A 114,998-nucleotide genomic window follows, 5' to 3' on the forward strand; every position below is an offset into this window, starting at 1 on the left:
GCCAGGCCGAGATGACCTTCGCCCAGTGCGGCGGCGGCATCGCGTGCTGCGGACTCGTCGAGATCGATAATCACCACGCGTGCGCCGTTGTTGGCGAAGGTGATCGCGGTTGCGCGACCGATACCGCGTTCCGACGCCGCGCCGGTGATCACTGCAATTTTGCCTTGAAGTAGCATGAGGGTTACCTCTGATTATTGTTATTGGGTTCGATTCGGGTGATCGATGACTTCAGAGTGTTCCCGGTGCCGATCCTGAGCAATGCCGCAAAAATCACTGGATGCTGAAAAAAATTCACCTCTCGTCAATTCGACAGGCGAGTGGTTGAATGAACGAAACTCGAATAATCGGACACGTCGGAGCATCCATGCGGCCTGATGACGATGCACCGCTGAGCCTGCCACCGCTGAAAGCGCTTCAGGCTTTCGAGCAGACGGCGCGCTTTGGCAACCTGGCAAGAGCCGCCGAAGTACTGGATCTGACGCCGTCGGCGGTCAGTCACCAACTGGCCCGGCTGGAGGCCTTGATTGGTCGCCAGCTGTTCGTTCGGGCCGCCCGTGGTGTGACCCTGACGCCGGTCGGTGAGCAGTATCTGAAAGATGTCTCCGGAGTGCTGCACAGTCTCGTCGTCGCCACCGAGCGTGCCGCCAGCGATGTCAGCCTCGATTGCCTGCGTCTGCATTCTGCGCCCAGTTTCGGGCTGCTGTGGCTGATGCCCAGGCTGGAAGCCTTTCGCGTAAGCCATCCGGACATTCAGATCAACCTGTCGTGTTCTTACGAGTCGCTGCATTTCAGCAGGGACAAGATCGACGTCGATATCCGGCATGGCAGGCCGAACTGGCCGAGTTATGAAGTGCGTACCTTGCGTGACGAGAAATTCGCTGTGCTGGCGTCTCCGCAGCTATTGGCGCGACGTCCGGTGGAGAGCGCCGCTGGCTTGCTCGACCGCGAACTGATTCTCTCCGAGGCCACACTGCTGAAATGGCCTGAATGGTTTGCCCGGCATGGTCTGGCTCGTCCGGAAAAGCCCTACGCGCTGAGTTTCGACCGCTCATACATGACGCTCGAAGCGGCCAGCCACGGTCTGGGGTTTGCATTGGAAAGTACGTTGCTGGCGCAAAAATACCTGGCCACGGGTGAGTTGATCGAAGTTGCCCCTCAAGCCCTGACTGCACCGGTCGCCGCGCACCATCTGGTATTCCCCAAGGCGCACTCCAGCTTCCCCAGAGTCAGGCGATTTCTGGAATGGATGGAAGGCGAACTGGGGCAGGGATTTGTGTTTTGAACCGTGCTGCCTGTGGTCTGGCAATGGGATGCTCAATGTCCCGGGTGGCGTGCCAACGTTGAACATCGGCACGCCAATCAAGCGCTTCTAAACGACCAGCCGATGCGGTTGCCAAGCGCTGCCCTGCTGGTCTTGCGCGTCAATCACCAGACTTTGCCTTGCCGGTGCGTCAAACATCGAGCGCAGGTTCTTTTCGATGGTGTTGCACAGGTCTTCCATGCGGATCCGGTGCTGGCTGGCGCCGAACGGGGCTTGCAGGTCAGTGCCGATGCGGTCCATTGCCAGCAGCATGCAGCCGACCACCGTGGATATCGCCGGGGTGAACCAGCCCAGAGTGGTCACCATGCTCAGCGGCATGATGATGCAGAACAGGGTACTGAACAGTCTGGGGAAATAGACATACGGGTAGGGCAGCGGCGTATTGGCGATGCGCTCCATTCCGCCCTGGCAGTTGGACAGCTCGACCATGGTCGACTCCAGTCGCGCCAGGCGGATGCTGTCGATTCGCCCTCCGGCAAACTCTTCGGAGATCATGGCCGCCGAGCCATTGAGGATGTCATTGGGAAAGTTGTTGCTCTCTTTTGCGCGCTGAATCTCGGAATCCGATAACAGCCCTTCAAGTTTCGCTTTGCTGACATCGCCTTTCAAATGAGCGCGCAGTGCCCGCAGGTAAGCCATGTGACGATTGAACAGCACTTCTTTCACCGGGTTGCCGCGCTCATCGGCGTTGCCTTCAATCAAGGTCAGTACCTGACGGCCATAGCTGCGCGAGCTGTTGACCATCGCGCCCCATAACGTGCGTGCCTCCCACCAGCGGTTGTAGGCGCTGGAATTGCGAAAGCTGATCAGCACGATAAGCGCCGAGCACAACAGCGTAAGCGGCATCAGCGGGAGATCTATCCCAGCACCCTGGACCAACATGAAGTCCATGGTCACGGCCACGTCCCAGAGCAGAAGCCAGAACAGTGACCAGCCAACGTAGGTGACCGTTCTGCTGATGCACCGCCATTTTTTTTCAAAAGGACCAGACATTGCGGCACTCCTTTGCTGGGTTGGAAGAGGTTTGGCGCGGTCAATCAACACGCCACGCTGCAAACTTACTGACCGAGGCTTAAAGCTCGCTTAATTCTCCATGGTGGCGAAACAGTCACGCCTGTCTTGACCATGGCGGCCCATGCCGACAGCTGGAACCCCCGGCACAGTTGCGACCACACAGCCTTGTCGGTCCTCTTCGCTGACGGGCACCCGGACGTTTGCAATTCCTATCACTCTCGGACCGACGCCCCATTGCCTTGCCTGTTCACAAGCAAGTCGTCCGGCCAGACCCGTCTCGTCGCGTTGCTACGCAACTTACGCAATAGAGAGGGAGTTTCCATGAACATCAACCGAACCGGCAGCCCGCACCCCAGCATCGAGCTGGAGCGGTTTTATTCCGCATCGGAATCGTCTGCCTCCAGTTCCGTACGCGAGCTCAGCAGTGCCGAGCAGACCAATCTGCAAGCTATTACCGATTACTTGAAAGATCATGTGTTCGCTGCGCACAAACTGCCGTTGAGTGAGTCGGCCGTCGATCAGGACGCTGTTCATGCGCATAACGAGCAGATCGACAACATCATCGATACTCGCGCCAGACGCTTGCTGGACGAGGGCGAAACGCCTGCCAGCATTGGCGAAACCTTCGCCAAGGCGTAGAAGTTCGACAGGATGGCAACCACCGCTTCGACCGCGCTACGTGCCACGCCGTTTGCCGCTGCGTCGGTGTTGCAGTACATGCAGCCTGCCATCAACAAGGGCGACTGGCTGCCGACGCCGCTCAAACCCCTGACGCCATTTGTATCCGGAGCGCTGTCCGGTGTCATGGATCAGGTGGGCACTACGGTCATGAATCGCGCCACGGGCGACCTGCACTACCTGAGCACCTCGCCTGAGAAACTGCATGATGCGATGGCTGCTTCCGTGAAGCGTCATTCGCCGGGTGTCATGCGTCAGGCGGTCGATCTGGGCATTGCCGTTCAGACTTACAGTGCGCGTAATGCGGTGCGTACCGTGCTGGCGCCAGCACTGGCATCCAGACCCGCCGTGCAGGGTGCGGTCGACATCAGCGTGTCGGCCGCAGGTGGCCTGGCGGCCAACGCGGGGTTCGGCAATCGGATGCTCAGTGTGCAGGCGCGTGATCACCTGCGCGGCGGTGCATTCGTGCTCGGCATCAAGGACAAGGAACCCAAGGCAGACTTGAGCGAAGAAACCGACTGGCTTGAGGCCTACAATGCGATCAAGTCAGCCAGCTACGCCGGCGCGGCGCTGAACGCCGGCAAGCGGATGGCGGGTCTGCCGCTTGACGTCGCCACCGACGGCCTGAAAGCGGTGAGAAGCCTGGTGTCGGCCACCGGTCTTGCGCAAAACGGGCTGGCCCTGGCGGGCGGCTTTGCCGGCGTGGGCAAATTGCAGGAGATGGCGACCAAAAATATCACTGACCCGGCCACCAAGGCGGCGGTCAGCCAACTGACCAATATGGCCGGCTCGGCAGGTGTGTTCGCAGCCTGGACCACGGCCGCAGTCGCAACCGATCCCACAGTGAAAAAGGCCGAGTCGTTCTTGCAGGATACGGTTAAATCGGCGGCGTCGAGTTCGACCAGCTATGTAGCCGATCAGACTGTCAAGCTGGCCAGGGCGGGCATCGACGCGAGTAGTGAGGCGATTGCTGCGACGGGGGCATCCCTGCGTGACACATTACGTCGTCGCAATGCTCGTGAGCCGGACATCGAAGAGGGTGGCATTGCAGCGGGTTCACCTAGCGCGGTGCCGTTCCAGCCAGGGCGCTCATAAGCGTCTCCAACCATAGCCGGTAAAGGAAAGGGGCGCCCTCTATGGAATGCGCCCCTTTGCTTGTTCCTCATGTATGCGTCGTATCAAAGCTCGGTGTGCTGGGTAGACGCCTTGGTCTTGTCATAGGCGTGCTTGACGTCGCTCATGGCGATGTCGCCAGTGGCCAGCTTCAGGTTATCGCTGTCGCTTTTGACGAGTGCGAACTTGCCATGGGTGGCGTCCACGCCATTGAGCTCGACACTCATGTCATCAAACTGTTTGCCGCCATTGGTGCGGACCAGCGTACCGAAATCGGTGGCTTTGAAACCGTCGACTTTCAGGTGAGTATCGGCGTTGAGTTGAATGACCTTGTCATCGGCACCGTTGGCGCTGCTGTTAGTGATGTTCAGGTTGGTCACTTTTGCGCCTCCTTCGCCCTTGACCGTGATCATGTCTTCACCGACGTTCTGGGCGTGCACGTTATCAATGGTGACTTGCTCCGAGTTTTTGGCATTCACGTGGATGCCGTCGGCTTCGTTCTCACCCAGGTTCACGTTTTTCAGCACAGCGCCTTCGGCCAGTTCGAACAGGGGCTTCTGATGTTCGTCCTGGTCGCCGGTGCCCATCGACTTGTCGGCGGTAAAGGTTGCACCGTGACCGTCAAACACCTGGCCAGCACCTACTTTGATGGTGTCTTTCACGACATTGACGTTGCCGGATTGCTCAAGGGATCCCGTTGTATCCGAAACCGTGCCGTTGCCCGAGCTGCGGCCGGGATTGGCCAGTTGCGGGGTGACTTGAGGCGTTACGCCATCACTGCCACCGCCACCGCCACCGCCACCGCCACCGCCACCGGTTCCGTCCTCGGTCGAAGGCGTGCCGCCGCCCTCGTCACCGCCTGAAGCTTCCTGCGTACCACCGTCACCGCCTTCGGTCGATGGCGTACCGAGTCCGCCATTGTTTTGAAACGGGTCTTGCCACTCGTTGGAGTCCTGACCCGTGTCCTGTTTTTTATTGAGGTTCATGAGCATTTGCAGCAGCGATGTGACGAGCGCGCTGAGCAGCTTGACGACGTTGGACTGCGGGTCAGTTGCAGCGCTGCTGTCGGTGGGGCTTTGAACCGTATTGTCGGGTTTTCCGAAACTGACGTCTTTCTGGCTGGCAGTGTCGAACAGCAGGGTACTCGGGTCGACGGCCTGTGCAGTGCTCTCCTCGCTGAACGTATTGGTCTGTGGGCTCTTGCCGCTCAGCGCCGAGAAGTCCAGCTGGGTTGAAGCGGGTTGGTAGGTGGTGGAGGAGTTGATACCGATGCTCATGGTGCTTTACCTCGATGGGATGGACATATGAACCAGCGTCGTCTTCCGGAGTTACCGGCGTTGATCGCCGCGTCCTTGTCGGGCTCTATAGGTCGATGAGGACTCTGCCTTGGCGTTGCCCGAAGTGAGTGGCAACACGGTGGGATGGGTTCCCGTTTGTGTGCGTTGACTGGCGATGATCCCGATGTACGTGTCTGGAGAGGCCGACTCGCCCCAAGGAACCAAAACACCTTGCCCTCCGACTCAGTGCGCGCACGCCAGCAAAAAAATGGTGTGGACCCACATCGCACTCAGAGGCCGTGAAATGAACAAAAATGATGAGTATCAAACGCTTATAAATGAGATTTGCGCGCTCAGCCTGATCTCCGAACCCGAACGTTTTTACGAGTCAGCCAATTTCAAAATCAGCGACGTCGACTTCACCCTTCACTATCAGGATCGCGACGAGGGGCGTGCGATTCTGATCTATGGGGATATGGGCGCGTTGCCCGCGCGCAATCGCGACAGCGCATTGCTGGCGTTGATGGACATCAACTTTCATATGTGTTCGGGTGCCCACAGCCCGGCTTTCTCCTGGAATGCCCAGACCGGCCGAGTGCTGCTGATGGGATCGATAGGCCTTGAACGAGCGACAGCCGAGGGCGTGCTGTTGTTGATGAAGTCCTTTGCCGACCTGGCCAGAGAGTGGCGCGAACACGGTTTCATGGGACCGGTGGGCACTGCGGGTGCCCCGCTCAATATGCCCGCTTCCAAGGCAACCATGCGTGATAATCCTGCGAGCGCCGGGAGGTTCCAATGATCGGCACACGAGTCGGCGGATCAGGCAGTACCGAGATCGTCCAGGCGAACCAGCCGCAGCCAGCTGCCGCTGTCGCCCAGGCTCATCCACACGCGGTAAGCCCGGGCAGCAACCCGCCGCTGACCGCCAGCCAGTCGGCGGCGCAGGCGCCGGAAAGCTCGGCGGCTGGCGCCGCTCGCCTGCCAGTCGCGCCGCGACATCTGCCGACATTGCAGAAGTTTCGTGCCGAACAGCCCACCGTACAAGGCACTTCCACACCGACTATCAGCTCTAACGCGGCCCTGCTGATCGGCAGTTTGTTGCAGTCTGAAAAGCTGCCCTTCGAAGTCATGGCCGCCCGGTTGGCGCCTGAGCGTTATGAGTTGAAACAGTTTCATGGCTCCGACTTGCAGCAAACGCTCGGACGATTCGCTGAGCCAGGGCATGTGCCAGGCAAGGCCGAGACCGAGCAACTGATCAAGGGCTTTGCCCAGTCGCTCGCAGACCAGCTGGAACACTTCCAGCTCATGCACGACGCGACGGCTGATGGATTCGGCCCCGGAGGGCTGCGCGACCGCAACACGCTGGGTCAGTCAGGCTGCGCTGGGCGAATACGCCGGTCGGGCGAGTAAGTCCATCGAAGCGGGGTTGAACCACAGTCTCGCGGTGCTGGACGAACGCATCGCCGCACTGGACAGTCAATTGGAGGGCGCCAATGAGGGCAGCAGACCGAGTCTGCTGATGGATAGACAGGCGCTGGAAACGGCCAGAGCGATGCTGAGCGACCTGCACGCCGACTTCTGCAAATCGCCTGAAGCCAAGCGGCTGAATGCCGTTGCCGCTCACACGCAAATGGATGCTCTGATCGACAAGCTGAACGTTGATCGCAACTCGGTCGGCGGCTGGAAGGGGGTCGGTCCGATCGTCGCGGCAGCGGTGCCGCAGTTTATGGTGTCCATGCTCCACCTGGGGTATATCCTTACGGCCACCGGTGACGCGATGAAAGATGCCGTTCCCGGAAAGAGCGCCGACGCCAGCATGAAGCGGGCCCTGGCCGTAGGACTGACTGCCGGGGTGGCTCATGAGGGCATTACCAACCTGTTGAAGCCGATCGTGCAGGCCGGGTTTCAGAAAACCGGCCTCAATGAGCGGCTGAATATGGTACCGCTCAAGGGGATTGATACCGACTCGGTGATTCCCGACCCTTTTGAGTTGAAGAACGACAACGGCGCACTGGTCAGAAAAACACCTGAAGAAGCCGCTGAGGACAAAGCCTTCGTCGAAAGCGAGCGAGCGGTTTTGAATCAGAAAAAGGTTCAGGTTTCGTCCACCCACCCACTGGGTGAGATGATCCCCTACGGTGCCTTTGGTGGCGGGCAGGCGGTACGCCAGATGCTGAATGATTTCAATCTGCTCAATGGCCAGACCCTGTCGGCCAGAGCGGTGACCTCCGGGATCGCCGGGGCCATATCAGCCACCACCCAGACCATTGCACAGCTGAACTCGACCTATGTCGATCCGCGCGGACGCAAGATCCCGGTCTTCACCCCGGACCGCGCCAATGCCGACCTGGGCAAGGACCTGGCCAAAGGCCTGGACCTTCGCGAGCCGGCGGTACGCACCGCGTTCTACAGCAAGGCTGTTTCAGGTGTGCAGAGCGCAGCGCTGAACGGCGCGCTACCACCGGTGGCAGTCCAGCCCGAAGGTACATCCGGCACGCTCAGCGCGGGTAATATCCTGCGCAACATGGCGCTGGCGGCAACCGGTTCGGTGTCTTACCTGTCGACCCTGTATGCCAACCAGTCGGTTACGGCCGAGGCCAAGGCCTTGAAAGAGGCGGGCATGGGCGGCGCCACGCCAATGGTAGCCCGCACTGAAACCGCCCTGAGCAACATCCGCCATCCGGACAGAGCTTCACTGCCGCATACGTTCCAGCCAGCTACCCTGGGTGGCGTCCCCAGAGCCGTGGAAAACGCCTATCACATGGCCAGGGGTGCGCTGCAATTACCGACCCAGGTGGTGGTCGATACGGTGCGTGTCGTGGAAGACGGCGTAGCAAGCGGCGTGTCCTCGTTGCGCGATGCACTCAAACCAGCGGAAACATAATCGCCAGCAGTTGATGACGCCGCTGCTGTCGAACTGACGGCGATGGAGGAGGGGCGCCGACGCTGACGAAAGCAACCAGGGCTGAGCCTTTCTTTTGGAACCGACAGCGCCAGGCAGCCACTCACTGCCTGGTCAGCTCAGGCTTTTCTTAAAGGACTATGACGATGAATACCTCGCAACATGAGTTTTCCCGTTTCATCACTGCGCTGGGTACCCAGCTTGGCACTTCGCTTACCTGGCAGAACGGGGTATGCGCGCTGTATGACGGCCAGGATAACGAAGCCGCCGTCATCGAGCTGCCCGAGCACAGTGAAATGGTCATCTTTCATTGCCGCGTCGGGCGCTGCCCTGAACGCACTGCCGATTTGCAGCATTTGTTGAGCCTGAACTTCGATGTCGCCCGTTTGCACGGTTGCTGGTTTGCCGTCGATCAGGGCGATGTACGTCTGTGTGCGCAACGTGAGCTGTTGTCGCTCGATGAGCCAGCCTTTTGCGACGTGACGCGTGGCTTTATTGCTCAGGCACGCGAAGCCCGCGCATTTCTGCACGCCTGAGCAGACGGGGGTGCACGCAAAAGCGCCGCTTCCATGCGGCGCTTTTGCGTTGTTTCAGCTATCAGCTTTTGACTTCGAAGCCCGACAGTTTCAACTCGCCTGCCGCCTCTTTCAGCGATGCCGAGGGCCGCGACAGCTCCCCGTCGAACGTGTAGCCGATGGGTTTGTCCTGGTCTTCGCCATAGATGAAATTGATTCGCCCGAGGGTCTTGTTCACCCTCAACGACGCACCGCTGTTGTAGCTGATCAGTGGCGTGGGTGACGTGAAGTTCTCGGTCTGCGGTGGCGCATGGAACACCACCAGCCTTTTGATCCTCATGTTGTTGCGATTTTCCAGAAGGCCGGAGAGTTCGGTCTGCGTCAGCGTACCCCTGCGGCTGCCTTCGTCGATCTCGTCGATCAGCGAGTCTTTTGGTTCAAGGCGTACCCGGGCGAGGGTGCCCTGGCTGTTTTCAAGCTGCTTGACCATGGCGCTGAGCGTCGGGTCCTGACGCATGTACTCGGCGACCCTGGAGGCGTTGCCGGGCGCACTGGCGTCACGTATCGAACTCATGATTTTGGTGAGGATGCTTTCCTTGCTCAGGCCGGACAGGTTGGTCTTGCTGGTTTCGAAGCGGGCATTGTCCAGTACGCTGTGATTGTTGATCGACGCTTCGTGTTGCACGACCGCCCGTTTCAGGTCTCGAAGCGCCTTGTATTGCGTGTCGTTCTGCGAAGGTCTGTCGGCAAACAGCGCTTTGAGCTCGTCAAGTCGTGCCTGAGTGGCCTGCTCAGGGTCCATGTCGGCGTAAAGCGCGTTCAGCGGATCCTGCAGCGCTGCAAGGCGGGCTGTCGTGGCTTTATCCTTGAAGGCTGCAGCGAGACTTTTCGACAGTTTGTCCAGGCTCTCGGTGCTCATCGGGGTCGCTACGTTAAAGCGGAACTTGACCCGTTTGACGGTTTTGTCATCGATGGTCACGTTCGCTGCGACCCCCAGGTTATTGGCCGCCGATTGAGTCGCTGGCGTCGGCCCGGCAGCGGAGGCCGGGGTCGCTGTGGCGTTGGTGTGCGTGCCACCGATCTGCCCGCGCGCCTGTCCGCCGAAGATCAGACTGTTGAAAAAGCGCGGCCGGTTCTTGCCGCCTTCGCGCAGCTCTGTCTTGTCGTTCTTCTGGGTCAGGGAGTAATCGGTGTAGCTCAGCAGGTTGACCGTGACATTCGCCGCCACGCCCAGACGCGCAACGGCGGAAAGCGGCGCGCTGTCGGCCTCCGACAGACCGAAGCCGACGCGCATATCAGCGCTGAAGCCTGTCGTGATATCGAAATTGAAGCGGCGCGCTTCATAGGTTTCGTGGTCCTTGACCTTGTTCAACAGCTGCAAGGGGTTGAGCTTGCCTTCGAACAGGTCGTCGACGAATCCGTCGATTTCGTCGTCCGCTACATTGAAGATCACCCCGGCACGCTGGCTGGCGGCAGCGGTTGCGGTCACGTCTCCGCCAAGACGGAAGTTCGGGGTCATCTTGCTGTTGTTACCGATATCGACGCTGCGGGCAGGGTGGTTTTCGTCGAAAAAGCCAGGCCAGTAGTCCTTGCCACCCCCCACGCCGCCGCTGATATTGCCGGCCGCTTCTCTCATCAGGTACAGGGTCACGCCACCTTCGCAACGTTCAGCACTGAAGAGGTAGTTGCGATTGCCGGTAGCCCCGGCGGTCGGCCACGGGCCTGTCGACTTGTCGGCAAGGACGGCGAACGGGCTGGTCAGGTTCAGCCCGTAACTGCGTTGCACGCCGATTTCATCGTCGCCATGCTCCAGGTTTTTGAGCATGGCCTTGAGCGTGTCGGCCAGCTCGGACTGATCCTGGCTGCCGGTTGCCGCGCGCATATTGACGCTGACAGCGTGGTCGGATTTCTTGAGTGCATTCGAGAACGCCTTGACCGCGTCATACGCGCCTTCCAGTGCTGCGTTATCGGTAAAGCCCATGTCGGTGACCTGCTTGACCGGGTTCTCGCCATAGGTCACATCGCGTAACGAGGTCAATTCCGCTTGCAGCCTGGGCAGGTCGCTGCTGCGTGCCAGCAGCTCAACCTTGCCAATCAGCGCGCCGAGGTCTTTCAGGGTGACCAGATCCAGCGCCAGGCGGGCCTTGCTCAGCCCGTGATCTTCATTGGCATCGCGGCGTTGACCCAGGCCGATATCGGTTTTGGTGTGAGAAAGCTTTACCCCGTTGTCTTTCAGCCGCTTGAGCGTTGCGGCCGTTGGGTTTTCTGCGGACGGGGCGACCCGGGTCAGTGCGTTATCCAGCTCATTGACGAAATCATGGCCGGAGCTTTTGAAGTTGAGCATCGACCCCAGTTCAGCCAGCTTCTTGCCTAGCTGAGTGCGTTTCGACGACTTTGCCAATTCGCTGTGCTGGTTGAGCACGCCGTCGTTCTGCCTCAGGTTTTTGAGCTTGCCGTAATCCTTGCCGATGTTCTCCAACGCGGTCCTGGCGTGCTTCTCCAGTTCGTCGCGGAATACTTCCAGTTCTTTTGCCAGCTCAGCGCCTTCAGGGCCAAGCTGCAGGCGCGCAATCCGCGCCTTGAGATCGTTGCCCGGGGTCGGCAGTGCGCCGCCGGCTTCATGAATCAGTTCAAGTTGTTTGAACGCGATCAGCTCTTTCTTGTAGAGCTCCTTCAGGCCCTCGCGACCATGGTAGCGATGCTGGATGTTGTTGCCGACGTTCTTCATCCAGCGAGGCGGTTCCAGCGTGTGCTTGTAGACATTGGCCCGAATAGCCTCGCTGGCGGCGGGACGATTGCTTTTCTCCATGCCGCTGCGCCCGAATGCATTGATGTCCAGCTTGGCCGTCAACCCGGTGCCTGGAATCCGCCAGGTCTTGTGCGCTCGCGTGATGCGATTGTAGACGTCGTTCAAGCCGTTTTTTTCCACGGGACGCTGTTCGAACGCTTGCCACTGCCCCTCTTTCAGTTGCATCAGGCCTTGACCGGCGGCGTCCTCGACCTGGACGCTCAAGCGATTGTCATCATTGCTATACAGCGCTTTGACCGGTTGCCCGTCAGGTGCTGCGAGCGGCGTCCATTTGGCGGCCAACTGGCCTCCGAATCGGGTTGCCTGCCATGCCTCTCTGGGCATGCAGTAAAGCTTGCCGGTGCTGCTCAGTGCGTAAAGGTTGTGTTTTTCGTCCAGGGCCAGTTCCTTGATGTCTCCCTCGATTGCGGACGTATCCAGATCAATGGGTTTGTGGTCCTTGCTATGGGCCGTCAGCCTGTTCTGATCATCGAGCACAACAAAGCGCTTGTCGCTGACCATGGCAAAGGCGGTCACGACCCGATTCTCCAGCCCTGCGATTTCCTTGCCCATCGCCACCTTGGTCGAGCGTGCTATCTGGGCCAGCGCCGTATTGTGGTCGAAGGCGACATTGGGGTGTTTAGGGGCCACATCCAGCCTGAGCAGCTTGCCACCTTTCAATACGTAGGCGTTGCTGTCGGCTCCGCGTTGCAAGCGATCCACCTCCTTGATGCCAGCATCTTTCCAGCACTGTGGCGTCGCATCCCAACGCTGGATACGACCGGCGCTCAGGCCGACCAGCCCGGCACGGTCGAGGTGCAGGCGGTCAGCCCCGGCGGGCGCTGGCATAACCGTCAGGCCGCGTGTGTTGTCCAGTACCAACGCATTGGTCAGGTTCCAGCCGCTTTCCAGTTTCGTACCCTGCTCATCGAGCGCATGGGAGTGCACCTCGCCCTGACGATTCCTGATCAGCGCGTGCACGCGACCGTCATCGCCACTGATGAATCCGCTGACGCTGTTGTGGCCGCCCATGGGTTGATCGTCCAGCCTGTAGCCGGCCCGCTCCGGCATCAGGCGCAACATCGGGTCGTTGCTTTCGAAGGCGCTGCGATCAGTGCTGTAAAGCCTGCCCTGCGTGTCTGCAATAAATAGCCTGTCGTTGCTCAGGGCAACTTCGGCGGCCTGTGCCTGACCACCGTCGAGTTCAAGGGTTTTGGTTTTTTTCGGGGTCAGTCCACCAATCACCGGACTCATGTCGGTCAGCAGGACGGTCTGCACGTCCGAGCCGCTGAGCAGTGCCGCGGTATCGTCAGGCGCAACCGAAAATGACTTCAGGTCGTTGAACTCGGCGTGCGGCATGAACGGGCTGGAGAGATCGACGACGACATCGTCACTTTTGGCGTAGACCGAGCCGTTGCCTCCGGTTATCAGGCGGTTGAAAGCGATGTCCTCGATATCATTCACTGGTTTCCAGCGAGCGGCGAGCGGTTCGAACTGGTACAGCCGGTCTTCGTGCACGCGCATGCGGTCGCCGCTGGTGGTCTGATGGACCTCGGTGAGGTGGGCGATATGGGCCTTGCCTGGCAACTCCTGGCTGCGCCGCCCGTCAAGGGTGTCGAGATGAATGTGGTTTTCTTCACGCTGCATGTTCACCGGCGGAGGTTTCCCGCCTGCTACCGGCAGTGTGGGCTCGCTGCTGCGGATGACGGCCAGCGAGCTGTCGTCCTGCGCCAGATGCAGCAGATGCCCGTTGGCTTGCAGAAGTTGGTGGCTTTGCGCGCCTTGCTCACTCTGCTGCGCCAGATAGGTTTGTCCGGGCTTGGCGAGTATGTCGTCCAGCAGCGCGGCCATGCCGGGCGTCTTGAACGAAGAGAAATCCGGCTTGCCGTCGGCACTCAGCCTGACAGTGGCCTGTGGTTGCGCATTGCGTAGCCGTTGCTCGCTCCTGAGCGCGGAGCGCCCGCTGGTGCCAGGTTCCAGACCGGGGTTGCGCGGCGCAAGCGGCTCTTCAGGATCGTCGGCTTTGGTGCCGGAACTGCTTGCCGTGTTCGTTTCGACAGGTTGCATTGACTGGCGTGTACCATCGGAGCCTTGCAGGCGGCTGCCAGGGTTACGGCGTTCGCGCATAGCGCTGGCGACCGCCTCTTCGTCAGTCATGGGCTCTGCGGAGAGCTGCTGCGAAGCGCTGTGTGTGAGCTGATCCTGCGGAAGATTGAATGTGACACGGCGATTGTTACGGGGGGCAGTGCCTGTCCGCGTCGATCCTTCTTCTATTTCATGCGTCGTCGTCCCTGACGCGTTTGCCCTGTTCGCACTGGTGCGCAGAATGGACTTGGGAGGCTGGTCGCTGCGCGGCGCCGGGTTATCCGGCAAATGATTGCCACGACCGGTATTTCTGCCGGCCTCGCGACTGGAGCGCGGCGCCGAGCTTGAGGGTGTTTGTGTACTGGGCGATCTGGCGGCCGACTGCCGGGGTGCCCTGGATTTCTGGAAAACCTTACCGACGCTTTTCAGCAGCCGTTTTCCCATGCTCCCCAGGGAATGTGAGGAGCGCTGGGTCGGCTGTTCAGTTTGCTGCCGCAGATTTGAAGGGTTGTCGGCTCTTGCTGTTGCTTCTGGCGAAATGACGTTACCGGTATTGCGGTTGACCGTTGGTGCCTGCACGGTGCATCTCCCTTTCCATTTGCCGCCCGACGACGGCGATTTTGTAACCCTTTGAAAAGTCCTTCAGCTTCTGTGTAGCATGGGAAAGGCACCGGTTCCACAGAAAAACAGCTGGCTGAAACGTTTCAGGCTTGTGCGTACGCAAGCGAAATACGCGTTGCAGGGAACTGGAAAGGCGGGCGTGCCACGTAGGGGGACACGTTCAGGACATTCCGCACATGGCCGCCGTTGCCCTCCACGTTTCGTCTCCTCGTTTGCTGGCTCGTTCGATACAGATCGCCGTCCTGGCCTTGGGGTCGCTGTGTGTGGGCTGTCAGTCAGTCGATGACTCACAGCCGCGCCTGGACCGCTTACCGCGACTGGTCGCCGGGCTGGGGCATCGCTCTGACGACGCGCAGGCAAACCCTCTGGCTGCAACGACTGTTTCCGATTTGCCCGTCTACAACGGCGAGGACATTTGGCAACGGGTAGCGCAGCGATGCCGGCTGGTGGACGGGCAGGGCGTCAATGAACGTATTGCTCGTCAGCGTGACTGGCTGCTGAACAATAGGGGCTTCCTGACCGGGGCCAGCAAGCGCGCCACGCCTTATCTGCATTTCATTGTCGAGCGCCTGGATGAGCGCAACATGCCATTGGAACTGGCACTCTTGCCCATGATCGAGAGCTCCTACAATCCCTTGGCCAACTCCCCGGCGGCGGCAGCGGGCCTCTGGCAGTTCATCCCGTCCACCGGTCGCCAGTTCAACTTGAACCAGAGCGCTACCTACGACGCCCGCCGCGATGTCGTAGCGTCAAGCAAGGCGGCGATGGATTATCTGACTCGCCTGCATGATCAGTTCAATAACGACTGGCTGTTGGCACTGGCGGCCTATAACGCAGGCGAGGGTACGGTTGCACGAGCGATCGACGCCAACCGTCGGCGTGGCTTGCCTGTCGACTACTGGCATTTGAATTTACCCCGCGAAACCCAGGACTACGTTCCGCGCCTGCTGGCACTCTCGCTGGTGGTGCGTAATCCAGGCGCCTATGGCGTGCAACTGACGCCGGTCGCCAACATGCCGTATTTTGATGTGGTTGAGCTCAACCACACGGTAGACCTGACTCAGCTCGCCGCCACCACCGGGGTAGATGAGGCGCAGTTGTTGCGCCTCAACCCGGCATTCCTGCGAAAAAAGACCCCGGATGGGCCGGGACGCTTGCTGATTCCCAAGACCCACACGCAGGTTTTGACTGCTGGTATCGAGCGGATCACCGGAGAGTCGCCGACAACCGCTGTCATCCCGCCCAGCCCTGGAAAGCGCGTGCTCGAGCGTCAGCCATCGTCGCAGGTGGCCGAGCGCGCTCCGACGCCTGGACCGTTGCAAGCAGCAGCGCGCGAGCAGACCGTAGGCCTGATGCAGGTTCTTGGGCGGGAGCCGGCACCGGAATCGGTGCAACCGGTCAGACGTGAACCTCAACCGAAAGTGGTGCAGGTTGCCAGGCAGGAACCCTTGCCCGGCGCCGCGCAACCCGTTAACGCTGCCGAGCGGGTGCCTGTATCCGACCCCATCCAGCCTGAGCGTCTGGCGTCGTCGCAGGCGACACAGCTTGAATCGCAAAACAAGCGTTCGTTACTGGACCGCCGGATACAAAAGAGGCTGTACATCGATGACCGTTCGTCGCCACGCAAGCGCGACGAGATCGCGTACCGCGATGAGCCGCGTGAGCTGCCGAACGGTCCTCGTGTCGTGGTGTACGCGAGCGATCCACGCCAATAACCTCTCGATTTTTTTCTCCTGAGCCCTTAAAGCACCTGAAAATTGACCTTTTTTAGTGCTTTTTCGCGTTTTCAGTGTGTATCCGAAATCCTCGGAGGCAGAATTTTGCTCCTTTTTTTACCGTTATAGGGGCGTAAAAAGGGCGGCTGACCGACCTGCACCAGATATGTTTCTCAATGGATCATGCAAACTTTGTAAAGAATTGTAAGTAAATACTTACACATATTTTGAAACAATCTCAGTGATGATGAGGTATCAGCGCTGCTATGGAAGGAAAAGTTCACAGCGCCATAATCCTTGATTGCCAGATTGTCCTACAGTGAATCCTTTCAGCCGATTAGCCATTTTCAGAACCTGACAATCTAAATTCTGAAAAGGCGACGCGTTCGGATTACCGAATGCAGGTGTGGCAAAAAGCTATCGCGAGATGGGCCCAAGAAATGGGGGGATTCTGGATCCAACCAAATCAGCGATGTGGCACTGTTCGGAAATCCGACTGATAACTTGGTTGTATCCGCCCAGTTATCGGGCACTGTTTTGCAGTCCGGCACTTTATATTCGAACGTGTGGAGCAGGTTGGACATTGACAGGTTTATGCCTGAGTTTGTTAGTTGTAATGTTATTGAAAGTTAATCTATTAAGTGCATGTGCTTTATTCTTTTGGTTTGATCGATTTTTACTGTTGCAAAGAACTCACGCGTTGCGGCACACCGTGCAGGGGCATCGAAGTTCATGGGGTAGCTAACTGTTTTTTCTACGATTGGCAAGTTACAAATTTTTCGATTTCATTATGGCTCCTGATCGGGCATGCGCCCGGATCCCCAGCAGCTGTGGGGCCTGCGGCGATGCTTGGCCAGCGTAAGTCTATGATAATTTTGGAATAAGTATATATTAATAAGGTCATGTAAAATCGCGTTCGCTATACCGAGTGAATCTTAAGGTGCTGGCGCTACTTGATAGTGATTCTCGAGTTTGTGAAATTTTTTACCGCCGTTGGGGAACTAAATTACTATAGGTGTGCCTTGTAAGACGTGGTATTAATATCCCGCCTTCCTCCCGCTATGAGAGTGATCGATGAACACAGACATTGATAACGACGTTCGAACGCGTTGGAACGTAACTGCATTATCGGCTGGTCATCAAATTGCAATGCACAGTGCGCTACTGGATATGGACTTGCTTCTTTGCGGGGAAACCGGCACCGGCAAAGACACCCTGGCCAGCCGGATTCACGAGCTGTCGAGCAGGACAGGGCCCTTTGTCGGCATGAACTGTGCGGCCATCCCCGAGTCGTTGGCAGAGAGTCAGCTATTCGGCGTGGTCAATGGTGCGTTCACCGGCGTGTGCCGCGCTCGCGAGGGCTACATCGAAGCCTCCAACGGCGGCACCCTCTATCTGGACGAAATCGACAGCATGCCGTTGAGCCTTCAGGCCAAGCTCCTGCGCGTGCTGGAAAGCAGGGGGGTCGAGCGGCTGGGCTCGACCGACTTCATACCCCTGGATCTGCGAGTGATCGCCTCGGCCCAGCGCCCGCTGGATGAACTGGTGGAACAAGGACTTTTTCGTCGTGACCTGTTTTTCAGGCTCAATGTGCTGACACTGCAGTTGCCAGCCTTGCGCAAGCGTCGCGAGCAGATTTTGCCATTGTTCGACCAGTTCACCCAGGACATCGCCGCAGAGTGCGGCCGCTCCGCTCCAACGCTCGACAATGGGCGTGTACAGATCCTGTTGAGTCATGACTGGCCCGGCAACGTGCGCGAACTGAAGTCCGCTGCCAAGCGATTTGTCCTCGGATTGCCGTTGCTGGGCGCCGATCCGGTCGAAGCGCGTGACCCGGTAACAGGACTGCGCATGCAGATGCGCGTCATCGAGAAAATGCTCATCCAGGATGCCTTGAAGCGGCATCGCCACAATTTCGACGCTGTGCTCGAGGAACTCGAACTGCCCCGGCGGACCCTCTACCACCGCATGAAAGAGCTGGGGGTTGCTTCGCATATCGACCTGGCAGCCGAGTCCTGAATCGCCGCTGCGCTCGCGCAACGCCGATGCCATTGGAGTCATGAAATGAATCTCGATGATGAGTTTGACGATGACCTGGATGCGGAGCGCGTACCCAATCTGGGGATCGTTGCCGAAAGTATTTCGCAGCTCGGCATCGATGTCTTGCTGTCGGGCGAAACCGGCACCGGTAAAGACACCACTGCCCGGCGCATTCACAACATGTCCGGGCGCCAGGGGCGCTTCGTCCCGATGAACTGCGCGGCCATTCCGGAATCGCTCGCCGAGAGCGAGCTGTTCGGGGTGGTGAGTGGAGCCTACACCGGCGCGGACCGTTCTCGAATGGGCTACATCGAAGCGGCGCAGGGTGGAACCTTGTATCTGGATGAGATCGATAGCATGCCGCTCGCCCTCCAGGCCAAGCTGCTGAGGGTGCTTGAAACCCGAGCACTGGAGCGTCTGGGCTCGACCTCCACGATCCACCTGGATATCTGTGTGATTGCGTCGGCTCAGGCCTCTCTGGACGATGCCGTCGAAGAGGGGAAGTTTCGGCGCGACCTGTACTTTCGCCTGAACGTGCTGACCCTCAAACTGCCGCCGCTGCGCGATCAGCCCGAGCGTATCCTGCCGCTGTTCACTCGGTTTGTGGCGGCGTCTGCCAAAGAACTGAACGTCGCGATTCCCGATGTATGCCCGTTGCTGCAGCAGGTACTGACGGGGCATCGCTGGCCCGGCAATATCCGCGAGCTCAAGGCCGCTGCAAAGCGTCATGTGTTGGGCTTCCCCTTGCTGGGGGCTGACTCGCAGACCGAAGAGCACATGGCGTGCGGGCTCAAGTTCCAATTGCGGGCGATCGAAAAGGCCTTGATTCAGCAAGCGCTCAAGCGCCACCGCAATTGCATCGACGCGGCCAGCCTGGAGCTCGATATTCCACGTCGTACGCTCTACCGTCGCATCAAGGAATTGGGCATCTGATTTTTTGCAGAAGATCTGGAACCGATTCGCGGACACATGCCACCTAGCTGTACCAAGCAATTACGCTGGTACAGACGAAGGGGTATGACGTTATGACTATCATGAGTTCTCTGGCGGGTGCGGGTCGCGGTGTAGTCAACACGATCGGTGGTGCCGCTCAGGGCATCAACAGCGTAAAGAGCAGCGCCGACCGTAACGCTGCACTGGTGAGCAACACCGGCAGCACTGACAGCATCGACGCTACTCGCTCCAGCATCAGCAAAGGCGATGCAAAAAGTGCCGAGCTTGACGGCACCGCGAACGAAGAGAACGGCCTGCTCCGCGAGTCGAGCATGCTGGCGGGCTTTGAGGACAAGAAAGAGGCGCTTTCCAACCAGATCGTCGCAAGCAAGATCCGGAACTCGGTCGTCCAGTTCTGATTTCTTGACGCCCCTTCGTACCTGAGGGGGCTGCTACTTTTAGGAGGTTGTGATGCAGAGTCTCAGTCTTAACAGCAGCTCGCTGCAAACCCCGGCAATGGCTCTTGTCCTGGTACGTCCTGAAGCCGAGACGACTGGCAGTACGTCGAGCAAGGCGCTTCAGGAAGTTGTCGTGAAGCTGGCCGAGGAACTGATGCGCAATGGTCAACTCGACGACAGCTCGCCATTGGGCAAACTGCTGGCCAAGTCGATGGCCGCGGATGGCAAGGCGGGCGGCGGTATTGAGGATGTCATCGCTGCGCTGGACAAGCTGATCCATGAAAAGCTCGGTGACAACTTCGGCGCGTCTGCGGACAGCGCCTCGGGTACCGGACAGCAGGACCTGATGACTCAGGTGCTCAATGGCCTGGCCAAGTCGATGCTCGATGATCTTCTGACCAAGCAGGATGGCGGGACAAGCTTCTCCGAAGACGATATGCCGATGCTGAACAAGATCGCGCAGTTCATGGATGACAATCCCGCACAGTTTCCCAAGCCGGACTCGGGCTCCTGGGTGAACGAACTCAAGGAAGACAACTTCCTTGATGGCGACGAAACGGCTGCGTTCCGTTCGGCACTCGACATCATTGGCCAGCAACTGGGTAATCAGCAGAGTGACACTGGCAGTCTGGCAGGGACGGGTGGAGGTCTGGGCACTCCGAGCAGTTTTTCCAACAACTCGTCCGTGACGGGTGATCCGCTGATCGACGCCAATACCGGTCCCGGTGACAGCGGCAATACCCGTGGTGAAGCGGGGCAACTGATCGGCGAGCTTATCGACCGTGGCCTGCAATCGGTATTGGCCGGTGGTGGACTGGGCACACCCGTAAACACCCCGCAGACCGGTACGTCGGCGAATGGCGGACAGTCCGCTCAGGATCTTGATCAGTTGCTGGGCGGCTTGCTGCTCAAGGGCCTGGAGGCAACGCTCAAGGATGCCGGGCAAACAGGCACCGACGTGCAGTCGAGCGCTGCGCAAATCGCCACCTTGCTGGTCAGTACGCTGCTGCAAGGCACCCGCAATCAGGCTGCGGCCTGACCGACAACCGCCTGACGGAGAACTCACGTGACCATTTCCCACCTTGGTAATGTTAAAAGCATCTCGCCGGAACTCGGGCAGGATGTGCCACAGGGGCTCGTTTCAGAACCGGCCCAGGCGGATGTCGACATCTTCACCGCTGCCACGCAGCCGGACGGCGTTTCAAGTGGAGCGCCGCTTTCCGAGCATATCGCCAGCGCAATTTCCGGCGGTCTGGGCGAAACCGAAAAAATGTCTCAGCAAGCGATGCGGTCGATGAAGAAAGCCTCCGGGACTGGAGACGCGCTGGATATCGCGGCGATGACCAGAACCTTGTCGCAATGCTCGTTGCAGACTGCGCTCACCACCAAGGTGGTGAGCAAGACTGCGCAGGCGCTCGACAAGCTGACTAACTTGCAGTAGAGGTTTCCGTGAAATTTCTGAGCGCAGGGCTGTTGCTGATTTGCATGGTGTTGCTCGGCGGCTGCAGTGATGAAACCGATCTGTTCACCGGCCTGTCCGAGCAGGACTCCAACGAGGTCGTTGCGCGCCTTGCCGATCAGCATATCGACGCGCGCAAACGTCTGGAAAAAACCGGCGTTGTCGTCACCGTCGCCACAAGCGACATGAACCGCGCCGTCAGGGTGCTCAACGCTGCCGGCCTGCCACGTCAGTCCCGCGCCAGTCTGGGGGATATCTTCAAGAAAGAAGGGGTCATTTCGACCCCGCTCGAAGAGCGCGCCCGCTACATCTATGCCCTGTCTCAGGAACTCGAAGCGACACTTTCGCAGATAGACGGCGTCATCGTGGCCAGGGTGCACGTGGTACTTCCGGAACGCATCGCACCGGGCGAACCGGTGCAACCTGCTTCTGCTGCGGTGTTCATCAAACACTCCGCAGCGCTTGACCCGGACAGCGTGCGCGGACGCATTCAGCAGATGGTCGCCAGCAGTATCCCCGGTATGTCGACGCAAGCGGCAGAATCGAAAAAGTTTTCCATTGTGTTCGTACCGGCTACCGAGTTTCAGGAAACCACACAGTGGGTCAGTTTCGGACCGTTCAAGCTGGACAGCGCCAATCTGCCGTTCTGGAACCTGATGCTCTGGCTGGTGCCGGCTGGCTTGGCGGTATTGCTGCTGATCACCGCGCTGCTGTTGCGCAGTGACTGGCGCGCCTCAGTGCTGAGGCGGATCGGCTTTGCCGGCCGGAGTCGCTCGACCGTACCGGCGCGCGCGTGATGGACCTGACCGCCGAGGACTATTGGACTCAGTGGTGGTGCAATCCCTGGCCATGGGCGCATCCGGGCTGGCAAAGCCGGTTCGCCGAGCGCTGCGGACTGCCCGTCAGCGACTGTGAAGCCCTTATGGTCAGCCGTCACAGTGTGTTCCTGCAGAGTATCGGCATCACGCCAAGTCAACCGCCAATGCCTGCGGAGCCTGTTTTGAACTGGCTGGCACTGACGCCCGTGCAGCGTGATCAGGCGCTGGATCTGGCGCAGCGCATCTGTTTTTCTCGTAACGAAAGCGACGGCCATGACGGGCAGTGGTGCTGGGCGCTGACCAAAGCGTTGCGCCCCGGTGTCTGGCTGGAGCTGGAGCGTGAAGATGCGCGCTTGCTGTTGGGTGCCTGGCTCGGGCCTGAGTATTGGTCGCGATTGCGTCTGGCCTGGGCGCCCGATGAGGTCGCCGACAGACCTTGCGCGGCCCCCGAAAATAAACTTCAGACGTTGTGGCAGGCTGTTCTATGGCGTGTCACCGCGACCTGAGTATCCGCTCCTCTCTGCACCAGGAACTCTCCCATGCTTGCCAAACGCAGTATTACTTTGACTGCCGACGCAGTGCTGCCCGAGCCGGTATTGCGCCGTGAAGACATCGCCAACAGTTTGCTGGCTCGCGACATTCTGACTGACGCGCGCCGTCAGGCTGAGCAACTGCTGGTGCTTGAGCAGGCTAAAGCCGATCATCGGCATCAGGAGGCGCTTGCGCAGTTCTGGGAGCGTGCCAATGCCTTTCTGGACGAGCTGCACGTTCAGCGCGAAGCCTTGCAGCAGCAGGCCATGACTGCTGCAGAGGAACTGCTGACTGAGGCATTGTGCCAGTTGCTCGACGAAACAACCCTTGCCGAGCGCGCTCGGGCACTGGTCAGGAACCTGGCAGCCAGTCAGCTCAACGAAGCAGTGGCCACACTCAGCGTTCATCCGGAGATGGCCGAGCCGGTCGCCGAATGGTTGGCAGAGAGCCGTTTTGCCGAGCACTGGGAGCTCAAGCGCGATGCGACGCTGACCACCGAAAGCCTGCGCCTGAGCGACGCCAACGGCGCTTTCGAAATCGATTGGGCAACCCTGCGCAATGGGCTGGCAGGCGCGGAGCCAGCTGCCTGAAACAGACTCTTGCGGCGAAAATGGAACCGCTCCACCTGTTTGCTCCACTCAAGGTTTGAACCTTTCTGCTGGAGTATCAGGACATGATAAATTTCAAATCCCTGCAAAATAACCTCGATTCCACGCTCACTCGCGCGTTGTCCGACGTGGATGACGTGCTGGACGGGGGCAATGGGCATTTCACCGCCGACGACATCGATGCCTTCAGTGAGGCGAGCCAGCAGGCTGCGGTCAGCTCCAACATCGCTGATCAATGCCAGCAGGCTGGTTATAAAATGACCAAAAATGTCATCGATGGATTTCAGTGAGTTCGAGGAGGTCGTCGGCCTGTGGCGTGATCAGCGTCCGGCGAGCCCGCTCGACTGCTGGGTCGACGACGCCAACGCACGGCTGGAAATGGTGGGTGGCGGAGTCCGTTGCAGCATCGAATTACTCGACCCCTATGACGCCAACGACCCTCAGCGTATCGAAGCATTGCTCAGTCACGGCGGTGCCAGCCTGGCGTGTGCCTGTGACGGCGCGTTCGCCATCGATCCGCAAACGCGCTGCATGGTGCTGGTCAGCTGGATGCCTGGCCCCTGCGGCCTTGCCGATCTGCTGAACCGTCTGGAAAGCCTGGCCAATCAGCGCGCGGCCTTGCTCAGCCTGATGCACACCACTCTGGTCAATTCCGTGCCCGCCTTAGCCGGGCGCACGACCCTCAATCACCGGCAACCGGGAGTTTGAAATGCGCAAGGCCTTGATGTGGTTGCCTTTATTGTTGATCGGGCTGTCCCCCGCCACGTGGGCGGTGACCCCCGAAGCCTGGAAACATACGGCTTACGCCTACGATGCCCGGCAGACCGAGCTGGCGACAGCGCTGGCCGACTTCGCCAAGGAATTCGGCATGGCGCTGGACATGCCGCCCATCCCGGGAGTCCTCGATGACCGGATACGCGCCCAGAGCCCGGAAGAGTTTCTCGACCGTCTGGGCCAGGAATATCACTTCCAGTGGTTTGTGTATAACGACACGTTGTACGTCAGCCCCTCCAGCGAGCACACCTCGGCACGCATCGAAGTGTCCTCCGACGCGGTGGATGACCTGCAGACTGCCTTGACCGATGTGGGGCTGCTGGACAAGCGCTTCGGTTGGGGGGTATTGCCGAACGAAGGCGTGGTTCTGGTTCGCGGCCCGGCAAAATATGTGGAACTGGTGCGCGATTACAGCAAGAAAGTCGAAGCGCCGGAAAAGGGCGACAAGCAGGACGTCATCGTATTTCCGCTCAAGTACGCCAGTGCTGCGGACCGCACCATTCGCTATCGCGATCAACAACTGGTGGTCGCCGGTGTCGCCAGCATTCTCCAGGATTTGCTGGATACCCGTTCTCATGGCGGGTCCATCAATGGTATGGATCTGCTGGGGCGAGGCGGTCGCGGTAACGGTCTGGCGGGCGGTGGCAGCCCGGACGCTCCGAGTCTGCCAATGAGCTCCAGCGGCCTCGATACCAATGCGTTGGAGCAGGGCCTCGACCAGGTGCTGCACTATGGTGGCGGCGGCAGCAAAAGCAGTGGAAAAAGTCGCTCTGGCGGGCGGGCCAACATCCGTGTAACCGCCGATGTCCGTAACAATGCCGTGCTGATCTACGACTTGCCCTCGCGCAAGGCCATGTACGAAAAGCTCATCAAAGAGCTGGATGTTTCGCGCAACCTGATCGAAATCGACGCCGTGATTCTCGACATCGATCGCAACGAGCTGGCAGAACTGTCCAGCCGCTGGAACTTCAATGCCGGGAGTGTCAACGGGGGCGCCAACATGTTCGACGCTGGCACCAGCTCCACCCTGTTCATTCAGAACGCCGGCAAGTTCGCTGCCGAACTGCATGCGCTGGAAGGTAACGGCTCGGCGTCGGTGATCGGCAACCCGTCCATTCTTACCCTTGAAAACCAGCCGGCCGTGATCGACTTCAGTCGCACCGAATACCTCACCGCGACCTCGGAACGCGTGGCCAATATCGAGCCCATCACCGCAGGCACCAGTCTGCAGGTGACTCCGCGCTCGCTGGATCACGATGGCAAGCCTCAGGTGCAACTGATCGTCGATATCGAGGATGGTCAGATCGACATCTCCGACATCAATGACACGCAGCCAAGTGTGCGCAAAGGCAATGTCAGTACCCAGGCCGTCATAGCCGAGCACGGTTCGCTGGTCATCGGTGGTTTCCATGGTCTTGAAGCCAACGACAAGGTCCACAAGGTTCCGTTGCTGGGCGACATTCCCTACATCGGCAAGCTGCTGTTCCAGTCACGCAGCCGTGAACTGAGCCAGCGCGAGCGCCTGTTCATCCTGACGCCAAGACTGATTGGCGATCAGGTCAACCCGGCTCGCTATGTGCAGAACGGCAACCCTCACGACGTCGATGATCAGATGAAAAGGATCAAGGAACGGCGTGACGGCGGTGAGCTGCCTACCCGTGGCGACATTCAGAAAGTCTTCACGCAGATGGTTGATGGCGCTGCGCCAGAGGGCATGCATGATGGCGAAACACTGCCCTTTGAAACCGACAGCCTGTGTGACCCGGGCCAGGGCCTGAGCCTCGATGGCCAGCGCTCGCAATGGTATGCCCGCAAGGACTGGGGTGTGGCTGTCGTGGTCGCGCGCAACAATACCGACAAACCGGTGCGGATCGACGAGAGTCGCTGCGGTGGTCGCTGGGTCATCGGCGTCGCCGCCTGGCCCCATGCATGGCTGCAACCGGGCGAGGAAAGCGAAGTGTATATCGCGGTACGTCAGCCACAGATATCGAAAATGGCCAAAGAGAGCCGGCCATCACTGCTCCGGGGGGCAAAGCCATGAAGATCAGCAGCGTTGCAGTCGTGTTGGTGGTGTTCGCTACCCTGACCGGTTGCGCCACCCACGGTTGTTCGGGAACTGCCTGCAAACGCCCGGACTCCACCAGCCGCGAACTGGTCATCTGGTGGCCTCCGGACATGCGTGACGGTCTTGACGACCAGGACCACGAGCGTGATTACACCGTCGTGAAGTTAAGGGACTAGACATGATCGAGGTCGAGGAGAAAACAGCGTTCTACTACAACGTTGCGGCGCAGAGTCCTGCGGTCTGGCCGGTGGCAAACGGAGTGTCTTTCGTCAGCCGGCGCGAGCATCATGACTGGGGCATTGCGCTGCACATCGAGGGTCGAGCGCTGCGTCCCGAACAACTCAGAGAGGCGCTGCAACTGAGGTTTTCACAAGCCGAACGATTCAATGACTACTTTCTGTTCCTGGATATGCGGCGTGATTTCGTGGTGTGGCACGCGGTGAGCGACGCCCCGTATGCCGTCACCAACCTGGATGATATCCGGCGAAACGAGCTGATACTGGCAGGCCTGGATCATCTGGCTTAGGAGATAACACCCGAGTGAAAAGAAGACCGCCCCATCTGGGGCGGTCTTTTTTTGCGCAGATGCAATCCAAAAGCATCAGGCAGTTACTGGTCATGCGGAGCTCGGTCGGTTTTCGACACTGCACAGCTGTCACCCCGGCAGCGAGCACTGCCATCAGGATGGGACGACCAGGCCAACTGCGGACGCCAGCGATAAAAAAGACCATAGCCGAGATCAAGCAGCGGACTGGTCAAGCGCCATGGCAACGGCGCAGCCCCGACATCCAGGCCGACAATGGGCAATGCAGCCTGGTATGACCCGGTATGACTCTGTCTGTGATTCATGCAGGCTTCGACGACCACGAGATAACGTCGGTTGAGGTCACTTGGCTGGAAGGGTACGCGTATGGCTAAACAGCCATCACAGCTCGACTTCGACCTGAATCACTTCATCGGTGACTTCGTCCAGTTGCCGAACCACTTTGTAGATGTGGCCGACAGCCTGCAGGGTGGGGCGGGGGATGTATTTGCCGACCTTGGAGCGGTACAGCGTGCGGGTCAGCCAGATGCTTTGCACTACCGGGATGCCGGCTTTTTTGGCCCGGGCAATCAATGCCAGGGCTTCCTCGTCTTCCCCTTTGCAATGAATCAGAGGCAGAGGCGTTTCGCCTGGTCGGTAATACAGGGCCACCGCATAGTGGGTCGGGTTGACCAGCAGCATGTCGGCGTCTTCCACCGGCTTGGGCGCAGCGCTGGGCTCCTGATTGAGGATCTCCTGGGCAAGTTGCCGACGATGGCCTTTGACGTGGGGGTCGCCTTCCGATTGCTTGTACTCTTTCTTGATGTCTTCGTGGCTCATGCGCAGTTTTTTCGCATGGAAGTATTTCTGCATGGCGAAGTCGATCATGGCGATCGCCAGCAGCAGTCCCAATATCACTCGCAAAATATGCCTGAACAGCTCGACCAGCGCGTGCCAGTAGGTCGTCAGATCGCTGTTGGCCAGCACTGCAAGGGTACCCAGCACAGGTTTGACTTGCACATACAGCGTCGCGCCGATGGCAATGGCCTTGAGCACACTGAGCAGCAGGTTGAGCAGGTTTTGCCCGGAAAACATCTGTTTGGCGTGGGAAAACGGGTTGATCTTGTTGGGATCGATTTTCAGCGCCTTGGGCGCGAACAGAAAGCCGATCTGCATCCAGCTGCTGATCAAACGCATCAGCATCGCTATACCGACGCTGCACAAGGTAAAGCTGAGCAGTACGGAGAATCCTTCGCTGGCAATCAACTCGACCGACGCGGCAAAGCTGCGGTCGATACCTTGAAAGGACAGCGACAACAGCGCCTCCAGGCGGTTGACGCTTTCATCAGCCAGGGCCAGGGTGATTTCACTGACAGCCATCAGCACCAGCAGTTTGCCGAGGTCCTGACTCTGCCCGACCTGACCCTTTTCCCGCGCGTCACGCAGTTGCTTGGGCGTGGCCTTTTCGGTTTTTTCGCTCACGGCACTTGCACCAGAAGCGTCAGTAGCGACTTCAGATCAACCAGCTTCAATAGTTGACCTGTGCCCAGTTCCAGCAGCGTCGGCAGATAGATCAGCAGAAACGCGAGGCCGGCCATACTCTTGGCCGGCATGGCGAGAATCGAAACGTTCAGCTGTTGCGCATACAGGCCGATGATCGCGAACGCTGCTTCGATCAACAACAGCAGCGCAATGAAAGGCGCGGCGTACAGCAGCATGTGCTGCATCGTCTGGTTCAACTGCTCCAGAAATACATCCAGGCCGCCAGCGTTCATGCCCGGCAGCCAGGCCGTAGGAGGCCAGACGCTGTAGCTGTCCCAGATGATCTGAGTCATCAGCGATAGCCCCCCGGTGAGGATGACCAGCATGATCAGGGTTTCTTGAAACAATTCGCCCAGTGGCGTGGCGTCAGGGCCCAGCGCCGGGTTCAACTGGCCGCCGCTGAGCGCACCGCGCTGGCTGTCGAGCAGTGCGCCGACCGAGGCGAACATCCAGAACGGCGCATACAGCAAAAGCCCCAGTAGGGTGCCGAGTACCGCTTCCTTGATCAGCAGGCCGCCGATTGCGAACCAGTTGTCGTCGAGGGACTCCAGAGCCCGGGTGATGGCCGGTGCCGGGATCATCGCCATCACCGCCACGACGGCATAACGCAACGGGCCTTTGAGGTATTTGAAGCAGAAGGCTGGCACCAGCAGCATGCAGGGCATCAGCCGCGCCATTGCCAGTCCCATGCCCAGCATGAATTGAAAGGCGCTGTGCGCGTCGAAGGGCATTTAGTGACTGACCCCGGAGCGGGCAATCAGGTCGAAGGCCATATTGATGAACTGGATCAGCTCGACGCCGATCCAGCGGCCGGTCATGGCCAGGGTCAGTCCGACGGCCCCCAGTTTGATGCCGAAGGGCAATGTCTGATCCTGAATCTGCATAAGTGCCTGCAGCAGCGAGGTGACCACACCCACCAGCACCGCAACGGCCAGCGGCGGGGCGGTCAGGATGACGACCAGAAACATGCCTTGCTTGAACAACGCCAACGCTTCCATGACCGCCTCACATATAGGAATAGAACAGGCTGTCGAGCAGACGCGACCAGCCCGATACAAGCACGAACAGCAGCAGTTTGAGCGGCAGCGACAGTGTCATCGGCGAGACCATCTGCATGCCCAGTGCCAGCAACAGGTTGGAGACAATCAGGTCAATGACGATGAAGGGGATATAGATCAGAAAACCGATCTCGAAACCGGCCTGCAGTTCCGACAGCACAAAGGCCGGGATCGCCAGCAGAAGATCGTTTTTGTTGGCCTGATCGGCCATTTCCTTGGGCCACATACGCTGGGTGTTTTCCAGTAGGTGGGCGACGACGTCCGGGTCGGTGTTGCGTGTCATGAAGCGTTGCAGCGGCTCGATGACCACTTTGAGGCTGCTCTGCAGTTTGTCGGCGTTGCTCAGTTCCAGCGGATGTTCATGGACCCGCTGTTGTATGTCGTGCGCCACCGGGGCCATGACGAACATCGTCGCGGCCAGGGCGATGCCATACAACGCCATGTTCGGCGGTACTTGCTGAACGCCGATCGCGTTGCGGGTGATCAGCAGCGTCATGGCGATCTTCAGAAAGGCGGTGCAGACGATCAACAGGAACGGGATCAGCGACAGCGAGCCGAGAAACAGCGCCAGCATGATCGGGTTGACGCCCTCCATGATCATGAGCGCGCCACCAGCCGGGTAATCTGCAAACCGAGGCGGCCCTCGACGTCGACCAGTTCGCCTTCGGCAACCACCTGCTCACCGTGGCATAGCGTGGCGTGGCCTGGCGCGATGCCGCTGACTTCAAGAATGCTTCCGGCGTCCAGTCGACGCAGTTCGGCAAGGGTCAATCTGAGCTCGCCGCAGCGCAAGGTCAGGTCCAGCTCCAGTGAATCGAGCATCGGCGATTCATTATGGTCTCCCGACTGCTCTTCATGCTCCGCGTCGCTGTCCGCGTAGCCGAATGCGTGCTCGGCGTATTCGTCGTCACGCTGTTGCTGATCAGCCTGTTCAGGCACCGGTTCTTCATAGTCGTCGAGCATCTCGACGTCGTCCTGATACAGATCTTCAGTACTCATGGTGACTGTGCTCCTCATGACTGAGCTGCAGAAAAAGATGCTGTTCCTGTTGGTCGGTGCGGGCCGCCCATTGACGGCCAGCGAGTGTCACGGACCCTTGTCCGGCGCTGTCGAAGCGGCAGCGGGCGGGCAGCACCACGTCACCGGGGCGTAGCGAGGCGATTTGTTCCCGGGTCAGTGACAGTTCGCCGACGATCAGCGGTGTCGACACCGACCAGGATTCGTCCAGGTTACGATTCAAGACCTGCCAGTCAGCCGAACCCAGAAGCCTGAGCAGGGTGGCGGGTGCGGCGTGCAGGCGGGTATCCAGTCGCTCGCTGCCCAGCCTCACGTGAACGCGGCAGCCGATGGCCAGCTCGGTCGGGGTGTCGGAAAACGGCGCAACAGGCGCCAGCAGGTCGGCGACCACCGGGCTCAGGCGCTGGTTGAACAACTGCCAGTACCAGCCCTGGTGCTCGCCGCCAAGCGTGAAGGGCACTTCGCCCAGCAGGCTGAGCAACGCTTCGGCATCGCTCAGCAACAAGGGGCCGACCGCCGTATTCAACCAGACACCGTCTGCCGGTATCCGCGCGTCTTCCAGCAGCGGTAGCAGGCTCAGTTCGGTGTGCTGACCGCGGCTGCTGAAGCCCAGGCGCCGTCCGGCACCGAGTGCGCGTGTGGCTTGGGCCAGCAGAGCGTCGACCTTGCGCAGACGCAGGGCGCTCATGCTGTGAAGTCTTCATGCATGTCCAGTTCGACGTCCTGACCGAGCGCCTGTGCCAGCGATTCCCGGCATGCGCCGGCCTGGCCCTGCAAGCGCTTGAGAACGTCACGCCGAACAAACCCCAGTTGAATATTCCAGCGGTTTTCGGATTTGCTGGCGTTGACCCGCACGCTCCCCAGATTGGGCATGAGCAGGCTGAATGCCAGCGGACCGTCCGGCTGGTCGGGCAAGCGCTGAGCCAGCTCGTCGATCAACTGCGTCGGTACGTTTTCGGACTGTGCGGAGAAGGCCACACCGCTGCCTCCGAAGCCCTGCTGATCCGGCTCTTCGCCTACCTGCGGTATCAGCAGTTGCGAGAAGAACATGCCGTCGGCGCTCATCGGGCTGTCGGTCACTGAACGGTTCAGCGCGAAACGAACCTTCTGCACATCGCTCCGAGGCGTACCGGTAAAGGCTGGCGGCTGGTCATCGAACCTCGCGGGCTGACGCCGCGAAGGCAGGGGGCGCGAGGCGGCTGGCGGCGCACTCGGCGCGGGTGGCGCTTTGGCGGGGGTTTTGATCGGTGCGGTCATCGTCACTTAACCTTCTTCGTTGAGCGTCTCCTCCATGCAGGCGAGTTTCTCGACCGCGCGCTGAGACGCCTTGGCTTGCAGCCGTTTCTGTTCAAGCAACGCCTGTTGTTCAGCTACTCGCATTTGCTGTTGCTGCACGTCCTGGCGGATGTAAGCCAGGCGGTCGAGCATGGTTCTTTCCTTTTCGTGCCAGCCGTCCACATCAGTCAGGCTGAGAGTTCTTTGCAAATGCGTATGGGACAGACTCTCTCGGCGGCGCTTGTGGTTTTCGCGTTCCTGATTCAGCGACGCCCTGGTCTCTGCTAAGTGGTCGAGCATCGATTTCAGTTCCAACTGCGCCTGGCGATGAGCCCGCTCGGCACTGGCCTGACGGTGTTGACGCAGTGGCGTGAGCAGACCGATCACCTGCTGCAGAGCAGCCTGTTGCGGGTCGTCTTCCAGTGGTTCGTCCATGGCTACTCCGGCAGTTGAGAGGTGAGTTGCAGCAGCCTGTCCAGGGTTTCCTGCAACGGCACGGGCTCACGCAGGTCCTGGCGCAGGAACGCGTTTATGGCTTCGTTCAGTTGCACGGCACAGTCGGTGACCGGGTCGGCCCCGGCCTGGTATTCACCCAGACGCAGGAGCATTTCTACTTGTTTGTAGGCGGCCAGTAACTGGCGCAGGCGATTGTTCGCCCGTTGATGTTCACGACCGGTGACGTTGCTCAGAATCCGGCTGATGCTGGCCGACACATCGATAGCCGGGTAGTGCCCGCGCTCGGCCAGCTTGCGCGACAGTACGATGTGTCCGTCGAGCAATGAGCGCACTTCGTCGGCGACCGGATCGTTCATCGAGTCCTGTTCGATCAGCACCGTATAAAGCGCGGTGATCGAACCGTTCTCGCTCATCCCGGCGCGCTCCACCAGCCGTGGCAGCAGGGTGTACACCGAGGGCGGAAGACCGCCGCGCCCCAGTGGTTCGCCCGAGGCAATACCGATTTCCCGTTGCGCGCGGGCGAAGCGGGTCAGGGAGTCGAGCAGCAACAGCACTTTCTGGCCACGGGCGCGAAAGGCTTCGGCGATGGCGGTGGCGGTGAACGCAGCGCGGGCGCGCTCCATACTGGAACGATCGGAAGTTGCACAGACCAGCACCGAGCGGCGGCGCAGGGTTTCGTCCAGTTCGTGATCGAGAAACTCGCGCAACTCGCGACCCCGTTCGCCGATCAGGCCAAAAACGATGACGTCACAATCCATGTTGCGCGCCAGTTCGGCCATCAGTGTGGTCTTGCCGCAGCCCGCACCGGCGAATAGCCCGACACGCTGGCCCTCACCGAGCAGAATCGCACTGTCGATGGCGCGTATCCCGGTGGGCAAAGCCCGGGTGATGCGCGGTCGCTGGGTCGGCGGCAGGGCGTCGGCGATCACCGGCAGAGTCGTGCGGCGGTCTTCGGGGCCGGCGAACGCGCCGAGGCAATCGCCCATCAGCGGCCGCCCGAAACCGTCCAGTACACAGCCGAGCAGGCTGTCATCGACGCCGATCCGGTGTGCCACGCCCAGCGGTCGGATCGGCGCGCCCACCTGAATACCGTCGGGTGGGCCCAAGGCACTGAGCAGCGTGCATTCCTGGGTGAAACCGACGATTTCGGCCAGCAGCAACGAGCCATCGGCTTTGCTCACTTCACAGAGATCGCCGACCTTGGCCGATGGAATCCTGCACTCCAGCAGAATCCCGCGCACGGCGCTGACCCGGCCAATGACGCGCACCGCGCAATACTGGCTCAAACGCTTGGCATGCGCGTCTTTCCACAGGTTCAGTGCTGCATTCACCAGTTCACCTCGATATGGCGATTACCGTCGAATTGCAGACGCTGATTATCGATTCGGGTGAGGCGCAGGCCATCCACTTCGTCACCTACGTAAACACGTCGACCGTCGGCAGTCACCAGATGCGCATGCGGCCCGGTCATGATCTGAACCACCACAAAGGGCAGGGTGTTGCGATTGCTGCCCACGTTGTCCAGGACGGTTACCGGCGAGTCATACAGCGCCTTGAAGCGCTGAAGCATGCGCTGGTAGACCAGCAGCGATTCTTCTTTCAGATCGCCGTTGAGGATCAGACCGTCGGGCGTCTCTTCCACGCTGATGTCAGTCAGCAGGCGGTCGCTGAGCATGGTGCTCAACTGATGGCGGACGGCATCCGCGTTGCTCAGGCGTATGCGTTTGTCGGTCACAGGGTTTGCAGCCCTGGCTGGTGCCTTGGGCGTATCGGGCAAGGCCTCTGTCGTGGCGGCAGCCAGGTGTGCCGGGCTCTGATCCATCGCAATAGCAGGCGGGCGGGTCAGGCTCCAGGCGCTGCCGATGACGCCCACCAGCAGCCCGGCGATGATGCCCGTGGTGCGGTTGAGAAATTGTGAGCGGGACTTGACCTTCTCCAGCGGCACATCGTTGTGTGCCGGCCCGGATTCGGCCTCGGGCTGTTTGGGAAGCACGGCGGGCACCGAGGGCCACTCATCGCCCGCAGGCGAAACGCACAGCCACACCGAACCCAGCATGAAAGCGTTATTGAGCGTCAGGTCGATGCTCGGCCGGGCGTTGCCCTGTTCGTCGCAGACCGCGCCTTGTTCAGCGTTCAGTGTCCAGTTGTCGTCGACACGTTGCAGGCGGCAATGCAGGCTTTCCACGCCCGCATCGTCCAGCGCCAGATCGTGTTGCCCGGCAGAGCCAATCGACCATTGCTCACCGATCAGCGGTAATGCCGCGCCTTGGTGCTGGCCATTCAGTACGCGTAATTCAAACATCTGAAAGTCTCCGTGCATTCAGGCCTTGCAGGCTCAGGCAGCGTGCTCGTTGTCCAGCGGCTCGAGATCGTCTTCAAGGTCGAATCGACCCATGACCTTGACCTTGGCCGCGTTGCTGATTTCCGCAAAAGATAGTACGGGTACATGGTAGAACTCCTCCCTCAACAAGGTACGCAGAGGGCTGCGCAGATCCTGTGCCACCAGCAGAACCGCCTGTTCGGGAGCTCGTACCGGGAAAGCAATGTGCAGCTGTTGCACGAGCATCTGGCTGGTCTCGTTGCTCAGCGCGAAGAATGTTTCGGTTTGCGTCTGGCGCAGGCCATCGCGCAACAACCCCTCGCTTTCCGGCGTGAGCAGCCACACTTGCAGGCCTTCGGCACCGCAGTACTGGTGGTAGATCTGCGACTTGAGCGCTATGCGCACATAGTCGGTCAGCACATTGGTATCGCGTTCATGCTGGCAGTGCTCGATCAGGGTTTCGGCAATGACCCGGATCGCCCTCAGCGGCACACACTCCGAGGCCAGGCGTTGCAGGACGGCCGAGAAGCGCGTCAGGGTGAGGACCCGCTGCATTTCCTGAGCGAGTTCCGGTTGCTCGGACTCCAGCCAGCTGAGGATCGATTTGGTTTCCTGCAAGCCGATGAACTGCGGCGCGCAGGACTGCAATGCACGCTCCATGCGTTCGATGATCAGCGTCGTGGAACTGACCGGGTTCAATTCGCCAGACTGCTCGGCAGGCAGCCAGACCCATTGATCTTCCTGGCGGTCGGTATTGCCCGGGATGGCCGCTGGAAGGTTTTCGCCTTCCAACTGGCGCGCTTCCACGGCGACATGGCTCTGCGTGAAGGTGGCCTTGAGCATCGGTACGTCATAGACGGTGAAGCGAAACTCGTCCGGGGCAATGTCATCGACATGCTCGATGATGAACGAAGGCAGGGTCAGGCCGTACTGCACCACCAGACGGTTGCGGCGCTTGCGTATTTCGCTGACCAGCGCTTCGATCTGTGCGCTGTCCTGACCGGGGTGGAATTGCAGCACAAACTGGCGGCTGGGCGAAAAGGTACGCAGGTCTTCCTTGCCGTTCATTTCTGGCGCCACAGCGGCTGTACGTTGCTCATCGGCCTTGGGTTTTGCCCGTTGCAACTGCAGCAGTCCACCGGCACCGCAGATGATCGCGATGGTAATGAAAACACCGGTCGGCATTCCCGGCAGGGCCGCGAAGCCGAGCATGGCCACCGAGGCGATGATCCAGGCCTTGGGCTGGCTGGTGATCTGCTCGGCGATCTCGCGGCCAATGTTGGCTTCCACACCCGCCTCGGTATTGGGCACGCGGGTGATGATCATGCCGCTGGTCACGGAAATCAGCAGCGCAGGAATCTGCGCGATCAGACCGTCACCGATGGTCAGCACGGTATACAGCTGCAAGGCGTCGCCCGCCGCCATGTTGTGTTGCAGCACGCCGATGGAAATGCCGCCGATCATGTTGATGGCAACGATGATCAGGCTGGCGATCGCATCGCCGTTGACGAACTTCATGGCGCCATCCATCGCACCGAACAACTGGCTTTCCTTGTTCAGTTCAGCGCGTCGTTTGCGGGCCTCGTGGACGGTGATCAGGTTGGCACGCAGGTCACTGTCGATGGACATCTGCTTGCCGGGCATCGCGTCCAGGGTAAAACGCGCACCGACTTCGGCGACCCGTTCCGAGCCTTTGGTAATCACTAGAAAGTTGACCACCGTCAGGATCAGGAAGATCACCAGACCCACCGCCAGATTGCCGCCCACCACAAACTGCCCGAACGCCTCGACGATGTGTCCGGCGTCCTGGTTGAGCAGAATCAACCGCGTGGTGGAAACCGACAGGGCCAGGCGAAACATCGTGGTCAGCAGCAGCACGGCAGGGAAGGTCGAGAACGCCAGTGGCCTGGGCAGGTGCATCGCCAGCATGATCAGCAGGCAGGAAATACAGATGTTCACGGCGATCAGCACGTCGATCAAGCCGGTGGGCAGCGGCGTGATCATCATGAACACGATGGCGATCACAAAAAACGCACCGACCAGTTCCGAGCGGCGCATGGCCGACAGCGCGACCATGTTCAGAAAGTTGATGACCCGGTTCATCAGGCAAGCCCCTCGTATAGTTGCTTCTGTTCCTTATGCGTAAGCTCGGCCATCAGCGTGAGTAGATTATTCAGCGCGGCCTGGCGGCTTTTCAGGTCCCGCCAGAGCAGGATCGGCAGTTGCATCAGCATCGGCCGCAGGCCATTGAGAAACGCCAACTGGTGTTCGAGTTTGTTGCCCCCGATGTGCTGGGTCAGCTGCAAGGTCTGATTCACGTTCATGCCATTGGCCGTCAGGGTCAGCATGTGTTTGAGGAAGGCCGGAGGGTCCACGGTCAGTTTGGGATTCTTTTTGCGCATGCGTCCCAGCAGGTGTTCGCACCCGCGCAGCAACGTAGTGACATGGCGCGCGGTGGTCAGGCCATGCATCAGCGTGCGCAGCTGTTCATGGGAAGCCGACGGGGTAATCGCCGAAAGATCGTCGGCGATGGCTCTACGCATGTCGCGCAGATTCAGGTCGAACTCGCCGGGTTCCTGTTGCTCGCCAATCAGGGCTTCGATCAAACCCGTGACGTTGGGTTGTCCCGACACCGCTACGCCATACAGATTGCGCAAGGCAGTGCGGCGCTTGTTATCGATGTTCTGGCGCCCGAAGGCTCTTGCGGTATTGATACCGGCGCGCGCGCGCGGACCGAATCGGCGGCGCAGATGTTTAAGCGTCTGGGTCAGCGCTGCATATTCTTCTTCAGCCCCATCGTCTTCTGCCTGTTTGCGCGCTGCCTGCAACACAACGTGAGCCTTGGCAGCGTCGCCGTCAGCGAATTCCAGAACCTGTTCCAGATCTGCGTCGTTGTCCTGCAGCAGTTTTTTGCGCAGCAGTCTGGCGGCGTTATCCAGCCCGGTGTCGCTGGTGCTCATCAGCAACTGATAAAGCTCGCCCAGTTTGACGGCCCGCGACTGCAACGCGTTCCTGCTCGCGATCAGCTCTCGCTCACGCAGTATCCGGCTGTGCTGCACCAGCGCTGCGGCGAAGCGCGAGACCTGCAGTGACGAGGTGCCTTTTTCATCAGGCAACCCGCTGCCGGGAATCGCTCGCGCAGCCGGTGTGATGGCGCGGATTGGCGCTACCGGACGAATGGGTAATGTAGGCGGGGCGACGATTTTCATAGGACGATTCTGGGCCTGGTCATGACCGCTGAGTGGGTCATTGACGCGGTTCGGTTCCCTGGTGCCGAAGGCTTGTGCGTTTGTGCCAAAAGCTGCAGAGCCAAAAACCGTGTTGCGCAAAAAAATGTATTTCAAAGAATTTCAAATTTTGAAATAGTCTTATAAAACAGATAGTTATAAATATTTTTTGGCTGGCATGGTTATCGCTATAGGGCTTGCACTCCATCAAATGAGGCAAGCCCATGCTCCCGAATCTTGTGATCCTTGATGTAACCGAACCACGCAAACCATCCTCGTCCGCTGGTATTCGTCAATTGACGGCCGATCAGATCCAGATGCTCAGGGCGTTCATTCAGAAGCGGGTAAAGAACGCCGATGATGTGGATGACATCCTGCAGTGTGTGTTTCTCGAAGCGTTACGCAATGAGCACAAGTTTCAGCACGCCAGCAAACCGCAAACCTGGTTGTGTGGCATTGCACTGAATCTGATCCGCAACCACTTCCGCAAAATGTATCGCCAGCCTTATCAGGAAAGCTGGGAAGACGACGTCCATACCGATCTGGAATGGCACGGCGATATTACTCATCAGGTAGACGGGCACCGGCAGTTGGCACGTGTCATAGAGGCCATCGATTGCTTGCCGACGAACATGCAGAAGGTCCTGGAAGTTTCGCTGGAAATGGACGGCAATTATCAGGAAACCGCCAACACGCTGGGTGTCCCGATCGGCACCGTCCGCTCACGGTTGTCCCGGGCACGGGTGCAGCTCAAGCAACAGATAGACCCGTTTGCCTGAGTGGTTATCTGTCTGGAACCAACTCGCACGCAAAACCACACAGTTGCCATCCCTCACCACTTGGATGGCAACCATGCGTATATCCAGTTCTCCCAGTCCTGCCCTCGGCAGCATCGTGAATCAACCCACCTCTGGCGAACTGGCTGCTGAGACGCCATTGGCCAAAGCCTCGCTCACGCAGAGCGGCGCAGGTGGTGGTCAGGCTTTTGTACAGTTCGGCCAGGCCAACGACAGCCCATCGTCCTTTTCGGGAACCGAGCAAAGCGGCTCATCGCTGATGAGTCTGCTGACTCGCAGCAGCAGTAGCGAAAGTACCTCAAGCGTCGATCAGGACAGTGATCAGGTGTCCCCGATGACGTCGGTCTCGTCAACCGCGAGCGCGTCACCCACGGCGGCCTCCAACCCGGCGAATGCACCGAGCGCGACCGATGCAGCGTTTCTCGATAACTCCGAATACTCTTCGCCCGAGGCGCTCAAGCGCTGGGAACCGATGGTTGCCAACCTGCCGCCCGAAGAGCGCGAGCAGGCCGCCAAAGAACTCAACCGGCCCATCGCCGCAGCCTGGATGGCCAGAGAGAATGGCCCCAACGCCGAAAAGGCGATGGCGTTCATCAATGCCAATCCTGCGTTGAAGACGGCGGTCGACGTCGGCAAGGACGGTGGTAATGCAGATGGCAAAATCACCAACAAAGACCTCAAGGCGTTCGCCAAAAACATGGAGAAGGCGGCCGACAATGCCGACAAGGACGTGGCCAAGTACATGGAAGACAACCCCGGCGCCGATCCTCAATCCCTTGAAATGGTGCGCAGCGCAGCGGTGATGCGCGCCAATATGCCGTTGGCCACGGCTGCCGACCCTCATCATGCAGTCGGGGCGGCGGACAAGACCGATGTCGATGGCAATGTCAGCGCCGAGGGTCTGAAAGCGCTGATTAAAAGTAACCCCGGGTTGTCAGGTACGCTCAAACAGTCGTCCAACATGTGGTCGCAGGCGGGCTTCCTCAGCCAGGTGGATGAAGCCGGTCTGACCGGGCGCAAGAAGGCTGCACATAGCCCCGACCAGGTGTTCGATGCGTCCAATATGAGCGAGTGGATCAGGAAGAGCGCCCCCAAAAATGGTGGCCAGTTCGCCAGCATGCTCAGCGACGCCGCGACGTTGAATTCGGTAGCCGGTATCGATATCAGCAAACTCAACGCCCAGGTTTTCGAGAAGCCCAAGGCTTACACCGGCGCGCAGAAGGCCGCTGTGATGATCAAGTTGCAGCAGACTCAGCAGAGCGTGATAGCCGGGCGGGATTTGCGCAATACCGAGAAGACCGAGGCGGGCCTTAACGAGCGAATCGCTCAGTTGCAAGCCGATCCCGATGTTCAGGAGTACCTCAACAAAAGCATTCCCGAACAGGAGCGCAGCCTGGTCAGCAGCGATTCGGCGCTGCAAAAGGCCGTGACTGAGCAGGTTCAAAACGTCAACAGCGGAAAGGCCTTGCAAACCGACCTGACAACCGCAGACAAGGCCGTCGACAAACACAACCCCGACCCCGATTACAGCGGCGCCATCACCGGCCTGTCGGCTCAACTGCAGCTGCAAAAAGACCTGTTTCCCGATGCCCAGGTGCCCACTGCCCAGCAAGTATTCAACAACCAGCCTGATGAAGTGCAAACGAAGATTGCCGATTCCTACGTTCGCAACTTCAGCGAGGGGGGCGCTCTGAAACAACTGCTTGGCCAGAAAAAGTCTGACGCCGGTGAGTCTCTGCAAACCGCAGATAACCAGAAAGCGGCGTATGAAAGCGTGCTGCCCGCTGATTTCGTTAATGGTGAGCGTGAGAGCTACACGGCCAGCACCTTGTCCGAACTGCAGAACTCCAAAAAAGGCCGCAAGTTGCTGGAGGGCAAGACCGATGAAGAGGGTGGCCCTTCGCTGGCCGAGCAGCTCGCCGAGCAAGGTATCGGAGGCAAGGCATTCAATTCGGTCATGGGCTTCGCGTCAGTGTCTGACAGGCTCGCCAGCGGCGACAAGCTTGGCGCGGCTCAGAGCATCATCGACAGCTCCAGGTTGGGTGCGGAGGCAATCAAGGGCGGCATAGACACCGGCGCGAAAATGATGGGCCGCGAGGCGTCCGCCGGCCTTGGTCGTCTGGGCGGGCAGATGATCGGCCGCGCTGTCGGCCTGGTTGCCGGTGAAGCCACAGGGCTTGCCGCAGGCGCAGCGCTGGGCGCTGCAATCCCGGTGATCGGCTGGGCCATCGACGGCGCCATGGCTCTGGGTTTTGGTATTTCGGTGATTATCGACGCAGTCAAAAAGCACAAGGCGCAGAAGGCGTTTGATCATAACGTTGACCCGGTGCTGGATCAGTTCGGGATTGACAGGGCGCATTGATTGACCGCTTGGATTTTGAATTCTTCGGGATAACGTGGGTTGCTCATGGCACCTCCTGATTGGCCTCAGTTTAAGGCATGGAGGTGTCTACGAAACCCGGGGCGATTCACATTGGTCGGACTGGACATAAAAGTAGCGGTGTTCGACCCCGTGCGCTTCGTCTTCCTCACCCACGCGCCTGCTCGAAGGTTATCGCGGCTACTTGATGATGAGTGATTACGCTGGCTTCAACGCATCGGGCGCATAGCCGGGTGTCGAGCGTTTAGGCCGCTGGGCGCATGCGCGTCGCAAGATTGTTGAGGCGCAGAAAGTGCAACCAAGCGCAAAACCGGTCGGGCTGATACTGCTCTGAATTTGATCGACAAGCTCTACAGTATCGAGCGTGATTTGAAAGAAGGCAGCGATGAGCAGCGTTATGAAATTCGTCAGCAAAACGGCTTGCCGGTGCTAGCCCAACGGCATGCCTGGATGGAGAAAACACGCCCTCAAGTCACTGCGCAAAATGCGCGCTGCAGGACGCGACAGCATTTGTCACGACATCATGATTTTGATTGGCTGACCCGGCGACAGTCTGAGCTTCGGACGGACGATGATAATGTATCGATTCGCATGTTAAGCAATAAAAAATTCATCGCTCTGGGTATGACTAATTTTCAAGAACGCAGGTCATAGAGCCAGGTATTGTAAAGCTGCACTGCGCAAGCGTTCGGGATTGGACGGGCTCGGAGCGTCTGGTAAACGAAGTAGAGCCAGACGGTCTGACCGACGAACCACGGTATTCAATCACCCTCGTACTTTTCCTCGACCTTTAGGAATAAACATTGATGCGTGCGTATAAAACTCTGACTGCAAAGATCGGCGGCCTTCTTCTGGCGTTGACCATCGTGGGTACTTCGTTACCTACGTATGCTGTAAACGATTGTGACATGGACAACGACAACAGTACTGATGCTACGTGTGGTGGTAACGACAAGGACCTGGATAACGACAACGTCACTGACGCTGCATTTGGTGGCAATGACAAGGATATGGACAACGACAACCATACCGATGCGGCATTTGGTGGTACTGACAAGGATCTCGATAATGATAACCACACGGATGCATCATTTGGCGGTAATGACAAGGATATGGACAATGACCACCACACGGATGCGGCGTTTGGCGGAAATGACCGCGATCTTGATAACGACAACAACACCGACAAATACAACGGCGGCGCGCCCTCTGCCGCTAAAAAGTAGTAGCCCAATCTATCATGTTATTTTGTGGAGGCGAGCGTCTTGCGTTTGCTGATACGGGCAGGTCTTGTGCACGTGAGTACGCTTGCCTCTTGTTGAGGCAGGCGTTTTCGTATCAGAGGGCAGAGCGGCGTCCGTGGCACGAGGTCACTATTATTCAGCTTGCAGACGACTGAAATTTTTTCGCCACCAGCGTCACGCCTTCGGTGAAACTGTAGCCATAGCCGAAGACATAGGACTGGTCTCCTGGGCTTAGTTCAGTTCTATTGTGACGTATTTCGTATCGGTATTTGAGCGCATAATCATAAGCCCCGGACAATATAGGTAATACCGTTTGAATCTCATAACCGTCAGCGTTGAGTTGCGCCACTGCGTCTTCGACGTCTTTCGATAGTCGTTCACCGTCTATCTGACAATCAGACCACCCGGTTTGCTGCCATCGGGTCTCTTTTCTCATGACTTCTTTCTCGCCGAAAAAGCCTTGTTTGATTTCGCCGGTAGGCACTTTAACTGTGACCTCTTCTCCAACGGGTTTGAAGTAAGCTTTTACGTAGACGATCTTGTTCATGGCGTTATCCTTGGTTGTGTGACTCCGTTCCCACATTCTGCGCCAGAAAGGGTGGGGGCTGGGTGTTCTGCGGCCGATTCCGGGCAGGTGGGGAGATCACGGATTCAGTCAGCCCACTTTCCACCAGACGAAAAAAAAGACCTTGAATTTCAAGGTCTTTTTTAAAGGTGGTGCCCCGAGGGAGAATCGAACTCCCACTTCTTTCGAAAACGGATTTTGAATCCGCCGCGTCTACCAATTCCGCCATCAGGGCTCAATGGCGGCGAAGTATAAGGATGAGTTTTCTGTTGGTCAACAGGGATTTACGCAGGTTTTTTACTAATGCCGTCAAACCGGATAAACTTCCCGGCCCTGCTAAACGAACCCGATCATGCGCGTCGCCGACTTTACCTTCGAACTCCCCGATTCCCTGATTGCTCGCCACCCGCTGGCCGAGCGTCGCAGCAGTCGTCTGTTGACCCTCGATGGGCCGACGGGCGCGCTGGCACATCGTCAATTCACCGATTTGCTCGAGCATTTGCGCCCGGGCGATTTGATGGTGTTCAACAATACCCGGGTCATTCCCGCACGTCTGTTCGGGCAAAAGGCGTCCGGCGGCAAGCTGGAGATTCTGGTCGAGCGCGTGCTGGACAGCCATCGTGTGCTGGCGCATGTGCGTTCGAGCAAGTCGCCCAAGCCTGGCTCGTCGATTCTGATCGACGGCGGTGGCGAGGCCGAGATGGTGGCGCGGCACGATGCGCTGTTCGAGCTGCGCTTCGCCGAAGAAGTGCTGCCGTTGCTGGAGCGTGTCGGCCATATGCCGTTGCCTCCTTATATAGACCGTCCGGATGAAGGCGCGGATCGCGAGCGTTATCAGACCGTATACGCGCAGCGTGCGGGTGCTGTGGCTGCACCGACTGCCGGCCTGCATTTCGATCAGCCGCTGCTGGAGGCGATCGCCGCCAAGGGCGTCGAGACTGCGTTCGTCACGCTGCACGTTGGCGCGGGTACATTCCAGCCGGTGCGCGTCGAGCAGATCGAAGATCACCACATGCACAGCGAATGGCTGGAAGTTGGCCAGGACGTGGTCGACGCTGTGGCCGCGTGCCGTGCACGGGGCGGGCGAGTGGTTGCCGTCGGGACCACCAGTGTGCGCTCGCTGGAGAGTGCCGCGCGTGACGGCGAACTGAAGCCGTTCAGCGGCGATACCGACATCTTCATCTATCCAGGCCGGCCGTTTCACGTGGTCGATGCCCTGGTGACCAATTTCCATTTGCCTGAATCCACGCTGTTGATGCTGGTTTCGGCGTTCGCCGGTTATCCCGAGACGATGGCGGCTTATGCTGCGGCCATCGAGCACGGCTACCGCTTCTTCAGTTACGGTGATGCGATGTTCATCACCCGCAATCCCGCGCCGACGGCCCCACAGGAATCGGCACCAGAGGATCACGCATGAGTCGCACCTGTCGTATGTCTTTCGAGTTGTTGGCCACCGATGGCAAAGCCCGTCGCGGTCGCCTGACTTTCCCGCGCGGTGTGGTGGAAACCCCGGCGTTCATGCCGGTGGGCACCTATGGCACGGTCAAGGGCATGCTGCCCCGTGATATCGAGGCGACCGGCGCGCAGATGATTCTGGGCAACACGTTTCACCTGTGGCTGCGTCCGGGTACCGAAGTCATCAAGGGCCACGGCGACCTGCACGATTTCATGCAGTGGAAGGGGCCGATTCTGACCGACTCCGGCGGCTTTCAGGTGTTCAGCCTGGGCGCCATGCGCAAGATTAAGGAAGAGGGCGTGACCTTCGCCTCGCCGGTCGATGGTGCCAAGGTGTTCATGGGGCCTGAAGAGTCGATGCAGGTTCAGCGTGATCTGGGCTCGGACGTCGTGATGATCTTCGACGAATGCACGCCGTACCCGGCCGACGAAGATGTAGCGCGGGTCTCCATGGAGCTGTCGCTGCGCTGGGCCAAGCGTTCCAAGATCGCCCACGGCGAAAACACTGCCGCGTTGTTCGGCATCGTTCAGGGCGGCATGCACGAGAACCTGCGCAAGCGCTCGCTGGAAGGCCTGGACGAGATCGGCTTTGACGGTCTGGCGATCGGCGGTCTGTCGGTGGGAGAACCCAAGCACGAGATGATCAAGGTGCTGGACTACCTGCCAGGCCTCATGCCGGCAGACAAACCTCGTTACCTGATGGGTGTAGGCAAGCCGGAAGATCTGGTCGAAGGTGTGCGCCGTGGCGTCGACATGTTCGACTGCGTGATGCCCACCCGCAACGCCCGCAACGGCCATCTATTCACCGATACCGGTGTATTGAAAATCCGTAACGCGTTCCATCGCCACGACAATTCGCCGCTGGATCCGACCTGCGATTGCTACACCTGCAAGAACTTCTCGCGCGCTTATCTGCATCACCTGGACAAGTGCGGGGAAATGCTGGGGAGCATGCTCAATACAATCCATAATTTGCGGCACTACCAGCTGCTTATGGCTGGTTTGCGCGAGGCTATTCAACAGGGTACATTGGCCGCCTTCGTCGATGCCTTCTATGCCAAACGCGGTCTTCCAACGCCGCCTCTGGGTTGAAACAGAACGAGTTTTTCCTGCTTTTTATACTAATTATGTAACTGGAGCGACAAATGAGCTTTTTCATCTCTCCCGCTTTTGCGGATGCTGCTGCACCGGCTGCCGGTCCTGCGGGCAGTGGTTTCGAGTGGATCTTCCTGGTCGGCTTCCTGGTCATCTTCTATCTGATGATCTGGCGTCCACAGGCCAAGCGCGCCAAAGAGCAGAAAAACCTGCTGGGCAACCTGCAGAAAGGCGACGAAGTTGTCACCAGTGGCGGTATCGCGGGCAAGATCAACAAAGTGACCGATGACTTCGTGGTCATCGAAGTGTCTGACACCGTTGAGCTGAAAATCCAGAAGGGCGCCATCGCGGCCACTCTGCCTAAAGGCACCCTGAAAGCGATCTGAGCAACAACTTTTTACCCATCGACGGGGCGCGCAAGGCGCCCCGCGTTTTAAGCGGGCGGCGTGATGCTGAACAAATACCCTCTGTGGAAATACGTACTGATCCTGGCGGTGCTGGTGGTCGGTTTTATTTATTCCGCACCCAATCTCTACCCTGATGATTCTGCCATCCAGATCAGCGGCGCAAGCACTGCGCTGCAAGTCAATCAGGCGGACGTGGATCGTGCAGCCAAGGCGCTTGCCGATGCCGGCATCTCGGTCAAGGCTTCTTCTCTGGCCGAGAATGGCAAGGGCGGTTTGTTGCGTCTGAACAAGCAGGAAGATCAGTTGCCAGCCAAGGATGTCGTGCGCAAGGCGTTGGGTGACGACTATGTCGTTGCACTGAACCTGGCGCGTACCACACCGACCTGGTTGCGTCACCTGGGTGCAAGCCCGATGAAGCTTGGTCTCGACCTGTCCGGCGGTGTGCACTTCCTGCTGGAAGTCGACATGGACAAGGCGATCGATGCACGTCTGAAAGTCTACGAAGGCGAAGTCAAATCCCTGTTGCGCAAGGAAAAGGTGCGTTATCGCAGCCTGCCGCAACTGGGCAATGTGATTCAGCTGGGCTTCACCGACGACGCAGAGCGTGAGCAGGCGCGTGCACTGGTACGCAAGACCTTTACCGATTTCGAAATCACGCCTGCCGAGCTGAACGGTATCCCGGTACTGCGCATGGCGTTGACGCCTGCCAAGCTGGCCGAGATTCGCGAATACTCGATCAAGCAGAACCTGACCACCGTGCGTAACCGGGTCAACGAGCTGGGTGTTGCCGAGCCGCTGGTTCAGCGCCAGGGTGCCAACCGCATCGTGGTCGAGCTGCCGGGTGTGCAGGACACGGCCGAGGCCAAGCGTATTCTGGGCAAGACCGCCAACCTCGAATTCCGTCTGGGTGCAGGCCCGGATGATTCGAAAGGCACCACCGAGATGTTCGAATTCCGCGAAGGCGGTCGTCCGGCAGCGGCGGTGGAGCGTGGTCTGATCATTACCGGTGATCAGGTGACTGACGCCAAGGCCAGCTTCGACGAGCATGGTCGTCCACAGGTGAATATCAACCTCGATGGTCACGGCGGCGAACTGATGAGCCGTGCAACCCGCAGCAATGTGGGGCGCAGCATGGCGGTGATCTTCATCGAGCAGCGTCCGACCACCACCTACACCAAACAGATGGTCGATGGCGTCGAGAAAGACGTGCCGGTGCAGACTTTCAAGGAAGACAAGAAAATCATCAGTCTGGCGACCATTCAGTCGCCACTGGGCAGCCAGTTCCGGATTACCGGTCTGAATGGTCAGGGTGAGTCTTCCGAGCTGGCGCTGCTGTTGCGTGCCGGTGGTCTGGCTGCGCCGATGTACTTCGCTGAAGAGCGCACCATCGGTCCTAGCCTGGGTGCCGACAACATCACCAAGGGTATCGACGCTTCCCTGTGGGGCATGCTGTTCGTCTCGCTGTTCATCATGGCGATCTACCGCTTCTTCGGTCTGATCGCGACCGTGGCACTGGCCCTCAACATGGTCATGCTGCTGGCATTGATGTCCTTGCTGGGTGCCACACTGACACTGCCGGGTATCGCCGGTATCGTGTTGACCATGGGTATGGCGGTGGACGCCAACGTGCTGATCTTCTCGCGGATTCGTGAAGAGATCGCCAACGGCATGACGGTTCAGCGTGCTATCAACGAAGGTTTCGATCGTGCCTACACGGCGATCCTCGACGCCAACCTGACGACGCTGCTGGTCGGCGGCATTCTCTTTGCGATGGGCACCGGCCCGGTCAAGGGGTTTGCGGTGACCATGTCGCTCGGGATCTTTACCTCGATGTTCACGGCCATCATGGTGACCCGCGCTATGGTCAACCTGATCTACGGCGGTCGTGACTTCAAGAAGTTGTGGATTTAAGGGGCTGCCATGTTACGTACCATCAACTTCATGGGCGTTCGCAATGTTGCGTTCGCCATCACAATGCTCCTTACCGTACTGGCGTTGTTCAGCTGGTTCCATAAAGGGCTCAACTTTGGTCTGGACTTCACCGGCGGTACGCTCATCGAGCTGACCTACGAACGTCCCGCCGATCTGGGCAAGGTTCGTCAGGAGCTGGTTTCGGCGGGCTATCACGAAGCCGTTGTACAGAGCTTCGGCGCCACCACCGACTTGCTGGTGCGCATGCCGGGTGAAGACCCGCAACTGGGCACCCAGGTTGCCGAGGCGCTGCGCAAGGCCGGTGCCGATAACCCGGCAGTGGTCAAGCGTGTCGAGTTCGTCGGCCCGCAGGTCGGTGAAGAGCTGCGCGATCAGGGCGGCCTCGGCATGCTGATGGCGCTTGGCGGTGTCCTGATCTACCTGGCATTCCGCTTCCAGTGGAAATTCGCAGTCGGGGCGATCGTCTCGCTGATTCACGACGTGGTGGTGACGATGGGGATCCTGTCGTTCTTCCAGATCACCTTCGACCTGACGGTGCTGGCGGCGGTGCTGGCGATCATCGGCTACTCGCTGAACGACACCATTGTGGTCTTCGACCGGGTACGCGAAAACTTCCGCCTGCTGCGCAAGGCTTCGTTGATCGAGAACATCAACATCTCCACCACGCAGACACTGCTGCGCACCATTGCCACCTCGGTTTCGACCCTGTTGGCGATCGTGGCGTTGTGGGTGTTTGGCGGTGACAGCCTGGAAGGCTTCTCCATCGCGTTGTTCATCGGCGTACTGGCGGGTACCTACTCGTCCATCTACATCGCCAACGTGGTGCTGATCTGGCTGAACCTGACCACCGAGGATCTCATTCCTCCAGTGGTCGTCGAGAAGGCTGACGACCTCCCGTAGGTCCGGCCATCATAAAAAAGGCGCGAGTGCTGAACTCGCGCCTTTTTTTATGCTCCAAGGCTAGGCATTGCGCAGCCATGCTGCGTTTCGATTGGTCAGGAGGTTCAAGTGAACAAGTCTATGCTTGTTGGTGCTGTGTTAGGTGCTGCTGTCGTGACTGCTGGCGGCGCCGTTGCCACCTATAGCTTGGTCAAGGGTGGTCCTGAGTATGCGGATGTATTGGCGGTAGAGCCGATCAATCAGCAGATCAAAACCCCCCGTGAAGTTTGCAAGGACGTAACCGTTACCCGTCAGGCGCCGGTCAAGGACCAGCATCAGATCGTCGGTAGCGTTATTGGCGCGGTTGCCGGTGGCTTGCTGGGTAACCAGATCGGTGGCGGTAACGGCAAGAAGATCGCTACAGTTGCGGGCGCGGTAGGTGGTGGTTATGCGGGTAACAAGGTTCAGGAAGGCATGCAGGAGCGTGATACCTACACCACTACGCAGAACCGCTGCACGACGGTCAATGATGTGAGCGACAAGGTTGTGGGCTACAACGTCAAGTACAAGCTGAACGAGAAGGTGGGTCAGGTTCGTATGGAGCGTGATCCGGGTAGCCAGATTCCGGTCGACAAGAACGGTCAGCTGATATTGGGTCAGGCGCAGTAACGCCAGCCGCTGAGCTTCACAAGACATAAAAAAACCGGCTTGCGCCGGTTTTTTTATGCCTGCCGCTTAACGCTTGAGCGAAGCTGGCAGGTGCGGTGCGATCGCGGTCAGTACCGCCTTGAAGCACTTGGTGTTGCCGGCAACGATGTGGCCTTTCTCGAGGAAGTCGTGACCACCGGTGAAATCGCTGACCAGACCGCCTGCTTCCTGAATCAGCAGGGCGCCTGCAGCCATGTCCCACTCGGACAGGCCTGACTCCCAGAACGCATCGAAGCGACCGGCAGCGACATAAGCCAGGTCGAGGCTGGCAGCACCTGCGCGGCGGATGCCGGCGGTCTGGCCTACCAGGCTGCGGAACATGCCCAGGTAGTTCTCGATGTTGTCCATCTGGTTGTCACGAAACGGGAAGCCGGTGCCGAGCAGGGCGCCTTCCAGGCTCTTGCGCTGGCTGACGCGCAGACGGCGACCGTTCAGGGCTGCGCCACGACCACGGCTTGCGGTGAATTCTTCCTGGCGGACCGGGTCGAGAACCACGGCGTGCTCGAGGCGGCCGCGGTATTTGCAGGCTATGCTGACGGCAAAGTGCGGGATGCCGCGAACGAAGTTGGTGGTGCCGTCCAGTGGGTCGATGATCCACAGGTAGTCGGTGCCTTCGCCGCTGCCTTCGTGCAGGCCGCTTTCTTCGCCGAGGATGCCGTGAGTCGGGTAGGCCTTGCGCAGAGCGGTGATGATGCTTTGCTCGGCAGCGCGGTCGATCTCTGTGACGTAGTCTTTGGCTTCTTTTTCGTCAACCTTGATGGTATCCAGGCGCTCGATGGAGCGGAAAATCAATTCGCTGGCGCTGCGGGCGGCGCGCAGCGCGATATTCAGCATGGGCTGCATGGATAATTCACCTAAGGTTGTTAAAGATAGCCGGGCATTCTATGGGCTGATTCGAATTATTTCCAGCCTTGCGTTGTTACGGTTGTCGGGTTCGTGTGTGTTTTTTTGCGTCCGGCGCGGTCGCCCATGCTGTTGCAGCTCTCACAGCTTCATGGCGTTAGTCGAGCCGTTTCTGTAAGATTTGCCCCCCTAATTCGTATCAGTGAGCGTTCGCTTTGTTGCAGAACATTCGTGTTGTCCTGGTCGGCACTACCCATCCCGGAAATATCGGCGGGGCTGCTCGCGCCATGAAAAACATGGGGCTTTCGCGTCTGGTGCTGGTCGATCCGCGCATTTTTCCTTCGCTCGATGCCGATGCGCGTGCGTCCGGCGCTACCGACATTCTCGAGGGCGCGCAGGTGGTGGCTACCCTTGAAGAAGCGCTGGTCGGCTGCCGTCTGGTGCTGGGCACCAGCGCGCGGGATCGAAGCCTGCCTTGGCCTATGCTGGATCCGCGTGCCTCGGGTGAAAAAGTCATCGAACAGGCCGGCGACGGTGCCGAGGTGGCGCTGGTGTTCGGTCGCGAACATGCGGGTCTGACCAACGAAGAGCTGCAGCGTTGCCACTTCCATGTGCACATCCCGTCTGACCCCGCGTTCAGTTCTCTCAATCTGGCGGCTGCCGTACAGGTGCTCAGTTATGAGGTGCGCGTGGCCTGGCTGGCTGCCGCGGAGCAGGGCGAGGCTTCAAGGCCGGCGTCGGCGCACAGTGCCGAACTGGCGACCATGGATGAAATGGAAGGTTTCTACACCCACCTCGAGGCCACGCTGGTGGCCATCGGCTTTCTTGATCCGGAAAAGCCACGGCATCTGATGGCCCGGTTGCGCAGGCTGTACGGGCGTAGCGAAGTCGAGCGATCCGAGCTGAGTATCCTGCGCGGTGTGCTCACTGAAACCCAGAAAGCCGCGCGCGGTGAACCCTACAAGCGAAAGGATCAGTGATGTTCGAGCGTCTGCGAGAAGACATTCAAAGCGTGTTCCACCGCGATCCCGCAGCGCGCAACGCCTTTGAAGTCCTGACCTGCTATCCGGGGATGCATGCGATCTGGCTGCACCGCTTCGCCCATATTCTGTGGCGCAACGGCTGGAAATGGCCGGCACGGGTGGTCTCGAACTTTGGCCGCTGGATGACTGGAATCGAGATCCATCCGGGCGCGCGCATCGGCCGCCGTTTTTTCATCGATCACGGCATGGGCATCGTGATCGGCGAAACCGCCGAGATCGGCAATGACGTCACCCTCTACCAGGGCGTGACCCTGGGTGGCACCAGCTGGAATGCCGGCAAGCGCCATCCGACGCTGGAAGACGGTGTAGTGGTCGGGGCGGGTGCCAAGGTGCTCGGGCCGTTCACGGTGGGCGCCGGCGCAAAGATCGGCTCCAACGCAGTGGTCACCAAGGCTGTGCCTGCGGGCGCGACTGCCGTGGGTATTCCGGGGCGCATCATCGTCAAGTCGGACGACGAGGTTGAGGCCAGGCGCAAGGCCATGGCCGAGAAGCTCGGCTTTGATGCCTACGGTGTCAGTGCAGATATGCCCGATCCGGTCGCGCGCGCCATTGGCCAGTTGCTTGACCATTTGCAGGCTGTCGATGGGCGCCTGGAAGGCATGTGCGATGCACTCGGCAGGCTTGGCAGCGATTACCGCGCCAAGGAGCTGCCCGAGCTGCGTGACGAGGTTTTCGACTGCGTCAAGGACTGCCAGGAAGGCAAGGTCGGCTAGCGCTCACGGTGGGCAGGGTGCGTGCCATTACGCCGCACCTTTGCTATGATGCAGCCCGCGCTTTTCGCTAATCCCGACTGTTTTACTTGGTCTAATAGTTGACTCTTTTACTCGGGAATAGCATACTCGCTCTCATTCCGAACCTCTGCGGTATACGCCATGCGACTGACTACTAAAGGCCGATACGCTGTAACAGCCATGCTTGACCTGGCGTTGCACGCGCAGAACGGGCCAGTGTCTCTGGCCGACATCTCCGAGCGGCAGGGTATTTCCCTGTCCTACCTCGAGCAGCTGTTCGCCAAGCTGCGTCGCGGCAATCTGGTTTCCAGTGTTCGTGGTCCGGGTGGTGGTTACCAGCTGTCGCGCGACATGAAAGGCATCCAGGTTGCTCAGGTTGTCGATGCAGTCAATGAATCTGTCGATGCCACGCGGTGTCAGGGTCTGGGCGATTGCCATGCTGGCGATACCTGCCTGACCCACCACCTGTGGTGCGACCTGAGCCAGCAGATTCACGAATTTCTAAGCGGTATCAGCTTGGCGGATCTTGTCACTCGCCGTGAGGTACAAGAAGTCGCTCAGCGCCAGGATATGCGCCGTGGTCATAACAACATGTCGCAACTGGGTAAGATCGAAACGTCCGCCGTCGAATGAACGCAGATGAATGAGCGGTGCGCCTGCCTGATAGGAGAGCTTCAATGAAATTGCCAATTTACCTCGACTACTCCGCGACGACCCCGGTCGATCCGCGTGTCGCGCAGAAAATGATCGATTGCCTGACCGTCGAAGGAAACTTCGGCAACCCGGCCTCGCGCTCCCACGTCTTTGGCTGGAAAGCCGAAGAAGCGGTCGAGAACGCTCGTCGTCAGGTCGCTGATCTGGTCAACGCCGATCCGCGCGAAATCGTCTGGACCTCGGGTGCCACTGAATCCAACAACCTGGCTATTAAAGGTGTTGCGCATTTCTACGCCAGCAAAGGCAAGCACCTGATCACGTCGAAGGTTGAGCACAAGGCTGTCCTCGACACCACTCGCCAGCTGGAGCGCGAAGGTTTCGAAGTGACCTACATCGAGCCAGGCGAAGACGGTCTGATCACGCCTGCCATGATTGAAGCGGCACTGCGCGACGACACCATCCTGGTTTCGATCATGCATGTGAACAACGAGATCGGCACCATCAACGATATCGCCGCGATCGGTGAGCTGACCCGTTCACGTGGTGTGCTGTTCCACGTCGATGGCGCGCAGTCGACCGGCAAGGTTGAAATCGATCTGGCCAGCCTCAAGGTTGACCTGATGTCGTTCTCTGCACACAAAACCTACGGCCCCAAAGGCATCGGTGCACTCTACGTCAGCCGCAAGCCACGTGTTCGCCTTGAAGCGACCATGCACGGCGGCGGTCACGAGCGTGGCATGCGCTCCGGCACCCTGGCGACTCACCAGATCGTCGGCATGGGCGAAGCATTCCGTATCGCCAAGGAAGAAATGGCTGCTGAAAACGTGCGCATCAAGGCACTCAGCGATCGTTTCTTCAAGCAGGTCGAAAACCTGGAAGAGCTGTACGTCAACGGCAGTCTGACCGCACGCGTACCGCACAACCTGAACCTGAGCTTCAACTATGTCGAAGGCGAGTCGCTGATCATGGCGCTCAAGGACCTGGCGGTATCGTCCGGTTCGGCCTGTACCTCGGCCTCGCTTGAGCCTTCGTACGTGCTGCGTGCCCTGGGTCGCAACGACGAACTGGCGCACAGCTCGATTCGTTTCACCTTCGGCCGTTTCAGCACCGAAGAGGAAATCGATTACGCCGCGCAGAAAGTTTGCGAGGCTGTCACCCGGCTGCGCACGCTTTCGCCGCTGTGGGACATGTTCAAAGACGGCGTCGACATCTCCAAGATCGAGTGGGCGGCGCACTAATTTAAAGTCGCCTCCAAGACAGGTCATGGGCAATTGCGACGTGACCTGCAGAGCGGCTCCCTGATGTGAGAGGAATAGAATCATGGCTTACAGCGAAAAGGTCATCGACCACTACGAAAATCCACGTAACGTCGGCAAGATGAACGCGGAAGATCCTGATGTGGGCACCGGCATGGTCGGCGCTCCTGCGTGCGGCGACGTGATGCGCCTGCAGATCAAGGTCAACGAGCAGGGCGTTATCGAAGACGCCAAGTTCAAGACCTACGGCTGTGGTTCGGCCATTGCGTCCAGCTCCCTGGCGACCGAGTGGATGAAAGGCAAGACTCTGGATGAAGCAGAGACCATCAAGAACACTCAGTTGGCTGAAGAGCTGGCACTGCCGCCAGTGAAGATTCACTGCTCGGTACTCGCTGAAGACGCCATCAAGGCGGCCGTTCGCGATTACAAGCAAAAGAAAGGTCTGCTGTAAGCAGGCTTTTCAAGAGAAGCTTGCGACAGAGTCAACTGCAACAGGCTAATGCAACAGGCTAAGGAGTTCCGATGGCTATCAGCATGACAGAAGCTGCCGCTAACCACGTACGACGTTCCCTCGAGGGGCGCGGCAAGGGTGACGGCGTTCGTCTGGGTGTTCGCACCACAGGCTGTTCAGGTCTTGCCTATGTGCTCGAGTTCGTCGATGAGGCGGCCAGCGAAGACACCGTGTTTGAAATGCACGGCGTCAAGGTGATCATTGACCCGAAGAGTCTGGTCTATCTGGATGGCACCGAGCTCGATTTCGTGCGTGAAGGGTTGAACGAAGGCTTCAAGTTCAATAATCCCAATTCGCGCGGTGAGTGCGGCTGTGGCGAAAGCTTCAACGTCTGAGGCTTTTTATTGTGGGTACTCCCTGTCACTTCGCCCTGTTCGACCTCAAGCCCGAGTTTCAGCTTGATCTTGACCAGCTGGCCACGCGCTACCGTGAGCTTGCGCGTAACGTGCATCCGGATCGCTTTGCGGATGCCTCCGAGCGTGAGCAGCGTGTGGCGCTGGAGCGCTCGGCCAGTCTCAACGAGGCCTATCAGACCCTGAAAAGCCCGCCGAAAAGGGCGCGCTACCTGCTGGCAATGAACGGCAACGAAGTGCCGCTCGAAGTCACGGTGCATGATCCCGAGTTTCTTCTGCAGCAGATGCAATTGCGCGAAGACCTCGAGGACTTGCAGGAAGAGGCTGATCTCGCCGGCGTTGCGACCTTCAAGCGTCAGCTCAAGGTCGCTCAGGACGAACTGAACCAGAGCTTCGCGGCCTGTTGGAATGATGCTGCACAGCGCGAGCACGCTGAAAAGCTGATGCGGCGTATGCAGTTTCTCGACAAGCTCTCTCACGAAGTGCGCCAGTTAGAAGAGCGCCTCGACGATTAACCCCGCGCGGCTTCGGCCGCGCGCCAGTGATTATTCTGAACAGCATGGCTTTACTGCAGATCGCCGAACCCGGCCTGAGTCCTCAACCGCACCAGCGTCGTCTGGCTGTGGGTATCGACCTGGGCACCACCAATTCTCTGGTTGCTGCAGTACGCAGCGGCCTGTCCGAACCGCTGGCCGATGCAGAGGGGCAGGTCATTCTGCCGTCTGCCGTGCGCTATCACGCTGATCGTGTCGAAGTAGGGCAGTCAGCAAAGATCGCCGCCTCCCAGGACCCGTTCAATACCGTTCTGTCGGTCAAGCGTCTCATGGGGCGTGGTCTGACCGACGTCAAGCAACTGGGCGAGCAACTGCCGTACCGGTTTGTTGGCGGTGAGTCGCACATGCCGTTCATCGACACCGTGCAGGGGCCGAAAAGCCCGGTCGAAGTGTCTGCCGACATCCTCAAGGTCCTGCGCCAGCGCGCAGAAGCCTCGTTGGGTGGCGAGCTGGTAGGCGCGGTGATCACCGTTCCTGCCTACTTCGATGACGCTCAGCGTCAGGCGACCAAGGACGCTGCCAGACTGGCGGGCCTCAACGTACTGCGCCTGCTCAATGAGCCCACGGCGGCGGCTGTCGCCTATGGCCTGGATCAGAAAGCCGAAGGCGTGGTTGCCATCTATGACTTGGGTGGCGGGACCTTCGATATCTCGATCCTGCGCCTGACCGGCGGTGTGTTTGAAGTACTGGCCACTGGCGGCGATACCGCTCTGGGTGGCGATGACTTCGATCATGCGATAGCTAACTGGATTGTCACTGATGCCGGTCTGTCTGCCGATATCGACCCTTCCGCGCAACGCAGCCTGCTGCAGGCTGCGTGCTCGGCCAAGGAAGCGCTGACTGACGCCGAGTCTGTCGAGGTCGCCTACGGTGACTGGCGTGGCACGCTGACCCGCGAGGCGCTCAATGCGCTGATCGAGCCTATGGTCGCGCGCAGTCTCAAGGCCTGTCGTCGTGCGGTGCGTGACACCGGTATCGAGCTTGAAGAAGTCGAAGCGGTGGTCATGGTCGGCGGTTCAACCCGAGTTCCACGCGTACGCGAAGCGGTGGCCGAGCTTTTCGGTCGTCAGCCGTTGACCGAGATCGACCCGGATCAGGTGGTGGCCATCGGGGCTGCGATCCAGGCCGATACTCTGGCCGGCAACAAGCGTGACGGTGGCGAGCTGCTGCTCCTCGATGTGATTCCGCTCTCGCTGGGGCTGGAAACCATGGGCGGTCTGATGGAGAAGGTCATTCCGCGCAACACCACCATCCCTGTGGCGCGTGGTCAGGAATTCACCACGTACAAGGATGGCCAGACGGCCATGAAGATTCATGTACTGCAGGGTGAGCGTGAATTGATCAGCGACTGTCGTTCGCTGGCGCGCTTCGAGCTGCGTGGCATCCCGCCGATGGTCGCGGGTGCGGCAAAGATTCGTGTCACCTTCCAGGTCGATGCTGACGGTCTGCTCAGCGTTTCGGCGCGTGAAATGGGCTCGGGTATCGAGTCGAGCATTCAGGTCAAGCCTTCCTACGGGCTGACCGATGACGAAGTCACCCGCATGCTCAAGGACTCTTTCGAGTATGCCGGCGACGACAAGGTCGCTCGTGTGCTGCGTGAGCATCAGGTTGATGCCGAGCGTCTGCTCGAAGCTGTTCAGGGTGCCCTGGATGCCGATGGCGAGCGTCTTCTCGACGAGGAAGAGCGCCTGGTCATCAATCTGCAGATGGACGAACTCCGTGAACTGATGCAAGGCACCGATGGTTATGCCATCGAGCAGCAGACCAAGCGTCTGTCGCAGGTAACCGATGCATTTGCTGCCCGACGCCTCGATTCGACGGTAAAAGCCGCACTGGCCGGGCGCAACTTGAATGAGATTGAGGAATAACTGATGCCGCAGGTGATTTTTCTGCCCCACGCCGAGCATTGCCCGGACGGGCTGGTTGTAGAAGTGGAGCCCGGCACGTCTATTCTCGACATTGCCCACGAGCACCACATCGAGATTGAAAGCGCCTGTGGTGGCGTGTGTGCGTGCACCACATGCCATTGCATCATTCGCGAAGGTTTCGGTTCGCTGAATGAAGCCGATGAGCTGGAAGAAGACATGCTCGACAAGGCGTGGGGGCTGGAAGCGCAATCGCGTCTGTCCTGTCAGGCCATTGTCGGCAACGAAGACCTCACGGTCGAAATACCCAAGTATTCGCTCAACCACGCCGCTGAAGCGCCACACTGATTCAAGGATTGCTCATGAGTCTCAAATGGGTTGATGTGCAGGAAATCGCCATCCAGCTGGCTGAAAGCCACCCGGATGTCGATCCGTTGACTGTGAGTTTTCCCAGGCTGCGTAATCTGGTCATGGCCTTGCCTGAGTTCGATGACCACCCTGACCGTAGTGGGGAAAAGGTTCTCGAGGCGATCCAGGGGTTATGGATCGAAGAGGCCGATTGACGTTCAGTAACGTACGCAGTTAGGCAATACACCAGAACCCGCGTATAATTCGCGGGTTTAATTTTTCGCTTCAATCACTGCTTCTGGAGTTTCACCATGGCTGTTCAACGTACTTTCTCCATCATCAAGCCTGACGCCGTTGCCAAGAACGTAATCGGCGAGATCACCACTCGTTTCGAAAAAGCCGGTCTGCGCGTTGTCGCTTCCAAGCTGAAGCAACTGTCCAAGGCCGAAGCTGAAGGTTTCTACGCTGAGCACAGCGCTCGCGGTTTCTTCGGCGACCTGGTTGCTTTCATGATCTCCGGTCCGGTTGTCGTTCAGGTTCTGGAAGGCGAAAACGCTATCGCTCTGAACCGCGAGCTGATGGGCGCTACCAACCCTAAAGAAGCTGCTGCCGGCACCATCCGTGCTGATTTCGCTGATTCCATCGACGCCAACGCTGTTCACGGCTCCGATTCCGAAGCAGCCGCCGCTCGCGAAATCTCGTACTTCTTCGCAGCTACCGAAGTAACCGCTCGCTAAGTCATTTTTGACTGACGAGTGAAGGGTGAATTCATGATTGCATCGACTGGTAAAACCAACCTGCTGGGGCTGACTCAACAGGAAATGGAGAAATTCTTCGACTCTATCGGGGAGAAGCGCTTCCGTGCCGGTCAGGTCATGAAGTGGATTCACCACTTCGGCGTCGACGATTTCGACGCGATGACGAACGTCAGCAAGGCCCTGCGCGAAAAGCTCAAGGCCTGTGCCGAAGTTCGCGGTCCCGAAGTGGTCAGCGAGGACATCTCCAGCGACGGCACCCGTAAATGGGTGGTGCGCGTAGAGTCCGGCAGCTGTGTCGAGACCGTCTACATTCCGCAGGGCAAGCGTGGCACCTTGTGTGTTTCGTCCCAGGCGGGCTGTGCCCTGGATTGCAGCTTCTGTTCCACGGGCAAGCAAGGCTTCAACAGCAACCTCACCGCCGCCGAAGTCATCGGTCAGGTGTGGATTGCCAACAAATCCTTCGGCAGCGTCCCGGCGACCGTCGACCGTGCCATCACCAACGTGGTGATGATGGGCATGGGTGAGCCGCTGCTGAACTTCGACAATGTCATTGCCGCCATGCATCTGATGATGGATGACCTGGGGTATGGCATTTCCAAGCGCCGGGTGACCTTGTCCACCTCCGGTGTGGTGCCGATGATCGATGAGCTTTCCAAGCACATCGACGTGTCCCTGGCCTTGTCGCTGCACGCACCGAACGATGCGCTGCGCAACCAGTTGGTGCCGCTCAACAAGAAATACCCGTTGAAAATGCTTCTCGAGTCCTGCCGTCGCTATATGTCCAATCTGGGCGAAAAGCGTGTGCTCACCATCGAGTACACCATGCTCAAGGACATCAACGACAAGGTAGAGCACGCGGTCGAGATGATCGAACTGCTCAAGGACACACCTTGCAAGATCAACCTGATTCCGTTCAACCCGTTTCCGCACTCCGGTTACGAGCGTCCCAGCAACAACGCAATCCGTCGTTTTCAGGACCTGTTGCATCAGGCCGGTTATAACGTCACTGTGCGCACCACACGCGGTGAAGATATCGATGCTGCATGCGGCCAGTTGGTCGGGCAGGTGATGGACCGCACACGCCGTAGCGAACGCTACATTGCAGTGCGTGAGTTGAGCGCCGAGGCCGATGCGGCCCCTGTCGCGGTGACTCGAACCTGACTGCGAACCTGACCGAGAGAGACTCCATGCCTGTGCGTGCCTCGCTGCTGCTCTGTGTTGTCGTCCTGCTGACAGCGTGCGTGTCCACCGGTAACGTCAACCCGCTGACGACGGCCCAGGGGCGCGAGGAAGCGCGCAAGGCTTACGTGCAGCTTGGCCTGGGTTATTTCCAGCAGGGGCAGACCGAGCGCGCCAAGGTTCCGCTGAAAAAGGCGCTTGAACTCGACAGCTCGGATGCGCAGGCCAACGCCGCGCTGGCCCTGGTGTTCCAGACAGAGATGGAGCCGGAGCTGGCAGAGCAGTACTTTCGCAAGGCGTTGGCCGCCAGCAATAACGAAACACGTATCGTCAACAATTACGGCAGTTTTCTGTTCGAGCAAAAACGTTACAAGGAAGCCTACGAGCGTTTTGAACAGGCGGCTGCCGACAACCTGTATCCTGAGCGGTCACGGGTTTTTGAAAGCCTGGGCATGACCTCGCTGAAACTGGGCAACCGCGAGCAGGCTCGCGAGCATTTTACCAAGGCATTGCGCCTGGACCGTCAGTTGCCATTATCCTTGCTGGAAATGGCTCAGCTGTCCTACGAAGACAAGCAATATGTGCCGGCGCGTGACTATTACGACCGTTTTAGCCAACTCAGCGAGCAAAATGCACGTAGTCTATTGCTCGGTACACGGCTGGCGAAGATATATGATGATCGTAACAAGGCAGCCAGCTTTGGCCTGCTGTTGAAAAGACTCTATCCCGGTACGCCGGAATATCAGCAATACCTGTCGGAGCAATGATGAAAGCGGCGCATCCCGAAGTTGTAGCAACCAATCGCGTGAATCCTGGAGAAACCCTGCGCCAGGCCCGCGAGAGCAGGAGCTGGTCGCTGCCAGATGTGGCCTTGAGACTCAATCTCACCGTGACCTCCCTGACCAATCTGGAGAACGGCCAGTTTGAAAAGCTGCCTGGGCATACGTTTGCCCGGGGCTACGTGCGTGCCTACGCTAAACTGCTTGACCTTGATCAGGCGGCGCTGGTCGAACAGTTCGACCAGTTCACCGGCACTGACGGTAAAGGCAGTTCGGTCCACGCGCTGGGCCGTATCGAAGAGCCGGTCAGGCTGTCGCACAACATTCTGCGTATCGTCAGCCTGCTGTTGCTGGTGATCCTGGTCGGCGGTGGTTTCTTCTGGTGGCAGGATCAGGCGACCTTGCGCGGCAAGGATCAGTCCGGGCTGAACATGGAGCACGTCGAAGTCGAAAGTGCCGACGGCACCACGCAGATTCACCCGCTCGACGAGCCGGAAGAGCCTGCTGTGGCTGAAACGCCTGCCTCCGGACAAACTTCCTTGCCGTTGAATACCGGTGCGCCTGCCAGTGAGGCGCCAGCTGCTGCGCCAGCGGCCCCGGCTTCCAGCGTTACAGGTCATGCAACCGCACAACCACAAACACAGACGCCTGCTGCTGCCACGCCACCGGCGAGCACGCCGCAAGCCCCCGTTGCTGCGCCGACCGTGCCGTCGATGCCGACTGCACCTGCCGAGCAGCCAGCGCCTGTCGTGGCGGGTGCCGGTCAGGTGACCGTACAGTTCGTTGCCGATTGCTGGACCCAGGTCACTGACGGAAACGGCAAGGTGCTGGTCAGCGGCCTCAAGCGCAAGGGCGACAGTCTGGATGTCAGCGGCAAGCCGCCGTTGACCCTGCGTCTGGGCTACGCGCATGGTGCGCAGGTCAGCTACAACGGTCAGCCTGTGGATGTAGCACCTTTTACCAGCGGCGAAACTGCTCGCCTGAAGCTAGGGCAATAAGTCATGCACGGCGAATCTCCAATCAAGCGTCGCGAATCCCGGAAAATATGGGTCGGTTCCGTACCAGTCGGCGGTGATGCACCGATCGCGGTGCAAAGCATGACCAACAGTGATACCAACGCTGTGGCCGCTACCGTGGCACAGATCAATCGTCTGGAAGCGGCGGGTGTCGACATCGTGCGTGTTTCGGTGCCCGACATGGACGCTGCCGAAGCGTTCGGCCGCATCAAGCAACTGGTCAAGGTGCCGCTGGTCGCCGACATCCACTTCGATTACCGCATCGCCCTGCGTGTGGCGGAGCTGGGCGTCGACTGTCTGCGTATCAACCCGGGCAATATCGGTCGTGAGGACCGTGTGCGTGCCGTGGTCGATGCTGCGCGTGATCGAGGCATCCCGATCCGTATCGGCGTCAACGCCGGTTCGCTGGAAAAAGACCTGCAGAAGAAGTACGGCGAGCCTACGCCAGAGGCCTTGGTAGAATCTGCGCTGCGCCATGTCGAGCACCTGGAACGCCTGAACTTTCCGGACTTCAAGGTCAGCGTCAAGGCTTCCGATGTGTTTATGGCCGTCGCTGCCTATCGCCTGCTGGCCAAGGAGATTGTTCAGCCGCTGCACCTGGGCATCACCGAAGCCGGTGGCTTGCGTTCAGGTACGGTGAAATCGGCTGTCGGTCTCGGTATGCTGCTCGCCGAAGGAATTGGCGATACTATCCGCATCTCGCTGGCGGCTGACCCGGTCGAGGAAGTGAAGGTCGGGTACGACATTCTCAAATCGTTGCGCCTTCGTTCGCGTGGAATCAACTTCATCGCCTGCCCGAGCTGCTCACGGCAGAACTTCGATGTGGTCAAGACCATGAACGAGCTGGAAGTTCGCCTCGAGGATTTGCTGGTTCCGCTCGATGTTGCGGTCATCGGTTGTGTGGTCAATGGTCCGGGCGAAGCCAAAGAGGCGCATATCGGCCTGACCGGTGGTACGCCGAACCTGATCTACATCGACGGCAAACCCGCGCAGAAACTGACCAATGACAATCTCGTGAATGAGCTGGAACGCTTGATTCGCGAGAAAGCGGCTGAAAAAGCCGAAGCCGACGCCTCGGTCATCGTGCGCGGCTAACCCGGATTGCTAAGGATTTTCTGTGAGTAAGTCTCTACAAGCCATTCGTGGCATGAACGACATCCTGCCCGAGCAGACGCCGTTGTGGCGTCACTTCGAAGGCACTGTTGCCCGTCTGCTGGATAACTACGGTTACCGCCAGATTCGTATGCCTATCGTCGAATTCACCGAGCTGTTCAAGCGCTCCATCGGTGAAGTGACCGATATCGTCGAGAAAGAGATGTACACCTTCGCCGATCGTAACGGTGACTCTCTGACCCTGCGCCCTGAAGGCACTGCCGCATGCGTGCGTGCGGTCCTCGAACACGGCATCACTGGCGGCGGCCAGGTTCAAAAACTGTGGTACATCGGTCCGATGTTCCGTCACGAGCGTCCACAGAAAGGCCGTTATCGTCAGTTTCATCAGATCGGTGTCGAGGTTTTCAACCTGGACGGTCCGGATATCGATGCCGAACTGATTGTCATGACCTGGCGCCTGTGGGGCCTGCTGGGCATCCGCAACGCCGTGAAGCTCGAGCTGAACAGCCTGGGCACCAGCGAGGCGCGTGCGCGTTATCGCGACGCGCTGGTCGAATACCTCTCGGCCCGTCTCGACCAACTGGACGAAGACAGCCAGCGCCGCCTGAAAACCAACCCGCTGCGCGTGCTGGACACCAAGCACCCTGAAACCCAGGCTGTGCTGGTCGATGCGCCGAAACTGGCGGACTACCTGGATGACGAATCCCGCGTTCACTTCGAAGGCCTGAAGGCCCGTCTGGACGCCGCCGGTATTCCTTATGTGATCAATCCCAAGCTGGTGCGTGGCCTGGACTACTACAGCAAGACCGTTTTCGAGTGGGTCACCGATCAACTCGGTGCCCAGGGTACGGTCTGTGCGGGCGGTCGTTACGACGGTCTGGTCGAGCAGATGGGTGGCAAGCCTACTGCAGGCGTCGGTTTCGCGATGGGTATCGAGCGTCTGGTTCTGCTGCTCGAAACCCTTGAACAGGTGCCGGAAGAGATTGCCCGTCAGGTCGATGTCTACCTGTGCGCATTCGGCGAAGCGGCCGAGCTGGCGTCACTGGCATTGACCGAAAAGGTCCGTGATCAGCTGCCGACCCTGCGGTTGCAGGTCAACGCCGGTGCCGGCAGCTTCAAAAGCCAGTTCAAGAAGGCCGACAAGAGCGGTGCGCTGTTCGCACTGATCCTCGGCGAAGAAGAACTGGCGGCGAAGGTCATTGGCGTCAAGCCCCTGCGTGGCCAGGGTGAACAACAAAATATTGCCTGGGATGCTCTGTCAGAGCACCTGGCCTCCTGCGTCGTGCAGGGTTGAAGCTGATTTAACAGCCGTTTAGCGAATAGGAGTATTGGGGTGTCGGGTACCGAAGATGAAGAGCTGGCGGTAATGAAGGACTGGTGGCAGCGCAACGGCAAACCTCTGTTGACCGGCGGTCTGCTTGCGTTGGTCGTGGTTCTGGGTTGGCAGTTCTGGCACAGGTATCAGGCCAGCCAGTCGCAAGGCGCCTCGATGCTTTATCAGCAATTGCTGGAAACCGCACTGACGCCCAGTGGTCAGGCAGACACCGCACGTGTCGCTGAGATCTCCGGCAAACTGAAAAGCGAATTCGGTGGCACTACCTACGCACAGTTCGGTAGCCTGTTCGTCGCCAAGGTGGCGGTCGATGCTGGCAAGCTGGACGATGCTGCAGCCGATCTGAAAACCGTGGCCGACAAACCTGCCAATGACACGCTGGGCGAGATTGCCCGTCAGCGTCTGGCACGCGTGCTGGCTGCGCAGAACAAGACCGATGACGCGCTGAAGCTGCTCGACGGCGATGCCGACAAGGCTTTCCTCGCCAGTCGTGAAGAACTCAAGGGTGACCTGCTGGTACAGCTGGGTCGTACCGACGAGGCGTATGCTGCATACCAAAAGGCCAAATCTGCTCTGTCCGAAGACGCAGCAGTGGGTGGCCTGCAAATGAAGCTCGACGATCTGGCGAAAGGGGATGCGTGACGTGATTCGTTGGAAACATGCAGCATTGCTGGCTCTGGCCATTCTGGCCGCGGGTTGCAGCAGCAACAGCAAAAAGGAATTGCCTCCGGCCGAGCTGACCGACTTCAAAGAAGAAGTGGTTCTGCATAAGCAGTGGAGCCGTTCCATTGGCGACGGTCAGGGCAAGACTTACAACATGCTCGTGCCGGCCATTGATGGCGACCGCATCTATGCGGCTGACGTCACGGGCGAAGTCGTGTCGCTGGACCGTCTGACTGGCGACGTGATCTGGAAGAAGGATCTCGACCTGCCCGTTTCCGGTGCAGTCGGCGTGGGCTACGGACTGGTGATGATCGGCACCCTCAAGGGTGAAGTGATTGCCATGGACGCCACGTCCGGTGAAGAAAAGTGGCGCGCTCGCGTCACCAGCGAAGTGCTGGCTCCGCCTGCCACCAACGGTTCCGTGGTCGTTGTCCAGACTCAGGATGACCGCATCGTCGGTTTTGACGCCTCTACCGGTTCGCAGCTCTGGATCTACGAAAGTACCCCGGCGGTGCTGACCCTGCGCGGTACCGGTGCTCCGCTGGCGACCAACCGTCTTGCCGTGGCAGGTCTGTCGACCGGCAAGGTCGTCGCTCTGGATATCACTAACGGCGTGCCGATCTGGGAGCAGCGTGTTGCCATCCCGCAAGGTCGCTCGGAACTGGATCGTGTGGTCGATATCGACGGCGGCCTGTTGCTGTCCGGCGGTACGCTGTACGTTGCTACCTATCAGGGTCGCGTCGCCGGTCTCGATCTGGAAAGCGGTCGTGTGCTCTGGCAGCGTGATGCTTCGAGCTACTCGGGTGTCGCCCAGGGCTTTGGCAGCGTCTATGCCACTCTGGCCTCCGGTACTGTCGAAGGTATCGACGAGCGTTCGTCCTCTGCACTGTGGAGCAACGAATCACTGGCTCGCCGCCAGCTCGGCGCGCCGGAAGTGTATTCCAGCTACGTAGCGGTCGGTGACATGGAAGGCTACCTGCACCTGTTGAGCCAGGTGGACGGTCGTTTTGTCGGTCGCGAACGTATCGACAGCGACGGCCTGCGTGCGCGTCCGCTGGTGGTTGGGGACATGATTTACGTGTATGGCAACAGCGGCAAACTGGAAGCCCTGACCATCAAGCAATAAGTGTCCATGCCCGGGGCCAATGGCCCCGGGTGCCCTTGCTTCGGCAAGGCTGCGGTGCCTTTGTGGCATCGCCCCGAACTCCGGCCGCTGCCCTGCAGCGGCTTTTGTATTTTCTGAAATAACGAAGTGGAGAGCCGCATGGTTCCCGTAATCGCCCTGGTGGGTCGACCGAACGTCGGCAAGTCCACCATGTTCAACCGCCTGACCAGGACTCGCGACGCCATTGTCGGCGATCTGTCCGGTCTTACCCGTGATCGCCAATACGGAGAGGCGAAGTGGCAAGGGCGCTCCTATATTCTGATCGACACCGGCGGTATCTCCGGTGACGAGCATGGCATGGACGAAAAGATGGCCGAGCAGTCGCTGCTGGCCATTGAAGAAGCCGATGTGGTGCTGTTTCTGGTGGACGCCCGTGCGGGCTACACCGCTGCTGATCAGATGATTGGTGAGCACCTGCGCAAGCGCAACAAGCGTTCCTACGTGGTTGCCAACAAGATCGACAACATCGACGAGAACCTGGCACGCGCCGAGTTCAGCCCGATGGGCCTGGGCGATGCCATCCCGGTGGCCGGTGCCCACGGTCGTGGTATCTCGCAGATGCTCGAAATCGCTCTGCGCGAATTCCCCAGGGACGAAGACGAGCCTGAAGAGGGCGTTGAGGTCGAGGAAGTCGCCGAAGGTCAGGAAGCCAAGCGCATTCCCGGCCCTAGCGAGAAAGACGGCATCAAGATCGCCATCATCGGTCGTCCCAACGTCGGCAAGTCGACGCTGGTCAACCGTATGCTGGGTGAAGACCGGGTTATCGTCTATGACGAGCCAGGCACCACGCGCGACAGTATCTACATTCCCTTCGAGCGTAACGAAGAGAAGTACACGCTGATCGACACCGCGGGTGTGCGCAAGCGCGGCAAGATCCACGAGGAAGTTGAAAAGTTCTCGGTGGTCAAGACGCTGCAGGCCATCAAGGACGCCAACGTGGTGATCTTTGTGATGGACGCCCGCGAAGGTGTGGTCGACCACGACCTGAACCTGCTGGGCTTCGCCCTTGAAGCGGGTCGTGCGCTGGTCATCGCGCTGAACAAGTGGGACGGCATGACGCCGGGCGAACGCGATTTCGTGAAGATCGAGCTGGAGCGCCGGTTGTTCTTCGTCGACTTCGCCGACATCCACTTCATCTCCGCACTGCACGGCACGGGCGTGGGCAACCTGTATCAGTCGGTACAGAACTCGTTCAAGTCTGCGGTAACCCGCTGGCCAACCAGCCGCCTGACCCAGATTCTCGAAGATGCGGTCAGCGAGCATGCGCCACCGATGGTCGGCAGCCGCCGCATCAAGCTGCGCTACGCTCATTTGGGTGGTGCCAACCCGCCGCTGATCGTGATCCACGGTAACCAGGTCGAGAAAGTACCCAAGTCCTACGTCCGTTACCTGGAAAACACTTACCGGCGTGTGCTCAAACTGGTCGGTACGCCGATCCGTATCGAGTTCAAGGGCGGCGAGAACCCGTATGAAGGCAACAAGAACACGCTCACCGACCGTCAGGTCAACAAGAAGCGTCGGATGATGTCGCACCACAAGAAGGCCGACAAGAAGCGCCGCGACAAGCGCTGAGTCAGCATCGGGAAAAAGGCGCTTCGGCGCCTTTTTTTGTGTCCGTTTAATGGGCTATCCTGCCTGACCCCGTGCCGCCCGGTGCCGGGAGATTGCAGGGAAAGGGTTCCATGATCGACAGCAAGTTGCCCAACGTGGGCACCACTATCTTCACCGTCATGTCACAGCTGGCCGCCGAAACCGGAGCTATCAACCTGTCCCAGGGGTTTCCTGATTTTGACGGGCCGCAGGCGCTGCGTGATGCGGTCTGCCGACACGTCACTCAAGGCCATAACCAATACTCACCGATGACCGGGCTGCCTGCGCTTCGTCAGCAAGTTGCGGCAAAGATCGCCCGCAGCTATGGGCGTACGGTCAACGCGGACACTGAAATCACTATCACACCGGGTGCCACCCAAGCGATTTTCTGCGCGATCCATAGCGTTATTCGTGCTGGCGATGAAGTGATCATTTTCGACCCTTGTTATGACAGCTACGAGCCTGCCGTCGAATTGGCCGGTGGGCGCTGCGTTCATGTGCAACTAGGGCTGGATGACTTCTCCATCGACTGGCAAAAGCTCAGCGATGCGCTGAGCCCGCGTACCCGCATGATTGTCATCAACAGCCCGCACAACCCCAGCGGCGCTCTGATCAGTCGTGCAGAGCTTGATCGACTGGCCGCGCTGATCGCCGATCGCGACATTTACCTGCTCAGTGATGAAGTCTATGAACACCTGGTGTTTGACGGCGCACGCCACGTCAGTGTGCTCGACCACGAAGCGCTGTATCAGCGCGCCTTCGTCGTCAGCTCGTTCGGCAAGACCTATCACGTCACAGGCTGGAAAACCGGTTACGTGGTCGCGCCGCCTGCGCTGACGTCCGAACTGCGCAAGGTGCATCAGTATGTGAGCTTCTGTGGTGTCACGCCGTTGCAATACGCATTGGCCGACTTCATGGCCGAACACCCTGAGCATGTCGATGAACTGCCAGGCTTCTATCAGGCCAAGCGCGACTTTTTCTGCAGTCATCTGGCCGAGTCGCGTTTCAGCTTCCGGCCGGTGGGCGGGACTTATTTCCAGTTGGTCGATTACTCGCAGATCAGGCCCGACCTCAATGACGTCGATATGGCCTTGTGGATGACCCGTGAGCATGGCGTGGCGAGCATTCCGATTTCGGTGTTCTACCAGAGCCCGCCAGAAGGGCAGCGCCTGATCCGCCTGTGCTTCGCCAAACAGGAAGAGACGCTGCGTCTGGCGGCGGAGAAACTATGCGCGATATAAGCGGGCTGCCCAACCTCAACCTCGCACTGATCCAGACCACGCTGGCGTGGCATGATCGCGAGGCCAATCTCGAGCATTTCGAGCCATTGCTGGATCAGGCGCGCGGCGCGGACCTGGTGATCCTGCCAGAGATGTTCACCACCGGTTTCTCGATGGAGTCCGAGGCCCTGTCAGAGCCGGAAGCCGGGCCTACATCGCTATGGCTATTGGCGCAGGCCAGGCGTATCAACGCCGTGGTGACCGGCAGCGTCATGATGCGCGCTGCCGATGGCAGTCATCGCAATCGCCTGTTGTGGGCGCGGCCAGACGGTGAACTACTGCATTACGACAAGCGTCATCTGTTTCGCATGGCCGGTGAACACGAGCACTACACGCCGGGTGATCGCCAGGTGATGTTTGAGCTCAACGGCTGGCGTGTACGCCCGCTGATCTGCTATGACCTGCGCTTTCCGGTCTGGAGCCGTGACGCCCAGGACACCGATCTGTTGCTGTACACCGCCAACTGGCCGGGCGCACGGCGTCTGCACTGGAACCGCCTGCTGCCCGCCAGAGCCATTGAAAACCTGTGCTACGTGGCGGCGGTCAATCGCGTCGGGTCGGACGGCAAGGGCTTTGCGTACACCGGTGACAGTCAGGTCCTGGATTTTCAGGGCGAGAGCCTGTTGAGCGCGGGCGAAGCGGATGGAGTGTTCAGGGCGACGCTCAGCGCGGCAGACCTGCAAGCCTACCGTACGCGGTTTCCGGCCGGGCTGGACGCGGACTCTTTCAATATTCAATAAAAGTACTTCAGAATGTTTCCAGTCGGCCGATAGCTGTTCCAGACTTCCAGGAGACCGTCATGACTACTATCAATACCTCCACGCTGAACAGTTACTCAAGCTCGTTGACGCTAACGGTCAAGCCTACTGATGCTGAAACGGCCAAGACCGCGACTGCTGCAGCCACCACGACTACCGAAACAGAGAAAAGCTCTGATCAGGCGTCGACTGAAGGTGGCAAGGCCGGTGCAGCGGGTGGCGGCGGCAGCGTGGGTGGCTCCAGCGAATCGTCTCTCAATCAGACGATCGAGCAGATAAAGCAGCAGATCAAGGACGCTCAGAAGCAACTCGCCGAGCAGAAGGCGCAGCTGGCTGCTGCTCAAAGCGGTAAAGGGTCAGCGGAAGAGAAGGCGCAGAAATCCATGGCGATTCAGGGCCAGATCGCGACCATCAGCGCCAACCTGCAGACGTTGCAGGCCTCGTTGCTGCAGCTGGAAACCGGTGGCGGTGTAAACACCACCGCGTGATATCGCCTGCTTTGCGTCCGAAGTGACGCTCATCATGCCCGCGCACAGTGTTGCGTGGGCATTCAGCTGCTTGCGCCCCTGATCAGGCGGCGCAGCGTCCAGCGTTGCCTGTCACTCGTTCACGTTCATGAACTTACGGGCCCACTCTACGTAGTCTTCAGGCTGCGTGTAGGTGTGGGTCAGTTCAGTCGCACTCATGTTCGATTCTTTACCCAGTATCTGACGCTGCTCGCGCAGGCAGTCATAGGTGGCCTTGATCGCCGCGAAGTACGCTGCGTGGCCATGCACGCAAATCCTCACACCCATCTCGGCAAGGCGCGCGTTGTCGTGCAGTTCCGGGTTGCCGTACGTCACCAGCATCAGCGGTACGGTCACGCCTTCGGATATCTGCGCCAGGTGATCGAAGTCACGAATGCCGACGATGGTAATGCCGTCAGCCCCGGCAGCCTGATACTGCTGAACCCGGCTGATGGCTTCCTGAACCGGAATGATCGCTGCGTTGGTACGAGCGAAAATCGACATCTCTGGATCGACGCGAGCCTCCAGCGCTGCGCGGATCTTGCCAACACCTTCGGCAGTGGAAATCAGATCAGTGGATTTGCGTCCGAACTGTGCCGGCAGCAAGGTATCTTCGATCGTCAGTGCAGAAATACCGGCACGTTCCAGTTCGACAACGGTGCGCATGACGTTAAGGGCATTGCCATAACCATGGTCTGCGTCCGCGATGACCGGGAGCTGTGCGACACGGCCGATGCGCGTGGCCTGTTCAACGAATTCGCTCAGGGTGATCAGGGCGAAGTCAGGGGCTGCCAGGACTTGCAGCGACGCCACGGAGCCGCCGAGGATGCCTACTTCAAAGCCCAGATCCGCTGCGATTCGCGCTGACATGGGGTCGAACACCGAGGCTGTGTGAAAGCAAGCGTTCGACGAGGTGAGCGCGCGGAAGCTACGGCGCAAATCTTGATGGGAAGCCTTGGGCATAATCGCTCCAAATGTGATTGGATCAGCTCAGCGTACCGAGGCCGATGGTAATTTCAATGCACGGTGGGTCTGCCCGAGCATTCTTTTCGTCCGGAAATCAATGCAATAGTCGTCTTGGTTTTATAGGAAAGGTGCAGCTGGCAGGTAAGTCCGAGCAGGCATCGTCAGCATATGAATTGCTGTTGGATTGGGCGCGCTCTGGAGTAAGGGCAGCATGCTACCACAGCATAAATGAAAAAGATTATGCCGAAACAGGCAGGGTCATGCGCGGAATGCAAGAGGCTGGTGCAGTGTGAGGCGGGGAGGGAAGAGGGCGATGCGGATGACGGACCTGCGTCCGCCATCCGGCTATCGAATCAGGCCGCTTTGGCCTGGGTCTGGCTGAGTGAACGATTCAGGGCACTGAACAGGGCGCGGAAGCTCGCCGTGGTGATGTTTTCATCGATGCCCACGCCATGGACGGCGCGTTCGCCATTCACGCGCAGCTCGATGTAGGCGGCCGCCTTGGCGGTGGTACCCGAGCCGATCGCATGCTCGTTGTAATCCATGATTTCCACGGCCACCGGCAGACCGGCAACCAGTGCTTCCAAGGCGCCCTTGCCCTTGCCGCGCCAGTGCTGGGTTTCGCCGTCGACGTGCACCTCGGCATCCACCGAGCTGTTGCCGTTCTCCTCCTGCAACTTATGGCTGATCAGCGCATAAGGAACGTTGGCTTGCAGGTACTCACGACGCAACAGCGAGTGAATCTGCTCGGCCGTCATCTCCAGACCCAGACGATCGGTTTCACCCTGAACCACCTGGCTGAACTCGATCTGCATGCGGCGTGGCAGGGAGATGCCATATTCCTGTTCCAGCAGGTAAGTGATGCCACCTTTGCCCGACTGGCTGTTGACGCGAATCACCGCCTCGTAGCTGCGACCGATGTCGGCCGGGTCAATCGGCAGGTAAGGCACTTCCCACAACTCGCCCTCCTTCTGCTGGGTGAAACCCTTGCGAATCGCATCCTGGTGCGAACCGGAGAACGCGGTGTGCACCAGGTCGCCAACGTACGGGTGACGTGGGTGCACAGGAATCTGGTTGCATTCTTCGACGACCTTGCGCACACCGTCGATATCCGAGAAATCCAGCTCCGGGTTGATGCCTTGGGTGTAAAGGTTCAGGGCCACGGTGACCAGATCGACGTTGCCGGTCCGCTCGCCGTTACCGAACAGGCAGCCCTCGACGCGATCTGCGCCGGCCATCAGGCCCAGCTCGGTAGCGGCAACGCCCGTACCACGGTCGTTGTGGGTATGCAGGCTGATCAGCACGCTGTCGCGGCGGGTAATGTTGCGGCCGAACCATTCGATCTGGTCAGCGTAAATGTTGGGTGTCGCCACTTCCACGGTGGCCGGGAGGTTGAGGATCACATTGTTCTCGGGCGTCGGGTTCCACACCTCGATCACCGCATCGCAGACTTCCTTGGCGAATTCCAGCTCGGTCGCACTGAAGGTTTCCGGCGAGTACTCGAAGGTCCACTGGGTTTCAGGCTGTTGTGCTGCATATTTAACGAACAGCTTGGCCGCGTTGACCGCGATCTCTTTCACCCCGGCCTTGTCCTGATTGAAGACGATGCGGCGGAACGACGGGCTGGTCGCGTTATACAGGTGAACAATGGCCTTTCTCGCGCCGCGCAGCGATTCGAAGGTGCGGGCGATCAAGTCTTCGCGAGCCTGGGTCAGTACCTGGATGGTGGTGTCATCCGGGATATGGCCGTCTTCGATCAGGGTACGCACGAAGTCGAAGTCAGTCTGCGAAGCCGATGGAAAGGATGCCTCGATTTCCTTGACGCCAACGCTGACCAGGGTTTTCCAGAAGCGCAGTTTCTTGGCCGCGTCCATGGGTTCGATCAGCGACTGGTTGCCGTCGCGCAGGTCGGAGCTGCACCAGATCGGCGCTGCATCGATGGTCTTCGAAGGCCAGGTGCGGTCAGGCAGATCAATGGTCGGGAACGCACGGTACTTCTTCGAAGGGTCTTTGAGCATGGTCATCAGGAAATCCTTTTGTATTCACGGGGCCGGGGTTGGGCGGCCTGCCGTTCTGGATAGATAGCACAGGGAATTGCGAACACAGGGACGAGGCACAGCATGCTAGCCAGGCAGTCGGGCGCTGACCAGGCTGAGGCACCGGTGTTGGCGCGACAGAATAAGGGTTTGAGAGGTTTTCATGAGGCCAACCGTAACCATTGGCATGGATGATGGCAAGCACTTGAAAAAGATTGGAATAAATTCTCGAAAATACGCCTTTGACGATTTTTTATAGCGGTATTTAAAGCGTTATATCCAGGTTATTGTTGGTCGAAAGCGATGTGCGCAAGTGAGGGCTTGCGTGAGCGAGCGCCGTAACGCTCGCTCACCAACAGGCTTATGGCTGAAAAGCGCCGATGAAGATCGCCGGGTCCACGCGCGCATCGTTGAGGCTGACGTTCCAGTGCATATGCGGCCCGGTTGCGCGACCGGTGGCGCCGACCTTGCCGACCACTCCGCCACGCGGGACGAGGTCGCCGACCTTCACGTCGATCTTCGACATATGGCAAAACATGCTGATGAAGCCTTGCCCGTGATCGACGAATACGGTGTTGCCATTGAAGAAGTAATTGCCGGTCAGGATGACCTTGCCCGCTGCCGGGGACTTGATCGGTGTGCCGGCCGGAACCGCGAAGTCGAGTCCCGAATGCGGGTTGCGCTCTTCGCCGTTGAAGAAGCGACGCACGCCGAATTTGCTCGACAGTGGGCCGTTGACCGGCTTGTCCAGAATCAGGTTGCTTGGCGTGCCTGGGCTGAAACTGCGGTAAGCGCGCAGTTGCTCGGCCAACTCGCCCTCGATGCGTTTGTTGTCTTCAGGGTTGGGATTGACCTGACGTTTGTTCTTGAGCGTGATGTGTTGCTCCGGGTATTTCTTGCTGCCAACGGTGAAGTTGAGCGTGCGCCCGCCGGACGTGACTTGCTGAGTGCCGGGTTTGACGGTCAACGGAATGCCCACGATGGCCAGCCAGCGCGTGCCCTGTTCCTTGACCACCAGCACCGGTTTGCCTTGATAGGTGGCGGTCGGAGCCTGAGCGCCAGTGCCCAGATCGACAACCGCCACGCCGCCTGGCACCGGTTTGTCGAGTGCGCGGGTAATAAAGCTGTCAGCGTGAGCGGGAAGACAGAGCAGCAGGGCGAACAGCGGGGCGATAAAACGTAGCATCAGGCAGTCAGTCCAGAAGGGAGAGGGTCACGGGTGTGAGGTGATTGTCTTCAACGCGCACCTGCAGTTCGCCTTCGCCGAGCCTGGCGGTAAGCCGTTGGCCCGTTTGCGTCTGTGCCGCGCTGCGGATCGCATGGCCGCGCTCGTCGAGCAGGATGCTGTAACCGCGTCCCAGTGTGGCGAGCGGGCTGACCACGTTGAGGGTCTGCACCTGACTTTGCAGTTGCAGCTTGCGCGCCTTGATCTGTTCACGAATGGCTCGCGGCAGACGCTCGGCCAGGGCATCCAGACGCTGGCGCAAAAAGGCCAGGGTCCGCCCCGGGTGCTGGGCAGCAAGGCGGCTCTGCAGGTGCGCCAGACGCACTTGGCGTTGATGCATGTTCTGTTCGAAGGCGCGGCGCAGGCGCATGTCCAGATCATCCAGCCGTTGCGACTGTTGACGCAAGCGCTCGCCAGGGTGGCGCAGACGCCGGGAAATACCCTCCAGACGCAGCCGCTCGCGCATCAGGCGGTCCTGCATGCGGCTGACCAGTCGCCGGTGCAGGTTGTCGACGCGTCGATGCAGGTCGCTGGAATCCGGGGCGAGCAGTTCGGCGGCAGCGGAGGGCGTCGGTGCGCGCACGTCGGCGACAAAGTCGCTGATGGATACATCGGTTTCATGCCCGACAGCGCTGACAATCGGCGTCACGCACGCGTCGATGGCGCGGGCGACAGCTTCTTCGTTGAAGCACCACAGGTCCTCCAGCGAGCCGCCACCACGGGCCAGGATCAACGCATCGAAGCCCCTGCTGTCGGCCAGCTTCAGCGCGCGGACAATCTGGTTGATCGCCTCGCGACCCTGAACGGCTGTGGGAATCAAGGTCAGCTCGACCCGCGGCGCGCGACGGCGGAACACGCTGATGATGTCGCGGATCACCGCACCGGTCGGAGAGCTGATAATCCCGATACGTTGCGGGTGCAGCGGCAGTGCGACCTTGCGCTCGGCGCTGAACAGGCCTTCGTCGCTGAGCTTGGCTTTCAACGCATCGAATGCCAGGCGCAACGCACCATCACCGGCAGGTTCCACCGTGTCGAGAATCAACTGATAGTCGCCGCGGCCTTCAAACAGCGAGACCTTGCCGCGCACCTTGACCTGCAAGCCGTCCTTGAGCGCCTGACGCACACGTGCCGCGCTCTGCCGGAACAAGGCACAGCGCACCTGCGCGCCAGAGTCCTTCAGCGTGAAGTACACATGGCCCGACGCCGGGCGCGAGAGGTTGGAGATCTCCCCCTCGACCCAGATGCTGCTGAACACGTCTTCCAGCAGCACACGGGCACGGCCGTTGAGCTGGCTGACAGTAAGGACTTCCCGGTCGAGGCCGAGTCTTGCGAAAGGGTCTTTGATCATGTCCGGCATCATAATGGCAATGCCGGTCTGGCGCACAGGTCTGTCTCGTCGGTAAAGGCAGGATTGCTTCTTGACCTGAATGGCCAGCCTATTAAGCTGCGGCCTCGAACAGCTTTAAGCGACGCTCCGTTATGAACACCCAAAGCATCATCGTCCCGCAAATTTCCACCTTTCCCGGGCACGAGGCCAGGGCGCGGCTGATCCTGCGCTGGCTGGTCAAGCTCGATGTGGTCGAGCCGGAGTTGACCACGTGTGGACGCACCTATAACAAGATGGCCTACGCAGTGGCACCCGGAGCGAAGCGGGTGGTGAAGAACCCCGATGCGTTGCCGTTCGGGCAGGTCGTCAATGGCCTGGAAATCGTCACCAAGCGCTGCATCTATACCCCGCTGAACGACTTTGCCGAAGAGGCCGGTTGCCCGGAGTGTCGCCGCGAAGTAGGGGAGGCGCTGTTCGACAGCCTGGAAGACTGGATGCCCGGTCACACCGATAATTTCACCTGCCCCGAATGCCGCCACGAAGATGACATCAACGGCTTTCTTTTTCTCGACGCCTGCGGGTTTTCCAACCTCGGTTTCATCTTCAATAACTGGCTGGATGCGTCGTTCACGCAGACCTTTCTGGATGACTTCGCCGAACGTCTGGATCGCCCGGTCTCCTGCGTTAATGTGCGTCTATAAACAGCTTTGATAATAGGCTGAGGTTTACATTGAGCCGGGCGGGGTCTGTGGGTATAATGGCGCGCTTCCAATTTCCCGCCCGGGAGCCCCCGCGATGCTGCGTATCAGTCAAGAAGCCCTTACATTCGACGACATTCTCCTTGTGCCCGGTTATTCCGAGGTACTTCCCAACGAAGTCAGTCTGAAAACCCGTTTGACCCGTGGCATCGAGCTGAATATACCTTTGGTCTCTGCTGCAATGGATACAGTCACCGAGGCCCGTCTGGCAATTGCCATGGCCCAGGAAGGCGGTATCGGTATCATCCACAAGAACATGACCATCGAGCAGCAAGCTGCCGAAGTGCGCAAGGTCAAGAAGTTCGAGGCCGGCGTCGTTAAAGACCCGATCACGATCGAAGCCGACGCCACTGTTCGCGATCTGTTCGAACTCACCCGCATGCACAACATTTCCGGCGTACCGGTTCTGCACAATGGCGACCTAGTCGGCATCGTGACGTCCCGCGACGTACGCTTCGAAAACCGTCTTGATGTCCCTGTTCGCGAAGTGATGACGCCCAAAGAGCGCCTGGTCACTGTGCGCGAAGGCGCCGACAAGAACGAAGTGCGCGAACTGCTGCACAAGCACCGTCTGGAAAAAGTCCTGATCGTCGACGGCAACTTCGCGCTCAAGGGCATGATGACCGTCAAGGACATCGAAAAAGCCAAGGCTTACCCGCTGGCCAGCAAGGACGATCAGGCTCGCCTGCGCGTCGGCGCTGCAGTCGGTACCGGCAAGGACACCGGCGAGCGCGTCACCGCACTGGTCGCGGCTGGCGTTGACGTCGTGGTCGTCGATACCGCTCACGGCCATTCCAAAGGCGTGATCGACCGCGTCCGCTGGGTCAAGGAAAACTTCCCTCAGGTGCAGGTCATCGGCGGCAACATCGCCACTGGCGAAGCTGGGAAGGCTCTGGTTGCTGCTGGCGCCGATGCAGTCAAGGTCGGTATCGGCCCGGGCTCCATCTGCACCACGCGTATCGTTGCCGGTGTCGGCGTGCCGCAGATCAGCGCCATCGCCAACGTCTCCGCTGCCCTTGAAGGCACTGGCGTGCCGATGATCGCCGACGGCGGTATCCGCTTCTCCGGTGACCTGTCCAAGGCTATCGTGGCTGGCGCCTCCTGCGTGATGATGGGCTCGATGTTCGCCGGTACTGAAGAAGCGCCAGGTGAGATTGAACTGTTCCAGGGTCGTTCCTACAAAGCCTATCGCGGCATGGGTTCGCTGGGTGCGATGTCCCAGGCGCAAGGCTCGTCCGATCGCTACTTCCAGGATTCGTCCGCAGGTGCCGAGAAACTGGTGCCTGAAGGTATCGAAGGCCGTGTGGCCTATAAAGGTCCGTTGTCGGCCATCATCCATCAGTTGATGGGCGGCCTGCGTTCCTCCATGGGTTACACCGGCAGTGCCGACATCGAGCAGATGCGCACCAAGCCCGAGTTCGTTCGCATCACCGGTGCCGGTATGGCTGAGTCCCACGTCCATGACGTGCAGATCACCAAGGAAGCGCCGAACTATCGCGTCGGTTGATCCGGACTGCATCGGGGTGTTTGCCGCGATGCAGGCCAGCAAGTTTCATAGCCGGGGCTGTTGACGCAGCCCCGTGTCGTTTCTGTTTTTTGACGAGAATGAGTCATGGCCCTCGACATTCACGCCCACCGTATCCTGATCCTCGACTTCGGTTCCCAGTACACCCAGCTGATCGCCCGCCGCGTGCGCGAAATCGGCGTGTATTGCGAGCTGCATCCGTTTGACATGGACGACGAAGCGATTCGCGAATTCGCTCCAAAAGGCGTGATCCTCGCCGGCGGCCCCGAGTCCGTACACGAAGCCGACAGCCCGCGCTGCCCGCAAGCGGTATTTGACCTGGGTGTGCCGGTTTTCGGTATCTGCTACGGCATGCAGACCATGGCCGAGCAGTTGGGCGGCAAGGTTGCCGGTTCCGAGCTGCGCGAGTTCGGCTACGCTCGCGTTGACGTAGTCGGCAAAAGCCGTCTGCTCGATGGTATCGAAGACCATATCGACGCCGACGGCCTGTTTGGCCTCGACGTATGGATGAGCCACGGTGACAAGGTCACCAAACTGCCGGAAGACTTCCACATTCTGGCCAGCACCCCGAGCTGCCCGATTGCCGGTATGGCTGACGACGCGCGCGGTTACTACGGCGTGCAGTTCCACCCGGAGGTGACCCACACCAAGCAGGGCGGTCGCATCCTGTCGCGCTTCATCCTCGACATCTGTGGCTGTGAAGCACTGTGGACCCCTTCGAAGATTGCTGAAGACGCTATCGCTCAGGTTCGCGCTCAGGTCGGTACTGACAACGTGTTGCTGGGCCTTTCCGGCGGCGTTGACTCCTCCGTGGTCGCGGCGCTGTTGCACAAGGCCATCGGCGATCAACTGACCTGCGTATTCGTCGACAACGGCCTGCTGCGTCTGCATGAAGGCGAGCAAGTAATGGCCATGTTCGCCGAGAACATGGGCGTCAAGGTGATCCGCGCCAACGCCGAAGAGCAGTTCCTGAACAACCTGGCAGGCGAGAGCGATCCAGAGAAGAAGCGCAAGATCATCGGCCGCACCTTCATCGACGTGTTCGATGCCGAGTCCTGCAAGCTGGACAACATCAAGTACCTGGCGCAAGGCACCATCTACCCGGACGTCATCGAGTCGGCTGGCGCGAAAAGCGGCAAGGCCCACGTCATCAAGTCGCACCACAACGTGGGCGGCCTGCCGGAAGAAATGAACCTCAAGCTGGTCGAGCCACTGCGCGAACTGTTCAAGGACGAAGTCCGCCGCCTGGGCCTCGAACTCGGCCTGCCCTACGACATGGTCTACCGCCACCCATTCCCAGGCCCAGGCCTGGGCGTGCGCATCCTCGGTGAAGTGAAGAAGGAATACGCCGACCTTTTGCGTCGTGCCGACCACATCTTCATCGAAGAACTGCGCAAGGCCGACTGGTATCACAAGGTCAGCCAAGCGTTCGTAGTGTTCCAGCCGGTCAAATCGGTTGGCGTCGTCGGCGACGGCCGCCGCTACGCCTGGGTCGTCGCGCTGCGCGCGGTCGAAACCATCGACTTCATGACTGCTCGTTGGGCGCACCTGCCTTATGAGCTGCTGGAGACGGTGAGCGGCCGGATCATCAATGAGATCGAAGGGATTTCGCGGGTGACTTACGATGTGTCGAGCAAGCCGCCGGCTACGATTGAGTGGGAATGATTGGACGTCCGGCATCGTCCGGCACGATCTAGCAAGAAATGCCCTGGAGCCCGCGTAATTGCGGGCTTTTGGCTTTTTGGGTCTGGCAAATTCTGGCAGCTTTGTGCATCGCCAAGCACCGTGTTTGTATGGCATGGTACGGGGCATTGACTGAGCCAAATGCCATGTTCGGTGCCCGATACCATGTCGATCTAGTAGGGAAGGGCATGGTATCAAATCTCATCATCAGCCCGGTTTCATTGGGTTTTATCGTGGTGCATGAGTACTTTTCTGAGTATGGTATTTTTTCCATGGAATCCGTAACTGCCATGCTGACCGATACCAAGCTGCGTAATCTCAAACCGCAAGAAAAACTCTACAAGGTGAACGACCGCGACGGGCTGTACGTGGCCGTCACTGCTGCCGGTTCCATCTCATTTCGTTACAACTACTCAATCAATGGCCGTCAGGAGACCATCACGTTCGGTCGTTATGGCGTGGGTGGCATCACACTTGCGGAAGCCAGAGAGCGCCTGGGCGAGGCTAAAAAGATGGTTTCGGCGGTTAAGTCACCTGCCAAAGAGAAAGCCCGTGCCAAGGCTCGCACCAAAGGGGCAGAGACGTTTGATGCGTGGGCTGAGAAATGGCTGCGTGGGTATCAGATGGCTGACTCGACGCGTGACATGCGCCGATCGGTTTACGAGCGCGAGCTAAAGCCGCACTTCGGTAATCAGAAACTGGCGGAAATCAATCATGAGGATCTGCGAGCGCTGACTGATGCAATCGTGGAGCGTGGAGCTCCGGCCACGGCCGTGCACTCCCGCGAGATCGTGATGCAGGTGTTCCGATGGGCGATAGAGCGTGGCCAGAAGGTTGAGAATCCGGCTGATCTGGTGCGTCCTGCAAGCATCGCTAAATTCGAGCCACGTGATCGCGCTCTAGGGCCTGACGAAATCGCGTTGATGTATCAGTACCTGGACCGCATCGGCACTGCCTCATCCGTGAGAGTCGCCGCTAAGCTGCTGTTGCTGACCATGGTTCGCAAAAGTGAATTGACCAACGCTACCTGGAACGAAATCAATTTCAGCGAATCCCTGTGGACCATTCCGAAAGAGCGGATGAAGCGGCGCAATCCCCATTTGGTGTTCTTATCTCAGCAGGCGCTGGATTTTTTCATTGCTCTGAAGACGTTTGCCGGTGGTTCGGATTACGTCTTTCCCTCTCGGTACGATTCCGATTTGCCAATGAGCACCGCGACGATCAATCAGGTGCTGACGCTGACCTACCGGATAGCGGCTCTTGCCGGTCGGACGCCCGACCAATTGGCGACGTCGGTGCTGTATTTCTGCACCGAAGAAGGATTACCAGCACCGTCCGTACTGATCTACAGCGGCCGGGGTATCCAAGCGAAATGGCTACTCGACGGTACTATCCCGCGTCAGGCATTGCCCCGCTGGAATGCATGCCAACGCTACCTAGTGGATCGCCTCGCACACGTCGGAGCCGATCCGATGGCCAAAGACGCAAGCCGCGTTCTGCGAACCATCCAGACAGTCAACAGCAAGAGTGGCGAAGTCTGTCGCGTGGTTCACGTCACGAACGATACCGATGGCCAGCCGGTTCGCTATAACTTCGAGTATCTGGCCGAGGCCCTGCTACCAAGTGCCCGCTGGACAATAGAGCAGCAGCGGCAGGAACAGGCCGAGCGGGTCAAGCGCAAGCCTAAACCCTTCCTTTTGGTGCCCGGCGGTAAAGCTGACAATCTCCGCGGATTCTCCGGCCGCCAGCTCGCGTGGGATCGCCTCGAAGACCTGCGCAAGCTCGCCGAGCTGCGCGGCTGCGTCAACGAAGGCTGCCGGATGCAACACCTGTTTTGGCGCTTGAACTTCCTGCTACTTTCCGGCGCGACCACCCGCTCCAGAGGATGCGGCGTTGCCCATTGACGCTGCTGCACCGGTGCCGGAGTTTGTAGCACCGGCAAAGCTGGAGTTGATTGCGCCAGCCAATCCTCCGCTACCAGCAGCCCCAGCGGTACTTGCACCACCACCTGCAACGCCAAGCGCGTTAGCGGCGGCTGGCGCAGCGGCACCAGCCGTGGCAATGGTGGTGACTGCGGCAGCCGCACCGGCTGCGGCAGCCGCAGCCATTCCGCCGATGGCCGAACCGCCGCCCATTGACGTGCCGCTGATCATCCCGCCAATCAGTTCGGGAATAGTCTTGGTCAAATAGGCGCATACCAGAGCTAACCCCGCCAATGTCATCAGGGATGCTTCGTCATTTGTGTAAGCCGCTAACCAGGACTTAGCCGATGTGACAATAATTCCGACGATCAATGTTAAGACGAAAAGCTTGGCGCCTACTGCAACAACGAAACGGAGCGGTGCAATTGCAAAATCCCGAGTCCATTGCGAACCACCGAAACCGAAGAACAGCACGGAGGCATTGATGATGACGTACGACTCTACAAGCGTTACAAACATGAATGCCGCGATGAAGGCGAAGCACAGTAAAACCAAGCACCCAACAAGCGCGATAAGTACTGCTTTACCCGGAGAAAAAACTGAAATTCCCTCCACGATGGTACGTGAGAAGTTGACAGCCACCGCGAACATATCACCGGGCTGAAGCGCACGGCCCAAACCGCTAGCCGTGCCCGCAGCTTCTCGGAAACTGTCCACTACGGCTGTCGCCCATTGAACGGAATGCTCAATGACTGCGTAGAAAAAGCCAATGACCATGAAGAAGCGGATCAGCTCGCCGACAACTTCGCCTAAGTCAGCTTGTTTCATCACTAAAGGCATGAACGTCCAAACCAATTGGATGAGAGCGAGAGACGCCAGTAATTTGAGTGCATAACCCTGTAGCCGTGGTGACCACTCACTTGCAGCCTGATAAAGCAACCGCAAAAGCCCGTTCATTTCATTGCTTTGAGTTACGTCTCCTGCCGCCATCGCACTACCGGCCGAAAGCAAGAGCATTGCACTAACGAGTGCTAGAAATGCTGAGCGTTGCATAGTTAGAAATCCTCAGATGGGCCCCAGTTGTTTTTCCGGGCTTCAAAGTCCTTATCTGTATCTGGTTGCATCGACCGCTCTACAGCCACGCAGTCGGTGCGGATAGAAATAATGAATCCGGACAGAACCGCGCCACTAAGAGCAGAGGCGATGCATAATCCAACGATAAGATTTTTAGATATGAACATGGTTAGAAATCCTCGGAAGGCCCCCAGTTGTTTTTACGCGCTTCGAAGCGCTGTTCGGCTGCTTCGCTAGCGGCCTTCCGGTCGCCCTGCTGAGCCATGTAGTTGCCCTGCATGTTGATTTGCGTGGCCACCAGGTCGCGCAACTTTTGCAGTTGCTGAACGTTCTGCGAGGCGATTTCGTTGCCCGCCTGAATCGCTTGCATCCGCCCCACGGCCGACTGCGAACGGGAAACCATGCTGGCAAGCTGCGCGTCTTCAGATTCGAAAGCGCCTGTATTGAGGTTCGCCGCTTCCATAGCTGCTTTCACGTTGTCACGCCCCTGCTCTGACCACTTCAGATAACGATCTTGCGTCGGGACCTCCGCCGAGTTCGCGGCTTGATTTAGGTAGGACTCGAAGCCCGGAAATGTCATGTTGAACTGCGAGTCTATGTTCTGGATTTGGCGGCCCAATGCCTGCGAGCGGTTGTAGATGCTGACCACGTTTTTCAGATCGGCCGCGATGCTGCCAAACATGGAGTCGGGCAGGCCCGTACCTTGCGTGACCATGTTTTGATATTGCTGAATCTGCGTTTGCAACTGCTCGGCGGTATTCAGCGCCGTGTTGACCTGTTCGGCGTATTCAAACATCTGTTGATAGAACGTCGAGCAGTTCGAGCAATATATGGCGTATGCCGGGAACGGGGCGATGTATACGGCCAACCCAACAAAGGCGGCTCGAGCTATGTTGGCACCATAGGCCGCATGGCGAATGAGTTTCCGGTCAGCAGGAACGGTCTTTTTGCGCGCAGTAAATCTTGCTGGCAGCGTTTTTTCTGTGATGAACGCTATGATTTTTTGATGCATATCCCGGCCTCTATCAGTCACTTTGATTCGTGCCTGATCGTGCCCCGATATGCCGGTTGCATCGATGGAGTGATTGACTAATTAGGTTGACATGGGAGATATCGACTGGTGGCGATACATTTTCCGAATGTTCTCAAAAAAGCCGACTGGATGTACTTTCAATCAGTCGACGTCGACTTGTCGATGTGCCGGATATTTAGTGTTGCTGGTAACAAGCTCGACCTGATCGGTTCAGATCCGCGCAAGATGGAAGTCATCGCCATTACCGACAAGGCCGAGAAGAAGGCCAAGAAATCTTCCGGCACAAGCAACGGAAAAGCAGGCAAAGGCCAGTACGGCATTGGTAGCAAGAACAATGATGCTCCCGGGCAACTGACCCAGCAGGCAGAGCTGGCCTATGAAGTGGGTGAAATCGAGAAGGCTATCTACGCCAAGATCGTCGACAAGTGCGGTAACCGCCACCACTGGGAGGAGTGGGCTGGTGATATCGCCAAGATTGCCCGTACTCACATTGACCGCATTCAGGGTATTCTGGAAAATCCGGAATATGGCAAAGAGAAGGCTGCATTCGCAAATTTTGCTGCCGAGCTGCGCGACGACTTGAACGACAGTATCACCGATGGTGAAATTATTGAAATGTTAGCCCAACATTTGATAACTAAGCCGGTGTTCGACGCGTTGTTTGAGGAGTATAGTTTTGCTAGTAATAATCCCATGTCTAAAGCTATGCAGGGTGTGTTAGACGCGCTTCATGAACATAATCTTGAAAAAGAAGCTGATACACTAGAGAAGTTCTATAGTACCGTTAGGTTGCGCGCCTCAGGTATTAATAATTCTGAAGGTAAGCAACGGGTTATCAAAGAGCTCTATGATAAGTTTTTCAATGGTGCGTTCCCAAATTTAGCGAAAAGATTGGGTATTGTTTATACTCCAATTGAGGTTGTAGATTTCATTCTCCACAGCGTCAATCATTTGCTTAAGAAAGAATTTGGTCAAGATTTGGGTGCTGAAGGGGTGCATATTATAGACCCCTTCACAGGTACCGGGACGTTTATTACGCGCCTTATCCAGTCTGGCTTGATCGGTCCGGATAAATTGACCCATAAGTACCGTCACGAAATTCATGCCAATGAGTTGGTGTTGCTTGCCTATTATATTGCTGCCATAAATATTGAGACAACATATCATGATGAAGCCTCAGTTCCCTATACTCCGTTCGAGGGAATCTGTCTTACTGATACTTTTCAAATGTATGAAAGGGATGATCTGGTAAGTGGGCTTCTGGAAGATAATAGTGCGCGCCGTAAGCGCCAAAAAATGTTAGATATCAGGGTCATTGTCGGCAACCCACCCTACTCTTCTGGAGATAAGGATGATGAAAATAATAAGAATGTTGAGTATCCGTCTTTAGACACTCGTATATCTGATACGTATGTCAATAAGTCATCTAAGAAAATGGGTAAGAGCAAGATTTATGACTCTTACATCAGGGCTATCCGTTGGGCTAGTGATCGCGTTGGGGATGCTGGAATTATTGGCTTTGTTACGAATGCTGGCTGGGTTGAAGCAAATACAACAGACGGACTTCGCAAATGCTTAGCTGAAGAGTTTTCTAGTATTTACGTATTTCACCTGCGAGGTAACCAGTACACGTCGGGTGAGCGGTCGCGTAAAGAAGGCGGAAAGATTTTTGGCGGCGGTAGTCGTGCGCCAATTGCTATCTCCTTCTTAGTAAAAAATCCAACGAAAGGTAGTCATGGCGAAATATTTTTCCACGATATTGGCGAATACCTCAGTCGAGAAGAGAAGCTTGAAAAAATTTCCAACTTGATTAGCATTGAGAATGTGAGCGAGTGGCAAGAAATTACACCAAACGATCATGGTGACTGGTTAGGTCAGAGGGATGAAAGCTTCTCTAGCCATATTTGCATCGGGGCTAAAGAGGGTAAGGGTGACGATTGCATTTTTGGCTCTTACTCAATGGGCATTAAAACAAATCGCGATGAGTGGACATATAATTGCTCAAGAAGTAAGTTGGTTGAAAATGTATCTAGCATGATCTCCTTCTATAATTCTGAGCTCTCAAGATTCAAGCTGTTGGGGCTAAGCAAGGACGAAGTTGAAGGTTTTTTATCTCGGGATAAGACGAAGATAAAATGGACTTCTGATATTGTTGGTGATTTTAAAAAAGAAAGATTTCACGTCGTTAAAGAAGAGGATTTTGTGATTTCTATGTATAGGCCTTTCTCCAAGGAATGGGTCTACGCAAATAAAAGCTGGAATTGGACGCGTCACTTGATGCCGCGATATTTTCCCAGAAATGCGCGCGAGAACATAGTTATCTGTGTCACGGGGACAGGTGAGACGAAAGGGTTTACTGCTCTTGTTACAAACTATGTGCCTAACTTGCATTTGGTTGCGGGTGCTCAATGCTATCCTATGTATCTTCACAAGGAAGAAATATCTTCTGCGGATGACGGACTTTTTAAGACGGAAGATGTTACTGAGCAAGGTCGGTCCAGTGCTATCACTGAGAGAGGTCTAGAGCATTTCTTATTGGCTTATCCAGGTGAAAAAATAACAAAAGAAGATGTGTTTTATTACGTCTATGGAATCCTACATTCTCCAGACTATCGCGAGCGTTATGCAGACAATTTGAGCAAGGAATTGCCTCGCATTCCAAAAGTCAAAAGCGCCGTTGATTTTTGGAGGTATAGTACGGCTGGAAGGAATTTGGCAGGCCTACATCTAAATTATGAGTCTGTTGAACTTTATCCTTTGCTCATCGAGATTAGTGGAGGCCTATCAACTGCGGATTATCGCGTAAATAAAATGAAGCCTGCAAAAAAAGGCGATAAGACGACTGTGCTCTATAATCATCGGATCACAATAAAGGGTATTCCGGAGACCGCTTGGGATTATATGGTCAACGGCCGTCCAGCGTTAGAGTGGGTTATGGAGCGACAGTCTGTTCGAGCTGATAAGGTCAGTGGTATCGTCAATGATGCCAATGACTGGTCGACTGAAACAATGCGCAATTCTAAATATCCGCTAGAGCTCTTCCAGCGCATTGTGACTGTCAGCGTTAAGACGATGGATATCGTGAGAGCGTTACCTCCCTTGGATATTTGAGCTGAGCCTCTGATGCCAGCTAGAGCTGGCTCAGATCATCAAACTTTTACGTTGAAACAGGGCAAGCAATGAAAGACCGCAGTCATGATGAAGCAATGGCAAAGCTTTTCCAGGCGAATCCGTCTTACGCTGATGAGCTGCTTGCTGAGGTGCGTCGGACTGGCGATAAGGATGAGATGGCTATTTTGAGGCGTCAGCTTTCACCGGATCTAGCCATCAAAAGTACGCGCTCTGGCGAACGTAAAAACTAACAGAATATGGCACTTTCCATGGTATCGTCACGGTTTATACGTGCTTAGGCCCTTTATCAGGGGGGGGCTAGACTAATTGATAATAGAGTGGGAGTGAGCCCACAGTGCTGCATGGCTGCATGAAAGAACCGGCTTTGGCCGGTTTTTTCATGCCCGCACTAATGGCTTATTCTCGCTATTGAAAGAGCCGCATTGCGTTGGCAGCGGCTCTCCTTCGGGAGCTGGATGTCGTCAAATACGGAAGACCAGTATGAAAGTCCTCACAGATGATGAGATTAACGTTGAGTACGCTCACGTCAGGGCAGTAGACGAAGGGCGTGTGGGACCAGATAGAGCAAATTATCTTGCGTTAACGGACGCTGATTTTGAACTTCTCCTGTACAGCATCTATCGAGGGCGTGCATCTGAATTGTCGTGGTACAGCACTGCTCGCTTGATGGTCACAGGAGCTGATCAAGGGCGGGATGTTTGGCTCACGAAGGATGAGCGACCAGTTGGGCTTATTCAGTGCAAAAAGGTTAAGGCTGGTTTCACCCGTCCGGACACGCTCCGTGAGGTAATCAAGTTCCTTCTAAATGCCGTGCTTGAGCCGGCGCTTATGCCGGACCTGGCCGGTTTCCGATTTATTCTTGCACTTGCTTCAGATCCTGCCAGCACTACAACCGATTTTTTCGATGCGCCACAGACTTGGCTAACTGCCAATGAAACAGTGCTTTTAGGTCTGGCTACCGACGTCATTAAAAAGTATGAAGCATTCTCGATGCTGAAGATCGAGGCTGTCATGCCAGTCATCAGGACTGCCCTGAAGAACCTGAAATATGAGCTTCTTAGACCAGTCGACCTCGACGCGTTACTGGAGTGCATCCCTGCTGTCCGTCAGCGGTTTTTCAAAGTTCAACTTGTCGTGGCTGTGGAGGATGCCGAGGCCATGATTGAGGCTCGGTTCGCTGCAGTTGGCTTGGTCTCAAAGAGCACACAAACATTCAACAGAGCTGATGTTGAGGAAGACATCACGCGCGGGTCGCGCGGTCTGGCCGACTGGCCTCAACTGATTTGGGGGCAGCATATAGAGCGGCCAGAGTTCGACGATCTGATCCAGCGGATCAATCGGCATCCTGCAGGCTCCACGCTGGTCGTCGGAGGAGCAGGGACTGGGAAGTCAGCGCTTCTCGCTGAGCTGTATTGTGCCCTCAAAGCCCGCGGCCAGACTGTGCTAGCGATAAAGGCCGACATGCTTAGCCCTAATATTGTGAATTTCGCCGACCTCGCTCGCGATCTTGGTATGTCAGGTGATATCGAACAGGAGCTTCTCTCGCTGGCGGTTGAAGCCCCGGTTGTGCTGATCATTGATCAGCTTGACGCTGTCAGTGAAGTAATGGACCAGAGTTCACAGCGCATGCAGGTCTTACTTCGCCTTGCGTCTCGGCTACAGGAGGCAGAGAGTCAAGAGGGCAATAAACTTCCCATTCATGTCATCGTTTCTTCGCGACCATTTGAGGCGAAGTTCGACGCTCGATTTAGGTTGCTTGATGCGGATGAGTTACTACTTACTCTTCCTCCGTTCGAGCAGATATCCACACTGCTTGGTGAGCTCGGTATCGACTCCACTGTCGTGCCGGATAGTATCAAAGAGGCACTGCGTACACCTTTTGCTCTCGGTATATACGTCGATCTTGCCAAATCTGGCTTGAATCCTGCGGATTTTACGGCAGCAAACTTACTTGATCGATGGCTCGACAAAAAACTACCTGTAGGGGCCGCGCGTGCTTCTTGTCTGGCGTTCTTGCGCCAGCTCGCAGCTGACATGACGCAGTATGAGAGCCTCTGGCGGCCGGCCGCTTACTATGACCCGGACTACAGCGAGATGCTGCGTTGGGCCGAGTCGATTGGCATCGTCATCCGTGAAGACGCCAGCATTGGATTCAGTCATCAGTCATGGCTCGATGATTTCCAAGCTAAGACACTCCGAACCGCACAAGAGTTGGCTGATTACGCATGGAGTCGCCAGGAAGGGTTATTTGCGCGGGGAACAGTCTTGCGCGGCCTTGAGCACATGCGAAGGGTTGATATGGCTTCCTATGAGGTGTCTATTCGCTTGTTGCTACCAAACCCCAAGACACGCAGACATTTGCGCCATCTTGTGGCCGATTATTTGGCGAGTGCTGATGATCCGAGCGTAAGTGATATTGCTTGGGTCGATTGGATGGCGCGTAACGATCATGCACTTGCGAATCGGGCATTCAGGCAGGTAGCGATAAGATGGCCGCGCTGGAGGGCAGGGCTCCTGCCGCTCCTGCCTTTTCTTATGCAGGACGAGAAGCATCGCTGGAATGCGACTATGTTGCTCGTTCGAGAGGTTGCGGAGGACCCAAGTCACGTCATGGATCTGGTCGATCGCTATTGGTCAGATGCTTCACATGACGGAGACGTGTTTAGTCTCTGTGAGCGTTCTGGGATTGCGTCCAATCGTGCAATCGCTCATGTCCGTAAGATATTCAGTCGAACGGCGCTGGCAGATTGGGCGATATCCCACTACGCCAAAGCTTTGCATGAGAGCGGTAATACCCGCGTTGCTTTGGATATCATCTCATTTTGGGCTGAGACACAGACTGGGAATCAGCACAACGGCATCACAGTTTATGATGTTGAAAAGATTGCGGCAGCCGCACCGCTATATTGTGCCGAACGGCTCCTGCCCTGGTTTGTCAGAGTAGCATCGCGAGAGGTTGGCGATGGACGTTTTGGGCATAGGTATCCGCAGTCAATATCTATTCCATATGATTGGAAATATGACTCTGGCGAGGGCCATTTGACGCAGCTTCTGAGGAATTCGCTCGAGAGGGTAGCAGTATCCGACCCTGTAGGTGTGAGCACCTTACTTACTAGTGTTGTTGATGTAGAAATTGACGAGGTCCAGTCGCTAGTTGCCGACACTTTGGCAGCAAATCCGATACTTCTTAATGAGCATGCACTTGCTTTTCTTTTTGCGGATCAGCGACGACTTCATCTGGGTAGCGACATGTTCGACGATGAAAGAAGTGTTGGTCAGATAATCTGTGGCTGGTCATCAAGCAATCTGATCGCCCAGATTGTTCCCTACCTTTGCCTAGCTGACATTGAGCGTATTCGCGACTATATCGAGTCTTGGGAGCCCTGGAAAGAGGGCTTGCAGGAGGAGTGGGACCCCTCCCAGCGGAGAAACTTCCTGCGTTGGTCCGAGGAACTTCGACTGCGTTTGCTCGCCGAGCTGCCTGCACAGAGTTTGAACGCGAGGCGTCGCAGGCAGGTTGATGAATGGAGCGTCAATCAACCTAAGCTCCGCGCGATTCGTGGAGGTCGACCGATGGCGCAATTTGTTGGCTCACCCATGACCCATGATCAAATGGCGAGAGCTAGTGAGGATGCAATCTTTGCCATGCTCGATGAGGTTCATGATCATGCTGGCCACCACGGTCACCCAAAAAATTGGATGAGAGGTGGTGTCATCGAGTTGGCCAGTGCTTTTGCTGCATTCGCAAAGTCTTTTCCGGATCGTGCACTTCGCATCATTAATCGCTTCAATTCTGGTAAACATGAACGGGCTGCGGATGCAGCTATTCGCGAATTGTCAGCGATCGAAGCGGTCGATGCCTCTACGCTGAAGGCGATGATTTGGAATCTTCATATCCGTGGTTTCTCGTCGAGTGATTTTTGCCATGACGCTGCCAGTGCTATGGCTGCACTGGCAAAACGCATGAAAGGGCTCGAGGACCGTGACATCGAGATGCTTCGGAGTTTGCTACAGCGTGACCCAGAAATTTTGGCCGGAGAGGCGGTACGCCATTCGGAGCTGAACAAATCGAATCGAGAGCGTAACGAGAAGCCGAATCAGCGCCCCGAAGTCATATTGTTTGGTCGCGGTGGCGGAGGACACATCCTCCCTCAGCGCAACTTCACGTTGCTGTCAGCAATTGCTGAAGGATATTTCAATCGTGATGGTGTGGACTGTGATGGTTGGCTTGCAGAGTTAGAACTACATGTCAGTTATCCTGAGGATCCCGAAGTATGGGCGGCAATATTAATGTTCAGGTCGCATGAGCTCTGGTGGGCGGATGCCTCAAGAGTTGGCGAACTGATTGAGGCGATCTGGCGAAGGTTTCCTACCGCGTTTGAAGATGCTGCAGTAGTCCATTCATTGTGGCATCTGCGCGGTCGTATGGGGATGGCTATAAAACAGGAGATAGTTAATTTCTGGCTCAGGCATAGCAATAATAAACTCAAACAGATTGGTGGTGAGTTCTCTGCAGCTAGCTTGATTGTCGATAACGCTGCTTCTGGTGAGATGGGCGATATAGTCGAAGCGGTGATGGCAGGGAGCGATATTTTTGCCAAGTGCGGCGTGTTATTTGCGGCTGCTGCGGGATGGCGCGAACCTGATCGCGATATTCGAAGTCGCTCGCATGTCTACCTCATCGCTGTAGCCAGTATTGTCGGAGGTTTTGAGGCACATGCCTTATCTACGGCTTTCAATAGTGGCCAGCGATTGCCTGCCGACGAAATGACGCGAGCCCTGCTGGCGTGCATTGCCTTAAATATTGATCTGCTCAAAGAGTCTATGATGCTGCTGTTTGTACGCTCGCTTCGGCACCTGCTGCTGTATCCTGGGTTTGAGCTGCTGGTGCTTGAAATCGCAGAGGCTGCAACTGAACTTGCACTTACATCGCCAGAAAGGACGGTTAGAGGGATGCATGACGGCGAATTTATAGAGCTTGTGATTGCACTTCAGCGCTCACCAATAGAGATTAAAACTCGTGCGATGACTATCTATGAGCGTCTGCTTGACGCTGAGGTTTATGGCGCAGAGGACGCAGCAGCATTTGCTTTGCGCCGTTGAGTAGCCCCGCCTGGTGCCTTGGAAGGCGAACTATCCTAGCGATACGGTCCTTTGGAGAGGTAATTCACCCTAATAGTATTTTCATGGTTTTGGAATTATATGTGCCTTTAAATCCATAAATTATTTGTATGAGCGCGTCTTATTTATAACTGCGTGGAAGTCATTAGATTATCCGGCACTGATCTACGCCAATTAGTAAGGAAGACCCTGAATACCGCTTAATTACGGGCTTTTGGCTTTTTGGGTCTGGCAAATTCTGGCAGTTTTGTGCGTCGCCAAGCACGGTGTTTATACGGCGTGATTTATCAGACGAGCCGAGCCTGCGAAATATCCAGCGCTGCTTCACCTGCTTCTCTTCCAATTTTTCGAGAGCATCAGACAGCCTCTGAGTAAACTTCAGACTTGGGTAAAGCGATCATTTGCCGCCGCCGTAACCAATGACGCCGTCCTTCGTCGACCGCAAAGCACCTCATTTGAAACTGATCTGAAGTTCGAGGAAAATCGTTACGGAAAATCCGCTCAAAGGCCCCCCGAGCCCCTAACTTTGACGCCGGGGCATCCAGCAAAAAGATTCAATATCCGCAGCCGCAAAAACTAAGGATCCCCTTCATGAAATCCCGATTTCCTTACAGTTCATCCTTTCTGATCATATTGTCGCTGACAGGATGCGCAGCGAATATGGACGCTGCACAGCACCATCAGCCTGGAGAAAGTGCGCTTTACGGTAGCTGGCATGTTGCAGGTGTAGCGGTATCAGACTCGGGCGTGCAGGCACTGGGGGATGATGATCCGAGCTTTATGGGGCGACGTCTCAGTTTCAATCACGACCAGCTTGCATGGAAGGCGTCGGCAAACTCGACGGAAGATGTGTGCAAGGGGCCTGTTTTTCATAAGCTTCCGCCGATCAGTGGAGCTGAACTAGAGCCACAACTCCATAAGCTTGGTATCGAAAAAGCCGACCGCTATAGCGTTGAATGCAAATCTGGAAGCTGGGGTCCTTTTGATAAAGAAACGCCGGCATTTTTCTTGGCACAGGATGGGGCGTTAGCTCTTTCCTGGTATGACGGCGGACTGCTGAAGCTGGTGCGCGACTGACCACGGAAGGGGCGCGCTGCAACCTGTGAGGCCTTGGCAGGGCGTGATTTTCGCGCCCGCGAGCATACGGAGGAGTGCACAGTGGCCTGCACCGTGACATGGCTGAGACTGTCTTTTCAGAAAGTCTCAGCCACTGCCTCCACCGGCCAGTCAGTTATCCAGCAGAAGCGACACAACACCCATCCAATCAAGCAAAGAACTCACCTGCCTCGATAAATATTCGACTCCGGCTTCTCATAAAACACCGTCTCACCCGGTGTCCGATCCATCACATCAATCAGCTTGAGCCAGGTATCCAGGTCATCCGTGCTGATCTTCGTGTCGCGCTTGTCTTTCTTCCAGAGGTTATCCAGCAAGTCGAAAAAGCCTTGGTCACTAAGAATAAACTCGGCCGCAGCCTTTTCCTTCTCGTCGCCACCACTCAGAATCTTCTCGAAGTCCTTTTTGCTGACGATATCGTCCTTGCCGTTCCATTCGTCCCACTTCTCGCGGATGGTTTCGATCTCTTCCTTGTGCGCGTCGTAGTACGCCTTGTTGTAAACGTCCATCGGCAAGCCGTTGGTATTCTCGCCAACGATGCCGTTTTTGTCTTTATGCACGCTTTCGTCCAGGCGGATCATCGACGAGCCCTGATCCTGTGGGGTTTCCTGGAAGTGTTTCCACTCTTCGGTCTGGTAGTCGAAGATGCTTTGATCGTCCGGTGCATCCCGGCCTTCATATTCGTAGAAGCTGTAACGCCCGTATTCAAGCTTGTCGCCCCAGTCGTCCTGCGCGAAGCCCAGTTCGGCCTGATCCTTGAACCACTGGCCTTCCTTGTCGGTGGCCTTTTGTTTCTTCTGATGATCGACGAACACGCTGATGATGCCAGTAATGATCCCCAGGCCTGCCGTCACCAGAAATAGCGGCGCGGTTGCTCCAGCAATGGCGCCGATAGGGCCGAGCAAACCGGCGATCCCGATCCCGGCGGCTGCTGTGCCCGCCACACCTGAAACAATTTGCAGGCTGCCATTGGCAATTGCCAGATCGCTGTCGGACTTGATGCCATCCTTTATGGCGATCCCGCCCATGACGATATCGGCGATGCTCATGATGTCCGGTGCTACGCCGAGTACCTTGACCACTGTCCCGGCAATGCGCGCCGATACACCGGGCACCACCTTGTCCGCCCCGTCCGGTGCAGCACTCTGAACGCCTTGTGCAACAGATTGTGGGTCTACCAGGCCCGCACCCCCTGCATTACCGGCCACGGCCTGGCCGACCGAGTTGCGCATGTTATCGACGATGTCATCAGCCGGTATCGGTTGATTATCGGCTTCGAGCATCACGTTGATCGACTCGCGATCGATCTCGTCGCTGCCAAGCATTTCACTCAGGTTGACGCGATCGTTTTCCGCCGGGACCGGCTGACCGTTGCGCTCCAGCTGGTCCTCAATGCCGGCAGCAAACGCTTCACGGGTTGGCGGGGTGATGTCTTGTGCGACGAAGCGCTGCACGGCATCGTCGTAGAGTTCGTACAACGAGTCGCTGTAGCTGGCGTAACCGGAGCCGGAAGCAGAGTCCGGAACCGGCGTGCTGGCAGCACGCTCCACCTCGACGGCCATATTGTTCAGGCTTTCAGCATCCAGGGCGGGGAGGTCGACTGATGCGCGCTGAGAATTGATGCTCTGCACCACCGCATCCTGATCGATATTCAGCCTCAGATCTTCGGCCAGTTCGTTCAGATTGCCGTACTTCGAATAATCTGCGGGCGGAGTGCCGCCAGATCGGGTCACGATCTCGTCCAGCAGTTCGCGACTGACGTCCTCGGAAAGCGAGCCGGCGTCGTTGACCTCATTGATCAGGCCAATCTGATCCATTACGTCGCCGATACTGCTACCTGCTCTGATGCTGTGCAGCTCATAAACGCTGTCCAGTCGGTTCTCCAGACCGTCCGCAACGTCTGGTACGTTATTGGCAGCCTGCGCCGTTTCAATCTTTTTGCCCCACAAACCTTCCTTGCCCCAGATCTCCGGGACGCTCTTGCTCAGCCCGAGCAAATCCGCAGTTTTGGTGTGGGTCATCAAATCAAAGATGCCAGTCTTTTCAAACTGCGCACCGGAGCCCAGGAAGGTGATGAAGTCCTTGGCGATAGCCAGGCGTTCCAGTGGATCATCAGCAAGTTGGCCGTTCTTGGCCGTCAGCATATAGATAGCGCCACCGAGAGAGGTGAAGCCCGCAGCGGTGCCGAATACGCCGCTCTGATTAAGTTTACCGATGGCTTTCTTGAAGCCTTCCTTGTCTTCGGCACCCACGTATTTACCTGCCAGGTTTTCCTCGAGCTGCGCCTGAGTCATTTCGCCTGATTTGACCTTGTCCACCTGGTCCGAAAAATCGCTGAGTTTGGTTTTGTCCTGTAGCAACTCGTTGATGAATTTCTCGATCGTCTCCTGAGTACGGCGGGGTATATCCGCCATACCTTTGATCCCCTGTTTGAGTGCAGAGAAAATGTCCTTCAGGGCCAGCTCTTTATATTCGTCCGGGATACCGCCAGGGTCGGCCATCAACTTATCGACTTCGGCCATGACGCTGTTTTTCTGCAGCTCATTCTGGGCGTCTTTCGCCAATTGCGGATCGAGAAGTTCCAGGCTGGAAAGCAGGCGGGCTACATCGGATTGTCCTTCGGACTTTTTACCGGCCTTGTCCAGATCAGCGAGGTAATCGACAAACTCGCTGCTGACCAACTTGTCATGCAGGTCCTTGGCCAACGCTTCCTTATCGCCACCGCTGACTTTCTCGATGGCCGCGTCCATCTCGGCCTGATATTCCTTGCCGATCTTGTCCTTCTCGCCATTGCCATTGGCAAACAGCTCCGTCAACGCCTTATCGATGTTATTGCCGTCGAGGATGTCCTGCATATCGGCGCTTGTCAGGGTTTCGCCCTCGCTGTCGAACCTGCGCCAGGACTCGGCGCCGCGAGGCTCTTCGATATAAGGCGTGATGGTGCGTCCACTTTCCATACCGGCCTTGGCCTGGATCGCCATGACCAGTTTGTAAACGTCGCTGTTCTTGTCGACTTTCTTGTCGTCGACCAGCTTCTGATACTTGTCCATCAGGTTTTTGGTGGCCAGCTCGACCACGGTCAGGTCTTCGGAGTCCTTGTCTTTCTCGTCAGACTTCACGCCTGTGGGTTTACTGAGAATATCCAGTTCGTCGAGATTGCCCAGGCCGTGTTCGTCACGGATCTTCTGCACGTCGCCCTGCACCCCGGAACTGCTCTTGTCGGCAACCCGGTCATACAGCTCCTTGTTCTGATATTCGGAGACCACGTATTGCTTGCCGTCGCGGCTCTCGAACTCGATCACGCCGTTACCCAGTTCGTCCTTGGTGCCAGCCTTGATGATGTCGTGATCCGCGACATAGACGTTCTCGTCTGCCACTTCGCGCCCGTTGTTATTGACGCGGTTTTCCACGGTAACGCGCGAGAGGCCCATTTGCTGAGCCGCAGTGAACAATTCCGGTGTGAGTGATTTTGAAACAGTGACCTTCTCACCATCCTGTTTGACGTAAGTGACCACCTCGGCTGTTTCCAGCTGACCTTGCCATTCAAAGTTCTTGATATCGCCCCACGCAGGTATCTCGGTGTTTCGATCTGCGATTGGGGTCCCGTCGGAGATGGCTTTTTCGACCAGCGATTTCTGTGTCGGAGACTGGCTCAGGTCATCGAGTTGTTTGAGAAACTGATACAACTTCGGATTAGTCGACGCCGCCACAACAACACCTTGCCCATCACGCTCGTAACGCATGTCACCTTTGTCCGTGACCGAAACAGTGGTGCCCTCAATCGGCGGCCATTGCTCGTTGTCGGTTGCGGTGCGGTCTGGCTTTTTCTGCTCATCGCCTTTGGCGGAAACGATGCTGCGCTTAAGCCTCGACTCGAAATCTGCAAGACCTTCGCGAGGGAGCGTGTCGTTTTTGGGCGTGATGTTCATGAGCGCCTCGTCAGTTAAGGCGAGCCTTGAAAGGTAAGGCCGCAAGAAAGCGAAAAAAGGAGTTCTTCGATTCTTACTGCGATCACCTGCAAATCGTTGTGAAAAGTTGTGAAACGTTGTGATAACGGTCAGTGCGATAGTGGCGTTGTCACAGTCCTGCAGATGGGTCTGAATATCCGTTGGAAGTGCCAGCGTGAGCAGGCACTGGATGCTTTTTATCAGCAGCCCATCGCTGAATACTGCCAGGAATAGCCCTGCATCGCGCGTGGCACTGTTGGTGTGTAAGGTGTTTGGCATGCAGGAAGAACTGGGGTATTACCGCGCCCATCTACCGCTTGATGCAGAGCCGGCGTATAGCGAATGGCTGCAGCGGGTTAGTCAGTCATAGCGGTTGATCGATGCAAAAAGCCGGAGCGGGTGTCACTGCCTTGCCCGGCTTTTTTACGCCTCGACTTCAGTTCGTGGTATCTGCCCTTATCTTTACGCAAATGCAGGTGTATCGTATTCGCCCCTCGCATTTGCTCGCAGATGCGCTCAGTTGTCGTTTTTGAGGTTGCGCCGTTCATGTCCTTTACCCGTCGTCAAATCCTTACAGGCATCGCCGGTCTGGCCGTCATAGGCCTTGGCGCGGGTGGGGCCTCGCGTTACTGGATGGGGCGGCGCGAGTCGGAGGCCGGTTCGGACTTCGTGCTGATCGCCGCTCCGCTGGATGTGGAACTGGTGGCGGGACACAAGACACCTGCCTGGGCCTTCGGCGGTTCTGCGCCGGGCACTGAGTTGCGCGTGCGCCAGGGCGAGTGGCTGCGGCTGCGCTTCATCAATCAGTTGCCGGTCGAGACGACCATTCACTGGCATGGCATCCGCTTGCCGCTGGAAATGGATGGCGTGCCGTATGTGTCTCAGTTGCCGGTCAAGCCGGGAGAATACTTCGATTACAAATTCCGTGTGCCGGACGCCGGTAGCTACTGGTATCACCCGCACGTCAGCAGCAGCGAAGAGCTGGGCCGCGGGCTGGTCGGGCCGCTGATTGTCGAAGAGCGCGAGCCGACCGGTTTTGCCCACGAGCGTACGGTCAGTCTGAAAAGCTGGCACGTGGACGAGCAGGGTGCCTTTACCGAGTTCAGTGTGCTACGTGAAGCGGCGCGTGAGGGCACGGCGGGGCGGCTTTCAACGCTGAACGGTATTTCGCAGGCGGTGATTGAGTTGCCTGCCGGGCAGATCTCACGCGTGCGCTTGCTCAATCTCGACAATACCGTGACCTACCGCCTCAACCTGCCGGACGCCGAGGCGCAGATCTATGCGCTGGATGGCAATCCGGTAAAGCCTCGTCCCTTCGGTGACGAATACTGGCTGGGGCCGGGCATGCGCATCTGTCTGGCGATCAAGGCTCCGCCGGCGGGCGAGGAGATCTCGCTGCGTAACGGCCCGGTGCGCCTGGGTACGTTCCGCTCGGTCGCCAATAATGACGCGCCCGGCCAGTGGCCGCCCGAGCTGCCGGCTAATCCGGTGGCCGAGCCTGATATGGATAACGCCGAGAAGATCAATTTCAACTTCGAGTGGGTGGGCTCCATGTCGGTCAACACCGACAATGGCAAGCCGCCCAGCCTGTGGCAGATCAATGGCGAAGCGTGGGACATTACCGACAAGACCTGCGCCGATCGGCCTATCGCCAGGTTGAAGCTCGGTAAAAGCTATATCTTCGAACTGAAGAACATGACTCAGTATCAGCATCCGATTCATTTGCACGGCATGAGTTTCAAGGTGATCGCCTCCAATCGGCGTAAGATCATCCCGTACTTTACTGACACGTTCTTGCTGGGTCGTAACGAGCGGGCGCGAGTGGCGCTGGTGGCGGATAACCCTGGTGTATGGATGTTCCATTGCCACGTGATCGATCACATGGAAACCGGCCTGATGGCCGCCATCGAGGTGGCATGATGCGGCAACCGCAGATCATCGACCGCAGCAAGGATCAGTACTTCATGCGTGAAGCGCTGGCGCTCGCCGCGCAAGGCGCACTGTTGGGTGAGGTGCCTGTCGGGGCAGTGCTGGTGCAGAACGGCGAGATCATCGGTCGCGGTTACAACTGCCCGATCAGCGGCAGCGACCCGAGCGCGCATGCTGAAATGGTCGCAATTCGTGATGCCGCCAAGACGCTGGACAATTATCGCCTGCCGGGCAGCACGCTCTACGTAACGCTGGAGCCGTGCAGCATGTGCGCGGGGCTGATCGTGCACTCACGCGTGGCACGTGTGGTCTACGGGGCGCTCGAGCCCAAGGCGGGCATCGTGCAGAGCCAGGGGCAGTTTTTCAGTCAGGCATTTCTCAATCACCGCGTGCTGTTCGAAGGCGGGGTGCTGGGCGAGGAATGCGGGACGATGTTGAGCGAGTTTTTCAGAGTGCGCAGGGCAGCCAAGGACGCTGGCAAAGACAGCGTTTAGAGCGCAGATTCGTCCGTGCTGCTGGAGGAGGGGACGGGAGAGGCTGGCGGGACGGGCGGTTGGGTCTTGTCGACGCCAGGAACGTGCAGATTGCCATCGGCGACCTGACTTCCTTCAAGCTGTGGCTGCGTCACCCAGGTCAGAATGTCGTAATAACGGCGAATGTTGGCTACGAAATGCACCGGCTCACCGCCTCGGGCATAGCCGTATCGTGTTTTGCTGTACCACTTCTTCTGTGCCAGACGCGGCAGCATTTTTTTCACGTCGAGCCATTTATCAGGATTCAGCCCCTCATTCTGGGCCAATTTGCGCGCATCTTCGAGGTGGCCGCTGCCAATGTTGTAGGAAGCGAGAGCGAGCCACGTACGATCCGGCTCTTTAATCGAGTCGTCCAGCTGATCTTTGATGTAGGCAAAATACTTCGCCCCGCCCTGAATGCTCTGGCGTGCATCCAGCCTGTTGGATACGCCCATGGCTTGCGCGGTGTTCTGGGTGAGCATCATCAGGCCGCGCACGCCGGTTTTCGAGGTCACGGTCGGCTGCCACATCGATTCCTGATAGCCGATGGCGGCCAGCAGTCTCCAGTCGACCTGTTCTTTCTTGGCCGATGTCTGGAAGTGTTTCTCGTATTTGGGCAGACGTTCCTGAAGGTGCTGGGCAAAGGTGTAGGCACCCACGTAGCCGAGTACGTCGACATGGCCGTAGTAGCGGTCCTTCAGGCGTTGCAGCGTGCCGTTCTTTTCGACCTTGTCGAGGTAGGCGTTGATTTCTTTGAGCAGGCTATTGTCTTCACCCGGCGCTACGGCCCAGCGCTGTGCGCGGGCTTCGCCCAGGTCGAAGGCCACGCGCACATTGGGGAAGTAGACCTGATTCATTGCCAGCTCATTGGAGTCGACCAGGGTCAGGTCGATCTGGCCTTCGTCGACCATGCGCAGGAGATCAACGACCTCGACCGCGTCAGATTCTTCATATTCAATGCCGGGATTCTGCGCCTTGAGCGCCGCCAGTTGCTCGGCATGCGCACTGCCTTTGAGCACCACGATGCGCTTGCCCACCAGATCGCCGGGATCGGTCGGCCGTGACTGGCCGTTGCGATAGACCACCTGAGGGGTGACTTCCAGATAGGAATGCGAGAAACGCGCCTGCAATTTGCGCTTTGGCGTCTCGATCAGGCCGGCGGCACCCAGTACCGGACCGCCCGGTTTGTTCATCTGGTCGAAAAGATCGTCCAGATTGTCAGCCGTTTCTATCTTCAATTCGACGCCCAGGTCCTCGGCAAAACGCTTGACCAGCTCGTATTCGAAGCCGGTTTCACCGTTGCGATCCTGGAAATAAGTCGCCGGGCTGTTACGAGTGATCACCCGCAGTACGCCGTCCTCCTTGACTCGCTCCAGTGTGGTGGGTTTTTCCACACAGGCGCCGAGCATCAGGAAGAGTCCGGTTGCGATGAGCCATTTGGCGCAACGTGGGCGGAAATCTGGTTTGAAGAACATCGGTGCAGTATACGCAAAGCGCACCGGGCGCCATATCTCGACAGTGAAGCTTGCGTCTGATAGGCGAGTGGCTTTTATGGGCATTTCCGGAGTTTTTTTGCGTGGGGCGACATTCGGGCGCAGCGGATGCCGCCGTTTTGGGTGATCAAATGCCCGGTTTAGGCTAGAATACGCGGCCTCAAAGCACACCCCCTTCTCGAGGCTGTCCCGAAGATGTTGATCCTGCGCGGTGCTCCTGCCCTTTCTGCTTTCCGCCACAGCAAATTACTAGAACAACTGAAACAAAAAGTTTCAGCTGTCAGTGGCTTGTACGCCGAATTCGCCCACTTCGCTGACGTCAACGACGTTCTGACCAGCGAAGAACAGCAGGTTCTCGATCGCCTCCTGAAATACGGCCCCAGCGTGCCGGTTCAAGAGCCGAGTGGCCGTCTGTTTCTGGTGTTGCCGCGTTTTGGCACCATTTCACCCTGGTCGAGCAAGGCCAGCGACATCGCTCGCAATTGCGGTCTGAGCAAAATCCAGCGCCTAGAGCGCGGGATTGCCTTCTATGTAGAAGGCCAGTTCAGCGAGACCGAGGCCCAGGCAATCGCCGACAGCCTGCACGACCGCATGACGCAACTGGTATTGGGCGACCTCGAGCAGGCTGCCAACCTGTTCAGCCACGCTCAGCCCAAGCCGCTGACCGCTGTGGACATTCTGGGTGGCGGTCGCGCGGCACTGGAAAAAGCCAACGTCGAGCTGGGCCTGGCCCTCGCCGAAGATGAAATCGATTACCTGATCACCAGCTTCAATGGTCTGGGGCGCAACCCGCACGACATCGAGCTGATGATGTTTGCCCAGGCGAACTCCGAGCACTGCCGTCACAAGATTTTCAACGCCAGTTGGGACATCGACGGTCAGAGCCAGGAAAAAAGCCTGTTCGGCATGATCAAGAACACCTACCAGATGCACAACGAAGGCGTGCTGTCCGCATACAAGGACAACGCTTCTGTGATCGTCGGTAACGTCGCCGGTCGTTTCTTCCCGGACCCTGAAACCCGTCAGTACGGCGCGGTTCAGGAGCCTGTGCACATTCTGATGAAGGTCGAGACGCACAACCACCCGACCGCCATTGCGCCGTTTCCTGGTGCAGCGACCGGCTCCGGCGGCGAGATTCGCGACGAAGGTGCAACCGGTCGCGGTGCCAAGCCCAAGGCCGGGCTGACCGGTTTCACCGTCTCCAACCTGCGGATCCCCGGTTTCGTGCAGCCTTGGGAGGTGCCGTACGGCAAGCCCGAGCGCATCGTGACGGCGCTGGACATCATGATTGAAGGCCCGCTGGGTGGCGCGGCGTTCAACAACGAGTTCGGTCGTCCGGCGCTGACTGGCTATTTCCGTACCTTCGAGCAGTCCATCACCACACACCACGGTGACGAGGTTCGTGGTTACCACAAGCCGATCATGCTCGCGGGCGGTATGGGCAACATCCGTGAAGATCACGTCCAGAAGGGCGAGATCACCGTGGGTTCCAAGCTGATTGTACTGGGTGGCCCGGCGATGCTGATCGGCCTGGGTGGCGGCGCGGCCTCCTCGATGGCAACCGGCACCAGCTCCGCAGACCTGGATTTCGCTTCGGTTCAGCGTGAAAACCCCGAGATGGAGCGTCGTTGCCAGGAAGTCATCGACCGCTGCTGGCAGTTGGGCGACCGTAACCCGATCAGCTTCATCCACGACGTCGGTGCCGGTGGTCTGTCCAACGCCTTCCCTGAACTGGTCAACGATGGCGATCGCGGCGGACGTTTCGAACTGCGTAACGTACCGAATGACGAGCCGGGCATGGCCCCGCTGGAAATCTGGAGCAACGAATCCCAGGAGCGTTACGTGCTGGCCGTTGGCGTCGAGGATTTCGAGCGCTTCAAGGCTATCTGCGAGCGCGAGCGCTGCCCGTTTGCGGTTGTCGGCGAAGCCACGGCAGAGCCGCAACTGACCGTTACTGACAGCCATTTCGGTAACAGTCCGGTAGACATGCCGCTGGAAGTCCTGCTGGGCAAGGCGCCGCGCATGCACCGCTCGGTCTCCCGCGAAGAAGAGATCGGCGATGATTTCGATCCAAGCACGCTGGACATCGAAGAAAGTGTGCAGCGCGTATTGCGCCACCCGGCAGTCGCCAGCAAAAGCTTCCTGATCACCATCGGTGACCGCAGCATTACCGGTCTGGTCGCTCGCGATCAGATGGTCGGTCCATGGCAGGTGCCTGTGGCTGACTGCGCCGTCACCGCCACCAGCTTCGACGTCAACACCGGCGAAGCCATGGCAATGGGCGAGCGTACTCCGCTGGCGCTGCTGAATGCTCCGGCGTCGGGCCGTATGGCGATCGGCGAAACGCTGACCAACATCGCGGCCTCGCGTATTGAAAAGCTTTCTGACATCAAGCTGTCGGCCAACTGGATGTCGGCGGCTGGCCACCCTGGAGAAGACGCGCGTCTTTATGACACCGTGAAAGCGGTGGGCATGGAGCTGTGTCCGGAACTGGGGATCACCATTCCAGTGGGCAAGGACTCGATGTCCATGAAGACCCGCTGGAGTGACGAGGGCACCGAAAAGAGCGTGACCTCGCCGCTGTCATTGATCGTGACGGGCTTTGCGCCAGTGGTCGACATCCGTCAGACCCTGACGCCCGAGCTGCGCATGGACAAGGGCATCACCGACCTGATCCTGATCGATCTGGGTCGTGGCCAGAACCGCATGGGCGCCTCGATTCTTGCGCAGACTCACGGCAAGCTCGGCCGAGTCGCTCCGGACGTCGACGACGCTGAAGACCTCAAGGCCTTCTTCGCCGTGATTCAGGGTCTCAATTCCGACGGTCATATCCTGTCCTATCACGACCGTTCCGACGGTGGTTTGCTGGTCAGCACGCTGGAAATGGCTTTCGCCGGTCACTGCGGTTTGAACCTGCATCTGGACGGTGTGGCCGACAACGTTTCCGAACTGAGCGCGATCCTCTTCAACGAAGAGCTGGGTGCGGTCATCCAGGTGCGTCAGGACGCTACTCCACTGGTGCTGGCGCAATTCAGCGCGGCCGGTCTGGAAGACTGCGTGGCAGTGATCGGTCAGCCGATCAACAACGATGAAGTATCGATCAGCTTCCATGGCGAGCCGGTATTCAGTGGCCAGCGTCGTCTGTTGCAACGTCAGTGGGCCGAGACCAGCTATCAGATCCAGCGCCTGCGTGACAACGCCGAATGCGCGGATCAGGAATTCGATGCGCTGCTGGAAGAGGACAATCCGGGCCTGACCGTCAAGCTGGGCTTCGACGTCAACGAAGATATCGCCGCGCCGTACATCAAGACGGGTGTTCGTCCTCAGATTGCCGTTCTGCGCGAGCAGGGTGTCAACGGTCAGGTCGAAATGGCGGCAGCCTTTGATCGTGCCGGCTTCAACGCAATCGACGTGCACATGAGCGATATCCTTGCCGGTCGTGTCGACCTGAACGACTTCAAGGGCATGGTCGCCTGCGGTGGCTTCTCTTACGGCGACGTATTGGGTGCCGGCGAAGGCTGGGCCAAGTCGGCATTGTTCAACAGCCGTGCGCGTGATGCGTTCCAGGGCTTCTTCGAGCGTTCCGACAGCTTCACGCTTGGTGTGTGCAACGGTTGCCAGATGCTGTCCAACCTGCACGAGCTGATTCCGGGCAGCGAGTTCTGGCCGCATTTCGTGCGTAACCGCTCCGAACAGTTCGAAGCGCGTGTGGCTATGGTCCAGGTTCAGGAGTCGGCGTCGATCTTCCTGCAGGGCATGGCCGGTTCGCGTATGCCAATCGCCATCGCGCATGGCGAAGGGCACGCGGAGTTCCGCAGTGACGATGCACTGCTTGAAGCTGACGTTTCCGGCACCGTGGCACTGCGCTTCGTCGACAACCACGGCAAGGTGACTGAAACCTACCCGGCCAACCCGAACGGCTCGCCACGCGGTATTGGCGGCATGACCACCCTCGACGGTCGTGTGACCATCATGATGCCGCACCCGGAGCGTGTATTCCGTGCAGTGCAGAACTCGTGGCGTCCTGAGGACTGGAACGAGGACGGTGCCTGGATGCGCATGTTCCGCAACGCGCGGGCCTGGGTTAACTAAGGCGCGTGTACAAGCTCGCCTTCTTCGTTCCGCCGAGCCATGTGGACGAGGTCAAGAACGCCGTATTCGCTGCTGGTGCAGGGCGAATCGGCGCTTACGATCACTGCTCGTGGCAAGTGCTCGGCCAGGGCCAGTTCCGCCCGCTGGATGGCAGTCAGCCATTTATCGGGCAGAGCGGTGTGGTCGAGTCGGTAGAGGAGTGGAAGGTCGAGCTGGTCGTCGCTGACGAACTGATTCAGCACGTGGTGGAGGCTCTCAGGCAGAGCCATCCCTACGAAACGCCTGCTTATGAAGTATGGCGGCTGGCAGAGTTCTGAAGTTGGGCGCAGAGCGTCCGGAAATGCATCACCACGCTGGAGCGTGGGGACGATAACCATCGCTCAGAGTGTCTCGCGGGAGCGAGCTTGCTCGCGAATGCGCAACGCCGTCTATTCAGGGCCGAATTTCGATCATCGTCCCGTCTTTCACCAGATCCCATATTTCCCGCATGTCGTTGTTCTTCAGCGCGATGCAGCCGTTGGTCCAGTCCAGCGTGTGGAAATACCATTCCGGATACTCTTCATCCACCGGTGTGCCGTGGATCATGATCATGCTCCCCGGTTTTACGCCTGCGGAACGTGCGCGTGCCGAGTCCGAGATATTCGGGTAGGAAATGTGCATCGACAGGTTGTAGTTATTGCTGGGCTTGCGCCAGTCGAGCCAGTAGAAACCTTCCGGCGTGCGTTGATCGCCTTCCTGCAGCTTGGTGCCCTTGGGGTTCTTGCCCAGTGAGATTCGGTAGGTCTTCAATGCCTCGCCACCGCTGATCAGCTGCAATTGGCGCACCGACTTTAGCACCAGCACCTTGTCGATAGGCTTGCTGGCGATACTCTCGGTATTGATGACCTTGTTATTGATGATTTTCTGTTCGCTGCCCTTGGGCACGATAGTTTGAGTAAACGCGGCCTGCGAAAGCGGCATGAACGACATGCAAAAGAGTGCGAGCAACCAGCGCATTACGATTTCCCTGAAGATACTTCTTTAACAAAAGCGCCGATGTTGTGTGCGACCCTGGCTTTCAGGTGTCCAGCAACGGACGTGACGGGGGAAGGGCGCTGGTATGAACCGGGTAGGTCTGCCGACGCCGATCCGCAAAGAAGTATTCTAGGGTACGCCCGACTGTCATGAAAGCCAGGTCCGACCACGGAATGTCGGCTTCGTCGAATAACTGCACTTCCAGGCTCTCGATGCCTGCGGCGAATGCCTCATTCGCCATCTCCCCGCGATAGAACACATGCACCTGATTGATATGCGGCACATCGATCAAGGTGTACAGATGCAGTTCGCTCAGGGTGGCGCAGGCTTCTTCCATGGTTTCGCGCCGTGCAGCCTGTTCGATGGTTTCGCCGTTTTCCATGAAACCGGCCGGCAGCGTCCAGAAACCCAGGCGCGGCTCGATGGCCCTGCGGCACAGCAGGACCTTGCCGCCCAACGTCACCAGGCAGCCCGCAACGATGTTCGGGTTCTGGTAATGAACGGTGTGGCAATGCTCGCAGACATAGCGCAAACGGCTGTCGCCTTCGGGAATGCGCTGGATAACAGGGTTGCCGCACTGGCTGCAAAATTTCATGGGATCAGTCGATAGTGAACGCAGTCGCTATCTTGGCCTGTCGTGCGGCGGCTCGGCAACCCTCAGTATGACCGGAGTTGTCCTACAAGGGCTTGGGCGCAGCGTTGCTTTGGTGCATGATGCCAGACAGGCAACAAATCGAGATTTCCCATGCTGGATGAGCTACTTCGCCGTGTAGTCAGTCATACGCCAGAAACCCTCGACTCGGATCGACAATTCCCCGAGGCGGCTGTTCTGGTGCCGATTACCCGCAGCGAGCAACCCGAGCTGATTCTGACCCTGCGCGCCAGTGGCCTGTCGACGCATGGCGGTGAAGTGGCGTTTCCGGGTGGCCGCCGCGACCCGGGCGACCCCGATCTGATTTTCACGGCGTTGCGCGAAGCCGAGGAGGAAATCGGCCTGCCTCCCGGGCTGGTCGAGGTGATCGGGCCTTTGAGTCCGCTGATTTCCAAGCACGGTATCAAGGTCACGCCTTATGTGGGGGTGATACCTGACTTCGTCGAATACCAGCCCAATGACGGCGAGATCGCTGCCGTATTCAGCGTGCCGCTGGAGTTCTTTCGTCAGGACACGCGCGAGCACACTCACCGTATAGATTACGAAGGCCGCAGCTGGTACGTGCCCAGTTACCGTTATGGCGAGTACAAGATCTGGGGGCTTACCGCGATCATGATCGTCGAGCTGGTCAACGTGCTGTACGACACCAGAATCAGCCTGCATCATCCGCCCGAACGCTCGACGATCTGAGTCGCTGGCACCTGAAGCGTCACTGTTTATAGTTCGTCCCCATGAGTACGACCCGCCCGAGGAGGCTGCATGAAATTTCGCCTGGGAGAATCCCGTGTCCAGACCGATCCGCAGAGCTGGGTGGCTCCCAATGCGACGCTGATCGGCAATGTCAGGCTCGAGGCCGGCGCGAGTGTGTGGTTCAACGCGGTGTTGCGTGGCGACAACGAACTGATTCACATCGGTGAAAACAGTAATGTGCAGGACGGCACGGTGATGCACACCGACATGGGCTCGCCGCTGAGTATCGGCAAAGGCGTGACCATCGGCCACAACGCCATGCTGCATGGCTGCAGTGTTGACGACTACAGCCTGATCGGCATCAACGCGGTCATCCTCAACGGGGCGAAGATCGGGAAATACTGCATCATCGGCGCCAATTCTCTGATCGGAGAAAACAAGGTCATTCCTGATGGTTCGCTGGTCATGGGGACACCGGGTAAAGTGGTGCGCGAACTTACCGATGTGCAGAAGCAGATGCTGGAAGCCAGCGCAGCCCATTACGTACACAATGCCCAGCGTTACGCCCGTGACCTAGCGGTGCAGGAAGATTGATGAGCACTGATACCCCGATCGAAAAGCCGGTCCGCTCCCCCTGTGTGAGTATTTGTGCACTGGATGAGCAGGATATATGCACCGGTTGCCAGCGAACCGTCACCGAGATCACCCGCTGGAGCCGCATGAGCAACGACGAGCGGCGTGTCGTGCTCGGCCTGTGCGACGAGCGCGCCAGAGCCAGCGGCCTGATGTGGACGGTTGGCGGGGCACGCTGATGTTCTGATGGCCTTGTAGCCGCGAACAAGTTTGCTCCTACAGGTTATCCGCGAGCTTTTGTAGGCGCGAACTTGTTCGCGAAGAGGGCGGTGCAGTCGATGCATTTGCTACGTCAGGAATAACGCTTTCGTTTTCGCTTGGGCGCGGCTCTTGCCCGTGTTTGCTATCATTGCCGCTCGCTTGCACAGGCCCAAACCCTCCATGCTTTTCCTGATCGCTTACATCAGCAGTGTCGTGCTGATCAACTTCGCCTTTTCCAGTGCGCCGCACCTGGACATGATCTGGTCTGCCTGGGGCGGGCTGGTGTTCGTGTTGCGGGACATGGTGCAGATTCGCTTTGGCCATGGCGCGATCATTGCCATGCTGGTGGCGCTGGTCCTGTCCTATGTCACCAGCGACCCCACCATCGCACTGGCCAGCGCCACGGCGTTTGCGGTTTCCGAATGCATTGACTGGCTGGTGTTCAGCATTACCAGGCGTCCGTTGCGTGATCGGTTGTGGATCAGCTCGGCACTCAGCATTCCGCTGGATACCTTTATCTTCTTCGGCATGATCGACGCCCTGACAGCGCCGGTCGTGCTCACCGCGCTGCTATCGAAGTTCGCTGGCGTGACCATTGTCTGGATGATCATGGCCTGGCGGGCGCGCAACAGTGCGTGTCCGGGCTGAGCGCCCATTTGCCGGGGCTTCGTGGTAAATTGCGCGCCTTTCTCCACAGCGGTTGCTTGCATACGGCGGGCAGCCCTCGACATCTGCTTCACGAGGACCTGAGATGACTCAAATCGGAACTCCACTGTCGCCCACCGCGACGCGCGTACTGTTCTGCGGCAGCGGCGAACTGGGCAAGGAAGTCGTGATCGAGCTGCAGCGCCTTGGCGTTGAAGTGATCGCTGTTGACCGTTACGAGAACGCGCCGGCCATGCAGGTCGCGCATCGCAGCCATGTGATCAACATGCTCGACGGCGCAGCACTGCGCGCAGTCATCGAGGCCGAGAAGCCGGATTTCATCGTTCCGGAAATCGAAGCCATCGCCACCGCGACGCTGGTTGAGCTTGAGGCCGAAGGCTTCACTGTGATCCCGACCGCACGCGCCGCGCAACTGACCATGAACCGCGAAGGCATTCGTCGTCTGGCGGCTGAAGAGCTGAAGCTGCCGACCTCGCCTTACCACTTTGCCGACACTTTCGAGGCGTACAGCAAGGCGGTCGAAGACCTCGGTTTCCCGTGCGTGGTCAAGCCGGTCATGAGTTCTTCGGGCAAGGGGCAGAGCCTGCTCAAGAGCACCGATGACATACAGAAAGCCTGGGACTACGCGCAAGAGGGCGGTCGCGCCGGCAAGGGTCGCGTCATCGTCGAAGGGTTCATCGACTTCGATTACGAAATTACCCTGCTGACCGTGCGTCACATCGGTGGCACCACGTTCTGCGCGCCGGTTGGGCATCGTCAGGAAAAGGGCGACTATCAGGAGTCCTGGCAGCCGCAGGCTATGAGCCCTGTTGCGCTGGCAGAGTCCGAGCGTGTTGCCAAGGCGGTGACCGAGGCATTGGGTGGGTGCGGGATGTTTGGCGTCGAACTGTTCATCAAGGGCGATCAGGTGTGGTTCAGCGAAGTCTCGCCGCGCCCGCATGACACCGGTCTGGTGACGTTGATTTCTCAGGACCTGTCGCAGTTTGCCCTTCACGCACGCGCGATTCTTGGCCTGCCGATTCCGTTGATCCGCCAGTTCGGCCCTTCGGCGTCGGCAGTGATTCTGGTCGAAGGCCAATCCACGCAAACCGCTTTCGCCAACCTTGGTGCTGCGCTGGCCGAGCCCGACACCGCATTGCGTCTGTTCGGCAAGCCGGAAGTCAACGGTCAGCGGCGCATGGGTGTTGCCCTGGCGCGTGACGAGTCCATCGAAGCCGCCCGTGCCAAGGCCACTCGTGCCTCGCAGGCAGTCGACGTCAAGTTGTAAGGCTCACGCCGCAGGCGGCAAGAAACAACGCTGCGCGTATTCTTGCCGCCTGCATTCACCATGACCTCAACGCTATAGCTCGCTGTCCCGCGTTTCCTTCAGGCTCAACACCGCCAGCACGCTGATCAGCGCTGCTGCAGACACATACCCGCCCACCCAGCTCAGGCCACCCATCGCCACCAGTTTCTGGGCGAAGAAGGGGGCGACCGACGCTCCGACGATTCCGCCCAGATTGTAGGCTGCCGATGCGCCGGTATAGCGAACCTGTGTCGGGAACAGCTCCGGTAGTAGCGCGCCCATCGGGGCGAACGTGATGCCCATCAGAAACAATTCGATGCACAGAAACAGCGCCACAGCCCAGGTGCTGCCGTGGGTCAACAGTGGCTCCATGGTGAAACCTGACAGGATCGCCAGCACGCCACCCGCAATCAACACCGGCTTGCGCCCGAAGCGATCGCTCGCCAATGCAGCCAGCGGTGTGGCCGCCGCCATGAACAGCACCGCAAAGCACAACAGCCCCAGGAACGTTTCCCGGGTATAGCCCAGCGTGGCCACGCCGTAGCTCAACGAAAACACCGTCGAGATATAAAACAGTGCGTAGCAGACCACCATCGACGCCGCACCGAGCAGCATGGGTTTCCAGTGCTGACCGAAGGTTTCCACGATGGGCAGGCTGACCCTTTGATGGCGAGCCATGGCCTTGGCGAAGACGGGTGTCTCTTCAAGCTTCAGACGCACGTACAGTCCGACCATGACCAGTACGGCACTGAGCAGAAAGGGAATCCGCCAGCCCCACGCGCGGAATTGTTCGTCATTGAGGGTCATTGCCAGCGTCAGAAACAGGCCGTTGGCGGCGAGAAAGCCGATTGAAGGGCCCAGTTGCGGAAACATGCCGAACCAGGCGCGCTTGCCTTTCGGGGCATTCTCGGTCGCCAGCAGTGCCGCGCCACCCCATTCGCCACCCAGGCCAAGCCCTTGGCCGAAGCGCAGCACGCACAACAGAATCGGCGCCCATGCCCCGATCGTCGCGTAGCCTGGCAATACGCCGATCAGTGTGGTGCAGATCCCCATCAACAGCAGCGAGGCCACCAGCGTCGACTTGCGCCCGATCCGGTCGCCGAAGTGACCGAACAGCGCCGACCCCAGAGGGCGAGCGAGAAAGGCGATGCCGAAGGTCAGAAATGACGACAGCATCTGTGCAGTGCCCGACGTCTGTGGAAAAAAGACCGGACCGATCACCAGAGCGGCGGCGGTGGCATAAACGTAAAAGTCGTAGAACTCGATGGCCGTGCCGATGAAGCTGGCCGTAGCGACGCGGGTCGTCGAATTCACCGGCTTTGCGGGCGCGTCGTGATCTTCACGAGAGAGCGGGGTGCTGGTCATGCGGATTCCCTGACAGTCGACTCGCCGGTCGGCAAGGACCGTGTCCGGCAAGCATGTATTTATTGTGATTGTGGGTGCAGCGTCGAGCAGAGTAACCCGAATGGGTCGAGAGGCAAGGATGGGGCGATCTATTTGAAGGCAGACATTTATTTGAAAGTGCGGACCAGCGTGTTCTGCCACATGGCGACACGCTTGACGCGGTTGTCCTCGGTTTCGAGGATTTCCAGCCGGTAAGGCCCTATTTTCAAGCAGACTGGAGCGTCCGGGATGGTTTCCAGTGCCTCGGTAACCAGCCCGTTGACGGTTTTCGGACCGTCTGAAGGCAGGTGCCAGCCAAGGCTCTTGTTCAAGTCGCGAATGGACGCTGCGCCTTCGACTTCAAGACGCCCGTCGTCCTGTTGTTTGACGTGCGGATTATCCAGCCGCTGCTCGCTTTCGAACTCGCCGACAATCTCTTCGAGAATATCCTCGAGAGTGACGATGCCCAGCACTTCGCCGTATTCATCGACCACCACGCCGAGACGCCGTTGCTGTTTGTGGAAATTCAGCAACTGCAACTGCAATGGTGTGCTTTCCGGCACGAAATAAGGCTCGTAGCAGACCGCCAGCAACTGCTCTTTGGTCAACGTGCCCTTGGGCAGCAGGTGGCTGATGTCACGGGTATTGATGACGCCTTGCACCTGATTGATGTCGTTGTGATAGACCGGCAGGCGCGTGTGCCGTGAAATGATCAGGCGTTCGATGATCATTTCCATGGGGTCATCGAGGTTGACGCCATCCACTTCGTTGCGCGGGATCAGGATGTCATTGACCGTAATGCTGTCCAGCGCACGAATGCCTGACAGCACGCTGGCGCGCGGAGAGTATTCCTGGGCAGCATCGTTGCGCGGGTTATTTTGCGTGTCGTCTTCGAAAGCCTGATCCTGCTGTTGTACGGCGCGAGACAGGAAGGGACGCAGCAGTGTCTTGGCCAGAACATTGAACACGTAGGCCAGCGGCCAGACGATCTTCATCGGAATGCGCAGCACACTGTTGCCCAGCAGCAGCGTCGAGACAGGGTGGCGGTTCGCCAGGCGGCGGGGCATGTATTCGGCGAAGACCAGCATGATGCTCACGGTAGCGAGCCAGGCCACGGTGGGACCGTTGTAGAACCAGTAACTGGCGGCGATAAGCGTGGCGATGACAGTGATCAGTACCCTGATCAGGGTATTGCCCAGAATCAGGCTGTTCAGGTTGAACGCCAGCTCGGGAAGCGGTGCCGACTTTTCCGGGCGGCTGGCGGCGCGCATCACCTTGACTTGATGATGAGCAGCCTCGACTGCGGTCAGCAGGCCGGCCCACAGCAGTAGTAGGGCGAGGACACCGAGCAACGGGCCCAGGGGCAGATTATCCATGATCAGGGCCCGTCAGATGTGCAGGATGAATTCGCGTACCAGCTTGCTGCCGAAATAGGCGAGCATCAGCAGGCAGAAACCGCCCAGGGTCCAGCGAATGGCCTTGTGACCACGCCATCCAAGGCGGTTACGCCCCCACAGCAGCACACTGAACACGATCCAGGCCAGACAGGCCAGCAGGGTCTTGTGCACCAGATGCTGGGCAAACAGGTTTTCGACGAACAGCCAGCCGGAAATCAGCGACAGCGAGAGCAATGACCAGCCAGCCCACAGGAAACCGAACAGCAGGCTTTCCATGGTTTGCAGCGGCGGGAAGTTCTTGATCAGCCCGGAAGGGTGCTTGTGCTTGAGGCGGTAGTCCTGCAACAGCAGCAGCAGCGCCTGAAATGCAGCAATGGTAAACATCCCGTAAGCCAGCAGTGACAGCAGGATGTGGCTGAGGATGCCCGGCTCTTCCATGATCGGCTGCACGGTGCCGCTAGGGGCGAACTGGGCAAGCAGTACGGTGACCATGCCCAGCGGGAACAGCAGCACCAGCAGGTTTTCCACCGGGATGCGCGACGTGGCGATCAGGGTCACGACGATCACCGACGCCGCGATAAGGCTGGCCGAGTTGAAAAAGTCCAGGCCAAGGCCGACCGAGTGCGTCAGTTGGGAAAACAGACCAATGGCATGTGCGATGACCGCCAGTGTACCGAGCAGGCAAAGCAGCCGCTTGTCGGGCTTGACGGCCTGGCTCAGGCGCAGGCTCTGATAGACGGTCGCAGCGGCATAAATGATGGCGGCGGCGAGGCTGGGAAGCAGGCTGGGTGGCAAAGGGGACATAGATCCTGATGGACGGGCCTGAAAAGACGCTGAGTTTGGCATAGAACCGGCAAATCACGAAAGACCACAGAAGCAGTCTGCGTGGTGTCCGTGCGACGGAGTCTTCGCTATAATCCGCGACCTGCTCAAGCCGCAGGCTCGCCGAGCGCCATTTCTGCATTACGGGCCGGGCCGCATCAACCGGGGTTCGACGAGAGCCTGAAAGGATCGCGCATGTTTGAAAATCTGACTGACCGCCTCTCGCAGACGCTGCGCCATGTTACTGGCAAGGCCAAGCTGAACGAGGACAACATCAAAGATACCTTGCGCGAAGTGCGTATGGCGTTGCTCGAAGCCGACGTCGCCTTGCCGGTGGTCAAAGACTTCGTCAATAACGTCAAGGAACGCGCCGTCGGCACCGAGGTGTCGCGCAGCCTGACCCCGGGTCAGGCGTTCGTGAAGATCGTCCAGGCCGAACTCGAAAGCCTGATGGGCGCGGCCAACGAAGATCTTGTCCTCAATGTCACGCCGCCTGCCGTCATCCTGATGGCGGGTTTGCAGGGCGCGGGCAAGACCACCACTGCGGGCAAGCTGGCGCGCTTCCTTAAAGAGCGCAAGAAAAAAACCGTAATGGTGGTGTCGGTCGATGTTTATCGTCCCGCAGCCATCAAGCAGCTCGAAACGCTGGCCAACGACATCGGCGTGACGTTCTTCGCCTCCGACATCAGCCAGAAGCCGGTGGACATCGCCCAGGCGGCCATTAAAGAAGCCAAGCTCAAGTTCATTGACGTGGTCATCGTCGACACCGCCGGTCGTTTGCACGTCGATGTCGAGATGATGGGCGAGATCCAGGCGCTGCATGCGGCGGTCAAGCCGGCCGAGACGCTGTTCGTGGTCGATGCCATGACCGGCCAGGATGCTGCCAATACCGCCAAGGCCTTCGGTGACGCATTGCCGCTGACCGGCGTGATCCTCACCAAGGTCGACGGTGATGCCCGCGGTGGTGCCGCCTTGTCGGTGCGTGCCATTACCGGCAAGCCGATCAAGTTCATCGGTATGGGCGAGAAGAGCGAGGCGCTGGAGCCGTTTCACCCGGACCGCATCGCGTCACGCATCCTCGGCATGGGCGATGTGCTCAGCCTTATCGAGCAGGCCGAACAGACCCTCGACAAGGACAAGGCCGACAAGCTGGCGAAAAAGCTCAAGAAGGGCAAGGGCTTCGATCTCGAAGACTTCCGCGACCAGCTGCAGCAGATGAAGAACATGGGTGGCCTTGGCGGCCTGATGGACAAATTGCCGAGCATCGGCGGCGTCAACCTGTCGCAGATGGGCAACGCCCAGGGCGCAGCGGAAAAACAGTTCAAGCAGATGGAAGCCATCATCAACTCGATGACCCCTGCCGAGCGTCGTGATCCGGATCTGGTCAGTGGTTCGCGCAAGCGCCGCATTGCGATGGGTTCGGGCACTCAGGTTCAGGACATCGGGCGTCTGATCAAGCAGCACAAGCAGATGCAGAAGATGATGAAGAAATTCTCCGCCAAGGGCGGGATGGCCAAAATGATGCGCGGCATGGGTGGAATGTTCCCCGGCGGCGGCATGCCAAAAATGTAATTGCGTCGCGTGCAAGAGGCTTTGCACGCGTCCCATCTGGGGGATAACCCCCAGTCAGCCCGCGTCATGCGGGCTTTTGCCGGCTGTCATACCGACAGCTCCCTCGCAAATCTGGAAGGCATGCCGATAGGCGCCGGAAAAAGACATTTGCAAAAGTCGGGATATTCCTTAGAATATGCGGCCTTTCGGGCACCTATGCCCGCTGTGCATCTTAGATTTGCAGCACCGACTACAGGAACGATGTTCAATGCTAACCATCCGTCTTGCCCTTGGCGGCTCCAAAAAGCGCCCGTTTTACCACCTGACCGTAACCGACAGCCGCAACGCTCGTGACGGTTCCCACAAGGAACAGGTTGGTTTCTTCAACCCTGTTGCCCGTGGTCAGGAAATCCGTCTGTCCGTTAACGAAGAACGCGTCAACTACTGGTTGAGCGTGGGTGCACAAACTTCCGAGCGCGTTGCCCAGCTGCTCAAAGAGCACAACAAGACCAAGGCCGCGGCCTGAGTCTTATGAGCGCGACGCCTGCATCTGCCGACGATCTGATCGTTATTGGCAAGATTTACTCGGTTCATGGCGTTCGCGGCGAAGTGAAGGTTTATTCCTTTACTGATCCGATTGGAAACCTGTTGGACTACAAAACCTGGACGCTTCGGCGCGAAGGCAGCGTTGATAAACAGGTGGAGCTGGTCAGCGGACGCTTGCAAAACAAGTTTCTGGTCACAAAGCTCAAGGGTCTCGATGATCGTGAAGAAGCACGTCTTCTGTCCGGTTACGAAATCTGCGTGCCGCGTAACCTGTTCCCTGATCTGGACGATGGCGAGTACTACTGGTACCAGCTTGAAGGCCTCAAGGTCATCGACCAACTCGGGCAATTGCTCGGGAAAATCGATCACCTGCT

General features: G+C 58.3%; 97 protein-coding genes, 1 tRNA gene and 6 pseudogenes (2 of these 104 only partly in view). 71 read left to right on the top strand and 33 right to left on the bottom strand.

Translation table 11 applies throughout. The features are described from left to right. Positions 1-176 carry the start of an SDR family NAD(P)-dependent oxidoreductase gene (locus tag PCPL58_RS08225; protein ID WP_065349206.1) on the bottom strand. The gene continues 574 nt to the left of window position 1, outside the view, so only the first 176 of its 750 coding nucleotides appear in the window; its start codon is at positions 174-176; its stop codon lies beyond the left edge, outside the window. 188 nt (positions 177-364) lie between these two features. On the opposite strand from PCPL58_RS08225, the gene PCPL58_RS08230 reads away from it, so the two are divergent. After that, on the top strand, positions 365-1,282 hold the full coding sequence (locus PCPL58_RS08230; RefSeq protein WP_065349207.1) for a LysR substrate-binding domain-containing protein: 918 nt from the start codon (positions 365-367) through the stop codon (positions 1,280-1,282). A gap of 87 nt (positions 1,283-1,369) precedes the next feature. Here the strand turns inward: PCPL58_RS08230 and PCPL58_RS08235 are convergent, their stop codons facing one another. Next, the gene (locus PCPL58_RS08235; protein ID WP_065349208.1) at positions 1,370-2,314 is read right to left on the bottom strand and encodes a bestrophin family protein; all 945 of its coding nucleotides are present in this window, start codon (positions 2,312-2,314) and stop codon (positions 1,370-1,372) included. Positions 2,315-2,656: 342 nt separating this feature from the next. On the opposite strand from PCPL58_RS08235, the pseudogene PCPL58_RS08240 reads away from it, so the two are divergent. Beyond that, a pseudogene (locus PCPL58_RS08240) lies at positions 2,657-4,108 on the top strand (type III effector). 83 nt (positions 4,109-4,191) lie between these two features. Here the strand turns inward: PCPL58_RS08240 and PCPL58_RS08245 are convergent. After that, positions 4,192-5,403 (bottom strand): pectate lyase, encoded by a 1,212-nt coding sequence (locus PCPL58_RS08245; protein WP_065349209.1) that lies wholly within the window; start codon positions 5,401-5,403, stop codon positions 4,192-4,194. A gap of 304 nt (positions 5,404-5,707) precedes the next feature. On the opposite strand from PCPL58_RS08245, the gene PCPL58_RS08250 reads away from it, so the two are divergent. From PCPL58_RS08250 to PCPL58_RS08260, 3 genes and pseudogenes are all read left to right on the top strand, one after another. Beyond that, the gene (locus PCPL58_RS08250; RefSeq protein ID WP_065351024.1) at positions 5,708-6,202 is read left to right on the top strand and encodes a CesT family type III secretion system chaperone; all 495 of its coding nucleotides are present in this window, start codon (positions 5,708-5,710) and stop codon (positions 6,200-6,202) included. After that, a pseudogene (locus tag PCPL58_RS08255) lies at positions 6,199-8,353 on the top strand (restriction endonuclease). The gene PCPL58_RS08250 and the pseudogene PCPL58_RS08255 overlap by 4 nt, the downstream one beginning before the upstream one ends. Before the next feature lie 98 nt (positions 8,354-8,451). After that, positions 8,452-8,841, top strand: a complete 390-nt coding sequence (locus PCPL58_RS08260) for a type III secretion system chaperone (protein ID WP_065349210.1) — start codon at positions 8,452-8,454, stop codon at positions 8,839-8,841. A 61-nt stretch (positions 8,842-8,902) separates the two neighbouring features. Here the strand turns inward: PCPL58_RS08260 and PCPL58_RS08265 are convergent, their stop codons facing one another. Next, complete coding sequence (locus PCPL58_RS08265; RefSeq protein ID WP_065349211.1) at positions 8,903-14,272, bottom strand: AvrE-family type 3 secretion system effector; 5,370 nt, start codon at positions 14,270-14,272, stop codon at positions 8,903-8,905. A 218-nt stretch (positions 14,273-14,490) separates the two neighbouring features. On the opposite strand from PCPL58_RS08265, the gene PCPL58_RS08270 reads away from it, so the two are divergent. From PCPL58_RS08270 to PCPL58_RS08335, 14 genes are all read left to right on the top strand, one after another. Continuing rightward, positions 14,491-16,029, top strand: a complete 1,539-nt coding sequence (locus PCPL58_RS08270; protein WP_065349212.1) for a lytic transglycosylase domain-containing protein — start codon at positions 14,491-14,493, stop codon at positions 16,027-16,029. 1,074 nt (positions 16,030-17,103) lie between these two features. After that, complete coding sequence (gene hrpR, locus PCPL58_RS08275; RefSeq protein WP_083188346.1) at positions 17,104-18,048, top strand: transcriptional regulator HrpR; 945 nt, start codon at positions 17,104-17,106, stop codon at positions 18,046-18,048. Positions 18,049-18,093: 45 nt separating this feature from the next. Beyond that, positions 18,094-19,002 (top strand): transcriptional regulator HrpS, encoded by a 909-nt coding sequence (gene hrpS, locus PCPL58_RS08280; protein WP_065349214.1) that lies wholly within the window; start codon positions 18,094-18,096, stop codon positions 19,000-19,002. 92 nt (positions 19,003-19,094) lie between these two features. After that, the gene (locus PCPL58_RS08285; protein WP_003314134.1) at positions 19,095-19,421 is read left to right on the top strand and encodes a type III secretion system major pilin HrpA; all 327 of its coding nucleotides are present in this window, start codon (positions 19,095-19,097) and stop codon (positions 19,419-19,421) included. A 52-nt stretch (positions 19,422-19,473) separates the two neighbouring features. Beyond that, positions 19,474-20,499 (top strand): type III secretion system effector HrpZ, encoded by a 1,026-nt coding sequence (hrpZ, locus tag PCPL58_RS08290; RefSeq protein WP_065349215.1) that lies wholly within the window; start codon positions 19,474-19,476, stop codon positions 20,497-20,499. A 27-nt stretch (positions 20,500-20,526) separates the two neighbouring features. After that, the gene (gene sctI, locus PCPL58_RS08295) at positions 20,527-20,901 is read left to right on the top strand and encodes a type III secretion system inner rod subunit SctI (protein WP_003314135.1); all 375 of its coding nucleotides are present in this window, start codon (positions 20,527-20,529) and stop codon (positions 20,899-20,901) included. A gap of 8 nt (positions 20,902-20,909) precedes the next feature. Beyond that, the gene (gene sctJ / locus PCPL58_RS08300) at positions 20,910-21,716 is read left to right on the top strand and encodes a type III secretion system inner membrane ring lipoprotein SctJ (RefSeq protein ID WP_003433474.1); all 807 of its coding nucleotides are present in this window, start codon (positions 20,910-20,912) and stop codon (positions 21,714-21,716) included. Then, complete coding sequence (locus PCPL58_RS08305; protein WP_065349216.1) at positions 21,716-22,243, top strand: type III secretion protein; 528 nt, start codon at positions 21,716-21,718, stop codon at positions 22,241-22,243. The genes sctJ and PCPL58_RS08305 overlap by 1 nt, the downstream gene beginning before the upstream one ends. Before the next feature lie 33 nt (positions 22,244-22,276). Next, the gene (sctL, locus tag PCPL58_RS08310; RefSeq protein WP_065349217.1) at positions 22,277-22,858 is read left to right on the top strand and encodes a type III secretion system stator protein SctL; all 582 of its coding nucleotides are present in this window, start codon (positions 22,277-22,279) and stop codon (positions 22,856-22,858) included. Between the two features lie 83 nt (positions 22,859-22,941). After that, entirely contained in the window at positions 22,942-23,166 is a 225-nt protein-coding gene (locus tag PCPL58_RS08315; RefSeq protein ID WP_003314139.1) for a type III secretion protein, read from the top strand. Further along, complete coding sequence (locus PCPL58_RS08320; protein WP_003415377.1) at positions 23,144-23,584, top strand: type III secretion system protein HrpG; 441 nt, start codon at positions 23,144-23,146, stop codon at positions 23,582-23,584. The genes PCPL58_RS08315 and PCPL58_RS08320 overlap by 23 nt, the downstream gene beginning before the upstream one ends. 1 nt (position 23,585) lies before the next feature. Then, the gene (gene sctC, locus PCPL58_RS08325; protein WP_054080719.1) at positions 23,586-25,691 is read left to right on the top strand and encodes a type III secretion system outer membrane ring subunit SctC; all 2,106 of its coding nucleotides are present in this window, start codon (positions 23,586-23,588) and stop codon (positions 25,689-25,691) included. After that, positions 25,688-25,891 carry an HrpT family type III secretion system protein gene (hrpT, locus tag PCPL58_RS08330; protein WP_003314144.1) on the top strand — a complete coding sequence of 68 codons (204 nt, stop codon included), beginning with the start codon at positions 25,688-25,690 and terminating at the stop codon, positions 25,889-25,891. The genes sctC and hrpT overlap by 4 nt, the downstream gene beginning before the upstream one ends. A 2-nt stretch (positions 25,892-25,893) precedes the next feature. Continuing rightward, entirely contained in the window at positions 25,894-26,241 is a 348-nt protein-coding gene (locus PCPL58_RS08335; RefSeq protein WP_003365146.1) for a hypothetical protein, read from the top strand. Positions 26,242-26,640: 399 nt separating this feature from the next. On the opposite strand, the gene sctU is transcribed toward PCPL58_RS08335, so the two are convergent. Genes sctU through sctW form a run of 12 tightly spaced genes read right to left on the bottom strand, consistent with a single transcriptional unit; the run spans position 26,641 to position 37,115 of the window. Next, entirely contained in the window at positions 26,641-27,720 is a 1,080-nt protein-coding gene (sctU, locus tag PCPL58_RS08340) for a type III secretion system export apparatus subunit SctU (protein ID WP_003433472.1), read from the bottom strand. Further along, complete coding sequence (gene sctT, locus PCPL58_RS08345; RefSeq protein ID WP_003433471.1) at positions 27,717-28,511, bottom strand: type III secretion system export apparatus subunit SctT; 795 nt, start codon at positions 28,509-28,511, stop codon at positions 27,717-27,719. The genes sctU and sctT overlap by 4 nt, the downstream gene beginning before the upstream one ends. Further along, on the bottom strand, positions 28,512-28,778 hold the full coding sequence (gene sctS / locus PCPL58_RS08350; RefSeq protein WP_003339811.1) for a type III secretion system export apparatus subunit SctS: 267 nt from the start codon (positions 28,776-28,778) through the stop codon (positions 28,512-28,514). 7 nt (positions 28,779-28,785) lie between these two features. Then, a complete protein-coding gene (gene sctR, locus PCPL58_RS08355) occupies positions 28,786-29,439 on the bottom strand; it encodes a type III secretion system export apparatus subunit SctR (RefSeq protein ID WP_003409078.1) in 654 nt (217 codons plus the stop codon). Beyond that, positions 29,436-29,837 carry a FliM/FliN family flagellar motor switch protein gene (locus PCPL58_RS08360; protein ID WP_003433470.1) on the bottom strand — a complete coding sequence of 134 codons (402 nt, stop codon included), beginning with the start codon at positions 29,835-29,837 and terminating at the stop codon, positions 29,436-29,438. The genes sctR and PCPL58_RS08360 overlap by 4 nt, the downstream gene beginning before the upstream one ends. Continuing rightward, on the bottom strand, positions 29,827-30,543 hold the full coding sequence (locus PCPL58_RS08365; protein ID WP_065349218.1) for a type III secretion system protein: 717 nt from the start codon (positions 30,541-30,543) through the stop codon (positions 29,827-29,829). Before PCPL58_RS08365 ends, PCPL58_RS08360 begins: the two co-directional genes overlap by 11 nt. Further along, positions 30,540-31,112, bottom strand: a complete 573-nt coding sequence (gene hrpP / locus PCPL58_RS08370; RefSeq protein ID WP_065349219.1) for a type III secretion system protein HrpP — start codon at positions 31,110-31,112, stop codon at positions 30,540-30,542. Before hrpP ends, PCPL58_RS08365 begins: the two co-directional genes overlap by 4 nt. Positions 31,113-31,118: 6 nt before the next feature. Beyond that, positions 31,119-31,565 carry a type III secretion protein gene (locus tag PCPL58_RS08375; RefSeq protein WP_065349220.1) on the bottom strand — a complete coding sequence of 149 codons (447 nt, stop codon included), beginning with the start codon at positions 31,563-31,565 and terminating at the stop codon, positions 31,119-31,121. A gap of 2 nt (positions 31,566-31,567) precedes the next feature. Further along, positions 31,568-32,917, bottom strand: a complete 1,350-nt coding sequence (hrcN, locus tag PCPL58_RS08380; protein ID WP_003365129.1) for a type III secretion system ATPase HrcN — start codon at positions 32,915-32,917, stop codon at positions 31,568-31,570. Continuing rightward, positions 32,914-33,888: a type III secretion system inner membrane ring subunit SctD gene (gene sctD, locus PCPL58_RS08385; RefSeq protein WP_003365128.1), complete on the bottom strand. Its 975-nt coding sequence runs from the start codon at positions 33,886-33,888 to the stop codon at positions 32,914-32,916. Before sctD ends, hrcN begins: the two co-directional genes overlap by 4 nt. 33 nt (positions 33,889-33,921) lie before the next feature. Then, the gene (sctV, locus tag PCPL58_RS08390) at positions 33,922-36,009 is read right to left on the bottom strand and encodes a type III secretion system export apparatus subunit SctV (protein ID WP_065349221.1); all 2,088 of its coding nucleotides are present in this window, start codon (positions 36,007-36,009) and stop codon (positions 33,922-33,924) included. Then, on the bottom strand, positions 36,009-37,115 hold the full coding sequence (sctW, locus tag PCPL58_RS08395; RefSeq protein ID WP_003365124.1) for a type III secretion system gatekeeper subunit SctW: 1,107 nt from the start codon (positions 37,113-37,115) through the stop codon (positions 36,009-36,011). Before sctW ends, sctV begins: the two co-directional genes overlap by 1 nt. Positions 37,116-37,357: 242 nt before the next feature. On the opposite strand from sctW, the gene hrpL reads away from it, so the two are divergent. From hrpL to PCPL58_RS08410, 4 genes and pseudogenes are all read left to right on the top strand, one after another. Continuing rightward, positions 37,358-37,912, top strand: coding sequence for an RNA polymerase sigma factor HrpL (gene hrpL, locus PCPL58_RS08400; RefSeq protein WP_003365122.1), 555 nt, complete (start codon positions 37,358-37,360; stop codon positions 37,910-37,912). Between the two features lie 73 nt (positions 37,913-37,985). Continuing rightward, the gene (locus PCPL58_RS08405) at positions 37,986-40,292 is read left to right on the top strand and encodes a type III effector HrpK domain-containing protein (RefSeq protein ID WP_065349222.1); all 2,307 of its coding nucleotides are present in this window, start codon (positions 37,986-37,988) and stop codon (positions 40,290-40,292) included. A 169-nt stretch (positions 40,293-40,461) separates the two neighbouring features. Continuing rightward, positions 40,462-40,796, top strand: a pseudogene (locus PCPL58_RS29265) (IS66 family transposase); the annotation flags it as partial. 320 nt (positions 40,797-41,116) lie between these two features. Next, positions 41,117-41,536 carry an ethanolamine utilization protein gene (locus tag PCPL58_RS08410; protein ID WP_065349223.1) on the top strand — a complete coding sequence of 140 codons (420 nt, stop codon included), beginning with the start codon at positions 41,117-41,119 and terminating at the stop codon, positions 41,534-41,536. 154 nt (positions 41,537-41,690) lie between these two features. On the opposite strand, the gene PCPL58_RS08415 is transcribed toward PCPL58_RS08410, so the two are convergent. Then, the gene (locus PCPL58_RS08415) at positions 41,691-42,101 is read right to left on the bottom strand and encodes a hypothetical protein (RefSeq protein WP_065349224.1); all 411 of its coding nucleotides are present in this window, start codon (positions 42,099-42,101) and stop codon (positions 41,691-41,693) included. 168 nt (positions 42,102-42,269) lie between these two features. Then, positions 42,270-42,354 (bottom strand) — tRNA-Leu (locus PCPL58_RS08420). A gap of 117 nt (positions 42,355-42,471) precedes the next feature. Between PCPL58_RS08420 and queA the strand changes: the two genes are divergently transcribed. The 6 genes from queA to PCPL58_RS08450 all read left to right on the top strand — a co-directional run bounded on the left by queA (position 42,472) and on the right by PCPL58_RS08450 (position 48,556). Further along, a complete protein-coding gene (gene queA, locus PCPL58_RS08425) occupies positions 42,472-43,536 on the top strand; it encodes a tRNA preQ1(34) S-adenosylmethionine ribosyltransferase-isomerase QueA (RefSeq protein WP_002552466.1) in 1,065 nt (354 codons plus the stop codon). Positions 43,537-43,550: 14 nt separating this feature from the next. Beyond that, positions 43,551-44,666 (top strand): tRNA guanosine(34) transglycosylase Tgt, encoded by a 1,116-nt coding sequence (gene tgt, locus PCPL58_RS08430; RefSeq protein ID WP_003365111.1) that lies wholly within the window; start codon positions 43,551-43,553, stop codon positions 44,664-44,666. A gap of 53 nt (positions 44,667-44,719) precedes the next feature. Further along, positions 44,720-45,055: a preprotein translocase subunit YajC gene (gene yajC / locus PCPL58_RS08435; RefSeq protein ID WP_002552468.1), complete on the top strand. Its 336-nt coding sequence runs from the start codon at positions 44,720-44,722 to the stop codon at positions 45,053-45,055. 63 nt (positions 45,056-45,118) lie between these two features. Then, positions 45,119-46,987 (top strand): protein translocase subunit SecD, encoded by a 1,869-nt coding sequence (gene secD, locus PCPL58_RS08440; RefSeq protein ID WP_065349225.1) that lies wholly within the window; start codon positions 45,119-45,121, stop codon positions 46,985-46,987. Positions 46,988-46,996: 9 nt separating this feature from the next. After that, positions 46,997-47,908 (top strand): protein translocase subunit SecF, encoded by a 912-nt coding sequence (gene secF, locus PCPL58_RS08445; protein WP_003433459.1) that lies wholly within the window; start codon positions 46,997-46,999, stop codon positions 47,906-47,908. A gap of 108 nt (positions 47,909-48,016) precedes the next feature. Further along, positions 48,017-48,556 (top strand): glycine zipper 2TM domain-containing protein, encoded by a 540-nt coding sequence (locus PCPL58_RS08450; protein ID WP_002552471.1) that lies wholly within the window; start codon positions 48,017-48,019, stop codon positions 48,554-48,556. Positions 48,557-48,622: 66 nt separating this feature from the next. Here PCPL58_RS08450 and suhB read toward each other — a convergent pair whose 3' ends face one another. Continuing rightward, positions 48,623-49,438 carry a type III secretion system regulator SuhB gene (gene suhB, locus PCPL58_RS08455; RefSeq protein WP_003314166.1) on the bottom strand — a complete coding sequence of 272 codons (816 nt, stop codon included), beginning with the start codon at positions 49,436-49,438 and terminating at the stop codon, positions 48,623-48,625. A gap of 215 nt (positions 49,439-49,653) precedes the next feature. Between suhB and trmJ the strand changes: the two genes are divergently transcribed. The 22 genes from trmJ (at position 49,654) to PCPL58_RS08565 (ending at position 68,875) form a co-directional block, all read left to right on the top strand. Beyond that, a complete protein-coding gene (trmJ, locus tag PCPL58_RS08460) occupies positions 49,654-50,418 on the top strand; it encodes a tRNA (cytosine(32)/uridine(32)-2'-O)-methyltransferase TrmJ (protein ID WP_065349226.1) in 765 nt (254 codons plus the stop codon). Further along, entirely contained in the window at positions 50,418-51,194 is a 777-nt protein-coding gene (cysE, locus tag PCPL58_RS08465; protein ID WP_003365098.1) for a serine O-acetyltransferase, read from the top strand. The genes trmJ and cysE overlap by 1 nt, the downstream gene beginning before the upstream one ends. 159 nt (positions 51,195-51,353) lie before the next feature. Then, positions 51,354-51,845, top strand: a complete 492-nt coding sequence (iscR, locus tag PCPL58_RS08470) for a Fe-S cluster assembly transcriptional regulator IscR (protein ID WP_065349227.1) — start codon at positions 51,354-51,356, stop codon at positions 51,843-51,845. A gap of 44 nt (positions 51,846-51,889) precedes the next feature. Next, entirely contained in the window at positions 51,890-53,104 is a 1,215-nt protein-coding gene (locus PCPL58_RS08475; protein ID WP_003365095.1) for an IscS subfamily cysteine desulfurase, read from the top strand. 82 nt (positions 53,105-53,186) lie between these two features. Further along, entirely contained in the window at positions 53,187-53,573 is a 387-nt protein-coding gene (iscU, locus tag PCPL58_RS08480; RefSeq protein WP_002552476.1) for a Fe-S cluster assembly scaffold IscU, read from the top strand. Positions 53,574-53,644: 71 nt separating this feature from the next. Continuing rightward, positions 53,645-53,968, top strand: a complete 324-nt coding sequence (gene iscA, locus PCPL58_RS08485; protein ID WP_003365093.1) for an iron-sulfur cluster assembly protein IscA — start codon at positions 53,645-53,647, stop codon at positions 53,966-53,968. A gap of 11 nt (positions 53,969-53,979) precedes the next feature. Then, positions 53,980-54,501, top strand: a complete 522-nt coding sequence (gene hscB / locus PCPL58_RS08490; RefSeq protein ID WP_065349228.1) for a co-chaperone HscB — start codon at positions 53,980-53,982, stop codon at positions 54,499-54,501. A 44-nt stretch (positions 54,502-54,545) separates the two neighbouring features. Next, positions 54,546-56,408 (top strand): Fe-S protein assembly chaperone HscA, encoded by a 1,863-nt coding sequence (gene hscA, locus PCPL58_RS08495; RefSeq protein ID WP_003433457.1) that lies wholly within the window; start codon positions 54,546-54,548, stop codon positions 56,406-56,408. 3 nt (positions 56,409-56,411) lie between these two features. Continuing rightward, complete coding sequence (gene fdx / locus PCPL58_RS08500; RefSeq protein ID WP_003433456.1) at positions 56,412-56,753, top strand: ISC system 2Fe-2S type ferredoxin; 342 nt, start codon at positions 56,412-56,414, stop codon at positions 56,751-56,753. Between the two features lie 14 nt (positions 56,754-56,767). Next, positions 56,768-56,968, top strand: a complete 201-nt coding sequence (iscX, locus tag PCPL58_RS08505; RefSeq protein WP_002552481.1) for a Fe-S cluster assembly protein IscX — start codon at positions 56,768-56,770, stop codon at positions 56,966-56,968. Positions 56,969-57,064: 96 nt separating this feature from the next. Then, positions 57,065-57,490: a nucleoside-diphosphate kinase gene (ndk, locus tag PCPL58_RS08510; RefSeq protein WP_002552482.1), complete on the top strand. Its 426-nt coding sequence runs from the start codon at positions 57,065-57,067 to the stop codon at positions 57,488-57,490. Positions 57,491-57,523: 33 nt separating this feature from the next. Then, on the top strand, positions 57,524-58,672 hold the full coding sequence (rlmN, locus tag PCPL58_RS08515) for a dual-specificity RNA methyltransferase RlmN (RefSeq protein ID WP_003433455.1): 1,149 nt from the start codon (positions 57,524-57,526) through the stop codon (positions 58,670-58,672). 26 nt (positions 58,673-58,698) lie between these two features. Then, positions 58,699-59,457, top strand: coding sequence for a type IV pilus biogenesis/stability protein PilW (pilW, locus tag PCPL58_RS08520; protein ID WP_003409116.1), 759 nt, complete (start codon positions 58,699-58,701; stop codon positions 59,455-59,457). After that, positions 59,457-60,467: a RodZ domain-containing protein gene (locus PCPL58_RS08525; RefSeq protein ID WP_065349229.1), complete on the top strand. Its 1,011-nt coding sequence runs from the start codon at positions 59,457-59,459 to the stop codon at positions 60,465-60,467. Before pilW ends, PCPL58_RS08525 begins: the two co-directional genes overlap by 1 nt. Positions 60,468-60,470: 3 nt before the next feature. After that, positions 60,471-61,580 carry a flavodoxin-dependent (E)-4-hydroxy-3-methylbut-2-enyl-diphosphate synthase gene (ispG, locus tag PCPL58_RS08530; protein ID WP_065349230.1) on the top strand — a complete coding sequence of 370 codons (1,110 nt, stop codon included), beginning with the start codon at positions 60,471-60,473 and terminating at the stop codon, positions 61,578-61,580. A gap of 22 nt (positions 61,581-61,602) precedes the next feature. Next, positions 61,603-62,892, top strand: coding sequence for a histidine--tRNA ligase (hisS, locus tag PCPL58_RS08535; RefSeq protein ID WP_065349231.1), 1,290 nt, complete (start codon positions 61,603-61,605; stop codon positions 62,890-62,892). Between the two features lie 39 nt (positions 62,893-62,931). Continuing rightward, positions 62,932-63,573, top strand: coding sequence for a YfgM family protein (locus PCPL58_RS08540; RefSeq protein ID WP_065349232.1), 642 nt, complete (start codon positions 62,932-62,934; stop codon positions 63,571-63,573). Further along, on the top strand, positions 63,566-64,720 hold the full coding sequence (bamB, locus tag PCPL58_RS08545; RefSeq protein WP_042930335.1) for an outer membrane protein assembly factor BamB: 1,155 nt from the start codon (positions 63,566-63,568) through the stop codon (positions 64,718-64,720). The genes PCPL58_RS08540 and bamB overlap by 8 nt, the downstream gene beginning before the upstream one ends. A gap of 138 nt (positions 64,721-64,858) precedes the next feature. Further along, complete coding sequence (gene der / locus PCPL58_RS08550; protein WP_003365072.1) at positions 64,859-66,331, top strand: ribosome biogenesis GTPase Der; 1,473 nt, start codon at positions 64,859-64,861, stop codon at positions 66,329-66,331. 110 nt (positions 66,332-66,441) lie between these two features. After that, positions 66,442-67,590 (top strand): pyridoxal phosphate-dependent aminotransferase, encoded by a 1,149-nt coding sequence (locus PCPL58_RS08555; RefSeq protein WP_003433449.1) that lies wholly within the window; start codon positions 66,442-66,444, stop codon positions 67,588-67,590. Beyond that, positions 67,578-68,369 (top strand): amidohydrolase, encoded by a 792-nt coding sequence (locus PCPL58_RS08560; protein WP_024662103.1) that lies wholly within the window; start codon positions 67,578-67,580, stop codon positions 68,367-68,369. Before PCPL58_RS08555 ends, PCPL58_RS08560 begins: the two co-directional genes overlap by 13 nt. A gap of 59 nt (positions 68,370-68,428) precedes the next feature. Continuing rightward, the gene (locus PCPL58_RS08565) at positions 68,429-68,875 is read left to right on the top strand and encodes a FlxA-like family protein (protein WP_003365067.1); all 447 of its coding nucleotides are present in this window, start codon (positions 68,429-68,431) and stop codon (positions 68,873-68,875) included. 111 nt (positions 68,876-68,986) lie between these two features. Here the strand turns inward: PCPL58_RS08565 and PCPL58_RS08570 are convergent, their stop codons facing one another. The 4 genes from PCPL58_RS08570 to xseA form a co-directional block, all read right to left on the bottom strand. Then, positions 68,987-69,856, bottom strand: a complete 870-nt coding sequence (locus PCPL58_RS08570; protein WP_065349233.1) for an isocitrate lyase/PEP mutase family protein — start codon at positions 69,854-69,856, stop codon at positions 68,987-68,989. Between the two features lie 356 nt (positions 69,857-70,212). Continuing rightward, positions 70,213-71,883 carry a 2-isopropylmalate synthase gene (gene leuA, locus PCPL58_RS08575; protein ID WP_065349234.1) on the bottom strand — a complete coding sequence of 557 codons (1,671 nt, stop codon included), beginning with the start codon at positions 71,881-71,883 and terminating at the stop codon, positions 70,213-70,215. A gap of 373 nt (positions 71,884-72,256) precedes the next feature. Next, positions 72,257-73,081 (bottom strand): M23 family metallopeptidase, encoded by an 825-nt coding sequence (locus tag PCPL58_RS08580; RefSeq protein WP_003365059.1) that lies wholly within the window; start codon positions 73,079-73,081, stop codon positions 72,257-72,259. A 7-nt stretch (positions 73,082-73,088) separates the two neighbouring features. Further along, positions 73,089-74,468 carry an exodeoxyribonuclease VII large subunit gene (gene xseA / locus PCPL58_RS08585; RefSeq protein WP_161937151.1) on the bottom strand — a complete coding sequence of 460 codons (1,380 nt, stop codon included), beginning with the start codon at positions 74,466-74,468 and terminating at the stop codon, positions 73,089-73,091. A 131-nt stretch (positions 74,469-74,599) separates the two neighbouring features. Here xseA and PCPL58_RS08590 point away from each other — a divergent pair, with 131 nt between their 5' ends. The 4 genes and pseudogenes from PCPL58_RS08590 to PCPL58_RS08605 all read left to right on the top strand — a co-directional run. Further along, positions 74,600-75,148, top strand: a complete 549-nt coding sequence (locus PCPL58_RS08590; RefSeq protein WP_046719836.1) for a hypothetical protein — start codon at positions 74,600-74,602, stop codon at positions 75,146-75,148. Between the two features lie 94 nt (positions 75,149-75,242). After that, positions 75,243-76,712: an IMP dehydrogenase gene (guaB, locus tag PCPL58_RS08595; RefSeq protein WP_065349235.1), complete on the top strand. Its 1,470-nt coding sequence runs from the start codon at positions 75,243-75,245 to the stop codon at positions 76,710-76,712. Between the two features lie 105 nt (positions 76,713-76,817). Continuing rightward, complete coding sequence (guaA, locus tag PCPL58_RS08600) at positions 76,818-78,395, top strand: glutamine-hydrolyzing GMP synthase (RefSeq protein WP_003433442.1); 1,578 nt, start codon at positions 76,818-76,820, stop codon at positions 78,393-78,395. Positions 78,396-78,703: 308 nt separating this feature from the next. Further along, positions 78,704-79,684: pseudogene (locus tag PCPL58_RS08605) on the top strand (tyrosine-type recombinase/integrase); the annotation flags it as partial. A 582-nt stretch (positions 79,685-80,266) separates the two neighbouring features. On the opposite strand, the gene trbL reads toward PCPL58_RS08605, so the two are convergent. Genes trbL through trbJ form a run of 3 tightly spaced genes read right to left on the bottom strand, consistent with a single transcriptional unit; the run spans position 80,267 to position 82,421 of the window. Beyond that, positions 80,267-81,388: a TrbL/VirB6 family protein gene (gene trbL, locus PCPL58_RS08610; protein ID WP_462687372.1), complete on the bottom strand. Its 1,122-nt coding sequence runs from the start codon at positions 81,386-81,388 to the stop codon at positions 80,267-80,269. 2 nt (positions 81,389-81,390) lie between these two features. Then, positions 81,391-81,576, bottom strand: a complete 186-nt coding sequence (locus tag PCPL58_RS08615) for a hypothetical protein (RefSeq protein ID WP_065349236.1) — start codon at positions 81,574-81,576, stop codon at positions 81,391-81,393. Between the two features lie 2 nt (positions 81,577-81,578). Further along, the gene (gene trbJ / locus PCPL58_RS08620) at positions 81,579-82,421 is read right to left on the bottom strand and encodes a P-type conjugative transfer protein TrbJ (protein WP_065349237.1); all 843 of its coding nucleotides are present in this window, start codon (positions 82,419-82,421) and stop codon (positions 81,579-81,581) included. Between the two features lie 195 nt (positions 82,422-82,616). On the opposite strand from trbJ, the pseudogene PCPL58_RS08625 reads away from it, so the two are divergent. The 4 genes and pseudogenes from PCPL58_RS08625 to PCPL58_RS08640 all read left to right on the top strand — a co-directional run. Continuing rightward, a pseudogene (locus PCPL58_RS08625) lies at positions 82,617-85,553 on the top strand (type ISP restriction/modification enzyme); the annotation flags it as partial. 68 nt (positions 85,554-85,621) lie between these two features. Further along, entirely contained in the window at positions 85,622-85,804 is a 183-nt protein-coding gene (locus PCPL58_RS08630; protein ID WP_065349239.1) for a hypothetical protein, read from the top strand. Between the two features lie 250 nt (positions 85,805-86,054). After that, positions 86,055-90,677, top strand: coding sequence for an NACHT domain-containing protein (locus PCPL58_RS08635; RefSeq protein ID WP_232002908.1), 4,623 nt, complete (start codon positions 86,055-86,057; stop codon positions 90,675-90,677). 609 nt (positions 90,678-91,286) lie between these two features. Then, complete coding sequence (locus PCPL58_RS08640; protein ID WP_054080736.1) at positions 91,287-91,772, top strand: hypothetical protein; 486 nt, start codon at positions 91,287-91,289, stop codon at positions 91,770-91,772. A 200-nt stretch (positions 91,773-91,972) separates the two neighbouring features. Here the strand turns inward: PCPL58_RS08640 and PCPL58_RS08645 are convergent, their stop codons facing one another. Then, positions 91,973-95,740, bottom strand: a complete 3,768-nt coding sequence (locus PCPL58_RS08645) for a hypothetical protein (protein ID WP_065349241.1) — start codon at positions 95,738-95,740, stop codon at positions 91,973-91,975. Positions 95,741-96,304: 564 nt separating this feature from the next. Between PCPL58_RS08645 and PCPL58_RS08650 the strand changes: the two genes are divergently transcribed. Together PCPL58_RS08650 and tadA are read left to right on the top strand one after the other, a co-directional pair. Then, positions 96,305-97,678 carry a multicopper oxidase family protein gene (locus PCPL58_RS08650; protein ID WP_065351025.1) on the top strand — a complete coding sequence of 458 codons (1,374 nt, stop codon included), beginning with the start codon at positions 96,305-96,307 and terminating at the stop codon, positions 97,676-97,678. After that, the gene (gene tadA / locus PCPL58_RS08655) at positions 97,678-98,181 is read left to right on the top strand and encodes a tRNA adenosine(34) deaminase TadA (protein WP_065351026.1); all 504 of its coding nucleotides are present in this window, start codon (positions 97,678-97,680) and stop codon (positions 98,179-98,181) included. Before PCPL58_RS08650 ends, tadA begins: the two co-directional genes overlap by 1 nt. On the opposite strand, the gene mltF is transcribed toward tadA, so the two are convergent. Further along, a complete protein-coding gene (gene mltF / locus PCPL58_RS08660) occupies positions 98,178-99,674 on the bottom strand; it encodes a membrane-bound lytic murein transglycosylase MltF (RefSeq protein ID WP_083188348.1) in 1,497 nt (498 codons plus the stop codon). The two genes, tadA and mltF, sit on opposite strands and share 4 nt — an antisense overlap. 213 nt (positions 99,675-99,887) lie before the next feature. Here mltF and purL point away from each other — a divergent pair, with 213 nt between their 5' ends. After that, positions 99,888-103,784, top strand: a complete 3,897-nt coding sequence (gene purL, locus PCPL58_RS08665) for a phosphoribosylformylglycinamidine synthase (RefSeq protein ID WP_065349242.1) — start codon at positions 99,888-99,890, stop codon at positions 103,782-103,784. A gap of 5 nt (positions 103,785-103,789) precedes the next feature. Next, on the top strand, positions 103,790-104,101 hold the full coding sequence (locus PCPL58_RS08670; protein WP_044309228.1) for a YqfO family protein: 312 nt from the start codon (positions 103,790-103,792) through the stop codon (positions 104,099-104,101). A 115-nt stretch (positions 104,102-104,216) separates the two neighbouring features. Here PCPL58_RS08670 and PCPL58_RS08675 read toward each other — a convergent pair. Together PCPL58_RS08675 and PCPL58_RS08680 are read right to left on the bottom strand one after the other, a co-directional pair. Then, a pseudogene (locus tag PCPL58_RS08675) lies at positions 104,217-104,639 on the bottom strand (L,D-transpeptidase family protein); the annotation flags it as partial. A 202-nt stretch (positions 104,640-104,841) separates the two neighbouring features. Next, positions 104,842-105,393 (bottom strand): NUDIX hydrolase, encoded by a 552-nt coding sequence (locus PCPL58_RS08680; RefSeq protein WP_010428262.1) that lies wholly within the window; start codon positions 105,391-105,393, stop codon positions 104,842-104,844. Positions 105,394-105,543: 150 nt separating this feature from the next. On the opposite strand from PCPL58_RS08680, the gene PCPL58_RS08685 reads away from it, so the two are divergent. From PCPL58_RS08685 to purT, 5 genes are all read left to right on the top strand, one after another. Then, positions 105,544-106,140, top strand: a complete 597-nt coding sequence (locus tag PCPL58_RS08685; protein ID WP_003365012.1) for a CoA pyrophosphatase — start codon at positions 105,544-105,546, stop codon at positions 106,138-106,140. A 69-nt stretch (positions 106,141-106,209) separates the two neighbouring features. Then, positions 106,210-106,734 (top strand): gamma carbonic anhydrase family protein, encoded by a 525-nt coding sequence (locus PCPL58_RS08690; protein WP_003433434.1) that lies wholly within the window; start codon positions 106,210-106,212, stop codon positions 106,732-106,734. Then, positions 106,734-106,952, top strand: a complete 219-nt coding sequence (locus tag PCPL58_RS08695) for a DUF1289 domain-containing protein (protein WP_003365002.1) — start codon at positions 106,734-106,736, stop codon at positions 106,950-106,952. The genes PCPL58_RS08690 and PCPL58_RS08695 overlap by 1 nt, the downstream gene beginning before the upstream one ends. 202 nt (positions 106,953-107,154) lie before the next feature. Continuing rightward, complete coding sequence (locus PCPL58_RS08700) at positions 107,155-107,622, top strand: hypothetical protein (RefSeq protein ID WP_003365000.1); 468 nt, start codon at positions 107,155-107,157, stop codon at positions 107,620-107,622. Between the two features lie 103 nt (positions 107,623-107,725). Beyond that, the gene (purT, locus tag PCPL58_RS08705; protein WP_065349243.1) at positions 107,726-108,907 is read left to right on the top strand and encodes a formate-dependent phosphoribosylglycinamide formyltransferase; all 1,182 of its coding nucleotides are present in this window, start codon (positions 107,726-107,728) and stop codon (positions 108,905-108,907) included. Between the two features lie 72 nt (positions 108,908-108,979). On the opposite strand, the gene PCPL58_RS08710 is transcribed toward purT, so the two are convergent. The 3 genes from PCPL58_RS08710 to PCPL58_RS08720 form a co-directional block, all read right to left on the bottom strand. Beyond that, positions 108,980-110,290 (bottom strand): MFS transporter, encoded by a 1,311-nt coding sequence (locus PCPL58_RS08710; protein ID WP_003364998.1) that lies wholly within the window; start codon positions 110,288-110,290, stop codon positions 108,980-108,982. Positions 110,291-110,436: 146 nt separating this feature from the next. Continuing rightward, positions 110,437-111,684 carry a transporter associated domain-containing protein gene (locus PCPL58_RS08715; RefSeq protein WP_065349244.1) on the bottom strand — a complete coding sequence of 416 codons (1,248 nt, stop codon included), beginning with the start codon at positions 111,682-111,684 and terminating at the stop codon, positions 110,437-110,439. A 12-nt stretch (positions 111,685-111,696) separates the two neighbouring features. After that, complete coding sequence (locus tag PCPL58_RS08720; RefSeq protein ID WP_003314223.1) at positions 111,697-112,509, bottom strand: cytochrome C assembly family protein; 813 nt, start codon at positions 112,507-112,509, stop codon at positions 111,697-111,699. A gap of 213 nt (positions 112,510-112,722) precedes the next feature. Between PCPL58_RS08720 and ffh the strand changes: the two genes are divergently transcribed. From ffh to rimM, 3 genes are all read left to right on the top strand, one after another. Beyond that, complete coding sequence (ffh, locus tag PCPL58_RS08725; RefSeq protein WP_010427934.1) at positions 112,723-114,099, top strand: signal recognition particle protein; 1,377 nt, start codon at positions 112,723-112,725, stop codon at positions 114,097-114,099. Positions 114,100-114,346: 247 nt separating this feature from the next. Continuing rightward, a complete protein-coding gene (gene rpsP / locus PCPL58_RS08730) occupies positions 114,347-114,604 on the top strand; it encodes a 30S ribosomal protein S16 (protein ID WP_002552521.1) in 258 nt (85 codons plus the stop codon). A 5-nt stretch (positions 114,605-114,609) separates the two neighbouring features. Then, on the top strand, positions 114,610-114,998 hold the 5' portion of the coding sequence (gene rimM, locus PCPL58_RS08735; protein WP_065349245.1) for a ribosome maturation factor RimM. Its footprint extends 151 nt past the window's final position; 389 of the gene's 540 nt are visible here — the first part of the coding sequence; its start codon is at positions 114,610-114,612; its stop codon lies off the right edge, out of view.

Origin of the sequence: Pseudomonas cerasi (assembly GCF_900074915.1) — a bacterium.
GTDB lineage: Bacteria > Pseudomonadota > Gammaproteobacteria > Pseudomonadales > Pseudomonadaceae > Aquipseudomonas > Aquipseudomonas cerasi.

Excerpts from the sequence above, each read along its gene's own strand:
- hrpR (WP_083188346.1), top strand. The coding sequence starts at position 17,104 with ATGAACACAGACATTGATAACGACGTTCGAACGCGTTGGAACGTAACT.
- sctS (WP_003339811.1), bottom strand. The coding sequence starts at position 28,778 with ATGGAAGCGTTGGCGTTGTTCAAGCAAGGCATGTTTCTGGTCGTCATC.
- queA (WP_002552466.1), top strand. The coding sequence starts at position 42,472 with ATGCGCGTCGCCGACTTTACCTTCGAACTCCCCGATTCCCTGATTGCT.
- PCPL58_RS08285 (WP_003314134.1), top strand. The coding sequence starts at position 19,095 with ATGACTATCATGAGTTCTCTGGCGGGTGCGGGTCGCGGTGTAGTCAAC.
- PCPL58_RS08720 (WP_003314223.1), bottom strand. The coding sequence starts at position 112,509 with ATGTCCCCTTTGCCACCCAGCCTGCTTCCCAGCCTCGCCGCCGCCATC.
- rpsP (WP_002552521.1), top strand. The coding sequence starts at position 114,347 with ATGCTAACCATCCGTCTTGCCCTTGGCGGCTCCAAAAAGCGCCCGTTT.
- PCPL58_RS08405 (WP_065349222.1), top strand. The coding sequence starts at position 37,986 with ATGCGTATATCCAGTTCTCCCAGTCCTGCCCTCGGCAGCATCGTGAAT.
- PCPL58_RS08245 (WP_065349209.1), bottom strand. The coding sequence starts at position 5,403 with ATGAGCATCGGTATCAACTCCTCCACCACCTACCAACCCGCTTCAACC.
- iscX (WP_002552481.1), top strand. The coding sequence starts at position 56,768 with ATGAGTCTCAAATGGGTTGATGTGCAGGAAATCGCCATCCAGCTGGCT.
- PCPL58_RS08635 (WP_232002908.1), top strand. The coding sequence starts at position 86,055 with ATGAAAGTCCTCACAGATGATGAGATTAACGTTGAGTACGCTCACGTC.
- suhB (WP_003314166.1), bottom strand. The coding sequence starts at position 49,438 with ATGCAGCCCATGCTGAATATCGCGCTGCGCGCCGCCCGCAGCGCCAGC.
- tgt (WP_003365111.1), top strand. The coding sequence starts at position 43,551 with ATGTCTTTCGAGTTGTTGGCCACCGATGGCAAAGCCCGTCGCGGTCGC.
- trbL (WP_462687372.1), bottom strand. The coding sequence starts at position 81,388 with ATGCAACGCTCAGCATTTCTAGCACTCGTTAGTGCAATGCTCTTGCTT.
- PCPL58_RS08475 (WP_003365095.1), top strand. The coding sequence starts at position 51,890 with ATGAAATTGCCAATTTACCTCGACTACTCCGCGACGACCCCGGTCGAT.
- rlmN (WP_003433455.1), top strand. The coding sequence starts at position 57,524 with ATGATTGCATCGACTGGTAAAACCAACCTGCTGGGGCTGACTCAACAG.
- PCPL58_RS08650 (WP_065351025.1), top strand. The coding sequence starts at position 96,305 with ATGTCCTTTACCCGTCGTCAAATCCTTACAGGCATCGCCGGTCTGGCC.
- iscA (WP_003365093.1), top strand. The coding sequence starts at position 53,645 with ATGGCTATCAGCATGACAGAAGCTGCCGCTAACCACGTACGACGTTCC.
- fdx (WP_003433456.1), top strand. The coding sequence starts at position 56,412 with ATGCCGCAGGTGATTTTTCTGCCCCACGCCGAGCATTGCCCGGACGGG.
- hrpZ (WP_065349215.1), top strand. The coding sequence starts at position 19,474 with ATGCAGAGTCTCAGTCTTAACAGCAGCTCGCTGCAAACCCCGGCAATG.
- tadA (WP_065351026.1), top strand. The coding sequence starts at position 97,678 with ATGCGGCAACCGCAGATCATCGACCGCAGCAAGGATCAGTACTTCATG.
- PCPL58_RS08270 (WP_065349212.1), top strand. The coding sequence starts at position 14,491 with ATGGCCGCCGTTGCCCTCCACGTTTCGTCTCCTCGTTTGCTGGCTCGT.
- iscR (WP_065349227.1), top strand. The coding sequence starts at position 51,354 with ATGCGACTGACTACTAAAGGCCGATACGCTGTAACAGCCATGCTTGAC.
- PCPL58_RS08250 (WP_065351024.1), top strand. The coding sequence starts at position 5,708 with ATGAACAAAAATGATGAGTATCAAACGCTTATAAATGAGATTTGCGCG.
- ffh (WP_010427934.1), top strand. The coding sequence starts at position 112,723 with ATGTTTGAAAATCTGACTGACCGCCTCTCGCAGACGCTGCGCCATGTT.
- PCPL58_RS08315 (WP_003314139.1), top strand. The coding sequence starts at position 22,942 with ATGATAAATTTCAAATCCCTGCAAAATAACCTCGATTCCACGCTCACT.
- PCPL58_RS08680 (WP_010428262.1), bottom strand. The coding sequence starts at position 105,393 with ATGAAATTTTGCAGCCAGTGCGGCAACCCTGTTATCCAGCGCATTCCC.
- guaA (WP_003433442.1), top strand. The coding sequence starts at position 76,818 with ATGGCCCTCGACATTCACGCCCACCGTATCCTGATCCTCGACTTCGGT.
- ispG (WP_065349230.1), top strand. The coding sequence starts at position 60,471 with ATGCACGGCGAATCTCCAATCAAGCGTCGCGAATCCCGGAAAATATGG.
- PCPL58_RS08645 (WP_065349241.1), bottom strand. The coding sequence starts at position 95,740 with ATGAACATCACGCCCAAAAACGACACGCTCCCTCGCGAAGGTCTTGCA.
- PCPL58_RS08375 (WP_065349220.1), bottom strand. The coding sequence starts at position 31,565 with ATGGACGAACCACTGGAAGACGACCCGCAACAGGCTGCTCTGCAGCAG.
- hrpL (WP_003365122.1), top strand. The coding sequence starts at position 37,358 with ATGCTCCCGAATCTTGTGATCCTTGATGTAACCGAACCACGCAAACCA.
- xseA (WP_161937151.1), bottom strand. The coding sequence starts at position 74,468 with ATGATCAAAGACCCTTTCGCAAGACTCGGCCTCGACCGGGAAGTCCTT.
- sctT (WP_003433471.1), bottom strand. The coding sequence starts at position 28,511 with ATGCCCTTCGACGCGCACAGCGCCTTTCAATTCATGCTGGGCATGGGA.
- PCPL58_RS08695 (WP_003365002.1), top strand. The coding sequence starts at position 106,734 with ATGAGCACTGATACCCCGATCGAAAAGCCGGTCCGCTCCCCCTGTGTG.
- hrpT (WP_003314144.1), top strand. The coding sequence starts at position 25,688 with ATGAAGATCAGCAGCGTTGCAGTCGTGTTGGTGGTGTTCGCTACCCTG.
- PCPL58_RS08335 (WP_003365146.1), top strand. The coding sequence starts at position 25,894 with ATGATCGAGGTCGAGGAGAAAACAGCGTTCTACTACAACGTTGCGGCG.
- PCPL58_RS08580 (WP_003365059.1), bottom strand. The coding sequence starts at position 73,081 with ATGCTACGTTTTATCGCCCCGCTGTTCGCCCTGCTGCTCTGTCTTCCC.
- PCPL58_RS08360 (WP_003433470.1), bottom strand. The coding sequence starts at position 29,837 with ATGAGTACTGAAGATCTGTATCAGGACGACGTCGAGATGCTCGACGAC.
- PCPL58_RS08715 (WP_065349244.1), bottom strand. The coding sequence starts at position 111,684 with ATGGATAATCTGCCCCTGGGCCCGTTGCTCGGTGTCCTCGCCCTACTA.
- der (WP_003365072.1), top strand. The coding sequence starts at position 64,859 with ATGGTTCCCGTAATCGCCCTGGTGGGTCGACCGAACGTCGGCAAGTCC.
- PCPL58_RS08590 (WP_046719836.1), top strand. The coding sequence starts at position 74,600 with ATGAACACCCAAAGCATCATCGTCCCGCAAATTTCCACCTTTCCCGGG.
- PCPL58_RS08235 (WP_065349208.1), bottom strand. The coding sequence starts at position 2,314 with ATGTCTGGTCCTTTTGAAAAAAAATGGCGGTGCATCAGCAGAACGGTC.
- sctW (WP_003365124.1), bottom strand. The coding sequence starts at position 37,115 with ATGAAAATCGTCGCCCCGCCTACATTACCCATTCGTCCGGTAGCGCCA.
- sctD (WP_003365128.1), bottom strand. The coding sequence starts at position 33,888 with ATGTTTGAATTACGCGTACTGAATGGCCAGCACCAAGGCGCGGCATTA.
- mltF (WP_083188348.1), bottom strand. The coding sequence starts at position 99,674 with ATGTTCTTCAAACCAGATTTCCGCCCACGTTGCGCCAAATGGCTCATC.
- PCPL58_RS08685 (WP_003365012.1), top strand. The coding sequence starts at position 105,544 with ATGCTGGATGAGCTACTTCGCCGTGTAGTCAGTCATACGCCAGAAACC.
- yajC (WP_002552468.1), top strand. The coding sequence starts at position 44,720 with ATGAGCTTTTTCATCTCTCCCGCTTTTGCGGATGCTGCTGCACCGGCT.
- ndk (WP_002552482.1), top strand. The coding sequence starts at position 57,065 with ATGGCTGTTCAACGTACTTTCTCCATCATCAAGCCTGACGCCGTTGCC.
- bamB (WP_042930335.1), top strand. The coding sequence starts at position 63,566 with ATGCGTGACGTGATTCGTTGGAAACATGCAGCATTGCTGGCTCTGGCC.
- sctV (WP_065349221.1), bottom strand. The coding sequence starts at position 36,009 with ATGAACCGGGTCATCAACTTTCTGAACATGGTCGCGCTGTCGGCCATG.
- PCPL58_RS08555 (WP_003433449.1), top strand. The coding sequence starts at position 66,442 with ATGATCGACAGCAAGTTGCCCAACGTGGGCACCACTATCTTCACCGTC.
- sctC (WP_054080719.1), top strand. The coding sequence starts at position 23,586 with ATGCGCAAGGCCTTGATGTGGTTGCCTTTATTGTTGATCGGGCTGTCC.
- purL (WP_065349242.1), top strand. The coding sequence starts at position 99,888 with ATGTTGATCCTGCGCGGTGCTCCTGCCCTTTCTGCTTTCCGCCACAGC.
- PCPL58_RS08415 (WP_065349224.1), bottom strand. The coding sequence starts at position 42,101 with ATGAACAAGATCGTCTACGTAAAAGCTTACTTCAAACCCGTTGGAGAA.
- PCPL58_RS08365 (WP_065349218.1), bottom strand. The coding sequence starts at position 30,543 with ATGAGCGCCCTGCGTCTGCGCAAGGTCGACGCTCTGCTGGCCCAAGCC.
- sctL (WP_065349217.1), top strand. The coding sequence starts at position 22,277 with ATGCTTGCCAAACGCAGTATTACTTTGACTGCCGACGCAGTGCTGCCC.
- pilW (WP_003409116.1), top strand. The coding sequence starts at position 58,699 with ATGCCTGTGCGTGCCTCGCTGCTGCTCTGTGTTGTCGTCCTGCTGACA.
- PCPL58_RS08525 (WP_065349229.1), top strand. The coding sequence starts at position 59,457 with ATGAAAGCGGCGCATCCCGAAGTTGTAGCAACCAATCGCGTGAATCCT.
- secF (WP_003433459.1), top strand. The coding sequence starts at position 46,997 with ATGTTACGTACCATCAACTTCATGGGCGTTCGCAATGTTGCGTTCGCC.
- secD (WP_065349225.1), top strand. The coding sequence starts at position 45,119 with ATGCTGAACAAATACCCTCTGTGGAAATACGTACTGATCCTGGCGGTG.
- PCPL58_RS08700 (WP_003365000.1), top strand. The coding sequence starts at position 107,155 with ATGCTTTTCCTGATCGCTTACATCAGCAGTGTCGTGCTGATCAACTTC.
- PCPL58_RS08640 (WP_054080736.1), top strand. The coding sequence starts at position 91,287 with ATGAAATCCCGATTTCCTTACAGTTCATCCTTTCTGATCATATTGTCG.
- PCPL58_RS08630 (WP_065349239.1), top strand. The coding sequence starts at position 85,622 with ATGAAAGACCGCAGTCATGATGAAGCAATGGCAAAGCTTTTCCAGGCG.
- leuA (WP_065349234.1), bottom strand. The coding sequence starts at position 71,883 with ATGACCATGCTCAAAGACCCTTCGAAGAAGTACCGTGCGTTCCCGACC.
- PCPL58_RS08690 (WP_003433434.1), top strand. The coding sequence starts at position 106,210 with ATGAAATTTCGCCTGGGAGAATCCCGTGTCCAGACCGATCCGCAGAGC.
- purT (WP_065349243.1), top strand. The coding sequence starts at position 107,726 with ATGACTCAAATCGGAACTCCACTGTCGCCCACCGCGACGCGCGTACTG.
- hrpS (WP_065349214.1), top strand. The coding sequence starts at position 18,094 with ATGAATCTCGATGATGAGTTTGACGATGACCTGGATGCGGAGCGCGTA.
- guaB (WP_065349235.1), top strand. The coding sequence starts at position 75,243 with ATGCTGCGTATCAGTCAAGAAGCCCTTACATTCGACGACATTCTCCTT.
- hrpP (WP_065349219.1), bottom strand. The coding sequence starts at position 31,112 with ATGACCGCACCGATCAAAACCCCCGCCAAAGCGCCACCCGCGCCGAGT.
- PCPL58_RS08305 (WP_065349216.1), top strand. The coding sequence starts at position 21,716 with ATGGACCTGACCGCCGAGGACTATTGGACTCAGTGGTGGTGCAATCCC.
- PCPL58_RS08410 (WP_065349223.1), top strand. The coding sequence starts at position 41,117 with ATGCGTGCGTATAAAACTCTGACTGCAAAGATCGGCGGCCTTCTTCTG.
- hscA (WP_003433457.1), top strand. The coding sequence starts at position 54,546 with ATGGCTTTACTGCAGATCGCCGAACCCGGCCTGAGTCCTCAACCGCAC.
- PCPL58_RS08615 (WP_065349236.1), bottom strand. The coding sequence starts at position 81,576 with ATGTTCATATCTAAAAATCTTATCGTTGGATTATGCATCGCCTCTGCT.
- PCPL58_RS08320 (WP_003415377.1), top strand. The coding sequence starts at position 23,144 with ATGTCATCGATGGATTTCAGTGAGTTCGAGGAGGTCGTCGGCCTGTGG.
- iscU (WP_002552476.1), top strand. The coding sequence starts at position 53,187 with ATGGCTTACAGCGAAAAGGTCATCGACCACTACGAAAATCCACGTAAC.
- PCPL58_RS08230 (WP_065349207.1), top strand. The coding sequence starts at position 365 with ATGCGGCCTGATGACGATGCACCGCTGAGCCTGCCACCGCTGAAAGCG.
- PCPL58_RS08565 (WP_003365067.1), top strand. The coding sequence starts at position 68,429 with ATGACTACTATCAATACCTCCACGCTGAACAGTTACTCAAGCTCGTTG.
- sctR (WP_003409078.1), bottom strand. The coding sequence starts at position 29,439 with ATGATCATGGAGGGCGTCAACCCGATCATGCTGGCGCTGTTTCTCGGC.
- trbJ (WP_065349237.1), bottom strand. The coding sequence starts at position 82,421 with ATGCATCAAAAAATCATAGCGTTCATCACAGAAAAAACGCTGCCAGCA.
- PCPL58_RS08260 (WP_065349210.1), top strand. The coding sequence starts at position 8,452 with ATGAATACCTCGCAACATGAGTTTTCCCGTTTCATCACTGCGCTGGGT.
- PCPL58_RS08570 (WP_065349233.1), bottom strand. The coding sequence starts at position 69,856 with ATGCCCAAGGCTTCCCATCAAGATTTGCGCCGTAGCTTCCGCGCGCTC.
- PCPL58_RS08710 (WP_003364998.1), bottom strand. The coding sequence starts at position 110,290 with ATGACCAGCACCCCGCTCTCTCGTGAAGATCACGACGCGCCCGCAAAG.
- PCPL58_RS08560 (WP_024662103.1), top strand. The coding sequence starts at position 67,578 with ATGCGCGATATAAGCGGGCTGCCCAACCTCAACCTCGCACTGATCCAG.
- cysE (WP_003365098.1), top strand. The coding sequence starts at position 50,418 with ATGTTCGAGCGTCTGCGAGAAGACATTCAAAGCGTGTTCCACCGCGAT.